General features: G+C 63.3%; 112 protein-coding genes, 2 tRNA genes and 3 pseudogenes (1 of these 117 cut by a window edge). 25 read left to right on the forward strand and 92 right to left on the reverse strand.

The genetic code is table 11. The features are described from left to right. The 3 genes from GRZ55_RS12220 to GRZ55_RS12230 all read right to left on the reverse strand — a co-directional run. Positions 1-268 carry the 5' portion of a cytochrome P450 gene (locus tag GRZ55_RS12220; protein WP_169287204.1) on the reverse strand. Its footprint begins 1,049 nt before the window's first position, so 268 of the gene's 1,317 nt are visible here — the first part of the coding sequence; the start codon lies at positions 266-268; its stop codon lies beyond the left edge, outside the window. 11 nt (positions 269-279) lie between these two features. Further along, a complete protein-coding gene (locus tag GRZ55_RS12225) occupies positions 280-789 on the reverse strand; it encodes a ferritin-like domain-containing protein (RefSeq protein WP_169287205.1) in 510 nt (169 codons plus the stop codon). Between the two features lie 100 nt (positions 790-889). Next, positions 890-1,213 carry a hypothetical protein gene (locus tag GRZ55_RS12230; protein WP_246734705.1) on the reverse strand — a complete coding sequence of 108 codons (324 nt, stop codon included), beginning with the start codon at positions 1,211-1,213 and terminating at the stop codon, positions 890-892. 119 nt (positions 1,214-1,332) lie between these two features. On the opposite strand from GRZ55_RS12230, the gene GRZ55_RS12235 reads away from it, so the two are divergent. Beyond that, complete coding sequence (locus GRZ55_RS12235; protein WP_169287207.1) at positions 1,333-3,654, forward strand: FdhF/YdeP family oxidoreductase; 2,322 nt, start codon at positions 1,333-1,335, stop codon at positions 3,652-3,654. Between the two features lie 37 nt (positions 3,655-3,691). On the opposite strand, the gene GRZ55_RS12240 is transcribed toward GRZ55_RS12235, so the two are convergent. Further along, on the reverse strand, positions 3,692-5,269 hold the full coding sequence (locus GRZ55_RS12240; protein WP_169287208.1) for a sodium/solute symporter: 1,578 nt from the start codon (positions 5,267-5,269) through the stop codon (positions 3,692-3,694). Positions 5,270-5,366: 97 nt separating this feature from the next. On the opposite strand from GRZ55_RS12240, the gene GRZ55_RS12245 reads away from it, so the two are divergent. From GRZ55_RS12245 to GRZ55_RS12255, 3 genes are all read left to right on the forward strand, one after another. Beyond that, complete coding sequence (locus GRZ55_RS12245) at positions 5,367-6,458, forward strand: mechanosensitive ion channel family protein (protein WP_169287209.1); 1,092 nt, start codon at positions 5,367-5,369, stop codon at positions 6,456-6,458. A gap of 2 nt (positions 6,459-6,460) precedes the next feature. Beyond that, positions 6,461-6,745 (forward strand): hypothetical protein, encoded by a 285-nt coding sequence (locus GRZ55_RS12250; RefSeq protein ID WP_169287210.1) that lies wholly within the window; start codon positions 6,461-6,463, stop codon positions 6,743-6,745. A 76-nt stretch (positions 6,746-6,821) separates the two neighbouring features. Beyond that, positions 6,822-7,043, forward strand: a complete 222-nt coding sequence (locus GRZ55_RS12255; RefSeq protein ID WP_169287211.1) for a hypothetical protein — start codon at positions 6,822-6,824, stop codon at positions 7,041-7,043. Between the two features lie 60 nt (positions 7,044-7,103). Here the strand turns inward: GRZ55_RS12255 and GRZ55_RS12260 are convergent, their stop codons facing one another. The 4 genes and pseudogenes from GRZ55_RS12260 to yajC all read right to left on the reverse strand — a co-directional run. After that, positions 7,104-7,943 (reverse strand): phytoene/squalene synthase family protein, encoded by an 840-nt coding sequence (locus GRZ55_RS12260; RefSeq protein ID WP_169287212.1) that lies wholly within the window; start codon positions 7,941-7,943, stop codon positions 7,104-7,106. 1 nt (position 7,944) lies between these two features. After that, a complete protein-coding gene (locus tag GRZ55_RS12265) occupies positions 7,945-8,334 on the reverse strand; it encodes an Mth938-like domain-containing protein (RefSeq protein WP_169287213.1) in 390 nt (129 codons plus the stop codon). 7 nt (positions 8,335-8,341) lie between these two features. Beyond that, a complete protein-coding gene (gene secDF, locus GRZ55_RS12270; protein WP_169287214.1) occupies positions 8,342-10,906 on the reverse strand; it encodes a protein translocase subunit SecDF in 2,565 nt (854 codons plus the stop codon). A gap of 153 nt (positions 10,907-11,059) precedes the next feature. Further along, positions 11,060-11,389, reverse strand: a pseudogene (yajC, locus tag GRZ55_RS12275) (preprotein translocase subunit YajC); the annotation flags it as partial. Between the two features lie 167 nt (positions 11,390-11,556). On the opposite strand from yajC, the gene GRZ55_RS12280 reads away from it, so the two are divergent. Then, a complete protein-coding gene (locus GRZ55_RS12280) occupies positions 11,557-12,444 on the forward strand; it encodes an ATP-binding protein (RefSeq protein WP_169287216.1) in 888 nt (295 codons plus the stop codon). Here the strand turns inward: GRZ55_RS12280 and GRZ55_RS12285 are convergent, their stop codons facing one another. The 21 genes and pseudogenes from GRZ55_RS12285 to GRZ55_RS12385 all read right to left on the reverse strand — a co-directional run bounded on the left by GRZ55_RS12285 (position 12,445) and on the right by GRZ55_RS12385 (position 31,633). Beyond that, positions 12,445-12,711: a DUF1467 family protein gene (locus GRZ55_RS12285; protein ID WP_169287324.1), complete on the reverse strand. Its 267-nt coding sequence runs from the start codon at positions 12,709-12,711 to the stop codon at positions 12,445-12,447. An 18-nt stretch (positions 12,712-12,729) separates the two neighbouring features. Continuing rightward, positions 12,730-13,134: a methylmalonyl-CoA epimerase gene (gene mce / locus GRZ55_RS12290; RefSeq protein ID WP_169287217.1), complete on the reverse strand. Its 405-nt coding sequence runs from the start codon at positions 13,132-13,134 to the stop codon at positions 12,730-12,732. A gap of 13 nt (positions 13,135-13,147) precedes the next feature. Beyond that, positions 13,148-14,815, reverse strand: coding sequence for a ribonuclease J (locus GRZ55_RS12295; protein WP_169287218.1), 1,668 nt, complete (start codon positions 14,813-14,815; stop codon positions 13,148-13,150). Between the two features lie 14 nt (positions 14,816-14,829). Then, positions 14,830-15,663, reverse strand: coding sequence for a biotin--[acetyl-CoA-carboxylase] ligase (locus GRZ55_RS12300; protein WP_169287219.1), 834 nt, complete (start codon positions 15,661-15,663; stop codon positions 14,830-14,832). Between the two features lie 9 nt (positions 15,664-15,672). Next, complete coding sequence (nuoN, locus tag GRZ55_RS12305) at positions 15,673-17,112, reverse strand: NADH-quinone oxidoreductase subunit NuoN (RefSeq protein WP_169287220.1); 1,440 nt, start codon at positions 17,110-17,112, stop codon at positions 15,673-15,675. Between the two features lie 10 nt (positions 17,113-17,122). Further along, positions 17,123-18,631 (reverse strand): NADH-quinone oxidoreductase subunit M, encoded by a 1,509-nt coding sequence (locus GRZ55_RS12310; protein ID WP_169287221.1) that lies wholly within the window; start codon positions 18,629-18,631, stop codon positions 17,123-17,125. A gap of 3 nt (positions 18,632-18,634) precedes the next feature. Beyond that, positions 18,635-20,623: an NADH-quinone oxidoreductase subunit L gene (gene nuoL / locus GRZ55_RS12315; RefSeq protein WP_169287222.1), complete on the reverse strand. Its 1,989-nt coding sequence runs from the start codon at positions 20,621-20,623 to the stop codon at positions 18,635-18,637. 9 nt (positions 20,624-20,632) lie between these two features. Further along, entirely contained in the window at positions 20,633-20,941 is a 309-nt protein-coding gene (gene nuoK / locus GRZ55_RS12320; RefSeq protein ID WP_169287325.1) for an NADH-quinone oxidoreductase subunit NuoK, read from the reverse strand. A 5-nt stretch (positions 20,942-20,946) separates the two neighbouring features. Further along, complete coding sequence (locus GRZ55_RS12325; RefSeq protein ID WP_169287223.1) at positions 20,947-21,567, reverse strand: NADH-quinone oxidoreductase subunit J; 621 nt, start codon at positions 21,565-21,567, stop codon at positions 20,947-20,949. A gap of 155 nt (positions 21,568-21,722) precedes the next feature. Further along, positions 21,723-22,214, reverse strand: coding sequence for an NADH-quinone oxidoreductase subunit NuoI (nuoI, locus tag GRZ55_RS12330; protein ID WP_169287224.1), 492 nt, complete (start codon positions 22,212-22,214; stop codon positions 21,723-21,725). 2 nt (positions 22,215-22,216) lie between these two features. Then, complete coding sequence (locus GRZ55_RS12335; protein WP_169287225.1) at positions 22,217-22,408, reverse strand: hypothetical protein; 192 nt, start codon at positions 22,406-22,408, stop codon at positions 22,217-22,219. Beyond that, complete coding sequence (nuoH, locus tag GRZ55_RS12340) at positions 22,405-23,454, reverse strand: NADH-quinone oxidoreductase subunit NuoH (protein WP_169287226.1); 1,050 nt, start codon at positions 23,452-23,454, stop codon at positions 22,405-22,407. Before nuoH ends, GRZ55_RS12335 begins: the two co-directional genes overlap by 4 nt. A 17-nt stretch (positions 23,455-23,471) precedes the next feature. Continuing rightward, on the reverse strand, positions 23,472-25,556 hold the full coding sequence (gene nuoG / locus GRZ55_RS12345; protein ID WP_169287227.1) for an NADH-quinone oxidoreductase subunit NuoG: 2,085 nt from the start codon (positions 25,554-25,556) through the stop codon (positions 23,472-23,474). A gap of 54 nt (positions 25,557-25,610) precedes the next feature. Continuing rightward, positions 25,611-26,321, reverse strand: coding sequence for an NADH-ubiquinone dehydrogenase (locus GRZ55_RS12350; RefSeq protein WP_169287228.1), 711 nt, complete (start codon positions 26,319-26,321; stop codon positions 25,611-25,613). Positions 26,322-26,409: 88 nt separating this feature from the next. Continuing rightward, entirely contained in the window at positions 26,410-27,714 is a 1,305-nt protein-coding gene (gene nuoF, locus GRZ55_RS12355; RefSeq protein ID WP_169287229.1) for an NADH-quinone oxidoreductase subunit NuoF, read from the reverse strand. 143 nt (positions 27,715-27,857) lie between these two features. Beyond that, positions 27,858-28,658 (reverse strand): annotated as a pseudogene (nuoE, locus tag GRZ55_RS12360) (NADH-quinone oxidoreductase subunit NuoE); the annotation flags it as partial. Continuing rightward, on the reverse strand, positions 28,659-29,849 hold the full coding sequence (locus tag GRZ55_RS12365; protein ID WP_169287231.1) for an NADH-quinone oxidoreductase subunit D: 1,191 nt from the start codon (positions 29,847-29,849) through the stop codon (positions 28,659-28,661). Positions 29,850-29,879: 30 nt separating this feature from the next. Further along, on the reverse strand, positions 29,880-30,059 hold the full coding sequence (locus tag GRZ55_RS12370) for a hypothetical protein (RefSeq protein ID WP_169287232.1): 180 nt from the start codon (positions 30,057-30,059) through the stop codon (positions 29,880-29,882). A gap of 18 nt (positions 30,060-30,077) precedes the next feature. Beyond that, entirely contained in the window at positions 30,078-30,683 is a 606-nt protein-coding gene (locus GRZ55_RS12375; RefSeq protein WP_169287233.1) for an NADH-quinone oxidoreductase subunit C, read from the reverse strand. A 9-nt stretch (positions 30,684-30,692) separates the two neighbouring features. Continuing rightward, complete coding sequence (locus GRZ55_RS12380; protein ID WP_169287234.1) at positions 30,693-31,274, reverse strand: NADH-quinone oxidoreductase subunit B family protein; 582 nt, start codon at positions 31,272-31,274, stop codon at positions 30,693-30,695. Beyond that, positions 31,265-31,633 (reverse strand): NADH-quinone oxidoreductase subunit A, encoded by a 369-nt coding sequence (locus tag GRZ55_RS12385; protein WP_169287235.1) that lies wholly within the window; start codon positions 31,631-31,633, stop codon positions 31,265-31,267. Before GRZ55_RS12385 ends, GRZ55_RS12380 begins: the two co-directional genes overlap by 10 nt. A gap of 299 nt (positions 31,634-31,932) precedes the next feature. Here GRZ55_RS12385 and GRZ55_RS12390 point away from each other — a divergent pair, with 299 nt between their 5' ends. Further along, positions 31,933-32,856: a flagellar biosynthetic protein FliO gene (locus tag GRZ55_RS12390; protein ID WP_169287236.1), complete on the forward strand. Its 924-nt coding sequence runs from the start codon at positions 31,933-31,935 to the stop codon at positions 32,854-32,856. Positions 32,857-32,875: 19 nt separating this feature from the next. Then, positions 32,876-34,450 (forward strand): alpha-amylase family glycosyl hydrolase, encoded by a 1,575-nt coding sequence (locus GRZ55_RS12395; protein WP_169287237.1) that lies wholly within the window; start codon positions 32,876-32,878, stop codon positions 34,448-34,450. Between the two features lie 65 nt (positions 34,451-34,515). Here GRZ55_RS12395 and dksA read toward each other — a convergent pair whose 3' ends face one another. Next, the gene (dksA, locus tag GRZ55_RS12400; RefSeq protein WP_169287238.1) at positions 34,516-34,932 is read right to left on the reverse strand and encodes an RNA polymerase-binding protein DksA; all 417 of its coding nucleotides are present in this window, start codon (positions 34,930-34,932) and stop codon (positions 34,516-34,518) included. A gap of 310 nt (positions 34,933-35,242) precedes the next feature. On the opposite strand from dksA, the gene rimO reads away from it, so the two are divergent. Then, complete coding sequence (gene rimO, locus GRZ55_RS12405; RefSeq protein WP_169287239.1) at positions 35,243-36,556, forward strand: 30S ribosomal protein S12 methylthiotransferase RimO; 1,314 nt, start codon at positions 35,243-35,245, stop codon at positions 36,554-36,556. Here rimO and GRZ55_RS12410 read toward each other — a convergent pair. The 6 genes from GRZ55_RS12410 to GRZ55_RS12435 form a co-directional block, all read right to left on the reverse strand. Next, on the reverse strand, positions 36,529-37,203 hold the full coding sequence (locus GRZ55_RS12410) for a glutathione S-transferase family protein (protein ID WP_169287240.1): 675 nt from the start codon (positions 37,201-37,203) through the stop codon (positions 36,529-36,531). The genes rimO and GRZ55_RS12410 overlap by 28 nt on opposite strands. Positions 37,204-37,301: 98 nt before the next feature. Continuing rightward, positions 37,302-38,630 (reverse strand): NCS2 family permease, encoded by a 1,329-nt coding sequence (locus tag GRZ55_RS12415; RefSeq protein WP_169287241.1) that lies wholly within the window; start codon positions 38,628-38,630, stop codon positions 37,302-37,304. Between the two features lie 141 nt (positions 38,631-38,771). Next, positions 38,772-39,749, reverse strand: a complete 978-nt coding sequence (locus GRZ55_RS12420) for a quinone oxidoreductase (RefSeq protein WP_169287242.1) — start codon at positions 39,747-39,749, stop codon at positions 38,772-38,774. 3 nt (positions 39,750-39,752) lie between these two features. Then, positions 39,753-40,517 (reverse strand): phosphatidylcholine synthase, encoded by a 765-nt coding sequence (pcsA, locus tag GRZ55_RS12425; RefSeq protein WP_368856612.1) that lies wholly within the window; start codon positions 40,515-40,517, stop codon positions 39,753-39,755. Beyond that, positions 40,514-41,128 (reverse strand): DUF1326 domain-containing protein, encoded by a 615-nt coding sequence (locus tag GRZ55_RS12430; protein ID WP_169287244.1) that lies wholly within the window; start codon positions 41,126-41,128, stop codon positions 40,514-40,516. The genes pcsA and GRZ55_RS12430 overlap by 4 nt, the downstream gene beginning before the upstream one ends. A gap of 17 nt (positions 41,129-41,145) precedes the next feature. Then, on the reverse strand, positions 41,146-42,042 hold the full coding sequence (locus tag GRZ55_RS12435) for a DUF2182 domain-containing protein (protein ID WP_169287245.1): 897 nt from the start codon (positions 42,040-42,042) through the stop codon (positions 41,146-41,148). Positions 42,043-42,145: 103 nt separating this feature from the next. On the opposite strand from GRZ55_RS12435, the gene GRZ55_RS12440 reads away from it, so the two are divergent. Next, positions 42,146-43,360, forward strand: coding sequence for a UbiH/UbiF family hydroxylase (locus GRZ55_RS12440; protein ID WP_169287246.1), 1,215 nt, complete (start codon positions 42,146-42,148; stop codon positions 43,358-43,360). Here the strand turns inward: GRZ55_RS12440 and GRZ55_RS12445 are convergent. After that, the gene (locus tag GRZ55_RS12445) at positions 43,337-44,299 is read right to left on the reverse strand and encodes an AEC family transporter (RefSeq protein ID WP_169287247.1); all 963 of its coding nucleotides are present in this window, start codon (positions 44,297-44,299) and stop codon (positions 43,337-43,339) included. The two genes, GRZ55_RS12440 and GRZ55_RS12445, sit on opposite strands and share 24 nt — an antisense overlap. 140 nt (positions 44,300-44,439) lie before the next feature. On the opposite strand from GRZ55_RS12445, the gene hspQ reads away from it, so the two are divergent. The 4 genes from hspQ to GRZ55_RS12465 all read left to right on the forward strand — a co-directional run bounded on the left by hspQ (position 44,440) and on the right by GRZ55_RS12465 (position 46,950). Continuing rightward, the gene (gene hspQ / locus GRZ55_RS12450; RefSeq protein ID WP_169287326.1) at positions 44,440-44,763 is read left to right on the forward strand and encodes a heat shock protein HspQ; all 324 of its coding nucleotides are present in this window, start codon (positions 44,440-44,442) and stop codon (positions 44,761-44,763) included. 96 nt (positions 44,764-44,859) lie between these two features. Then, positions 44,860-45,813 (forward strand): sodium-dependent bicarbonate transport family permease, encoded by a 954-nt coding sequence (locus GRZ55_RS12455; RefSeq protein ID WP_169287248.1) that lies wholly within the window; start codon positions 44,860-44,862, stop codon positions 45,811-45,813. Continuing rightward, positions 45,810-46,121, forward strand: coding sequence for a DUF190 domain-containing protein (locus GRZ55_RS12460; RefSeq protein WP_169287249.1), 312 nt, complete (start codon positions 45,810-45,812; stop codon positions 46,119-46,121). The genes GRZ55_RS12455 and GRZ55_RS12460 overlap by 4 nt, the downstream gene beginning before the upstream one ends. A 67-nt stretch (positions 46,122-46,188) precedes the next feature. Further along, positions 46,189-46,950: an NAD kinase gene (locus tag GRZ55_RS12465; protein ID WP_169287250.1), complete on the forward strand. Its 762-nt coding sequence runs from the start codon at positions 46,189-46,191 to the stop codon at positions 46,948-46,950. Between the two features lie 72 nt (positions 46,951-47,022). Here the strand turns inward: GRZ55_RS12465 and GRZ55_RS12470 are convergent. Then, positions 47,023-47,107, reverse strand: a tRNA-Tyr gene (locus tag GRZ55_RS12470). Positions 47,108-47,264: 157 nt separating this feature from the next. On the opposite strand from GRZ55_RS12470, the gene GRZ55_RS12475 reads away from it, so the two are divergent. Further along, entirely contained in the window at positions 47,265-48,092 is an 828-nt protein-coding gene (locus GRZ55_RS12475; RefSeq protein ID WP_169287251.1) for an RNA methyltransferase, read from the forward strand. A gap of 7 nt (positions 48,093-48,099) precedes the next feature. Here GRZ55_RS12475 and GRZ55_RS12480 read toward each other — a convergent pair whose 3' ends face one another. Together GRZ55_RS12480 and cysE are read right to left on the reverse strand one after the other, a co-directional pair. Next, positions 48,100-48,309 (reverse strand): DUF3126 family protein, encoded by a 210-nt coding sequence (locus GRZ55_RS12480; protein ID WP_169287252.1) that lies wholly within the window; start codon positions 48,307-48,309, stop codon positions 48,100-48,102. Between the two features lie 111 nt (positions 48,310-48,420). Continuing rightward, on the reverse strand, positions 48,421-49,254 hold the full coding sequence (gene cysE, locus GRZ55_RS12485) for a serine O-acetyltransferase (RefSeq protein WP_169287327.1): 834 nt from the start codon (positions 49,252-49,254) through the stop codon (positions 48,421-48,423). 99 nt (positions 49,255-49,353) lie between these two features. Between cysE and GRZ55_RS12490 the strand changes: the two genes are divergently transcribed. Continuing rightward, positions 49,354-50,151 (forward strand): enoyl-CoA hydratase-related protein, encoded by a 798-nt coding sequence (locus GRZ55_RS12490; protein ID WP_169287253.1) that lies wholly within the window; start codon positions 49,354-49,356, stop codon positions 50,149-50,151. A 100-nt stretch (positions 50,152-50,251) separates the two neighbouring features. After that, entirely contained in the window at positions 50,252-51,445 is a 1,194-nt protein-coding gene (locus GRZ55_RS12495) for a winged helix-turn-helix domain-containing protein (protein ID WP_169287254.1), read from the forward strand. Here GRZ55_RS12495 and GRZ55_RS12500 read toward each other — a convergent pair. From GRZ55_RS12500 to GRZ55_RS12515, 4 genes are read right to left on the reverse strand one after another with little or no spacing between them, the layout of a single operon-like run. Beyond that, a complete protein-coding gene (locus GRZ55_RS12500; protein ID WP_169287255.1) occupies positions 51,442-52,308 on the reverse strand; it encodes an alpha/beta fold hydrolase in 867 nt (288 codons plus the stop codon). The two genes, GRZ55_RS12495 and GRZ55_RS12500, sit on opposite strands and share 4 nt — an antisense overlap. Beyond that, positions 52,305-53,072, reverse strand: a complete 768-nt coding sequence (locus tag GRZ55_RS12505; protein ID WP_169287256.1) for an alpha/beta fold hydrolase — start codon at positions 53,070-53,072, stop codon at positions 52,305-52,307. The genes GRZ55_RS12500 and GRZ55_RS12505 overlap by 4 nt, the downstream gene beginning before the upstream one ends. A 27-nt stretch (positions 53,073-53,099) precedes the next feature. Continuing rightward, the gene (locus tag GRZ55_RS12510; protein WP_169287257.1) at positions 53,100-53,606 is read right to left on the reverse strand and encodes a DUF192 domain-containing protein; all 507 of its coding nucleotides are present in this window, start codon (positions 53,604-53,606) and stop codon (positions 53,100-53,102) included. 31 nt (positions 53,607-53,637) lie between these two features. Next, positions 53,638-54,192: a cold-shock protein gene (locus GRZ55_RS12515; protein ID WP_368856613.1), complete on the reverse strand. Its 555-nt coding sequence runs from the start codon at positions 54,190-54,192 to the stop codon at positions 53,638-53,640. 251 nt (positions 54,193-54,443) lie between these two features. Between GRZ55_RS12515 and gloA the strand changes: the two genes are divergently transcribed. Then, the gene (gloA, locus tag GRZ55_RS12520; RefSeq protein WP_169287259.1) at positions 54,444-54,884 is read left to right on the forward strand and encodes a lactoylglutathione lyase; all 441 of its coding nucleotides are present in this window, start codon (positions 54,444-54,446) and stop codon (positions 54,882-54,884) included. Positions 54,885-54,927: 43 nt separating this feature from the next. Here the strand turns inward: gloA and GRZ55_RS12525 are convergent, their stop codons facing one another. Further along, entirely contained in the window at positions 54,928-55,254 is a 327-nt protein-coding gene (locus tag GRZ55_RS12525; protein WP_169287260.1) for a hypothetical protein, read from the reverse strand. A 108-nt stretch (positions 55,255-55,362) separates the two neighbouring features. After that, positions 55,363-55,830, reverse strand: coding sequence for a hypothetical protein (locus GRZ55_RS23445; protein ID WP_246734706.1), 468 nt, complete (start codon positions 55,828-55,830; stop codon positions 55,363-55,365). 158 nt (positions 55,831-55,988) lie between these two features. On the opposite strand from GRZ55_RS23445, the gene GRZ55_RS12535 reads away from it, so the two are divergent. Both GRZ55_RS12535 and GRZ55_RS12540 read left to right on the forward strand, forming a co-directional pair. Then, complete coding sequence (locus tag GRZ55_RS12535; protein ID WP_169287261.1) at positions 55,989-56,672, forward strand: phosphoglycolate phosphatase; 684 nt, start codon at positions 55,989-55,991, stop codon at positions 56,670-56,672. Positions 56,673-56,734: 62 nt separating this feature from the next. Next, positions 56,735-56,809: transfer RNA gene (locus GRZ55_RS12540), tRNA-Val, on the forward strand. Positions 56,810-56,838: 29 nt separating this feature from the next. On the opposite strand, the gene GRZ55_RS12545 is transcribed toward GRZ55_RS12540, so the two are convergent. From GRZ55_RS12545 to GRZ55_RS23450, 4 genes are all read right to left on the reverse strand, one after another. After that, entirely contained in the window at positions 56,839-57,798 is a 960-nt protein-coding gene (locus GRZ55_RS12545) for an OmpA family protein (protein WP_210257334.1), read from the reverse strand. A 98-nt stretch (positions 57,799-57,896) separates the two neighbouring features. Then, positions 57,897-59,426 (reverse strand): sensor histidine kinase, encoded by a 1,530-nt coding sequence (locus GRZ55_RS12550; protein WP_169287263.1) that lies wholly within the window; start codon positions 59,424-59,426, stop codon positions 57,897-57,899. 124 nt (positions 59,427-59,550) lie between these two features. Beyond that, on the reverse strand, positions 59,551-61,860 hold the full coding sequence (locus GRZ55_RS12555) for a murein L,D-transpeptidase (protein ID WP_169287264.1): 2,310 nt from the start codon (positions 61,858-61,860) through the stop codon (positions 59,551-59,553). A 224-nt stretch (positions 61,861-62,084) separates the two neighbouring features. Next, positions 62,085-62,441, reverse strand: a complete 357-nt coding sequence (locus GRZ55_RS23450) for a hypothetical protein (protein WP_246734717.1) — start codon at positions 62,439-62,441, stop codon at positions 62,085-62,087. On the opposite strand from GRZ55_RS23450, the gene GRZ55_RS12560 reads away from it, so the two are divergent. Further along, entirely contained in the window at positions 62,440-62,781 is a 342-nt protein-coding gene (locus GRZ55_RS12560; protein ID WP_306785603.1) for a BA14K family protein, read from the forward strand. The two genes, GRZ55_RS23450 and GRZ55_RS12560, sit on opposite strands and share 2 nt — an antisense overlap. A gap of 60 nt (positions 62,782-62,841) precedes the next feature. On the opposite strand, the gene GRZ55_RS12565 is transcribed toward GRZ55_RS12560, so the two are convergent. From GRZ55_RS12565 to GRZ55_RS12585, 5 genes are read right to left on the reverse strand one after another with little or no spacing between them, the layout of a single operon-like run. Further along, the gene (locus GRZ55_RS12565) at positions 62,842-64,263 is read right to left on the reverse strand and encodes an aspartate aminotransferase family protein (RefSeq protein WP_169287266.1); all 1,422 of its coding nucleotides are present in this window, start codon (positions 64,261-64,263) and stop codon (positions 62,842-62,844) included. Positions 64,264-64,309: 46 nt separating this feature from the next. Further along, positions 64,310-65,038: a proteasome-type protease gene (locus tag GRZ55_RS12570; RefSeq protein ID WP_169287267.1), complete on the reverse strand. Its 729-nt coding sequence runs from the start codon at positions 65,036-65,038 to the stop codon at positions 64,310-64,312. A 33-nt stretch (positions 65,039-65,071) separates the two neighbouring features. Beyond that, a complete protein-coding gene (locus GRZ55_RS12575) occupies positions 65,072-65,866 on the reverse strand; it encodes a transglutaminase family protein (RefSeq protein WP_169287268.1) in 795 nt (264 codons plus the stop codon). A 2-nt stretch (positions 65,867-65,868) separates the two neighbouring features. Next, complete coding sequence (locus GRZ55_RS12580) at positions 65,869-66,810, reverse strand: alpha-E domain-containing protein (RefSeq protein ID WP_169287269.1); 942 nt, start codon at positions 66,808-66,810, stop codon at positions 65,869-65,871. Between the two features lie 17 nt (positions 66,811-66,827). Next, positions 66,828-68,240 (reverse strand): circularly permuted type 2 ATP-grasp protein, encoded by a 1,413-nt coding sequence (locus GRZ55_RS12585; protein ID WP_169287270.1) that lies wholly within the window; start codon positions 68,238-68,240, stop codon positions 66,828-66,830. A 203-nt stretch (positions 68,241-68,443) separates the two neighbouring features. On the opposite strand from GRZ55_RS12585, the gene GRZ55_RS12590 reads away from it, so the two are divergent. Beyond that, positions 68,444-68,863, forward strand: coding sequence for a DUF4864 domain-containing protein (locus GRZ55_RS12590; RefSeq protein ID WP_246734710.1), 420 nt, complete (start codon positions 68,444-68,446; stop codon positions 68,861-68,863). A 4-nt stretch (positions 68,864-68,867) separates the two neighbouring features. On the opposite strand, the gene GRZ55_RS12595 is transcribed toward GRZ55_RS12590, so the two are convergent. Genes GRZ55_RS12595 through coaD form a run of 7 tightly spaced genes read right to left on the reverse strand, consistent with a single transcriptional unit; the run spans position 68,868 to position 73,591 of the window. Continuing rightward, positions 68,868-69,278 (reverse strand): DUF2177 family protein, encoded by a 411-nt coding sequence (locus tag GRZ55_RS12595; RefSeq protein WP_169287271.1) that lies wholly within the window; start codon positions 69,276-69,278, stop codon positions 68,868-68,870. 55 nt (positions 69,279-69,333) lie between these two features. Continuing rightward, positions 69,334-70,464 (reverse strand): tRNA guanosine(34) transglycosylase Tgt, encoded by a 1,131-nt coding sequence (gene tgt, locus GRZ55_RS12600; protein WP_169287272.1) that lies wholly within the window; start codon positions 70,462-70,464, stop codon positions 69,334-69,336. Continuing rightward, positions 70,461-71,537: a tRNA preQ1(34) S-adenosylmethionine ribosyltransferase-isomerase QueA gene (queA, locus tag GRZ55_RS12605; protein WP_169287273.1), complete on the reverse strand. Its 1,077-nt coding sequence runs from the start codon at positions 71,535-71,537 to the stop codon at positions 70,461-70,463. The genes tgt and queA overlap by 4 nt, the downstream gene beginning before the upstream one ends. 9 nt (positions 71,538-71,546) lie before the next feature. Further along, on the reverse strand, positions 71,547-71,936 hold the full coding sequence (locus tag GRZ55_RS12610) for a hypothetical protein (RefSeq protein WP_169287274.1): 390 nt from the start codon (positions 71,934-71,936) through the stop codon (positions 71,547-71,549). Positions 71,937-71,951: 15 nt separating this feature from the next. Continuing rightward, positions 71,952-72,461, reverse strand: coding sequence for a peptidylprolyl isomerase (locus tag GRZ55_RS12615; protein WP_169287275.1), 510 nt, complete (start codon positions 72,459-72,461; stop codon positions 71,952-71,954). 22 nt (positions 72,462-72,483) lie between these two features. Next, on the reverse strand, positions 72,484-73,068 hold the full coding sequence (locus GRZ55_RS12620; RefSeq protein WP_169287276.1) for a peptidylprolyl isomerase: 585 nt from the start codon (positions 73,066-73,068) through the stop codon (positions 72,484-72,486). 22 nt (positions 73,069-73,090) lie between these two features. Next, positions 73,091-73,591, reverse strand: coding sequence for a pantetheine-phosphate adenylyltransferase (gene coaD / locus GRZ55_RS12625; RefSeq protein WP_169287277.1), 501 nt, complete (start codon positions 73,589-73,591; stop codon positions 73,091-73,093). 180 nt (positions 73,592-73,771) lie between these two features. On the opposite strand from coaD, the gene GRZ55_RS23630 reads away from it, so the two are divergent. Then, the gene (locus GRZ55_RS23630; RefSeq protein WP_256379804.1) at positions 73,772-73,906 is read left to right on the forward strand and encodes a hypothetical protein; all 135 of its coding nucleotides are present in this window, start codon (positions 73,772-73,774) and stop codon (positions 73,904-73,906) included. Positions 73,907-73,934: 28 nt separating this feature from the next. Here GRZ55_RS23630 and gyrA read toward each other — a convergent pair whose 3' ends face one another. Further along, complete coding sequence (gene gyrA / locus GRZ55_RS12630; protein ID WP_169287278.1) at positions 73,935-76,712, reverse strand: DNA gyrase subunit A; 2,778 nt, start codon at positions 76,710-76,712, stop codon at positions 73,935-73,937. A gap of 287 nt (positions 76,713-76,999) precedes the next feature. Here gyrA and GRZ55_RS12635 point away from each other — a divergent pair, with 287 nt between their 5' ends. After that, positions 77,000-77,629: a MarC family protein gene (locus GRZ55_RS12635; RefSeq protein ID WP_169287279.1), complete on the forward strand. Its 630-nt coding sequence runs from the start codon at positions 77,000-77,002 to the stop codon at positions 77,627-77,629. Between the two features lie 34 nt (positions 77,630-77,663). Here GRZ55_RS12635 and GRZ55_RS12640 read toward each other — a convergent pair whose 3' ends face one another. Beyond that, a complete protein-coding gene (locus GRZ55_RS12640; protein ID WP_169287280.1) occupies positions 77,664-78,077 on the reverse strand; it encodes a DUF4168 domain-containing protein in 414 nt (137 codons plus the stop codon). Between the two features lie 292 nt (positions 78,078-78,369). On the opposite strand from GRZ55_RS12640, the gene map reads away from it, so the two are divergent. Beyond that, a complete protein-coding gene (gene map, locus GRZ55_RS12645; RefSeq protein ID WP_169287281.1) occupies positions 78,370-79,212 on the forward strand; it encodes a type I methionyl aminopeptidase in 843 nt (280 codons plus the stop codon). A 32-nt stretch (positions 79,213-79,244) separates the two neighbouring features. Next, on the forward strand, positions 79,245-80,000 hold the full coding sequence (gene radC, locus GRZ55_RS12650) for a DNA repair protein RadC (protein ID WP_169287282.1): 756 nt from the start codon (positions 79,245-79,247) through the stop codon (positions 79,998-80,000). Between the two features lie 69 nt (positions 80,001-80,069). Here radC and rplQ read toward each other — a convergent pair whose 3' ends face one another. The 28 genes and pseudogenes from rplQ to tuf form a co-directional block, all read right to left on the reverse strand. Continuing rightward, a complete protein-coding gene (rplQ, locus tag GRZ55_RS12655; protein ID WP_169287283.1) occupies positions 80,070-80,507 on the reverse strand; it encodes a 50S ribosomal protein L17 in 438 nt (145 codons plus the stop codon). A 42-nt stretch (positions 80,508-80,549) separates the two neighbouring features. Next, positions 80,550-81,560: a DNA-directed RNA polymerase subunit alpha gene (locus GRZ55_RS12660; RefSeq protein ID WP_169287284.1), complete on the reverse strand. Its 1,011-nt coding sequence runs from the start codon at positions 81,558-81,560 to the stop codon at positions 80,550-80,552. Between the two features lie 103 nt (positions 81,561-81,663). Next, positions 81,664-82,053 (reverse strand): 30S ribosomal protein S11, encoded by a 390-nt coding sequence (gene rpsK / locus GRZ55_RS12665; protein WP_169287285.1) that lies wholly within the window; start codon positions 82,051-82,053, stop codon positions 81,664-81,666. A gap of 99 nt (positions 82,054-82,152) precedes the next feature. Continuing rightward, positions 82,153-82,521, reverse strand: coding sequence for a 30S ribosomal protein S13 (gene rpsM / locus GRZ55_RS12670; protein WP_169287286.1), 369 nt, complete (start codon positions 82,519-82,521; stop codon positions 82,153-82,155). A 213-nt stretch (positions 82,522-82,734) separates the two neighbouring features. Next, positions 82,735-83,325, reverse strand: coding sequence for an adenylate kinase (locus GRZ55_RS12675; RefSeq protein WP_169287287.1), 591 nt, complete (start codon positions 83,323-83,325; stop codon positions 82,735-82,737). Further along, entirely contained in the window at positions 83,322-84,662 is a 1,341-nt protein-coding gene (secY, locus tag GRZ55_RS12680) for a preprotein translocase subunit SecY (protein ID WP_169287288.1), read from the reverse strand. The genes GRZ55_RS12675 and secY overlap by 4 nt, the downstream gene beginning before the upstream one ends. 166 nt (positions 84,663-84,828) lie before the next feature. Continuing rightward, positions 84,829-85,308, reverse strand: a complete 480-nt coding sequence (gene rplO, locus GRZ55_RS12685) for a 50S ribosomal protein L15 (RefSeq protein ID WP_169287289.1) — start codon at positions 85,306-85,308, stop codon at positions 84,829-84,831. Between the two features lie 19 nt (positions 85,309-85,327). Next, positions 85,328-85,525: a 50S ribosomal protein L30 gene (gene rpmD / locus GRZ55_RS12690; protein WP_169287290.1), complete on the reverse strand. Its 198-nt coding sequence runs from the start codon at positions 85,523-85,525 to the stop codon at positions 85,328-85,330. A gap of 23 nt (positions 85,526-85,548) precedes the next feature. Beyond that, entirely contained in the window at positions 85,549-86,109 is a 561-nt protein-coding gene (gene rpsE, locus GRZ55_RS12695) for a 30S ribosomal protein S5 (protein WP_169287291.1), read from the reverse strand. Positions 86,110-86,182: 73 nt separating this feature from the next. Next, positions 86,183-86,542: a 50S ribosomal protein L18 gene (rplR, locus tag GRZ55_RS12700; RefSeq protein ID WP_169287292.1), complete on the reverse strand. Its 360-nt coding sequence runs from the start codon at positions 86,540-86,542 to the stop codon at positions 86,183-86,185. A gap of 12 nt (positions 86,543-86,554) precedes the next feature. After that, positions 86,555-87,088, reverse strand: a complete 534-nt coding sequence (rplF, locus tag GRZ55_RS12705; RefSeq protein WP_169287293.1) for a 50S ribosomal protein L6 — start codon at positions 87,086-87,088, stop codon at positions 86,555-86,557. A 37-nt stretch (positions 87,089-87,125) separates the two neighbouring features. After that, positions 87,126-87,524 carry a 30S ribosomal protein S8 gene (gene rpsH / locus GRZ55_RS12710; RefSeq protein WP_169287294.1) on the reverse strand — a complete coding sequence of 133 codons (399 nt, stop codon included), beginning with the start codon at positions 87,522-87,524 and terminating at the stop codon, positions 87,126-87,128. Positions 87,525-87,536: 12 nt separating this feature from the next. After that, the gene (gene rpsN, locus GRZ55_RS12715) at positions 87,537-87,842 is read right to left on the reverse strand and encodes a 30S ribosomal protein S14 (protein WP_169287295.1); all 306 of its coding nucleotides are present in this window, start codon (positions 87,840-87,842) and stop codon (positions 87,537-87,539) included. Between the two features lie 28 nt (positions 87,843-87,870). Next, positions 87,871-88,428 carry a 50S ribosomal protein L5 gene (rplE, locus tag GRZ55_RS12720; protein ID WP_169287296.1) on the reverse strand — a complete coding sequence of 186 codons (558 nt, stop codon included), beginning with the start codon at positions 88,426-88,428 and terminating at the stop codon, positions 87,871-87,873. After that, on the reverse strand, positions 88,421-88,732 hold the full coding sequence (rplX, locus tag GRZ55_RS12725; RefSeq protein ID WP_169287297.1) for a 50S ribosomal protein L24: 312 nt from the start codon (positions 88,730-88,732) through the stop codon (positions 88,421-88,423). Before rplX ends, rplE begins: the two co-directional genes overlap by 8 nt. A gap of 12 nt (positions 88,733-88,744) precedes the next feature. Further along, positions 88,745-89,113: a 50S ribosomal protein L14 gene (gene rplN / locus GRZ55_RS12730; RefSeq protein WP_007009523.1), complete on the reverse strand. Its 369-nt coding sequence runs from the start codon at positions 89,111-89,113 to the stop codon at positions 88,745-88,747. Between the two features lie 69 nt (positions 89,114-89,182). Beyond that, entirely contained in the window at positions 89,183-89,425 is a 243-nt protein-coding gene (gene rpsQ / locus GRZ55_RS12735) for a 30S ribosomal protein S17 (RefSeq protein ID WP_169287298.1), read from the reverse strand. A gap of 11 nt (positions 89,426-89,436) precedes the next feature. After that, positions 89,437-89,637: a 50S ribosomal protein L29 gene (gene rpmC / locus GRZ55_RS12740; RefSeq protein ID WP_169287299.1), complete on the reverse strand. Its 201-nt coding sequence runs from the start codon at positions 89,635-89,637 to the stop codon at positions 89,437-89,439. A gap of 15 nt (positions 89,638-89,652) precedes the next feature. Next, positions 89,653-90,066 (reverse strand): 50S ribosomal protein L16, encoded by a 414-nt coding sequence (rplP, locus tag GRZ55_RS12745; RefSeq protein ID WP_169287300.1) that lies wholly within the window; start codon positions 90,064-90,066, stop codon positions 89,653-89,655. 28 nt (positions 90,067-90,094) lie between these two features. Then, the gene (rpsC, locus tag GRZ55_RS12750) at positions 90,095-90,796 is read right to left on the reverse strand and encodes a 30S ribosomal protein S3 (protein WP_169287301.1); all 702 of its coding nucleotides are present in this window, start codon (positions 90,794-90,796) and stop codon (positions 90,095-90,097) included. Further along, positions 90,796-91,182, reverse strand: coding sequence for a 50S ribosomal protein L22 (rplV, locus tag GRZ55_RS12755; RefSeq protein ID WP_169287302.1), 387 nt, complete (start codon positions 91,180-91,182; stop codon positions 90,796-90,798). The genes rpsC and rplV overlap by 1 nt, the downstream gene beginning before the upstream one ends. A 2-nt stretch (positions 91,183-91,184) precedes the next feature. Then, on the reverse strand, positions 91,185-91,463 hold the full coding sequence (rpsS, locus tag GRZ55_RS12760; protein ID WP_169287303.1) for a 30S ribosomal protein S19: 279 nt from the start codon (positions 91,461-91,463) through the stop codon (positions 91,185-91,187). Positions 91,464-91,479: 16 nt separating this feature from the next. Beyond that, on the reverse strand, positions 91,480-92,316 hold the full coding sequence (gene rplB, locus GRZ55_RS12765) for a 50S ribosomal protein L2 (RefSeq protein ID WP_169287304.1): 837 nt from the start codon (positions 92,314-92,316) through the stop codon (positions 91,480-91,482). An 11-nt stretch (positions 92,317-92,327) separates the two neighbouring features. Further along, positions 92,328-92,621, reverse strand: a complete 294-nt coding sequence (locus GRZ55_RS12770; RefSeq protein WP_169287305.1) for a 50S ribosomal protein L23 — start codon at positions 92,619-92,621, stop codon at positions 92,328-92,330. Beyond that, a complete protein-coding gene (gene rplD / locus GRZ55_RS12775) occupies positions 92,618-93,238 on the reverse strand; it encodes a 50S ribosomal protein L4 (RefSeq protein WP_169287306.1) in 621 nt (206 codons plus the stop codon). The genes GRZ55_RS12770 and rplD overlap by 4 nt, the downstream gene beginning before the upstream one ends. Beyond that, the gene (gene rplC / locus GRZ55_RS12780; protein ID WP_169287307.1) at positions 93,238-93,972 is read right to left on the reverse strand and encodes a 50S ribosomal protein L3; all 735 of its coding nucleotides are present in this window, start codon (positions 93,970-93,972) and stop codon (positions 93,238-93,240) included. The genes rplD and rplC overlap by 1 nt, the downstream gene beginning before the upstream one ends. Before the next feature lie 104 nt (positions 93,973-94,076). Further along, complete coding sequence (gene rpsJ, locus GRZ55_RS12785) at positions 94,077-94,385, reverse strand: 30S ribosomal protein S10 (RefSeq protein WP_007066362.1); 309 nt, start codon at positions 94,383-94,385, stop codon at positions 94,077-94,079. Positions 94,386-94,441: 56 nt separating this feature from the next. Then, positions 94,442-95,612 (reverse strand): annotated as a pseudogene (tuf, locus tag GRZ55_RS12790) (elongation factor Tu); the annotation flags it as partial.

Consider the following 95,612-nt stretch of genomic DNA (forward strand, 5'->3'; position numbering starts at 1 on the left):
CGTCCAGGACGCGTTTCAGGTCGCGCCCCGAGAGGATCAGCACGCGCGGCGGACCGGGCATGCGCACGCGCAGCGGCCCGTCGCCGTAGCGTCGGCGCAGCTTCTGCATGCGCCGCACAGCCCCGCCGTCGAGGTCCAGCCGTTCGGCCAGAGCCACCACCTTCGGTCGGCGGACGATCACCCCCTTGGCGAGGGTGGGCCCCATGACCCCGGTCATGATCGAAAGCGAATCCGCCACCGAGGCGGTCGTCATCCTGGCCTTGGCCATCCGTCTCCTCCTCAGCGCTTGGCTTCGCTGAGATCGGCTTCGGACCGCGTTAGGTGGCTGCGGGTTATCTCAGGCATGGCGTCGGAGAGCCACTGGGCCATCTGCTCTTCCTCGCGGCAGATCTCCTCAAGGACGCTCTTCGTCTCATGGTCGCCCGCCGTCTCGCAGGCGGCGATCAGGATACGGTAGGAGGCGATCTCCATGTGTTCGAAGGCGTAACTCGCGAGCACACCCTTGACGACTTCATCGCCGGCGAAGAGCCCGCTCATGTTCTGCATAATCGCGGTGAACTTGCCGATCACGTCCTTGGTGGCCGACCGCGAGGCGCCGCGGCGCTCGATGCAGGCTTCCAGCCGCTTCCGCTGGCTGCGCGTCTCTTCCAGATGCTGGTTCATCCGGCGCTCGAGTTCGGGGTAGCTCTCGATGCGGTGTGCCTGGCCGCTGAGAAGGCTCTCGGCCTGTTCTTCCATCGCGTGTGCGTCCAGCAGCCACTCATTGATGCGGTCGTCGATGTGGGTCATTTGCTCCTCGTGTGTCTATTGGGGGTGAAGGCGCGTTTGCCTTTCGCTCCCCCCAACCCGACACCGGATCAGGTGTTCCCGCATGATCGTCGCAGGCATCTCACCCGGATTCGCTCTTGATGACCTCCCGCCCATCGAGCCCGCTGAGCACCTCTCGGGCGCCGTCCTGGGGCCAATCCCCCGAGTGAACCTCCTCGACGCTGTAGAGCTTGTCGTCCCTGAAGGCGCTGGCGAAACGGGTGGAAACGCCGTCACCGGGCTTGGCTGGCCGATCGAGAAAGTCTGCTTCGGCCGCGCTCGCCACGATCCGGGCATCGGCGGGCGATTCCGCGCGGACGACGACGACACCATGATGGGGCGCCCGGTCCCAGTTGGGATCATGAGGTTCGGCGGCGGGAAACAGCCGGAAGATACGGGTGGCCATGGCCATGCTCCTTGTCCTTGTCGATTTCCGCCCAACGCGCACATCGCGACAATGTTCGCATGCGAACTTTCCGGCAGGTGGCGTGTTGGGGTTGAGACCCGCATCTTCAGGAGTTCCGCATGCCCAGAAAAGTCCGCATCAAGCCCTACAACGGACCCGCCGGAGGCTGGGGTTCCGTCAAGTCACTGGCGAGCCATGCCAAGCGCAACGGCCACTATCTCGGCAGCGCGAATATCCTGGCCCGCCAGAACAAGCCGAAGGGGTTTGCCTGCGTCAGTTGCGCCTGGGCAAAGCCTGCAGAACCCCACCCGGCCGAGTTCTGCGAAAACGGCGCGAAGGCCACTTTCTGGGAGCTGACAACGGACCGCTGCACGCCGGAGTTCTTTGCCCGTCACAGCGTGAGCGAACTGCGGGGATGGAGCGACTACGACCTGGAAATCCAGGGTCGTCTCACCCATCCCATGCGCTTCAACCACGAGACGGACCGCTATGAGGAGATCGGCTGGGACGAAGCCTTTGTCGAGATCGGTCGGGAACTGGCGGCGATCCGCAAGGACGATCCGAAAAAAACAGTGTTCTACGCGTCCGGCCGGGCCTCTCTCGAGACTTCTTACATGTACCAGCTCTTGGCGCGCCTCTACGGCAACAACAACCTGCCCGACAGCTCCAACATGTGTCACGAGACCACGTCGGTCGCCCTGCCCGAGAGCATCGGGATGCCGGTCGGCACGGTGCGGCTCGACGATTTCCGCCACGCCGACGCGATCTTCTTCTTCGGCCAGAATGTGGGGACCAACAGCCCCCGGATGCTGCACGAACTGCAGAATGCCAGCAAGCGCGGCGCGGCGATCGTGACCTTCAACCCGCTTCGCGAGAGAGGGCTGGAGCGATTCACCAATCCCCAGGCGCCGAGCGAAATGCTTGCCCGCAAGGAGACCCGCATCAGCAGCGAGTATTATCAGCTCAAGACGGGTGGCGACATCGCCGCCATTGCAGGCATGTGCAAGGTGCTTCTGGCGGCCCATGCCGACCGGATTGCTGCGGGCCAAGTGGGTATCCTCGACGCGGCGTTCCTGGAATCACACACACACGGCTTCGAGGCGTTCCGCGACTTCGTGGAAGCGACACCGTGGGACGTCATAGAGACCGAGAGCGGCCTGACGCGCGAAGCGCTCGAGCGGGCCGCGACGACCTATGCCAATGCCGAAAACGCGATGGCCGTCTACGGCATGGGCCTGACCCAGCACAAGCATGGCGTGAGCGCGATCCAGATGCTGGTCAATCTGCTGCTGCTGCGGGGCAATATCGGCCGCCGCGGGTCGGGCATCTGCCCGGTGCGCGGCCATTCGAACGTCCAGGGTCAACGCACCGTCGGTATCGCGGAAAAACCCGAGCTGGTGCCACTCGACCGGCTCGAGGAACTCTACGGCTTCCAGGCGCCGCGTGAGGAGGGCCTGACGACGGTCGATGTCTGCCGGGCCGTGATCGACGGCGAAGTCGAAGCCTTCCTCGGCCTCGGCGGGAACTTCCTGCGCGCGGTGCCGGAGCAGGGTTTGATGGAGGCGGCATGGCCCCGCATGCGGCTCACCGTCCAGGTGGCGACGAAACTCAATCGCGGGCATCTCTTCAACGGGGCCGCCGCCTATCTCCTGCCCTGTCTCGGCCGTATCGAGATCGACGAGCAGGCAACAGGCCCGCAAATCGTGACGATGGAGGATTCGACGTCCTGCTTCCACGCCTCGCGCGGCCACGCCAAGCCGGCCAGTCCGCATCTGCGCTCGGAGCCGGCCATCGTGGCCGGCCTGGCCAAGGCCACTCTGGGGCCGAACCCCCGCGTTCCATGGGACGAGTGGGTGGCGGATTACGGACAGGTGCGCGACGCGATCGAGCGGACCTGGCCCGACATGTTCCGCGACTTCAACACACGCATGGACCAGCCCGGCGGGTTCGAGAAACCCCTGCCCGCGCGCGAACGCAACTGGCAGACCGACACCGGCAAGGCGAACTTCAAGCTGCCGAAGGCCATGTCGACCAGCTTCCACGACAGCGACGATCCCGAGGTCCTGCGCCTGATGACCGTGCGCAGCAACGACCAGTTCAACACCACCGTCTACGGCTACAGCGACCGTTTCCGCGGCATCGAGGGCACGCGCATGGTGGTGATGATGAACATCAACGACATGCGCCGCATCAAGGTGGCCGATGGCGACTCGGTCGCCATGCAGACGGCGGTGGAGGATGGCGTGGAGCGCCGCATGGGCGGTTTCCGGGTGGTGGAGTACAACGTCCCCGAAGGATGCTGCGCGGCCTACTATCCGGAATGCAATGCGCTCATCCCGCTGTGGCAATATGCCGAAGGCAGCAAGGTACCCGCCGCCAAGTCGGTGCCGGTCCGGATCATCAGGGAAGACGCCGAGGCGCGGCGGGAGGCGGCGCGGTAGCCGCGCCAGCCTTCTCGCCCTCCGGCGCGGCCCGCCATCAGATGAACATCACGACCATGACGATGGTGATGACGGCGAGCCCCGCCCCCAGAATGCGGTGGTTCTGATACCAGGCCTTGTCGGCGAGCTCCTCGCTCTCGGCCTGCCACGTCTTCTTGGAGAAGGTCGTTCCCTCGTCCAGCTCGGGCGCCTGGGCATTGAAGGTCAGGCCCAGGAAGATGGCAAGGCTCATCAGCAGCATCAGGCCGGTGCCGTAGAGGAACTGCAGCGGCAGAAGCTCCAGCACCTCGAAGGCGAAGAACGAGGCGAAGCCGACGGGGACCGCCAGGACCAGCGTCCAGAATGCGGCATGGCGCGGGGGCCGGCGCCAGAACAGGCCGCCGAGGAAGACCACGACCACGGGCATGGTGACATAGCCCAGGAAGGACTGGAAATACTCCACGATGCCGCCGAAATTGGCGATCATGGGCGCCCAGATCGCGGCGATCACCATGAACAGCGCCACCATTCCGCGGCTGACGAGCAGCATCCGCGCCTCGCTCCAGTCCTTCTTGCGGCCCTTGATGAAATCGTTGACCACCATGGAGGCGCTGCCGTTGAGGACCGAGTCCAGCGTCGACATGAGCGCTGCGATCAGCGCGGCAAGCGCCAGGCCCCGGAGGCCGACCGGCAGGAACTCGAACACCAGCGCCGGCCAGATCTGATCCTGGTCTTCGAGTTCGGGGAAGATCGCGCGGCCCATCATGCCCGGCAGGATGAGGATGAACAGGAAGGGAAGCTGCAGCGCGCCCGCCAGAAGCGCACCCCAGCGGCCATGGTCGACATTCTTGGCCGCCAACACCTTCTGGACGACGATGTGGTTGGTCGTCCAGTAGTAGAAGCCGAGCCAGATGGCGCCGGTGAAAATGCCGGGCCATGGCAGGAAATCGTCGTCGGCGGGCTTGGCTATCGTGAAGCCGCCTTCAGGCGCCTGCTCTCGCACGGCCTCCCAGCTGCCCAGATGCGAATAGAGCATGAAGAAGATGATCGTGCCGACAAGAAGCAGGAGCACGCCCTGGATCGTGTCGGTGATCATCACCGCCTTGAGGCCGCCCAGGATCACATAGGTGCCGCCGAGGACGGCGATGAAGGTGATGAGGGTCCAGAGCGGGAAGTCGGGAAACAGAAGCTGCATCGTCAGCGCGCCGGCAAACAGCGCGCCCGCACTGTCGATGAAGATCGCGGTCACGACCGAGAAGGCCGCAAAGACCTTGCGCGCCCGCCAGTCGTACCGAACCTCCAGGAACTGGGGCATCGTGTCGACCTTGGCGCGCAGATAGAAGGGCAGGATGAAGATGGCGAAGAAGACCAGAACGAGGGTCGCGATCCACTCGTAGTTCCACACCGCGATGCCGTCGCCATATCCCGCACCAGCAAGGCCGACGAAGGAGGTACCGGACAGGTTGGCCGACATCATGGAAATGCCGATCACCGGCCAGATCGCCCCGCGGCCGCCCAGGAAATAACTCTGGGTGTCGGAATGTGACCTGCTGATCCAGAGACCTATGCCCAGAACAATGACGATATAGCCCGCTGCAATGGCGATATCGACGGCGGAAACTTCGAATTGTGGCATTGCTGACCCTCCGCCAGCTCAAACGAGGCCAAAACGTGTTTGTTCCCGACGCCATGAATTTCCGGAACTCCGCGGGCGCTGAGCGGTTGTGCCTGACATGGAAATCGTCGTCACAGGCCTACTTTTCCTGCTCGCCGTGGTGGTGGCCTGGCTGAGCCAGCTCGTGCTCTACGCGGCGGGCAACCGGCTCCTGTCACGGCGCGACGAATTCTGGCGCGCGCTGCTCAGGCGCACACGAGGCCCGGTCCGTCTGGGTCTCGGCATCGTGGCGCTGGCGCTCGCCATCAACCTGGCGCCTGTGCCTGACCGCGATCTGGTGGTCATCCGTCGCCTGCTACTCATTGCCTTCATCGTCTGTGCGATCTGGTTTCTGCGGACCGCTCTCGACATCTGGATCACGTTGCACCTGCGGCGCTTCCGTCTGGACGTCGAGGACAATCTGCTCGCGCGCAAGCACGTGACCCAGTCGCGCGTCTTGCAGCGCGTCGGCGATGTCATGCTCCTGATGCTGGGGCTGGGCGCGGTGCTGATGACGTTCGAGGGCGTTCGCCAGTATGGCGTCAGCCTGCTGGCTTCGGCGGGTGCTGCCGGCATCGTGGTCGGTCTCGCCCTCCAGCCCATCCTGCGCAACCTCTTTGCCGGCATCCAGCTGGCGCTGACCCAGCCGATCCGCATCGACGATGCCGTCATCGTGGAGGGCGAGTGGGGAAACATCGAGGAGATCACCGCCACCTATGTCGTCGTACGCATCTGGGACCGCCGGCGGCTCGTCGTCCCCCTCACCTATTTCATCGAACAACCATTCCAGAACTGGACGCGCGAGCAGGCCTCGCTCCTGGGCGACGTCTTCATCTATCTGGATTATTCCGTCCCGATCGAGGCCTTGCGCAAGCAGGTCCGCAAGATCGTGGAGGCGACGAGCCTCTGGGATCGCGACGTCGTGGTTGTCCAGGTCACGGATTTCAAGCGCGACGTGATGGAGGTGCGTATCCTGGCCAGCGCGTCCAATTCGGGCCGGGCCTTCGACCTGCGCTGCGAGATCCGCGAGAAGGTCGCCGCGTTCCTGCAGGAGCACTATCCCTCGTCACTGCCCCGTTTCCGCGCCGAGTTCTCAAAGCCCGCGACCGCGGGCCGGCACGGCGACAACATGAAAGACGCCGATCGACTGCACAGCGAAGGAGCCAGATAATCATGAATACGGCAAACCTGCAGATGGAAGGCCTGTTGCTCGCCCTGGGCTCGCTGATGCGGGCCCTGGAAAAGAAGGGCCTGCTTTCACAAGACGAGATCGCGGAGATGCTGCGCGAGGCCGAGGCCCGCGCCACGCGCGACGATGCGCATTCGGGCGGATTGTCCGCCGCCAATCTCAATGCGGTGATGTTCCCGATCCGCTTCCTCGGACGCGACCTCTCGGGCGATAAGGCGGAAAGCTACGCCGACATCGCCACCGCCGTGGCCAGAGGCAAACACGACTGACGTCCCGGCGTTTTGTGGAACGGGCCTCGGTCGAACCCGTTGGAATCTCCAAGACGCCCCACGCGAGGAGTACGACATGGCACGACCCCCAAGCCTTCCGCCGACGGGAAAAACCGAACGGAAATATCTGCTGATGGCGGCCGTTCTCCTCGTCGTCGCCACGGTCATTTTCGTGGCCAGCCGCATGTTCACGCCCGACCCGGCGGCCGATACCACACATGGCGGCCCCGACATCGAGCGTTCCGCTCCCCCGACGCAGGAGCCGGAATTGCCTGAGGAACGTCAAATCATCGAGTAGACCCGGAACCGCCCCGGACAGCCTCGTTAGCGCTGATGAAAGGGCGCGGGAACTGATCGCTCACGTCCAGCCCCGCATGGCATGGCGCAACAGTCGCCAGTGGCGGCGAAGCGGAGACACGCCCGCGATACCGGCCAATGCGGTGTCGGGACGGGCAGTCACCTTGTCGAGATAGACCTTTGTCATCGCCACCGGCAAAAAGGCGGGCCGCAATTGCACCGGCATGGTGCGCGCCTGCTGGCGGAAAGCCTCCAGATGCTCGTGGCCAAGCGCCGCGAAAGCTGCGACCGCCCGTGTGGCGGCGTCGGCATCGCTGCGTTCGACCAGCGCCTGCGGGCCTGTTCCGACGGCGGCGAGGATGTCGAGGGGGATGAAGCACTGGCCGCGCGCCAGCTGGCGGGGCAGCGAAGACGCCAGCGCGGCGATCGCATGCGCGCAGCCCGCGTGGCCCGAAAGATCGGCCGTGCCGCGCGCCGCCGCCGGGTCCAGGATCAGGGCCGCAAGCTGGAAGATCGTCGAACTGGTCTCGCCGCAATATCCTTCGAGGTCGTTGCGACTGGGCATCGGATCGTCATAGAGATCGAAAATGCGGGCATCGAGCAGATCGAGCAGCGGCTGGCTCGGCAGGTCATGGGCGGCCATCGCCGCGAGCAGACCCTCGGCGACGGGGCTGCCCTGCCCCGCTTCGCCGCCTGCCTCGATAATGTCGCGCCACCATTGCAGGCGGAACTCGCCGGCCATCGGCTCACGCACCCGGTCGCGTACGGAACCGACCTCCAGCGCAAAGGCATAGAGGGCCAACAATGCCCTACGGCATTGCTGCGGCGCGTACAGGGTGGCGATGAAGCGATCAGGATCGCCCTGCCGCACGAGATCGGCAAGGTGGGCCTCGAGATCCACCTCAGTCGACCGCGACCAGCGCCGCAGCGACCTGACGGTCCTCGGCGAGGAGGACGTTGAAGGTCCGCACCGCCGTTCCCGTCGACATCGGATCGGAGGAGATGCCGGCCTGGCGCAGGGCGGCACGCAATTCGGCTTTCAGCGGACGCAGCTCCGTGCCTGTTCCTACCAGCAGAATGTCGATGCCCCTCGCCTCGGCCAGGACCCGTTCGAAATCATCGAGCTGCAGCCTGTCGGGATCAGTCGGCTCCCAGCCATGGATGCCCGAAGGCAGGCAGAGGAGCGATCCGCGATGCGACATGTCCGCGAAGCGGAAGCCTCCATTGCCGTAGGCATCGAGAGGCGCACGTCCGGGGAAGTGCGCCTCGCGGATGATGGTTCCGCCTGCCATGCCTGCCTCAAGCCTTCGAGGCTTGTGCGGGCACCTGGTCGGCGTCGGCGGCCGCTTTTTCCTTGTCCTCGCCCAGCGCGCCGGGGCGCAGGTTGAAGAGGATCAGCAGCGGGCCTGCGACATAGATCGACGAATAGGTGCCGATCACGATGCCGAAGATCATCGCGAGCGTGAAGGAAGCGATCACCTCGCCGCCGAACATGTAGAGCGCCGTCAGGGCAAGCAGCGTCGTCACGCCGGTCAGGATGGTGCGCGACAGCGTCTGATTGATCGTCAGATCGATCAGCGTATCGATGGGCATCTTCTTGAATTTCCGAAGATTCTCGCGAACGCGGTCATAGACGACGACCGTGTCGTTGATCGAATAGCCGACAACTGTCAGCACCGCCGCGATACTGGCGAGATTGAACTCCAGGCCAAGGACGACATAAAAGCCGATCACGAGCACCACGTCGTGCAAGGTGGCGATCACGGCACCGACGGCAAACTGCCACTCGAACCGCAGCCAGATATAGACCAGCATCGCCAGAAGCGCGGCGATGACGGCCATCGTTCCCGCACGTGCCAGTTCCGCCGAGATCGTGGGTCCCACCACCTCGACGCGCCGGAAGTCGTAATCGGCTTCGAGCGTCGTGCGAACCTGCTGGATCACCTGCTGTTCCGTGGCTTCGTCGCCCTGCGCGCCGATGCGGATGAGGAGCTCACGCGGCGTGCCGAATTCCTGAACCTGCACCTCACCCAGATTGAGATCGGTCAGGCGTCCGCGCACATCGGCCACGTCGGCCTGCTGACCGCGCGCCTGGACCTCCATCATCGAACCGCCGCGGAAATCGATGCCGAGATTCATGTTCATGGTGAAGAAGAGCACGACCGCCAGAGCCGCCAGGAACGATGACAGCGAGAACGACCATTTGCGTGCCCACATGAAGCGGAACTTGGTCACCTCGGGGATGAACTTGACCATCCCGCGCGGCAGTTCCTTCGGCTTGGTGCGCCGGAGCCAGAATGCGATCAACCAGCGCGTCACCAGGAAGGCGGTGAAGACGGTGGTGATGATGCCGATGGCGAGCGTGACGGCAAAGCCGCGGATCGGACCGGAGCCCAGATAGAACATGATCGCGGCGACAATGAAGGTCGTGACGTTGGCATCCACGATCGTCGACACCGCATTGCGGAAACCGGAATCAAGCGACTGGATGAGCGAACGCCCCTGGGCCCTCTCCTCGCGCACGCGTTCGAAGATGATGATGTTGGAATCGACCGCCATGCCCATCGTGAGAACGATGCCCGCGATGCCCGGAAGCGTCAGGGTTGCGCCGAGACCCGACAGGATCGCGACGATCATCGCCATATTGGCGATCAGCGCGATATTGGCGATCAGGCCCAACGTGCCATAGGTGAAGATCATGAAGCCGAGCACCAGAACGGCGGCGATCATCGCCGCGATCTGGCCCGCGGCCACGGAATCCGCGCCCAGGCTCGGCCCGACCGTGCGTTCCTCGATGATGTTGAGGTCGGCGGGAAGCGCGCCCGCACGCAGCAGCACGGCAAGGTCGTTGGCCGACTGAACCGTGAAATTGCCGGAAATCTGGCCCGTGCCGCCCAGAATCGGCTCGCGAATCTGCGGTGCCGAAATCACCTGGTTGTCGAGGATGATGGCGAAGAGGCGTCCCACATTCTGCTGGGTCGCCTGGCCGAAGCGCGTGGCACCCTGGCTGTCGAAGCGGAACGAGACGACAGGTTCGTTGGTGCGCTGGTCGAAGGTTGCCTGCGCGTCGACGAGGTTCTCGCCCGAAACGATGGCACGGTTTTCGATCAGGTAGGGAACGGCAGGCTCGTCGACGGAGTAAAGCACCCTGGTGCCGGGAGGCGGCCGCGAATCGATGGCTTCCTGAACCGGGACCGACTGGTCGACCATCTGGAAGGTCAGCTGGGCGGTCTGCCCGATGATCTCCTTCAGGCGCTCGGGGTCGTCGAGGCCCGGCACCTGGACCAGAATGCGCTCGGATCCCTGGCGCTGGATGATCGGCTCGGTGGTGCCGAGCTCGTTGACGCGGCGGCCGACCACCTCGATCGACTGGGAAAGAGCCGTGTTGATGCGGTAGTCGATGCCTTCCGCGGTCAATGTGAACCGGAAGAGGCCAGGCTCGGGCTCGGCCATCGCCAGTTCGGTCACCACCCCGGTGCCGAAGACACCGGATGTCACCGGCTCCGTCAGCGCCCCAAGCGCCTCGCGAGCCTGGACGATCGCCTCTTCGTCGCGGACGCGGACCTGAACCGTGCTGCCGCTCTCGGCAAGGCCGGTATAGCCGATTCGCGCGTCACGCAGCGTGACGCGAACCTCGTCGCGCGCCGAATCCAGCCGGTCCTCGATGAGTTGCGCGCGGTCGATCTCGAGCAGGATGTGCGAACCGCCCTGCAGATCGAGGCCAAGGGTCATCTGCCGCTTGGGCATCCAGTCGGGAAGAGCTGCAAGGGTCGACTGGTTGATCAGATTCGGCGCCGCAAACACGATGCCGATCAGGACGGCCAACCAGATGGTCACGGACTTCCAAGGCGAAAAATAGAGCATGATGTCTCGTCTGTCAGGAGGACCCGCCGGCCACGGCCGCGGGTCGCTCCGCTACCAAGTCCGCCGCGATTGCGTTTATTTCTTGGCGGCGGGCTTGGAAGTCGTCTTCGTGGCGCGGCGAGCGGCCGGCTTGGCAGCGGGCTTGGCTTCCGTCTGGGTGTTCTCGTTGGCCGCGGGGTCGCCCTTGACGCGCACGTCGGCGATCATGCCGCGCACCGCGGTGACCTTGTTGCCGCCGCCCAGGTCGATCTCAAGCTCATTATCGTCGATGACCCGCGTCACCTTGCCGACCAGACCGCCGCCCGTCACCACCGTGTCGCCCCGGCGGATGGCCGCGATCATCTCCTGACGACGCTTCATCTGCTGGCGCTGGGGACGGATGAGCAGGAAATACATGATCACGAAGATCAGGATGAAGGGCAGCAGGCTGATGAATACTTCCGAGCCACCGCCGGTCTGTGCGTATGCGGGCGTAACGAACATCGAAAACTCCTGGAAAAGGGGCAAATAAAGACGGCGATGGCCGCTGAGCCAAAGTTTGGCGGAATATAAGCAGTTGGGCCCTCAATGCAACCGCGTTCGGGCCGCTTTCCGCCCGTATTCCCGCGTGCTAGAGCCCTCAACCGCACCATGGTCTGGAGAAATCGCCGATGCAGGACCCCACCGCCCTCGAAGTGCTCAACGTCAAGCTCGACCGGTTGATCGACGTCGTCTCCCGGCTCGCGCCCGCTGCGGCGCCTCTCAGCGATCTCGCGGCGGAAGACTGCTTTGTATGGACGCCCGAGACCGGCCATCTGGCACCTGTGCCACGGGTCAACCGCGTGGCACTCGACCTGATCCGCGGCATCGACCGGGTGCGCGACATCCTTCTCGACAACACCAGACGCTTTTCCGAGGGCCTGCCCGCCAACAACGCGCTGCTGTGGGGTGCGCGCGGGATGGGCAAGTCGAGTCTGGTCAAGGCCGCCCACGCGGCGGTCAACCGGGATCCAGAGCGAACCGCATCGCCGCTGAAGCTGGTGGAGATCCACCGCGAGGACATCAATACCCTGCCCGCGCTGCTGGCGATCCTCAAGGCATCGCCGTTCCGCTTCATCCTTTTCTGCGACGACCTTTCATTCGACCAGGACGACACCTCCTACAAGTCGCTGAAGGCGGCGCTGGAGGGCGGCGTCGAGGGGCGTCCGGACAATGTGATCTTCTACGCCACGTCCAACCGACGCCATCTGCTGCCGCGCGACATGATCGAAAACGAGCGATCCACCGCGATCAATCCATCCGAGGCCGTGGAGGAGAAGGTTTCGCTCTCGGACAGGTTCGGGCTCTGGCTCGGCTTCCACAAATGCTCCCAGGACGAATATCTGGAGATCGTGCAGGGATATGCCCGTCACAACGGCCTGGAGGTTGATCCCGAGGAGCTGCGCCGCGACGCGCTGGAATGGGCGACGACACGTGGAAGCCGGTCGGGACGCGTGGCCTGGCAGTTCGTCCAGGACCTGGCCGGCCGCCTCGGAAGGCCGCTGTCAGCCGGCGACTGATCAGTCGAATGTCGGAATGATACGCGGCAGATCGTCGAAGCTGTAGCCAGCGCCGAGAATCCCGAAGAAGACGGCGGTGATGACCACGCTCACCAGGGTCGTCACCAGCAGGGAACGGCCCATGCGATGAAGGCTAGGCGCACTTTCCGTCGTACCCAGCGTCACTTCCTGATTCTCGGATTGCGTGCGCACCCCGAACGGCAGGACTGCGAACAGCACCACCCACCAGATGACGAAAAAAATCGCGAACATCGAAAAGGCGTCCATCATGGCGGGAAAATCTCCTCAGACCTGTTCCAGTTCGACAAGCGTGCCGGCGAAATCCTTCGGATGAAGGAACAGCACTGGCTTGCCATGGGCGCCGATGCGGGGCTTTCCGTCACCCAGGATGCGAGCGCCCTGCCCTACCAGACGCTCGGCGGCTTCCTCGATGTCGGCCACTTCGTAGCAGACATGGTGCATGCCACCCGACGGGTTCTTGGCCAGGAAGGCGGCGATGGGCGAGTTCTCGCCGAGCGGCTCCAGCAGTTCGACCTTGGTGTTGTCGAGCTCGACGAAGACAACCGTCACGCCGTGTTCCGGCAGCTCCTGGGGCTGTGAGACCCGGGCGGCAAGCGTGTCGCGATAGACTGCCGTGGCAGATTCCAGGTCAGGCACGGCGATCGCAACGTGGTTGAGGCGACCGAGCATGGCGTTCTCCCGCTCAGGTGACGAAAACCGTCACGATGGGCTTCTTGCCCCAGGCCTCGTTGGCGGAAGAGCGCACGGCACGACGTACGGCCTCCGAGACGAGGTCCAGATCCTTTCGCCTGACACGGGGGATGCTTTCAATCGCGCCGATTGCCGCATCAAGCATCAGCTCCTCGATATTCTCGCCCCTCTGATCCGCCTTGGGCAGTCCGATCGCGACAATGTCGGGATCGCCGTCGATCTGATAGCGATCATCGAGCACGACATTGACCGCAACATGGCCGGCGAAGGACAGGCGGCGCCGGTCGCGCACGCCCACCGCTTCTTCCGTGCCGATGATGCGGCCATCCTTGAAGATGCGACCGTAGGGAACTCGATCGATGATGCCCGGATCGCCCGGGGCAATTCGCAGGAGGTCGCCGTTGCGGACCTGAATGGGCCGCGCGATGCCGGACTGGCGCGCCAGTTCGGCCTGGCCGGCCAGATGCGCCGCCTCGCCGTGAACAGGAACGAGGATGTGCGGGCGGACCCACTCATACATCTGCTTCAGCTCGATGCGGCGCGGATGGCCCGAGACGTGAATGAGCGCGTCAGTGTCCTCGATCACCTTGATCTCGCGATCGATCAACTGGTTCTTGATCTCGAGGATGGCCTTCTCGTTGCCGGGGATGACACGCGAGGAGAACACCACCGTGTCGCCCGTCGCCAGCGCGACGTTACGCATCTCGTCGCGGGCGAGCTTGGCGAGCGCTGCCCTGTCCTCGCCCTGGCTTCCAGTGCACAGGACAACGACATTTTCGCGCGGGACGTAGCCATAATCCTCTTCCGACAGGAAGGGTGGCAGATCCTCCATGTAGCCGAGCTCCTCGGCCACGGAGATGACCCGATGCATGGAACGGCCAAGGACCAGAACCTGCCGGCCCGCGTCGCGCGCTGCCTCGGCAATGGAACGGATGCGCCCCACATTGGAGGAAAATGTGGTGACGACGACCCGATGCTTGGCTGCCTCGATGACCTCTTGCAGGCCGCGGCTGACGGCCTTCTCGGACGGCGATTCACCTTCGCGCAGCGCGTTGGTGGAATCGCACATCATCGCCAGCACGCCCTCGTCGCCCAGCGCACGGAACCGCGCCTCGTCGGTAAGCGGGCCGATCTCGGGTTCGGGATCGAGCTTCCAGTCGCCGGTGTGAAGCAGGGTTCCGAGCGGGGTCCGGATGGCCAGCGACACCGGCTCGGGAATGGAGTGGGTGACGGCGATCGCCTCGATGTCGAAAGGCCCGACTTTGAAGCGCTGGCCTGCCTCGTAGATGTTGACCGGCACTTTCGCCGCGCCGGCTTCACCCTCGCGCTTGGAAGCCAGCATACCCGCGGCAAAAGGCGTCATCCACACCGGCACCTTCAGGCGCGGCCAGAGATCCAGCAGCGCGCCGTAATGGTCCTCGTGAGCGTGAGTGATAACAATTCCGGCCAGATTCTCCAGTTGTTCCTCGATAAAGCGGATATCGGGCAGGACGAGGTCAACGCCCGGGAGCGTCAGGTCAGGAAAGGTCACGCCGCAATCGACGATCATCCACTGTCGCTTGGCCGCAGGGCCAAAGCCGTAAAGGGCAAAATTCATCCCGATCTCGCCCACCCCGCCTAGGGGACAGAAGACCAGCTCGGCATTGTCCTTGGACACCATGTATTCTCACTCTCTCAATTGTTGGCGACGGTTGCGACTGTCCCGAAATGGACGTCGCCGGCCGCGATCGTCTCGGTCGAACCATCCTCGGTCCGGATCACGAAACGGCATTGTTCGTCGATGGTCTCGAAGGTCCCCCTGAGGATGCGTTCCCCAAGATTGACCGAGACGGGTGTCCCTGTGCCTGCCGCACTCTCCAGCCAGCGCCTGCGAATCTCCATCAGCCCGGAAGGCTGCTCCCAGGCATCGTAGGCGACGACCCAGGCATCCGAAAGAGCCAGGAACAGATCGGCCGCGGTGCCGCTGGAACCCAGTGCCCGAAGCGACGTCGCGGGATAGGGCAATCCCTCCGGGTGGCTGACCACGTTGACGCCGATCCCGATGGCAAGCGCCAGGCTGCCATCCGCCCTGAAGCGCGTCTCCAGCAGGATGCCGGAGATCTTTCCTCCGTCAAAAAGCAGATCGTTCGGCCATTTGACGACGAGGCGCCCGCGCCCCGAAGCGAGGTCCGCACCATCCGGCGCGGTCCGCACTCTCGATTCGTTCGGCAAAACGGCACGCAGCGCCTCCGTCAGCGCCACACCCGCCACGAAGCCGAGAGTCGCCGCGCGCGCCGGATCTGCAGGCATCACCAGCAGAAGCGTTGCAGCGAGATTTCCCGAACCGTCCTGCCAGGGACGACCGCGACGTCCGCGACCGCTCGTCTGGTTGTCTGTCACGAACCAGACCGGGCCAACGACGCCCGCCGCCGCCTGCTCCAGCGCTTCCGCATTGGTGGAACCCACCGCATCGAAGACCCTGAGAGCGTACCCCTTCTGTATGGCGCCGGGCGCGAGCGTGAAACCCATCACGCCGCGTCAGAAGAAGGACAGGGCCGCCGCCTCGGCGACCGCCGCGATCGGACCGCCCACCAGCACGTAAAAGAGCACGAAGATGCCGGACGCTCCAAGAACAAGGCGCAACTCGCCGGCCATCGGCTCGAAGGCGGCCACCGGCTTGTCGAACCACATGATCTTGATGATACGAAGATAGTAGTAGGCGCCAACCACCGACGCGAGCACGCCGATGATGGCAAGCGCATAGAGTTCGGCGTTGATTGCCGCGAGGAAGACGTACCACTTGCCCCAGAAGCCAGCCAGGGGCGGAATGCCGGCCAGCGAGAACATCATGATCGTCATCAGCGTGGCCATCATCGGGCTGGTTTCCGACAGTCCCGCCAGATCCTCGATCTGCTCGACATTACCCTCGCGTCGGCGCATTGCCAGAATGACGGCAAAGGTGCCGAGCGTCATGGCCAGATAGATCAGCATGTAGATGACGACGCCACGCACGCCTTCCGCAGTCCCGGCCGACAGGCCGACCAGCGCGAAGCCCATATGGGCGATCGAGGAATAGGCCATCAGACGCTTGATGTTGGTCTGGCCGATGGCCGCGAAGGCGCCGAGCAGCATCGAGGCGATCGAGATGAAGACGACGATCTGCTGCCAATCGGGCGTGATCGGTTCGAAGGCACCGACCGTCACACGAACCAGAAGCGCCATGGCGGCAAGCTTGGGAGCGGCCGCGAAAAAGGCCGTCACCGGGGTGGGCGCACCTTCGTAGACATCGGGCGTCCACATATGGAATGGCACTGCCGATATCTTGAAAGCCAGACCTGCCATCAGGAAGACGAGGCCGAAAACCAGACCCAGCTGGCGCTCGCCGCCGGTCAGGGCCGCAGCGATGGCCTCGAAATTGGTGTTGCCGGTGTAACCGTAGATGAGGCTGATGCCGTAGAGCATCATGCCCGAGGAGAGCGCGCCGAGGATGAAGTATTTGAGGCCCGCCTCGGTCGAGCGGACATTGTCGCGGTTGAAGGCTGCGACCACATAGAGCGACAGGGACGACAGTTCCAGCCCCAGATAGAGCGAGATCATGTCGTTGGCCGAGACCATCAGCAACATGCCCAGCGTAGCAAGCACGATCAGCACGGGATATTCGAACTTGTCGAACTTCTCGGCCTTGGCGAACCCGACCGACATGACGAGCGTCACCACCGAGCCGATCAGCACCAGCAGCTTGAACAGGCGCGCGAAATCGTCGTTGACGAAAGCGCCTCCGAAAGCCTGACCGTCACCCGACAGGAACAGCACCCAGCCCCCGACGCCGATAAGCACGGCCACCGAAAGGCCAGTCACCGTGGTGTTCGCCCGCCTGCCCGAGAAGACGCCGATCATCAGCAGCGCCATCGCGGCGACCGCCATGATGATCTCCGGCGCGGCGAGGACGATGCTGGAATTGAGTTCTGCCGTCGTCATGGACCAGACCCTATTGCTGCGCGGCGGCGCTCTGGGCGCCTTCCAGCGACAGCGTCACGTTGTTGACAAGCGCGTCCACCGAGGCCGCCGTCACGTCGAAGACGGGCGCGGGATAGACACCGAAGAGGATGACGAGAAGAACCAGCGGATAGATGATGGCCTTCTCGCGCGTGTTGAGATCGGCCAGACCCTTCAGCCCGTCCTTGACCAGCGGCCCGAACACCACGCGCCGGTAGAGCCAGAGCGCATAGGCCGCCGAAAGAACCACACCCGTGGTGGCGACGAGGGCAAACCAGGTATTGACCTGGAAAACCGCCACGAGGGTCAGGAACTCGCCCACGAAGCCGGAAGTGCCCGGCAGGCCGACATTGGCCATCGTGAAGATCAGGAACACGACCGCGTAGATCGGCATGTTGTTGACGAGGCCACCGAACGCCGAAATCTCGCGCGTGTGCATCCTGTCGTAGATGACGCCGACGCAGAGGAACAGCGCGCCCGAGATCAGGCCATGGCTCAGCATCTGGAAGATGCCGCCCTGGATGCCTTCCGGGTTCATCGCGAAGATGCCCATCGTCACGAAGCCCATATGGGCGACGGAGGAATAGGCGATCAGCTTCTTGATGTCCTCCTGCATGAGGGCGACGAGCGAGGTGTAGACGATCGCGATCACCGACAGCGTGAAGATCAGCGGCTGGAAGTAGAGCGAGGCATCCGGAAACATCGGGATCGAGAAGCGCAGGAAGCCGTAGCCGCCCATCTTCAGCAGGATCGCGGCCAGGATGACCGAACCGGCCGTCGGGGCCTCGACATGGGCGTCCGGCAGCCAGGTGTGGACCGGCCACATCGGCATCTTCACGGCGAAGGACGCGAAGAAGGCAAGCCACAGCCATTGCTGCATGCCGGCAGGAAATTCGTGCGTCAGCAGCGTCGGAATGTCGGTCGTGCCGGCCTGCCAGAACATCGCCATCATGGCGAGCAGCATCAGCACGGAACCGAGCAGCGTGTAGAGGAAGAACTTGAACGAGGCGTAGACCCGTCGCTTGCCGCCCCACACCCCGATGATGATGAACATCGGAATGAGGCTCGCCTCGAAGAAGACGTAGAAGAGCACGAGATCGAGGGCGCAGAAGACGCCGATCATCAGCGTTTCCAGGATCAGAAACGCGATCATGTACTCCTTGACGCGGCTCTGGATCGAGGTCCAGCTGGCCAGCACGCACAGCGGCATGAGGAACGTCGTCAGGATGACGAACAGCATCGAAATGCCGTCCACGCCCATGTGGTAGTTGATGCCGGAATCAAGCCACGGCACGTTCTCCACGAACTGGAAACCGGCGTAATTGTTATCGAATCCGATCCAGATGAAGAGCGACAGAACGAAGGTGAAGGCGGTCGTCAGCAACGCGACATTGCGGATATTGCGGCGCGCGGCTTCCCCTTCGTCCCGGATCAGCATGATCAGGAACGCGCCGACGAGCGGCAGGAACGTGACCGTGGAGAGAATGGGCCAGTCGGTCATGGTCTAGAAGAATCCCCCGAGCATCATCCAGGTCACGAGCCCGGCAACGCCGATAAGCATCGCGAATGCGTAGTGGTAAAGATATCCCGTCTGCAGCTTGACGATGCGGTTGGTCACGTCGAGCACTCGGGCCGACACGCCATCCGGGCCAAATCCGTCGATCGCCCAGCCATCGCCCTTCTTCCAGAGGAAACGGCCGAGCCGCATCGTCGGACGCACGAACAGGAAGTCGTAGAGTTCGTCGAAATACCACTTGTTAAGAAGGAAGGCGTAGAGCCCGCGGTGCTGCTTGGCGAGCGCCCGCGGCCGGTCGGGCCTGCGAATGTAGAACTCATAGGCGACCAGAAAGCCCACGACCATCGCGGCAAAGGGCGATGCCGCCACCCAGACCGGCACATAGTGGAACTCGTGCAGGATGTTGTTGTCCGGCAGCGTGAACAGCGCGCCCTGCCAGAAGCCATCATAATGATGACCGACGAAATACTCCTTGAAGACAAAGCCTGCAAACAGCGAGCCGACGGCAAGGATGTAAAGCGGCACCAGCATGACGGGCGGCGATTCATGCACGTGGTGCATGACGTCCGCGGACGCGCGCGGCTTGCCGTGAAAGGTCATGAAGATCAACCGCCAGGAATAGAAGCTGGTGAAAACGGCGGCGACAACCAGCAGGACGAAGGCGAAAGTGGCCATGGCACTGTTGGCGGCAAATGCGCCCTCCACGATCGCGTCCTTGGAGAAGAAGCCGGCCGTGCCGATCACGGTCAGGGGGATGCCCACGCCGGTGAGCGCGATCGTACCGATGATCATCATCCAGTAGGTCTTTGGGATAAGCCGTCTCAGCCCTCCCATGCGGCGCATGTCCTGTTCGTCGGAGACCGCGTGGATGACCGATCCCGCGCCGAGGAAGAGCAGCGCCTTGAAAAAGGCATGGGTGAAGAGATGGAAGATTGCCGCTCCATAGAAACCAGTGCCCAGCGCAACGAACATGTAGCCCAGCTGCGAGCACGTCGAATAGGCGATGACGCGTTTGATGTCGTTCTGCACCAGGCCGACCGTCGCGGCGAAGAAGGCGGTGATGGCGCCGACGAAGATGACGACCATCAGGGCGGTCGACGAGAGTTCGAAGATCGGCGACAGACGGGCCAGCATGAAGACGCCGGCCGTCACCATCGTTGCGGCGTGGATCAGCGCCGAGACTGGCGTCGGGCCTTCCATGGCGTCGGGCAGCCACGTGTGCAGCGGGACCTGCGCCGACTTGCCCATCGCCCCGAGGAGCAGCAGCAGACAGATCGTGGTCATCGCGCCCGAATTGTCGAGCGCCATGCCGAGGAAATTCATGACGACGTCGCCTGTGTCGCCATTGGCAAAGTTCTGCACCATGGCGCCCGCTTCGGCGAAGATGACGTCGAACTGCACCGAGCCGAACATCACATAGACGCCAAAGATGCCGAGCGCGAAGCCGAAATCGCCGACACGGTTGACGATGAAGGCCTTCATGGCGGCGGCATTGGCCGATGGTTTCTTGTACCAGAACCCGATCAGCAGATAGGAGGCCAGACCGACGCCTTCCCAGCCGAAGAAGAGCTGGACGAGATTGTCGGACGTCACCAGCATCAGCATGGCGAAGGTGAAGAGCGACAGATAGGCGAAGAAGCGTGGCCGATGCGGGTCGTGGTGCATGTAGCCGATCGAATAGATGTGCACCAGGGCGGAGACGGTGTTGACCACCACCAGCATCACCACCGTCAGCGTATCGATCCGCAAGGCCCAGGCGGCCGACAGATCGCCCGAATCGATGAAGCGCATCACCGGCACGGTGAAGGATCCTCCGCCCCCCATCGCGACGCTGAAGAAGGCGATCCAGGACAGGACGGCGACAATCACCATCAGGCCCGAAGTGACGTATTCCGATGCCTTGGCGCCGATCGAACGGCCAAAGAGGCCCGCGATCAGGAAGCCCAGAAGGGGCAGGAAGACAATGGCGTGGTACATGGCTGTCCCCTAGCCCTTCATCATGTTGACGTCCTCGACCGCGATCGAACCGCGGTTGCGGAAGAAGACGACGAGTATGGCAAGTCCGATGGCGGCTTCGGCCGCCGCAACCGTCAGGACGAACAGGGCGAAGACCTGCCCGACCATGTCGCCGAGCTGGGCCGAGAAGGCCACGAAGTTCAGGTTCACCGCGAGCAGGATCAGTTCGATCGACATGAGGATGACGATCACGTTGCGGCGATTCAGGAAGATGCCGAACACGCCGATGGTGAACAGAAGCGCGGAGACTGTGAGATAATGCGAAATGCCGACGACCAGCATGATCAGAGCCCCTTGCCCGTTTCGACCTTGCGGACCTCAATGGCCGTTTCCGGCGAACGCGCAACCTGCGCGGCGATGTCCTGGCGCTTGACACCTTCCTTGTGACGAAGGGTGAGCACGATGGCGCCGATCATGGCAACCAGCAGGATCAGGCCCGCAATCTGGAAGAAGTAGATGTAGTCCGTGTAGAGAATATCGCCGAGGGCCTGGGTGTTCTGGCGCTCGAGCGGCGAAGGTGTCGGCCGCGAAATCTCGACGGCGAGCTCCGGCGAGAAGGTGTAGCCGCCCAGAACCACGATCAGCTCGGCCGCCAGGATGATGCCCACCAGCGCGCCGACCGGCGCGTATTGAAGCGCACCGCGCTTGAGGCCCGCGAAGTCCACGTCGAGCATCATGACCACGAACAGGAACAGTACCGCCACGGCACCGACATAAACGACGATCAGAATCAGCGCGAGGAACTCGGCACCCGTCATCAAGAAGAGGGCGGCGGCATTGAAGAAGGTCAGGATCAGATACAACACCGAATGCACGGGATTGCGCGATGCAATCACCATGAACGCGGCTCCAACCGCGACAAAGGCGAACAGATAGAAGAAGATCGCCTCTAGTCCTGTCAGCATGGGTTCCCCCGGTTTGCCTTGGCAGCGGCGCGGCGCGCCCTGCCTCCTGCGATCGCTGCGCCTGCCTGTGGCGCGCGCGGTCGCGTGTCTCTTAGACGAGCCGTTCCGGCCCGTCCACACTCATTAGCGCCCCCCTCGGGAGGCCGTGAAATGCCCTAGCGGTAGGGCGAGTCCATCTCCAGATTGCGGGCCAGCTCGCGCTCCCAGCGGTCGCCATTGGCCAGCAACTTGTCCTTGTCGTAGTAGAGCTCCTCGCGCGTCTCCGTCGCGAATTCGAAATTGGGGCCCTCGACGATGGCGTCGACCGGACAGGCTTCCTGGCAGAAGCCGCAATAGATGCACTTCACCATGTCGATGTCGTAGCGCACCGTGCGCCGCGTGCCGTCGTTGCGACGCGGGCCGGCCTCGATGGTGATCGCCTGCGCGGGGCAGATCGCCTCGCACAGCTTGCAGGCGATGCAGCGTTCCTCACCGTTGGGGTAACGACGCAACGCATGCTCACCGCGGAAACGTGGGCTGATCGGCCCCTTTTCGTGAGGATAGTTGACCGTATATTTCGGCGCGAAGAACTGCCGCATCGACAGCCCGATCGCCTTGACGAACTCGATCAGCAGCAGCGACTTCGCGGCCTGTGCCAGAGCAGACATCGTCATTCTCCAAATGCGTAGTGGCCGATGAGCCAGCCGGCCACCGGAAGCAGGAACAGCTGGCTGAACCCGGCCAGGTTCAGGACCTTCTTCGTATCCGCCAGCGAGACGCGGCTTGCCAGGAGACGCAGAAGGACGAGGTCGACAATTGCGACCACCAACCCGATCAGCGCTCCGATCACGCCAGCACTCATGCGACCAGCAGCTCCCAAAGCTTGAGGACCGTTGCGGTTGCCACGACCATGAACAGCGACAGCGGCAGGAACACCTTCCAGCCCAGACGCATCAGCTGGTCGTAGCGGAAACGCGGCACGAACGACTTCACGAGGGCGAACATGAAGAACACCATGACGACCTTGAAGACGAACCAGAACACGCCCGGCAGCCAGTTGAACGGCGCGATGTCGACCGGCGGCAGCCAGCCACCCAGGAAGAGGATGGTCGTCAGCGCGCACATCAGCACGATGGCAACGTACTCGCCCAGGAAGAACAGCAGGAACGGCGTCGAGGAATATTCGATCATGTGACCCGCGACGAGTTCCGATTCGGCCTCGACCAGATCGAAAGGTGGACGGTTCGTCTCGGCCAGCGCCGAGATGAAGAACACGATGAACATCGGGAACAGCGCCAGCCAGTGCCAGTCGAGGAAGGACGATGGCAGGCCGAGCCAGGTGCCGATGCCCACCTCCTGGGCCAGCACGATGTGCGTCAGGTTGAGCGAGCCGACGGCCAAGAGCACCGTCACGATGACGAAGCCGATCGAGACCTCGTAGGACACCATCTGCGCCGCCGAGCGCAACGCGCCCAGGAACGGATATTTGGAGTTCGAGGCCCAGCCACCCATCAGCACGCCGTAGACCTCGAGCGAGGCGATGGCGAAGATGAAGAGAATCCCGACATTGATATCGGCGATAACCCAACCATAGTCGACCGGGATCACGGCCCAGGTCGCCATGGCCAGAACCGCGGCGACAAGGGGCGCGAGCAGGAAGACGCCCTTGTTGGCACCGGACGGGATGACCGGCTCCTTGAAGACGAACTTGAGCAGATCGGCGAAGGACTGCAGCAGCCCCCACGGGCCGACGACATTGGGACCGCGGCGCAGCTGGACGGCCGCCCAGACCTTGCGGTCCGCGTAAAGCAGGAACGCGATCAGGACCAGCAGGACCACCAGAAGCAGCACAGACTGCAGCAGGATCAGGAGCCCGGGCCAGACATATATGGAGAAGAAGGAATCCATCGTTTCTTGCCTGTCCCCTACTCGGCCGCCTGCTTGAACCCGCCCCGCGCGAGCGCTGAACATTCGGCCATGATGGCCGAGGCCCGTGCGATCGGGTTCGTCAGATAGAAGTCTTTCACCGGCGATGCAAACGAAGCCTTGCCGATTTTCCCGGCCTTCGTCCCGAGCACCGCCACATGCGAGGCTTCGCCAGCCTCGATCTGGTCGACCCGCGCCAGATGCGGGTACTGTCCATAGAGTTCGGCCCGCAACTGCTGGAGCGAATCGAAGGGCAGTTTGTGACCCAGCACGTCAGACAGCGCGCGCAGGATCGCCCAGTCCTCACGGGCATCGCCCGGCGCAAAGCCCGCGCGATTGGTCATCTGGACGCGACCCTCGGTATTCACATAGGTACCGGATTTTTCCGTGTAGGTCGCGCCGGGCAGGATGACGTCCGCGCGGTGCGCGCCGGAATCGCCATGCGTGCCCACGTAGATCGCGAAGGCATCCGCGCCTACGGCGTCCATGTCGATCTCGTCGGCACCGAGCAGGAAGAGCACGTCGAGACCGCCCATCATTGCCGCAACGTTCTTGCCGCCCTCGCCCGGCACGAAACCGATATCGAGGCCGCCCACGCGGGCGGCAGCGGTGTGAAGCACGCCGAAACCGTTCCAGTCTGCGGTGACTGCCTTGCAGGCCTGCGCGATGCTGGCGGCAAGCGCCAGTATGGCCGCGCCGTCGGGACGCGCGATAGCGCCCTGCCCGACGATGATCATCGGCCGCTTGGCCTTCTTGAGCACGGACAGGAACTTGTGACCGCCTTCCGCAAGGTCCTTCAGCGTCTCGGGACCGGCACCCAGCATCTCCGCGTCGTAACGCAGATCGCCGACCTCGCCGATCACGCCAACGGGGAAGCCGCCCATACGCCAGCGCTTGCGGATGCGCGCATTGAGGACGGAGGCCTCGAAGCGCGGGTTGGCGCCGATGATGAGAAGCGCGTCGGCCTCTTCGATGCCTTCGATGGTGGGGTTGAAGATGTAACTTGCACGGCCCATCGCAGGGTCGAGCGCCGTCCCATCCTGCCGGCAGTCGATATTGGCCGACCCCAGCGAGCCCATGAGCTGCTTGAGGGCGAACATCTCCTCAACGCTGGCGAGATCGCCGGCGATGGCGCCGATACGGTCGGCACCGGCCTTGGACACGGAAGTGCGGATTGCCTCGAAGGCTTCCGACCAGGTCGCCGGAACAAGCTTGCCCTGACGTCGGACATAGGGGCGGTCGAGGCGCTGGGTGCGCAGCCCATCCCAGACGAAGCGCGTCTTGTCGGAGATCCACTCCTCGTTCACCGCGTCATTGATGCGCGGCAGGATGCGCATGACCTCGCGGCCGCGCGTATCGACCCGGATCGCCGAGCCGACCGCATCCATGACGTCGATCGATTCGGTCTTGGTCAGTTCCCACGGCCGCGCCTGGAAGGCGTAGGGCTTCGAGGTCAGCGCGCCGACCGGGCACAGATCAATGACGTTGCCCTGAAGCTCCGACGTCATCGCCTGTTCGAGATAGGTGGTGATCTCCATGTCCTCGCCGCGCCCGGTGGCGCCGAGTTCGGAGATGCCGGCCACCTCGGTCGTGAAGCGTACGCAGCGCGTGCAATGGATGCAGCGCGTCATGATCGTCTTGACGAGCGGCCCGATATATTTGTCTTCCACCGCGCGCTTGTTCTCGTGGAAGCGCGAGGCGTCCACGCCATAGGCCATGGCCTGGTCCTGCAGGTCGCACTCGCCGCCCTGATCGCAGATCGGGCAATCGAGCGGATGGTTGATGAGCAGGAACTCCATCACGCCTTCGCGCGCCTTGCGCACCATTGGTGTGTTCGTGAAGATCTCGGGGGCTTCGCCGTTCGGACCGGGACGCAGGTCCCGCACGCCCATGGCGCAGGAAGCAGCCGGCTTGGGCGGTCCGCCCTTCACCTCTACCAGGCACATGCGGCAATTGCCGGCGATCGACAAGCGCTCGTGGAAGCAGAAGCGCGGCACTTCCGCGCCTGCTTCTTCCGCCGCCTGAAGCAGCGTGTAGTGATCGGGTACTTCGATCTCGTTGCCGTCGACCTTGAGTATCGCCATCTCAGTCCAATCCCAGCGGCCCCAGCCGCAATCTTGCCGGCTGCAACAGCCGGATTATTCTGCGCTTGCCAGCTTGCGTGCCTGGCCTGTCCAGTCGTCCCGCCCGATGCGGCCGGCAAAACCCAGTTCCTCGTCGAGCCAGGCGATCTCGCCCTCGGCCAGTTCGGCGATCTGGGCATAAGTCCATATGCCGAGCTTGTTGAGCACCTGCTCCAGCTTCGGGCCGACGCCAGAAATTGCTTTCAGGTCATCGACGGCATCCGGCTTTGCCAGGGCCCTGGGCCTGGAGGGGCCGGAAGCCTTGGCAGTCGCCTCTGGCTTCGCGGCAGCCTTTGCCGATTTCCTGGCCGTGGCGGCCGCCTTGCGCGTGGCGTCTTCGGCGATCTTGCGCGCGCTGGCGGCATTCTCGGCGCTCGCACGTTCGGCTTCAACCGCCGCATTGCGCATCATCTTGTCGGCCTGACTGCTGACCCCGTCAGACGCGACGAGTTCGAGGCGCGGCTTGCCGCCGGCGGCCTTGGGCGCGGCAGCCGGCCTGTCGCTCTCGGAGGCGGGCTCAAGAATCTGGCGAGAAGCCTCGGCAACTCCCGCGACCGTGCCCATCCACAAGCCGAAGGCGTGGCTGGCGACACCGAAGCCGATCGCCGACATGGCCGCCGCGCCCGCCATCGGATGGATGAACAGGTTCAACGCGCCGCCGAATTCCTTCGGCAGCATGGCCTCGTAAGCTCTCGCCATCTCGTCGATCGCGCTGGTGTCTTTCATTCTGGTCCTGGGCATGGTCGATTTCGGCATCAGATGCTCCTGTGCTGGTCGGTTCCTGCCCCTCCCCTTCGTTTCCTTGGCGCTTCTTCTATTCGGCGGCAACCAGCGCCGGCTCGGCCCGGTGCGAATTGCGCGTGAACTCGTCGATGCGACGCTCGATCTCCGGTCGGAAATGCCGGATCAGGCCCTGGATCGGCCAGGCCGCGGCATCGCCAAGCGCGCAGATCGTGTGGCCCTCCACCTGCTTGGTGACCTCGAGCAGCATGTCGATCTCGCGCTTCTGCGCCTCTCCGCGCACCAGACGCTCCATCACGCGCCACATCCAGCCGGTACCTTCGCGGCAGGGCGTGCACTGGCCGCAGCTCTCATGCTTGTAGAAATAGGAAAGCCGCGCGATCGCCTTAACGATGTCGGTCGACTTGTCCATCACGATCACGGCTGCCGTGCCAAGGCCCGACTTGAGGTCGCGAAGCGCGTCGAAGTCCATTGGTGCGTCGATGATCTCGTGCGCTGGAACGAGCGGCACCGACGACCCGCCCGGAATGACTGCAAGAAGATTGTCCCAGCCGCCGCGGACCCCGCCGCAATGACGTTCGATCAGCTCGCGGAAGGAAATCGACATCGCCTCCTCCACCGTGCAGGGGGTGTTCACATGCCCCGAGATGCAGAACAGCTTGGTGCCGACATTGTTGGGCCTCCCGAAGGAAGAAAACCAGCCCGCGCCGCGGCGCAGAATGGTCGGCGCGACGGCGATCGATTCCACGTTGTTGACGGTCGTCGGGCAGCCATAAAGGCCGACATTGGCCGGGAATGGCGGCTTCAGGCGCGGCTGACCCTTCTTGCCCTCCAGGCTCTCAAGCAGCGCGGTTTCCTCGCCGCAGATATAGGCGCCGGCACCATGGTGGACGAAGACGTCGAAATCCCAGCCATTCTTGTTGTTCTTGCCCAGCAACCCGGCATCGTAGCATTCATCGATCGCGGCCTGCAGCGCCTCGCGCTCACGAATAAACTCGCCGCGCACATAGATGTAGGCGGTGTGCGCGTTCATCGCGAAACCGGCGATCAGGCAGCCCTCGACCAGCGTATGCGGGTCGTGACGCATGATCTCGCGGTCCTTGCAGGTGCCAGGCTCCGATTCGTCGGCATTGACGACCAGATAATGCGGCCGCTCGCCCACTTCCTTGGGCATGAAGGACCATTTGAGGCCGGTGGGGAAGCCCGCGCCGCCACGGCCGCGCAGGCCCGAATCCTTCATCTCCTGAATGATCCAGTCGCGGCCTTTCTCGATCATCCCCTTGGTGCCATCCCAGTGGCCGCGGCGCATCGCGCCGGCCAGAGAACGGTCGAACTGGCCGTAGATGTTGGTGAAGATGCGGTCCTTGTCCTCAAGCATCACGCGGCTCCGCCTTTGTCTTTCTTGCCGGACTTGCCCTTCGGTGCCGCCGAAGCGCCCGCCTTGCCGTCGGGATGCTTGCGCGGCCTGGCCTCGCCCTCAACCGTGGGTTCGGTCAGATCTGCTGCGGCTTCATCGTCGGCCGGCGCCGATACGCTGGCCGCCTTCTCGCCGTTCCGGGACGCCTTCTCGGGCGATGGCGACTTCACGCCGGGTGCCGTCTCCATCGCGAATGTCTTCGGCTTCGCCGCCCGCGAAGGCGGCATGGAGGTGCCTTCCTTCTGCGGCGCCGCGGCTACGCGCTCGCTGGCGTGGTGCTTGCCGGTGACGATTGCTTCGTCCGTGAGGCTCGTCAAGCCGGTGGCCGGCGCGGAATAGACCCTGTCGATCTGGGGACCCGGCTTGACGGAATCGCCCTTGCCAGCCTCGAACGCGTCGATGATCTCGTCCAGCCGTTCCGGCGTCAGATCCTCATAGGCGTCCTTGAAGATCATCACCATGGGCGCGTTCACGCAGGCACCCTGGCACTCGACCTCTTCCCAGGACAGCGTCCCGGATCCGTTCGTGTGGAAGGGCTCCGGATGGATTTTCTTCTTGCAAAGGTCGATCAGTTCCTCCGACCCGCGCAACATGCACGGCGTGGTGCCGCAGACCTGGATATGAGCGCGGGTGCCGACGGGCGCCAACTGGAACTGGGTGTAGAATGTCGCCACTTCCAATGCACGAATATAGGGCATGCCTATCATGTCGGCGACATGCTCGATGGCCGACTTGGTGACCCATCCTTCCTGCTCCTGCGCGCGCATGAGCAGCGGAATCACGGCGGAATGCTCGCGCCCCTGCGGGTATTTCTTGATTGCCTGCTTGGCCCAGGCGGCGTTGGCACGATTGAACGCGAAGCCTTCGGGCTGGACACTGGCGTCTGCGAGACGGCGGACACTCATCTAGCGATCGACCTCTCCAAAAACGATATCGAGCGATCCGAGGATCGCGGCGACGTCGGCCAGCAAATGGCCGCGACTGATGAAATCCATGGCCTGCAGATGGGCAAAGCCCGGTGCACGCAGCTTGCAGCGATAGGGCTTGTTGGTGCCGTCCGACACGAGATAGACGCCGAATTCGCCCTTGGGCGCCTCTACCGCCGCATAAACCTCGCCCTCGGGCACGCGATAGCCCTCGGTGTAGAGCTTGAAATGATGGATCAGCGCTTCCATCGAGCGCTTCATGGCGGCGCGCTTGGGCGGGACGACCTTGCCGTCGATCGCGGAAACGGGCCCGGTCTTCTGGGCGCCCAGCAGACGATCCACGCATTGGCGGATGATCTTCGCCGACTGGCGCATCTCTTCCATCCGGATGAGATAGCGGTCGTAGCAGTCGCCATTCTTGCCGATGGGGATGTCGAACTCCATCTGGTCATAACACTCGTAGGGCTGCGACTTGCGCAGATCCCAGGCAGCGCCAGAGCCGCGCACCATCACGCCCGAGAAACCCCAGGCCCAGGCATCGTCCAGCGTGACGACGCCGATGTCGACATTGCGCTGCTTGAAGATGCGGTTGTGGGTCAGAAGGTTGTCGAGATCATCGAGCGTCTTGAGAAAGGGATCGATCCACTTGCCGATGTCCTCGACCAGCCTGTCGGGAATGTCCTGGTGTACGCCGCCGGGGCGGAAATAGGCCGCATGCATGCGCGCGCCGGATGCCCGCTCGTAGAACACCATCAGCTTCTCGCGCTCCTCGAAACCCCACAAAGGCGGGGTGAGCGCGCCGACGTCCAGCGCCTGCGTGGTGATGTTGAGAAGGTGATTGAGAACGCGGCCGATCTCCGAGTAGAGCACCCGGATGACCTGCCCGCGAATCGGCACCTCGATGCCCATCAGCCGTTCCACCGCCAGCGCGAAGGCGTGCTCCTGATTCATCGGCGCGACATAATCGAGCCGGTCGAAATAAGGCACGGCCTGCAGGTAGGTCTTGTGCTCGATGAGCTTTTCGGTCCCGCGATGCAGGAGGCCGATATGCGGATCAACGCGTTCGACCACCTCGCCGTCCAGTTCCAGCACGAGGCGCAGCACGCCGTGCGCGGCCGGATGCTGCGGACCGAAATTGATGTTGAAGTTGCGGACGTTAAGCTCGGCCATATGCCCTACCCAATGCGCCTGACGCGCCTGTCAATTCCATAGCCACCCGCCGCCGAACAGCAACAGCGCCACGCCGGCAATCACAAGCGCCACGAGAACCCTGCCGACGGCGTCGCTGACGAAAGGCCTGCCCGCCATCCAGGTGGCGACGTAGGCCACGGCCGCGACCGCGATCGCCAGAAGAGCGGCCAGGAACAGAAATCGAACCATCGCCCGTCATCGCTCCACTCACTGCTTCGCCTTCTCGTCGCCCGGCAGAACGTAGTCCGTGCCCTCCCAGGGAGAGAGAAAATCGAAGTCGCGGAACTCCTGCTTCAGCTCCACCGGTTCGTACACGACCCGCTTCAGCTCGTCGTCGTAGCGGACCTCGACGAAGCCGGTCAGCGGAAAATCCTTGCGCAGCGGATGACCCTCGAACCCGTAATCGGTGAGGATGCGGCGCAGTTCCGGATGCCCCGTGAAGAGGATGCCGTAGAGGTCATAGGCCTCGCGTTCGAACCAGTCGGCACCCGGGAACACCGAGGTCGCGGAAGGGACCGGCGTGTCCTCATCGGTCGACAGCTTGACGCGGATGCGCTGGTTCTGATGCGGCGACATCAGGTGATAGACCACCTCGAAGCGCTTCTCGCGCATCGGATAGTCAACGCCGCAGATGTCGATGAAGGAGATGAAGCGGCACTGCACGTCATCCTTCAGGAAGGTAAGCACGTCGACGATGTCGCCCGGCTCCACGATCAGCGTCAGGTCGCCAAAGGCGATCTGCACGTCCTGGATCTGGGCATCCAGCCGCTCCGTCACATAGGCGGCAAGGTCCTTGAGCGCTTCAATGTTCATGCCCATCTCCTAGCGCTCGATCGTGCCGGTGCGGCGGATCTTCTTTTGCAGGAGAAGAACGCCGTAGAGCAGCGCTTCGGCCGTCGGCGGACAGCCCGGCACGTAGATGTCGACCGGCACGACGCGGTCGCAACCGCGCACCACGGAATAGGAATAGTGATAGTAGCCACCGCCATTGGCGCAGGAGCCCATCGAAATGACATAGCGCGGCTCCGGCATCTGGTCGTAGACCTTGCGGAGTGCCGGCGCCATCTTGTTGGTCAGCGTGCCGGCCACGATCATCACGTCGGACTGGCGCGGAGAGGCGCGCGGCGCGAAGCCGAACCGCTCGCCGTCGTAGCGGGGCATCGAGGTATGCATCATCTCGACCGCGCAGCAGGCCAGACCGAAGGTCATCCACATCAACGAGCCGGTGCGCGCCCAGGTGATCAGTGCCTCGGACGACGTGACCAGAAAGCCCTTGTCGGACAATTCGGCATTGATGTCGCCGTAAAACGCATCGTTCTCGCCCACCGGACGACCGGTATTCGGATCGATGATTCCCTTGGGCTGCTGGGCGACAAGGGTTTCCGAGCGATTGCTCAATCCCATTCCAGCGCTCCCTTTTTCCATTCGTAGATGAAGCCGATCGTCAGCACGGTCAGAAACACCATCATAGACCAGAAACCCATCCAGCCGATCTCGGCGAACGAGACCGCCCAGGGGAAGAGGAACGCGACCTCCAGGTCGAAGATGATGAAGAGGATGGCAACCAGGTAGAAGCGGATGTCGAACTTCATGCGCGCATCGTCAAACGCATTGAAGCCGCATTCATAGGCGGACAATTTCTCCGGATCGGGATTGCGGTAGGCGACGAGGAACGGGGCCGCGATGAGCGCGATACCGATCACCGCTGCGACCGCGATGAAAATCACGATGGGCAGATAGTCCTGAAGAAGTTCGCTCGCCATAGCTGATCCATCGGCCGGTTACGGCCTTTGATATAATCGCCTTACCGGGTTGGGAAAACCGCGACAGATTCGCCCGGGCCGGCTCACGGCGATGCGTCATGTTGCAACGCGGCGACGGTTAGCGCAGGGCCGAACCGGACGCAAGTCAAACCTTGACGTCTCCCACCATGCGCCGGCACGAGGCGGACAGGCGCGCACTGCCCCACTCACGCAAACCATCGTGTTTCATTGCGGGAACCTTTGCTCTAGATTTGCGTCTGTTTCGAGTTCAAGCATTTTGCGACAGGAGTATCGGGGTCATGACTGAGTGGTTCGAGAGCATGGCCGGTCCGGCCTACGCGCCGGCATTGATGTGGACGGCCCTGGCGCTCCTGGCGCTTGTCGTGATCCTGATCGCGGTCAAGCTTTTCCGAAGTCTCACTGCCGGCACCTTCATCGCAGGCGGACGAAACCGCCGGGCGCGTCTTGCCGTGATGGATGCGACGGCGATCGACAATCAGCGACGGTTGGTGCTGGTGCGCCGCGACGATGTGGAGCACCTGATTCTGATTGGCGGCGCGAGCGATCTGGTCATCGAGCGCGATATCGGCGCTAATGATGAAGCTTCGCGCGGAGAGTCTGGCGCCGCGGCGATCCGTGAAGTTCCCAGCGCGGCTCCCGACCGTCCTGCTCCCGCAGCACGCACAAGCGATGATGCGCGTGCCGTTGCGGCGCCGACTCGGAACCCTCAGGCCGCGCCCACGCGACCCTCCCACCCTTCCAGGCCCACCTCCACCGCGCCGACAGTTGCCCCAGCCGCCGAATCCGTCGTGCCGCCGGTGGCCGCAGCTCCGCGTGCAGCGGCCGCTCCTCTCGCTGTTTCGAGGCCGGTCCCGAGCGAGCCGCGATTCGAGCAGCCCTCCGCCCAGCCGACCGTCCAGCCGGCGCCGACGCGCCCTTCCGCTGCGCCAGAGATGGCGGCGATTCCCGAGCCCGTTCGCGCCGAGGGCGGCACCTCTCGAGACACCGTTTCCGGCACAGCCAGCGCGGGCCCTGCAATCGCCTCAACGCGCAGCCGCGACGACGCCGACCTCGACGACGCGCTGCTTGAGGAACTGGAGCTGACGCTGGAGGAGGACGAGCGGCGCAGCCCCACGCCTGGGCCGGACGCCACCCGCGGGGATCCCGATCTCGACGACGAAATGGACCGGCTTCTCGGCGAATTGTCGGGCGAGCGACGCTAAGGGCCGCCGGGGAAGAGCAATGGCGACGCTGGGCAAAGACTGGTGGAAAACGGGCGTCGTCTACCAGATATACCCGCGATCCTTCCAGGATTCGAACGGTGACGGCGTGGGCGACCTGGCAGGGATCGAATCACGACTCGACCATGTGGCCGGGCTCGGGGCCGACGCGATCTGGATTTCTCCCTTCTATCCCTCTCCGATGGCCGATTTCGGCTATGACGTATCCGATTATTGCGACGTCGATCCGCTCTTCGGCGATCTCCAGGCCTTCGATCGCACCCTGGCTGCCGCGCATGCACGCGGTCTCAAGGTGCTTCTCGACCTGGTCCCAAGCCACACATCCGAGCGCCATCCATGGTTCCTGGAAAGCCGGGCGTCGCGCAACAATGCCAAACGCGATTGGTATGTCTGGAAGGATCCGGCGCCCGATGGCTCGCCGCCCAACAACTGGCTCAGCGAGTTCGGCGGTCCCGCATGGACCTTCGACGAGACCACAGGCCAGTATTATCTGCACATTTTCCTGACCGAGCAGCCGTCGCTCAACTGGCGCAACCCCGCGGTGCGAGACGCCGTTCTGGGCGCCATGCGCTTCTGGTTCGATCGCGGCGTCGACGGCTTCCGCGTCGATGCGATCGAAAATCTCGTGCCGGACGCCGAACTTCGCGATAATCCGCCCAATCCCGACTGGATCGATACGATGGGACCCGCGCGCAGCCTGCTCGGCATTCACACCCAGCACCGGCCGGAGGTGTTCGAATATGTGGCAGAGATGCGCCGCGTGGCCCAGAGCTACGAGCCGGAAAAACTGCTGATCGGCGAGGCCTATGGGACGGTCGAGCAACTTGTGCGCTATTACGGTCCCAAGCTCGACTGCTTCCATCTTCCGTTCAACTTCCTGCTGATCGGCGCCGAGTGGCGTCCGCGGAACATCGCGGGGGTCGTCGAGACCTACGAGGCAGCCCTGCCGGACGGCGCCTGGCCGAACTGGGTGATGAGCAATCACGACCGCTCGCGGTCCGCCTCACGGGTCGGGCCCGAGCAGGCGCGGCTCGCGGCGATGCTGCTGCTGACCCTGCGCGGCACGCCCACCATCTATCAGGGCGAGGAACTCGGGATGGAGGACGTCGCCATTCCCACCGACCGAGTTGTCGACCCGTGGGAGAAAAACGTGCCGGGCAAGGGACTTGGCCGCGATCCGGTTCGCACGCCCATTGCGTGGACGGGCGGTCCGGGCGCCGGTTTCACCACAGGCGAGCCCTGGCTGCCGATCGATCAGCGACCACAGATGCGAGTCGACGTTCAATACTGCGACGAGGGCTCGATGCTGTCATTGTGGCGGACCATGCTTGCGCTGCGGCGCAAGGAACATGCCCTGTCGCTCGGCGACTACCGAACACTGCACCTCGATGACCATGTCTTCTGCTATGAGCGGAGCCATGAGGGACGTCGCATCGCCGTGGCCCTCAATTTCTCGGCAGAGACGCAGCCCCTGCCCGTCACCGGACGGTCGCTCCTGTCAACGGCGCCAAGCGCCAAACATGGCGACGATGATCCGCTGGCACCTCATGAGGGCCGGATCATCGAATTGGCGTAGCCCACTGCCGAGAAGGCATGAGCCGCTTGTCCCAATAAAAAAAGCGGCCCGGGGGGCCGCCTGTTTCAATCGTCCCGGTAGACCTTTTCGCGTCGTTCGTGACGCTCTTGGGCCTCGATCGACAAGGTTGCGATCGGTCGGGCATCGAGACGCTTCAGCGAAATCGGCTCGCCTGTCTCTTCGCAGTAACCGTAAGTCCCTTCCTCGATCCGCTGCAGGGCGGAGTCGATCTTGGAAATCAGTTTGCGCTGCCGATCGCGTGCCCTCAACTCGATGGCACGATCGGTCTCGGACGAGGCGCGATCGGCAAAATCGGGATGATTGGCATTTTCCTGCTGAAGGATCTCAAGCGTCTCGCGCGCTTCGCGCAGGATATCGCTCTTCCAAGAAACGAGCTTGGCGCGGAAATACGCCTTCTGCCGCTCGTTCATGAAGGGCTCGTCCTCCGAGGGGACATAATCGGCATCAATGAAATCGGTCATTCGACTCACCCCACTAGCTCAACGCCCGGCGCCTATATATTCGGGTGAAGAATGCGGCACAAGCACAAAGGCTGCTCGCATCACGCTTTTGTCACCCGCGAAGCTTGCCTGAAAAAAGCGAATATTCTTAATCAGTTAAATGAAGTGTCGCACAGTTCGCCTTCAACTGCTTCAGGTGCGGCCACAGGCTGCCCGACGATTGCCATGCAAAAGCCGTGCCGCGATCCGCTTTGGCCTTAACGCGCGGCGGCCTTTCGTGATATGGGCCCCGGCACCTCCACGATGTCCGCGCTTCAGGAAGACAATAATCATGTCGGCACCAAGGATCAGCTTCGTCAGCCTCGGCTGCCCCAAGGCACTGGTGGATTCCGAGCGCATCATCACGCGCCTGCGCGCCGAGGGCTACGAAATCGCCCGCAAGCATGACGGCGCCGACGTTGTACTGGTGAATACCTGCGGCTTTCTCGATTCCGCGCGCGACGAGTCGCTGGAGGCAATCGGCTCGGCGCTCAACGAAAACGGCAAGGTCATCGTGACCGGCTGCCTCGGTGCAGAGCCCGACGTGATCCGGCAACGCCATCCCGGCGTTCTGGCGATCACCGGGCCACAGGCCTATGAAAGCGTGATGGAAGCGGTGCACGAGGCCGTTCCACCGGCGCACGAGCCTTTTCTCGACCTCATTCCGCCCCAGGGTGTGAAACTGACGCCGCGCCACTACGCCTACCTGAAAATCTCCGAAGGCTGCAACAATCGCTGTTCCTTCTGCATCATTCCGGCGCTGCGCGGCGACCTCGCCTCACGGCCGGTGGGTGATGTCCTGCGCGAGGCCGAAAAGCTGGTTGCCGCGGGCGTCAAGGAACTGCTCGTCATCTCGCAGGATACGAGCGCCTACGGCGTCGACGTCAAATACGCGCCCAGCCAGTGGCAGGAGCGCGAGGTGAGAACGCGGTTCCTCGACCTGTCGCGCGAACTGGGCGAACTCGGTGCCTGGGTAAGACTGCACTACGTCTACCCCTACCCGCATGTCGACGAGGTCATCCCGCTGATGGCCGAAGGCAAGGTGCTGCCCTATCTGGACATTCCCTTCCAGCATGCCGCACCCAACGTCCTGAAGACGATGCGGCGTCCGGCCCATGCCGAGAAGACGCTCGACCGGATCGCGCGCTGGCGCGAGATCTGTCCCGACATCGCGCTGCGCTCGACCTTCATCGTCGGGTATCCGGGCGAGACGGAGGAGGATTTCCAGATTCTCCTCGACTGGCTGGACGAGGCAAGGATCGATCGTGCCGGCTGCTTCAAGTACGAACCGGTCAAGGGCGCGCGGTCCGAAGGCCTCGGCCTGCCGGCTGTCCCCGAAGAGATCAAGGAAGCCCGCTGGCGCCGATTCATGGAACGGCAGCAGGCAATCTCGGCCAGACAGATGAAGAAGAAGGTGGGCAAGCGCCTCCCCGTCATCATCGACACGGCCAACGGCACCCAGGCGACGGGTCGCACCAAATACGACGCGCCCGAGATCGACGGCACCGTCCGCATCACCTCTCGCCGACCCTTGAGGGTCGGCGACGTCGTGACGGTCAAGATCGAGAGTTCGGATGCCTACGACCTGTCGGGCATCGCGGCCTGATCAGCCTGGCTGTCGGCGAACATCGCCTGGAAGAACGGCGTCTTCATCGCGAGTTCGGTGTCCCTGGCTTCCGCGCGCTTGTTGGCGGGCCGCTCGAGTACCCGATCCAGATAGTCGATGAAGACAGGCTTTTCGGGCAGTGCCTTGAGCTGCCTCATCGTGTAGCCGATGCTGCTCCCCAGTTGGATATCAGCGGCAGTGAATCGGTCGCCGGCGGCGTAGGGCCGTTCGCCGAGCACGCGCTCCAGATAGGTGACCATGTCCTCGAACAGGCCGAAGGAATAATCGTTGCTGGCGTATTCGAGGCCATGGGCCCTCGCGGAGATGCACGGATCCAGCACCGCATCGTTGTAGACCAGCATGGTGAGATAGGCGCCGCGATCGGCATCCGAGACCGCAGGTGCCAGTCCTGCTTCGGGAAAACGGTCGGCGAGGAAGATCGTGATGGCCGCACGCTCGGTGACGATGGTTCCGTCAAGCGCGATTGCCGGCACCTTCTTGTTGGGTTGGATTGCACGATAGGTCTCCGGAACGCCGCCTTCGGCACGAATATCGATTTCCACCAGTTCGTATTCGACACCCAGCTCCTCCAGGAGCCAGAGCATTCCCGATCCGCGTGACCATGGCGCATGGTAGAGCTTCAGCATCGACATTTCCTTTCAGGGTTGTGCTGCGATGCTGATAACAAAAGGCCCCTGACAGCAGTCTGTCAGGAGCCTCAAGTTCCTTTCAGTCGCAGCGCGCTCTAGACGATGGCGAGCATGACCGCGAAGACCACGGCGAGCGCCCAGACCGCCGGCGTGAGTTCGGAAACCCGACCTGCAATCGCCTTCACCAGCACATAGGTGATGAAGCCGATGCCGATACCGGTGGCGATCGAATAGGTCAGCGGCATGGTGATCGCGATCGCGACCGCCGGTGCCGCCTCGGTCAGGTCGTCCCAGTCGATTTCCGCAAGGCCGCGGGCCATGACGACTGCCACGTAGAACAACGCGGCGGCCGTCGCGTAGGCCGGGATCGAACCTGCGAGCGGCGAGAAGAACAGCGCAAGCCCGAAACACGCCGCGGTGACGACTGCCGCAAGGCCCGTGCGGCCGCCCGCGGCAACGCCCGCCGCGCTTTCGACGTAGGACGTCGTGTTGGACGTTCCCACCAGCGCGCCGACGGTGGTCGCGGTCGAATCGGCCAGCAAGGCCTTGTTCATGCGTGGCAGCTTGCCGTCCTTATCGAGAAGTCCGCCGCGGTGGGCGACACCGACCAGCGTGCCGGCGGTGTCGAACAGATCGACGAAGAGCATCGAGAGCACGACGATCCAGAAAGTGCCTTCCAGCACGCGGCCGAAATCGAGCGCCAGGAACGTCTCGGACGGGTTGGGCGGCAGGGAGACGATGCCACCAAATTCCGCCACACCGAAGGGAATGCCGATGACGGCGACGACCAGAATGCCGATGATCGTGGCGCCCGGCACATTGCGGAAGTTCAGCGCGGCGATCAGCGCGAAACCCAGGAGCGCCAGGATAACGCCCGGCGCCAGGAAATCGCCCGACGTCACGAGCGTTGCGGGATGGGCGACCACCACGCCGGCATTCGACAGGGCGATGATGCCCAGAAAGAAGCCGATGCCGGCCGAGATCGCCAGCTTCAGCGTCTTCGGGATTGAGTTGATGATGTATTCACGTATCGGCAAGACACTGAGAATGATGAAGAGCACCCCCGAGAAGAAGACGCAGGCCAGCGCCTCCTGCCACGTATAGCCATAGGTGATGACGACGGTGAACGCGAAGAAGGCGTTGAGACCCATGCCGGGCGCGAGCGCGATCGGATAGTTGGCGTAGAGGCCCATGATGAGCGTGCCGATGATGGCCGCCACGCAGGTCGCCACGAAAACAGGGCCGAACGGCATGCCTGCTTCCGAGAGGATGGCCGGGTTGACGAAGACGATGTAGGCCATCGTCAGGAACGTCGTGATGCCGGCGATCACCTCAGTACGCACGGTCGTGCCGCTTTCGGTGAGCTTGAAATAGGCGTCCAGCCCGGAGGCTTGTCCGCTTGGGCGGTAGGTCTGTTCGGTCATGTCAAATGCCCTTCCCCTCAAGAGCGGCGCGACTCAGCGCGCCAATCCCTCGATTCGAATGCGACCAAAGTTCAAGTCAATAGCCAGGATGGGCCGCCCACAGTTCTGCAGCCCAAATGGCGGTCACCGGGACAATTCTGCTCAGGGAATGAGCACAGTCGCACCGGTCGTCTTCCGGCCTTCCAAGTCGGCATGGGCCTTGGCGGCATCGGCCAGCGCGTAACGCTGGTTGACGCGGATCTCGACGACGCCGCTCGCGACCACGTCAAAGAGGGCGTTGGCCGATTCCTCCAACTCCTCGCGCGTGGCGACGTAGCTGAACAGCGTCGGTCGAGTCGCATAAAGGGAGCCCTTCTGGGACAGGAGCGTCATGGGGAACGGCGGCACCGGCCCTGACGCGTTGCCGAAGGACACGAACATGCCGCGCGGCTTCAGACAGTCGAGCGAGGCCGGAAACGTGTCCTTGCCTACCGCGTCATAGACGACGTCGCATTTGCGGCCTTCGGTAATGCGATCGACCTCGGCCACAAAATCCGCTTTCGAATAATCGATGACGTGGTGGTAGCCATGCGCCCTGGCCAGTTCGACCTTTTCGGCGGAACCAGCCGTGCCGATCACGGTGGCGCCCAGATGATTGGCCCACTGGCCGAGAATCAGCCCGACACCGCCGGCAGCGGCGTGATTGAGCACCATATCGCCCTTCTGGACGGGATAGGTGCGGCGCAGGAGGTATTCCGCCGTCATTCCCTTCAGCATCATCGCCGCCGCCTGCTCGTCGCTGACGCCGTCGGGGATGCGCACCAGCCGGTCTGCAGGCAGGACGCGCTCGGTGCAGTAGGATCCGATGGGGCCGTTATAGGCGACGCGGTCGCCGACCTTCAGCCAGTCGACCCTCTCCCCCAGCTCCTCGACGACGCCGGCAGCCTCGTTGCCAAGGGTCAGGGGTAGGCCGGAGGGCGACGGGTAGAGGCCGGTGCGGAAATAGACGTCGATGAAATTGAGGCCGATCGCCGTATGGCGGACGCGCGCCTCGCCGGGTCCGGGCGCTCCGACCTCGACATCTTCGAACACCATCTTCTCGGTGCCACCGCATTCATGGATGCGTATCGCCTTGGCCATAACCTACTCCTTGCGTCCCAGATCCGGACGCCACTGCATGACGGCGCCGATACAAAACAGATAGATCCCCGTCAGCGCGATACCCGCCTGCACCAGCCACCCCGATTGAAGCCCTTGCAGCAATGCAACGATGGAAAGCCCGCACCAGACGAAAAAGACGGCAAGATTGACCGCGCGCAGACGCTTGACGCGCACCGGATGAAGGAAGTTCACCGGTGCGAATGTCAGCACGGCGCAGACCAGGACGACCGCGAAGGCCACCCACTCGCCGGGCTGGGTCACGAAAAGGGTGAAGACGACCATGTTCCAAACGACGGGGAAGCCCTTGAAGAAATTCTCTTTGGTCTTCATGCCGGTGTCGGCGTAATAGATCGCGCTGGACACCACGATGATGGCCGCGGACAGGAATGAGAGCCCAGCACCCATGAAGCCGCTCTGATAGAGCGCGAAGGCCGGGATCAGTACATAGGTGACGTAGTCAATGATGTTGTCCAGCAATTCGCCGGACCACCGCGGCAGGACTTCCTTGACCTGCAGCTTGCGGGCGATCGGCCCGTCCACGCCATCCACGAACAGTGCCAGGCCCAGCCACAGGAACATGGCGGTCCATTGCTGTTCGGCCGCCGCCACCAGCGACAGGAAGGCCAGAAACGAGCCGGAGGCCGTGAGAAGGTGAACCGAGAAGGCCCGCGTCTGCGGCCAGGTCACCTTCTTGTTCAGCCCGGGAAAGCGTTCGACGAGTTTTCGCCCGATGATGTTCTTGTTCACGGGCCGCGCCAGTCCAGCTTGCATATCTCGGCCGAGCGGCCGGCGAAATTCCAGTTGCGGCCGAAGGCCCGCATCCGGCTCTTGTCCGATTTCGCCACGATGATCTCCGGCGCGATCCAATATTCCGAATTCTTGATGATCGTGTCTTCGTCGCGATCCTTGCCGCGGATGGGCGTCACCGCGCCGTCGATGATCTTCGGGATCTGGAAGATGCGGGTCTTGTCTTCGACCTCGTAGGTGATGGGCTGACGCTCGATCCCGAGGAAGTTGCCGACCAGGATGGACAGAAGTCCCGTCGAGCCACCGGCCTTACCGGAAAATATCCTGCCGATCGCCTTCTCGGCATAGATGGAAGCCCGCTTGTCCAGAAAGAGCCCGGCCGTCCAGTTCCCGCGGCTCATATAGCCCGGGATTTCCATCACCAGTCCCAGATTGAGGCCCGACAGATCGACATCGCCGTAGTGACCGGCATCGATGCGGAAGCCGGCCCAGGTCTGGCAGTATCCCTCGGTCGGCGGGTGCTGCCCCAGCGACAGGACACAGGGGCAAAAGACGGTGCAGTTGCACGACAGCACCAGTTCCCCCTTCAATGCCCATTCGGTTTCGCGCATCTCTCCCCCCTTCGGATTCACAGCGAAACTAATAGAAGCGCGCCCGCCCACACAAGCAGTATCGCGCCGGCCACCTTGCCCACCGCCCTGCCGGGCAATTGCCGTTCGCCAACGGCGATCAGCGCCATCAGCGCCATCCAGAACACGTTCATGAGACCGACGGCGAACATGACGAGCATCAATGCCCAGCAGCAGCCGAGGCACCACAGCCCCTGGCGCATGCCGAGACGGAAGATCGACCCGGTGCGCGTGCTCCAGTTGGCAAAAAGCGTCGCGAACGGATTGCGGCACTTCTCGAGGCAGGCCTCCTTGAGGCGCGAGAACTGATAGGCGCCCGCAATGGCCAGCGCCAGGGCGGCGGCGGGGGCGAGAAGGGGGGAAGCGGGCGAACCGCTGCCGGCTGCCACCTGGACCGCGATGGCGGTTGCGGCAAACCCCAGCGCGGCAAGCGCCCAGATCGCCACATAGCCCGCGACCAGGACCAGCGGATGCACCACGGAAAGTCCACGCGCCCTGGCCGTGTCGGCGATCTCGCAATAGGTGCGCAGCATCGGCGCGGCGGCCGGCAGCATCATGGCCAACGCCATCAGCATCCACATCGTCCATAGTGCCAGGAACATCGGGATCGACACCTCGCCCGCAGGCGCAGGCGAAAGGCAGAGCGCCACGAACCGTTCGAGCAGCGCGGGGAGCGGAAGGTCGGGGAGCGCACGGAGAATGGCTGCACCAGGGCCGAGTTCCTCCGGTATCGCGCGCTGCGCGGCGGCGCCGGCCATGACGATCAGCACCGCCCAGGACAGAACCACGGCGAGCGCCACGATCGCGTAGACGAGCGGCCGCGACGCGAGCCCGATGCGCCCCGTCGCCGCGGCGGCAGGGTCCAGGTACTCGAAACGGGCATCGTCGGAACTCATGGAATGGCAATGGGCCAAATCGACACGTTGATCAATCCCGCCCCGGTGCCTAGTTGAGAGATCACCGATGCATCGATGAACCGCCTGCGGAAAGGACCGCGCCATGACCGAGCTGACCCGCCTTCCCATCCTCGTCGCGGGGACCGGTCCGGCCGGCCTCATTGCCGCTCTGGCACTGGCGGACCAGCAGGTTCCGGTGGTGCTGGTCGGTCCGCGCGCGGCCGGCCGCGACGACCGGCGGACGACCGCCCTGATGGGACCCTCTCTGATGCTGCTGGAGCGGCTCGGACTCGCCTCCCCGCTCGCCGCGAAAGCGGCGCCACTCGAGACCATGCGTATCATCGATGCCACCTCCCGCCTGGTGCGGGCGCCGACGGTGACTTTCCGGGCCAGCGAGATCGGCGAAGAGTATTTCGGGCTCAACATTCCCAACGCCCATCTCAACGCCGTTCTCGAAGACGCCGTTTCCGCCCGTTCGCTCATTGATCGGCGCGAGACATTGGTGAGCGAATGGATGCCGGGTGTTGACCACATCTCCGCGCGGCTGGACGACGAGAGCTTCGTCAATGCCAGCCTCGCCGTTGCCGCGGATGGGCGGAACTCTCCCGCGCGCGAGGCCGCGGGTATCAGAACCTGGCGACGCGACCTGCCGCAGACGGCCATAGTCCTCAATTTCGCGCATAGCAGAGCGCATGGAGGCATCTCGACCGAATTTCACACCGAAACCGGGCCGTTCACGCAGGTCCCCCTGCCCGGCAACCGTTCAAGCCTGGTTTGGGTCGTGCGGCCCGAGACGGCCGACGAGCTTCTGCATCTCGATGACGACACGCTGTCGATGCGGATCGAGAAGCGCATGGATTCGATGCTCGGACGCGTCTCCGTCGAGCCGGGGCGCCAGGCCTATCCGCTCGCCTCCGTGCTGCCTCATCGCTACGCGGCAAAGCGCATCATGCTGGTGGGCGAAGCCGGACACGTCTTCGCGCCGATCGGCGCGCAAGGGCTCAACCTGGGCATACGCGACATTGAGGCCATGGTGGACGTGGTCGGCAGATATGCCTCCGATCCGGGGTGCGATGCGGCTCTGGCCGCCTACGACCGCCGGCGACGGCCCGACGTGACGGCCCGTTCAGGCACCGTGGCGCTGCTCAACCGATCGCTCCTTTCGGATCTTCTGCCCTGGCAGCTGGCGCGCAGCGCGGGGCTCGGCGTGGTGGATGCCATTGCTCCCTTGCGGGCGTTCCTCATGCGCGAGGGCATGCGTCCCGGCACCGGCCTGACGGGCTTCCTGCGCCGTTCACCGGAACAGGTTCGGCGGTAGCATGCCGGTCGTGATGGCGTAGAGCAGCGCCGTCAGCGTGAGGACGGAAATGATCGTTGTCAGCAGGATCGAGGCGGAAGCTCGCTCCACCCACACGCCATATTGCTGTCCGATGACAAAGACGTTGGTGGCGGTCGGCAGCGCCGCCATCATGACGGCGGTGTAGACCCAGACATCCGGAAAGTCTCCGATCGCGCTCAGGACGACGTAGCAGATCACCGGATGGACGACGAGCTTGAGGGCGGCGATCAGGCCGAGTTCGCGTGGCACGCGCTTGAGCGGCCTCAACGCGAGTGTCACGCCCATGGCGAACAGGGCGCAAGGAGCGGCGGCCTGCGCCAGATATTGCAACAGACGATCGACGGCAACGGGTGGCTGGAACTGCAGCCAGGCAGCCAGCACGCCGGCCGCCGTGGCGATGATGAAGGGGTGGAAGGCGATCTGCCGCACGACCTTGAGGGCGACCTTCCAGCGTGATTCCCGCTCCTCGCCAGACAAGGCCATCATCAGCGGCGCGACGGCGAAATGCAGGATGTTCTCGAAGCAGAAGATCAGTGCCACGGGCACGGCCGCCGCCTCGCCGAAGGTCAGCAGGGCCAAGCCCGGCCCCATATAGCCGATATTGCCATAGGCGGCGGCCAGCCCCTTGACCGTGCTTTCGCCGATCCCGCTGGCCGAAAACAGCAGCGAGACGACGAACATCAGGGTGAACACGACATAGACGGAGAAGACGACCCCGAAAATGTAGGACCACTCGGTCAGCTCATCGACGGGCGTGCGCGCAATCAGCTGGAAAAAAAGAGCCGGCAGCGCGACATAGATGACGAAGGTGTTCATCCAGCCGAGCGCCTCCAGCGGCTGCCGGGTTATCCGGGCAACCAGGGCGCCCAGAAAGATCATCCCGAAGAACGGCAGGACGAGGCCGACAATGTCCGTCATAGGCTTTCCTGCAGAAGGCGAATGCACCGGCGCTAGGCCAGCGTGAACTATGCGTCAAGGCCGAAGGCATTGAAATGCGTGGGCTGCTGGTCCAAATAGGCACAAGTAGCAGCAGGCCAGAAGTGCGTATCATGACCGAGATCAGGGAAGCGAAGTTCAAGATCGGACAAGTCGTCCGGCACCGCCTGTTTCCGTTCCGCGGCGTGATCTTCGACGTTGATCCGGAGTTCAACAACACCGAGGAGTGGTACCAGGCGATCCCTGCGGAGGTTCGACCGCGGAAGGATCAGCCCTTCTACCACCTGCTCGCCGAAAACGACGAAACCGAGTACGTGGCCTATGTCTCGGAGCAGAACCTCCTTGAAGACAGTTCCGGCCAGCCGCTCCGCCACCCCCAATTGGGCGAGTTCTTCGAACGCACCTCGGATGGCGGTTACGCCCCCCGCCCCTTCGCCACGCACTGAGGCGAAACCTTCATCGGGGCAGATTGAAGTCTCGCATCACGCTCGCTATTTGACTGGTCGCCCGTCCGACTGGTGGCAGGCGTCTGCGGGGCAATCATGGAAACGCTGCTTTCTCCGGTCATATTGTTCTTCGTGCTCGGAGCGGCGGCGGCATTCGCGCGTTCGGACCTTTCCATTCCGGAAGCCATTGCCAAGGGTCTTGCGCTTTATCTGATGGCCGCCATCGGCCTGAAGGGCGGCGTCCAGGTTTCCGAGGCGGGCTTCTCGACGGAAATGCTTGCCGCGGCGGTGGCCGGTCTCGTCCTGTCGATCGTGATCCCGCTTCCGGTCTTCTTCCTGCTGCGGCGTGTGGGACGCCTCGATGCCATCAATGCGGCCGCGGTCGCCGCCCATTACGGTTCGGTGAGCGTGGTGACCTTCGTTACCGGCGTGGAGGTGCTGACCACCTCCGGACTGCCGCCGGCCGGCTATCTCGTCGCCGTCCTGGCAATCATGGAAACCCCCGCCATCATCGTCGGTCTCCTGCTGGCGCGCGGCGGGATGAAAAGCGAAGGTCACGGGCGGGCCGACCTGCTGCGCGAGACGCTGCTGAACGGGTCGGTGGTTCTGCTTCTCGGCAGCTTCATGATCGGCCTGGTCGCCGGCAGCGATGGGTTCGCACCCATCGCCCCCGTCTTCGAAACGGCCTTTCGCGGCGTGCTCTGCCTGTTCCTGCTCGACATGGGGCTGGTGGCGGCCCGGCGCATCATGGAATCGCGGTCCCTGACGCTCAGGCTCGCCATGCTGGGAGTGGCCTTTGCACTCGTCAACGGCACTATCGGCGTTGTCGTCGGGGCGGCGATAGGGCTCGATGTGGGCAGCGCTGCCGGGCTCGGCATCCTGGCGGCGAGCGCGTCGTACATCGCGGTGCCGGCAGCCATGCGGATGGCACTTCCCGAAGCCGATGCCGGGCTCTATCTCTCGATGTCACTGGGGGTCACCTTTCCCTTCAACATCGTCGCCGGCATCCCGCTCTACACGCTGCTCGCGCAATGGATCGTCTCGCCATGACCACCACGACATCCAAGATCAAGATCGAAATCCTGGTCGATGCGCCGCTCGTGCGCCGTGTGACCGAACTGGCCGAAAGCGTCGGTGTAACCGGCTACACGCTGATGCGCACGATCGCCGGTTCGGGCCGCGGAGGACGCTGGAACGAGGACCAGATATCCGGCGCCCAAACCAAGATCGTGTTCGTGACCATCACCGGCCCGCGTCGTGCCGAAGCGTTGATCGAGGCTCTGAAGCCCCTGCTCGACAGCCATGGTCTGATGCTGACCAAAAGCGTGGTGGAAGTCGTGCGCGGCGATCGGTTCTGATGCGTGCTTTGCAGGCGCAGAGCCCCGTGCTAGTTCGTCTCCTCCCGTCATTCAGAGGCTCCAGGTGATGGATTCCCTAGCTTTCACTGCGGCCGACACGGAAGAAGCTCAGTTGGCGGCCAAAAGACTGTCGGCGCTTTATGGTCATGCGGGCATCGGGGAAGCCGACGTCATCGTGCCGCTGGGGGGGGACGGCTTCATGCTGCAGACCATCCACCAGCACATGGGGTCGGGTCGTCGCATCTACGGCATGAATCGCGGCTCCACCGGCTTCCTGATGAACGAATATGCCGAGGAGGGGCTGCGCCAGCGCATCCTGGACGCGATTGCCGAAACGATTCGGCCGCTCGAGATGGTGGCCACGCGCAAGGACGGTTCCAGCGAGACCATGCTCGCCATCAACGAGGTCGCCCTTTTCCGGCAATCGGCCCAGGCGGCCAAGATCCGCATCACGGTGGACGACAAGGTGCGGCTTGAAGAACTGATCTGCGATGGAGTCATGGTCGCGACGCCTGCGGGCTCGACAGCCTACAACCTGTCGGCGCATGGGCCGATCCTGCCGCTTGACGCGCCGCTGCTCGCGCTCACTCCGGTCAGCCCCTTCCGCCCGCGGCGGTGGCGGGGGGCGCTCTTGCCCAATCGTTCCACGGTGCGGTTCGACGTGCTTGAGGAGGACAAGCGGCCGGTAAATGCGGTTGCCGACCACTCAGAGGTCAAATCGGTCCGCTCGGTCACGGTGCGCGAGACCCGCAAGGCGACGGTGTCGTTGCTGTTCGATGCCGGCCACTCCTGGGACGAGCGCATCCTCAGCGAGCAGTTCCGCTACTAACCAGCTGTTTCTGCAAAGACATAGGTGGGTGGGCATCGATCATGCCCAGGCTCGCTGCTTCCGGTCCGGTCGTGGTGGAGGGGGCTGGATTCGAACCAGCGTAGGCATAGCCAACGGATTTACAGTCCGTCTCCTTTAACCACTCGGACACCCCTCCAAAACCGTTACCGGAGCACGTGCGAGCTTCGCGAGGCCGGTCTGGCCGGAGCCGGCTGACCATCGCGATGGGCCTTATGGCGGGCCGCTTCCGGGCTGTCAACCGCTATCGGCGCGATAGACGTGGCGGGCGGGAGCGACACGGGATATAGGGGGCGATGAGCCAGAAAAAGTCGACCCACACGCCCAAGGACAGCCACTACGCCCGCCTGCGGCGCCAGCATCGCGACAGCGTGGCGGAAACCGCAGCACCGGCCGAAGACGGTCTTGTGCGCCTGTACGGCCTGCACACCGTGCGGGCTGCCATCGCCAATCCCAGGCGGCGTATCCACAGGCTGCTTGCCTCCCGTAACGCGCTGGCGCGTCTCGATCTCGCCAATTCAGGCACCCTGCCCTTTCCCGTGGAAATGGTCGAGCCCAAGGAAATCGACCGGTTGACGGGTGCGGATGCCGTTCACCAGGGGGTTCTGGCCGAGGCCGAGCCGCTGAAGCCCAAGCCGCTTTCGGCACTGGGCGACACCGCGCTCGTGCTGGTGCTCGACCAGGTGACGGACCCGCACAATGTCGGCGCAATCATGCGCTCGGCCGTCGCGTTCGGCGCCGGCGCGCTGATCACCACCGCGCGTCACAGCCCATCGGAAAGCGGAGTCCTGGCCAAGTCCGCGTCAGGCGCGCTGGAGCACATCGATCATCTGGAAGTGCGCAATCTCGCCGTAGCGCTGCAGGAATTGCAGGAAGCGGGCTATCAGACCGTCGGCCTCGATTCGGAAGGTCCGGACGTGCTCGAGAAGAGCTTTGCAGGCGACAGGATCGCCCTGGTGCTCGGCGCTGAGGGCAAGGGTCTGCGACAAAAGACGCGCGAGACGGTGGACCTGCTCGCCCGCCTCGATCTCGAAGGCGCGATCCGCTCGCTGAACGTGTCGAACGCGGCTGCCGTCGCCATGTATGCCGCCCGCCGGCACCTCGCCGGTGCCGGCGGGCGGTAATCGAATGTCAGTCGAGATCGATGTCGAGAATCGCCATCGAGAAATTGTAGGACAGGTCGCCGTCCTCCTCGTCGCGGAAGATGACGCCGAGGAACTCCTCGCCGACATAGAGCTCCGCCGAATCCTGCTTCTGCGGCCTCGCCCTGACCTGCAGGGTGGGGTTGTTGAAGGTGCGCTTGAAATAGGCTTCGAGCTTGCGGATTTCTTCCGGCTTCAAGAGGCTTCTCCGATGCGTTCTTGTTTGGGCTATGGGCGCGCTTCTGACACGCCGAGCGTCAGCCTGTAAAGGGTACAGGCCCTGCTTCGGTTCCCAGAGATTTTCTGACGGTCAGTGATCGCCGTTCAAAAGCTGATCCATCGCGCGCGAAGGCTCGTCGCACCCGGTCTCGCCGACAATGCGCGCAGGGACACCCGCAACCGTCTTGTTGTGGGGAACGGATTTCAACACGACCGATCCGGCCGCGACCTTGGTGCAATGGCCAATCTCGATATTGCCGAGAATCTTGGCGCCGGCACCGATCAGAACGCCATGTCGGATCTTGGGGTGCCGATCCCCGCCAGCCTTGCCCGTGCCGCCCAGCGTGACGCCGTGGAGCATCGACACGTTGTCCTCGACGACGGCGGTCTCGCCGACCACCAGCCCGGTGGCGTGGTCGATGAAGATACCCTTGCCGATCCGAGAGCCCGGATGGATGTCGGTCTGGAAGACAGCGGACGAACGGCTCTGCAGATAGAGCGCGAAGTCACGGCGGCCATTGTGCCAGAGCCAGTGCGCGAGGCGATGCGTCTGAACGGCGTGAAAGCCCTTGAAATACAAGACCGGCATCATGAAACGGTCGCATGCCGGATCGCGATCGTAATAGGCTTGGATATCGACCCTGACGATGCCGTCCCATTCGGGCTCGGCGGCGATCATTGTCTTGTAAGTCTGCCGGATCAGATCCGCGCTCATGTCGGGATGATCAAGCCGTTCCGACAGGCGATGGATGACGGCGTCTTCAAGCCGATCGTGGTTGATGATGGTCGAATAGAGAAAGGCCGCAAGCAAGGGGTCGCGTGCAACCGCCTCTTCCGCTTCCTTGCGGATAGAAGACCATATGGGATCGATCGGCTGGACCGTCCCGGTCCTCATGGCGCTGGCACTGTTCATCTTCGCCTCCATGGCCATCGGCGCTTGCCCTGCCAAAACATAGTCTCTACTCCCAAAAGCGTCTCGTATGAACCGCATTTTGCTTAACCGACCTTCAATGGGAATTGATGCATGGCGATTCAAGATGTCGGCGGAAAATGGATTTCGGTGCAGATCAGCGGTGACGGCATCGCCACCATCCTTCTCGACCGCCCGAACAAGAAGAACGCGCTCGATTTCGAAAGCTGGCGCGCACTGGCCGCATCGTTCGCGCAACTTGCCGACAATGCGCATCTTCGGGTTGCGGTCCTCGGCTCGACAGGGTCCGACTTCTGTGCCGGTGCCGACATCGCAGAATTCGACACGATGCGCGGCGATCCCGATGCGGCACGCATCTACGAGGCGGCGAACTCGGCGGCTTTTGCCGCGATCCGCAATTTCCCCGTGCCCACGATCGCAGCCATTCGGGGCATCTGCTTCGGGGGCGGCTTCGGTCTCGCAGCAGCCTGCGACTTGCGCCTTGCCTCCCGCGATGCCCGCTTCGCGGTTCCAGCCGCGCGGTTGGGCCTGGCCTATCCCGTCGATGCGATGGCAGACATCGTTCACGCTCTCGGGCCCCAAATCGCGCGCCACCTGACATTCACCGGGACCAGCCTTGCAGCGGAAGAGGCGCTGGCGGCCGGCTTCCTCCTGGAAGTCGCCGACGGCGATCCATTCGATCGCGCCATGGCCATCGCTTCGACCATTGCCACCAATGCCCCCCTTTCGGTGCGCGCATCAAAGGCGTCCATCGGGGCAGTGCTCTCTGGCAGGCCGGAAGATGCCGAGCGCGCAGGGCGGATCGGCGATGCCACTTTCGCCAGCTCCGATTACGCCGAGGGCCGTGAAGCATTCAGAACCCGACGCCAACCGAAATTCCGAGGCGAATGAGGATTGCCGACACGAGCTGTCACCAGATTCGGCGTTCGCTCTTGCCCGGATACCGAAATTGAGGTCGCTGGTTCGCCGAGACAAAAAGCAAGGCACCCATATGGCCATACTGATTCCCAACCGTCTGGCGCGGCGCCACTTCATCGCACGGCAGGGCCTCGCCTCGCCGCCGCGCCGGGCTCTGTCGCGCGACGACCTCGTGGCGATGGTCCACGATCTGGGCTTCGTGCAGGTCGACAGCATCGGCACGGTCGAGCGCGCCCACCATCACATCCTGTTCGCGCGCAACCAGACCTACCGGCAGCGCGATCTGCATCGCCTGATCGAGGACGACCGGTCTCTGTTCGAACACTGGACGCACGACGCCTCGATCATTCCCTGCGCCTTCTTCCCTTATTGGCGCCACCGCTTCGCGCGCGACCGGGAGCGACTGCAGTCGCGGTGGTGGAAGGAAAGGCTCGAAGCCGCCCGCCTCGAGATGGACCGGGTGCTCGACCGCATCGCGCGGGAAGGGCCGCTGCGTGCCCGCGATTTCGAGGCCCGCGAGAAGCCTTCGACGGGATGGTGGGACTGGCATCCCTCCAAGGCCGCGCTGGAATTTCTCTGGCGCACCGGCGAACTGGCCATCGCCCGGCGCGACGGATTCCAGAAGGTCTACGATCTGGCGCAAAACGTGATCCCGACAGCTCACTACGAGCGGGAGATCGAGCATCACGCCTTCATCGACTGGGCCTGCCGCAGCGCTTTTCGCAGGCTGGGCTTTGCCACCCGCGGCGAAATCGCCGCCTTCTGGGATCTGGTAACGCCGGCCGAAGTGGAAGAGTGGATGAAGGAGAACCGGGAGGAATTGCTGCATGTCGAGGTCGAGCCCGCCGATGGCGGCAGGCCGCGCGCCTCCTACGCTCTGGCCTCGGCATTCGATCCCGCCATCGAGCCGCCCGAAGCGCCGGCAAGGCTGCGCATCCTGAGTCCCTTCGATCCCCTGCTGCGCGACCGCGCGCGGGCAGAACGCCTCTTCGGCTTCCAGTATCGCATCGAGATTTTCGTGCCCGAAGCCAAGCGCCAGTATGGCTACTATGTCTTCCCTGTCCTGCGCGGGGAAACGATGGTCGGACGCATCGATGCCAGGGCCGATCGGCAGATCGACAGGCTGGTGGTGCGCGCCTTCTGGACGGAACCGGGCGTGCGCGTTTCGGCGGCGCTGCTAAGCGCGCTCGACGCCGAACTGGAGCGTCTGCGCCGCTTCGCGGGCGTCGGCGGGGTCGAGTTCCAGGACGGATGGCTGCGGGTCTAGGCCGCTTCCCGGTCGGTGAGAAATTCGAGGATGGCGGCGCAGAACACGTCGTTACGGTCGCCCGCGACCATGTGGCCGGCGCCGCCGACATCGACATAGCTCGCCTGCGGCGCCAGTTCGACGAATTCGCGCGCATATTCCTCGTGCACCAGTTCCGACTGCATGCCGCGCACGAGCAGCATCGGCACATGCATGCCGGGCAGCGCAGCCAACAGTTCGTCGCGCACGGCGGCGCCATCGCTTTCGAGGCTGGCGTCGCCCGCAAACAGCGCGGGATCCCAGTGCCAGCGATAGCGACCGTCTTCCCCAAGACGCAGATTCTTGCGCAGCCCGTCGAGAGAGGAGGGACGCTTTCGATGCGGCAGGTAGGCCGCGATCGCGTCTGCGACTTCCTCAAGCGAGGCAAAGCCTTCCGCCAGACGGGCACTCATGAAGCCCTGAACTCGCGCCACGCCGCCCGGATCAAGCCGTGGCGTCACGTCGACGAGAACCAGCGCTTCGAGGAGCCTGCCGTGGCGCGCCTCGGCCGTGAGCGCCGAAAGTCCGCCCAGGGACGCGCCCACCGCCGACGGCGCGGCGTGGAACATCTCCGCGACCTGGCGGAAAATGGCTGCCGCATCGGCGCCGAAATCACCGAAGCCGTAATTGCCGCTCGCGACCCAGTCGCTCTGGCCATGGCCACGCAGATCGACGGTGATCGCGCGCATTCCTTCCGAGGCGATGCGCCGCGCGGTCTCATCCCAGGCGTGGCGGGTCTGGCCGCCGCCATGCAGGAGCACCACGGGATGGCCGCGACCGTCCCACAGATCCGCGACAAGGAGGTTGCCCTCCGCACCGGCAAGTTCGAGCGTGTTCGGCTTCAAATCGGATGGTCCTTCAGGAAGTCGAGGACGCGGGCCTTGAACGAACGGTCGCCGACCGACTGCATGTGGTCGCGTCGCTCGACGGAAAAGGCCTCGGCATTCACCATCAGGGCGGCGAGATCGGCGGCCGAGCCCGCAATGTCGTCGCGTGTGCCGACGCCGATCAGCGTCGGCTGGGCGATGCGCGCGACATCGGTCTCGGAAACGAGTTCGCGCGAAGTTTCGATACAGGCGGCCAGCGCCTTGCGGTCGCTCTTCGTCTGGTCGGCGAAGGCTCGAAACATCTGCCCTCGCGGATGGGCTATGGTCCGGGGATCGTCCGCCAGCAGCGCTCCGGCGATCGGGTCCCAGTCCCCTACCCCCTCGACCATGCCGATGCCGAGCCCGCCGAAGACCAGGCTGGCGACGCGTTGGGGATGGCGCAGAGCCAGGAAGGCGGAAATGCGCGCGCCCATCGAATAGCCGAAGACGTGGGCCTTCTCGATCCCCAGATGGTCAAGCAGGGCGGCCGCATCATCGGCCATGGCGGCGGGGTAGTAATCCGCCTTCTCGTGGCTCTTCGACGAACGGCCATGTCCGCGATTGTCGATCGCCACCACGCGGTAGCCCGCATCGTTGAGCGTCTTGACCCAGCCCGGATTGATCCAGTTCACGGCAACAGACGAGGCGAAGCCGTGGATCAGGAGGATCGTTTCGCCTTCGCCGGCGACCGCCGGACTATCGATATAGGCGAGGTCGAAACCGTCATGTCGAAATGATTGCATGGAGTAGAAATGCCCCGCTCAACCGGATCAGTCTTCGCCGGCGACCGCATCGATACGGGGGTGCCGCATGCGCGTGCCGGGTTCGATGCCGGTCTCTTCGGCGATGCCGGCCCTGATTTCAAGCACGAAGCGAACCGGGTCCTGGGGACCGATGGCGTCGAGCGAAAACGGTTCGCCGCGTTCCACCGACACCACGCGGCCATCTTCGCCGATGAAGATCAGGTCGAGCGGCATCGGCGTGTTGCGCATCCAGAAGCTGGCTGGCCGGGTAACGGCGAATGCAAACAGCATGCCGTGATCGTTGTCCATTTCCTCACGGAACATGAGACCGCGGGCCTGCTGCTCGGTGGTTTCGGCGATCTCGATGGTGAAGCGGCGCTCGCCTTCCGCGGTCATGGCGACGAGGGGAACCTCGTCGACGGGCAGGATCATCGGATCGCCACTGGCTTGCTGGGCAAGGGTGACGTTGATCATCAGCGCGAGCGCGGCAAACAGCGCGAACAGGCCGGCAGGCAGCCGGAGGGCTGGGGACATGGTCAAACCTTTCGTCGAAACATCCGATCAATCAGTGCGAGATCGGCAAGGTTCCCACATCGGGGTAGATTTCGGCAGCCATAAGGCCCTTGTCGCCATTGCCGAAACGAACAAGGACGACCTGCCCGGGCCTGAGTTCGGCAAGGCCATAGCGGCGCAGAGTTTCCATATGGACGAAAATGTCCTCGGTGCCTTCGCCGCGCGTCAGAAAGCCGAAGCCCTTGGTCCGGTTGAACCACTTGACGAGGGCGCGTTCGAGACCGCTTTCGGCCTTGACGGCCACGTGGGTGCGCTGCTGCGGCTGCTCGGCGGGATGGACCGCGGTGGAATTGTCCATCGAGATGATGCGGAAAGCCTGCCAGCCGCGATCGCCCTGACGGGCGAGACAGACGACGCGGGCGCCTTCGATGGCGGTCTGGAAGCCGTCCTTGCGCAGGCAGGTCACGTGCAAGAGAACATCGCCCAGACCGGGCTCGTCGGGCAGCATGAAGCCGAAGCCCTTGGCGACATCGAACCATTTGATGGATCCGGAAATCTCAAGGAGTTCCGTCTCGCTGCCGCTGTCGGCGGACAGGGCATCACCCATGATCGCTGTACGACCCTCCCCCGAGGCCTTGTCCCCCATCCGAACGCACCTTCTTCTCGAGACACCCCAACTGATTCTCGATGAGCAGGATAACACTGTCGGGCATCTTTTTAGCAAGGCCCGGCGGTCGATTTTCACCGGCGAAGTATCAGAGATACTTTCGGCGTACTTCGCCGGACAGGCGACGACCGGCTTGCCGCGCATCGTGCAGAACCATATCTAGTGGCATCATTGAAACGGAGCTTTTCTTCATGCGTTATCTGCACACCATGGTGCGCGTCGCCGACGTAGACGCCTCGCTCGACTTCTACTGCAACAAGCTCGGCATGACCGAGGTGCGGCGCATCGAGAGCGAGGCCGGCAAGTTCACGCTGATCTTTCTGGCTGCGAGCGAAGACGAGGCTTCCGGGCGCGACAGGCAGGCTCCGCTCCTCGAGCTGACCTACAATTGGGATCCGGAAGACTATACGGGCGGCCGCAATTTCGGGCACCTAGCCTATGAGGTGGACGACATCTATGCCACCTGCCAGAAGCTGATGGACAATGGCGTCACCATCAACCGTCCGCCGCGCGACGGCCGGATGGCGTTCGTCAAGTCGCCGGACGGCATCTCGATCGAATTGCTGCAGAAGGGCGACGCGCTGGCGAAGGCCGAGCCCTGGGCGAGCATGGAAAACACCGGCAACTGGTGATGCTGTACGGCCGCCGGGCGATTCCCGGCGGCCGCTTGCGATACTATTCGGCGGTCACGGCGCCGGTTTCACGGCGGCTGCGCTCGGCATTCAATCTGCGCACGGCCATCGCCAGAACTTCGGTCTTCAGGTGTGAGCCGGTATCCTGCTTGGATGCCTCCGCGCCACGAGGCGCAGCCTTGCCTCGCATCTCGCGGCGGCGTCGGCTCGCCACGTCCTTGGCACGATCACGACGGTCGCGAACCAGCTTGATGAGGTCGCGCAGTTCCTTGTCGGAAAGATCCGCAACCTGCGGATGATGGGTCCTCTCCACCAGTTCGAATTCCTCGGTGTCGAGAGCGCGCTTTTCCTCTTTGCGTGAGATAGCCAAGTCTGAACTCCATTCTTGATGTGCCGGCGGCACCTTGGTGCCATATGCAGTATTCCCAACGCACGGACAAGGCGCGGGTTGCACGGGCGCAACAGTGGGGTGGCGCGATCAGCCGCGCCGCCTGGCCCCGACCTTTCGCTTGGCTTCATCGATCAGCACATTGGCGGCACGCATGCGCAACTCGGCCAGACCGCGCTGGTCGTCAGGCAGGCGGTCGGGATGATTTTTCAGCGCGAAATCGCGCCTAACACGGGTAAGTTCCTTTTCGCCCAAGGCCGAAAGGTCGCCCAACTCGGCTTCAATATCGCGCGGATCCACGGTCGGCGGCACCTTGCGGGCGCCGACGCGGGCAGCGACATCCTCAAGTTCGTCGAGGGCCTGGTCCAGATCGGGATAGTCGGCGGGATTTGGCCCGGGGAAAATGCCGGGGCTGGAAGCCTGGAGCCGTTCCAACTGGTCGAGGAAATCCACTCTCAGTGAGGGCGCCGCCGCGTGGACGCGTTCGGATTGCTCGGCGTCCCGGCTCATCAGGGCGTCCAGCAGTGCTGAGAAGTTCGGGTTGGGCTTCGAAGCCATGCCACGTCCAGAGTTCGGCTGTGATTCTCCTGCTCATCGATAAGGTGCAGCGGTTAAGAAGGTTCCCCCTGGCTCGCCAGCAAAAGCGCGGTTCCCGCGCGCCGCTTGATCGCTGGTTAGCAAGAGGTTAATCCACTGCTCGCAGCATGGACCCCTCAATGACCCAGCCCACCATCGTCTTCGATCTCGACGGCACGCTCATCGATACCGCGCCGGACCTTCTGGCAAGTCTCAATCATTGCCTGCTCTGCGAGGACATGAACCCCGTCGAAGCCGCCGAACTGCGCCGTTATGTCGGCATGGGCGCGCGCGTCATGATCCAGCGAGCGTTCGCGGCAGGCCAACGCGACCTTGATGAGGAGACGCTATCGCGGATGATGGAGGTGTTTCTCGACCACTACACGACGGGGATGCCCGGCACCTCGGCGCCCTACCCCGGTCTGCTTGCCACGCTCGACCGTCTGGAAGACGCAGGCTATGCCTTCGCGATCTGCACCAACAAGCTGGAGCGTCTTTCGGTAAGCCTGGTGGAGAAGCTCGAGATCGCCCATCGCTTCCGCGCCGTTTGCGGAGCGGACACGTTCGCGTTTCGCAAGCCGGATCCACGGCACCTGCTGGAGACCATCGCGAAGGCCGGAGGCGTGCCGTCACGGTCCATCATGGTGGGGGATTCACGTACCGACATCGACACCGCAAAGGCTGCCGGCATTCCGGTCGTGGCTGTCGATTTCGGCTACACTGACCGTCACGTTCGCGAGTTCGAGCCCTCGCACATCATTTCTCATTACGACGAGCTCAGCCTTGATCTGGTCGAGCGTCTTTTGGACGCGGCGGCGAGTTGAACCCAGCTTGACTTCACTCCTCGACGCACCGTATATCGCGCCAGTCCGGCCTCGGGTCGAACGGGCGCGTAGCTCAGCGGGAGAGCATTCGCTTCACACGCGAAGGGTCACAGGTTCAATCCCTGTCGCGCCCACCATCGATCCGGCCGAGCGGCCATCCCGCCATTCAGTTTCCCATCATCTCCACTATTTCCACGCGGCGATTGCGCGCGCGCCCTTCCTCGGTCCGGTTGGTCGCCACCGGAGACACCATGCCGGCGCCGGCCGGCTGCAAACGCTGGGCCGCAATTCCATGGCCGTTGGCAAGCGCGTCCACGACGGCCTGGGCGCGGCGCTGCGATAAGAGCAGGTTGTAGTCGAAACTGCCCTCCCCGTCCGTGTGGCCCACGATCAGAACGCGCAGTGTCTCGTTGCCGCTCAGGAGGCTTGCCAGTTCCTCGATCTGGTCGGCAGATTGGGGCTGAATGTCGGCACTGTCGAAGTCGAAGTGGATGCCGTAGATCGCGATCTTGCCATCCCGAACCAAAGTCTGCTCGAGTTCGGAAGCTTCGATGACAGCGATCTGGTCGGTTTCCATGGGGAGGGTTTCGACGATGGTGACGGCAAGATTGGGCATCAGGGGGTTCTCGCCGCGGGCCGGCACCTCGACACCGATCATGCCAACCCAGATCGTGGCCTCGGGACCGTCGCGGCGGGCCACCAGGTAAACAGTGCTGTTCCATGTCGTGGGCAGACCGATGCCGGCTCGAGCAGCGTCCCAGAAAGTGGGGATCTGCGGCGGTGAGCATTCCTGCTGGCCGCGACAGGTGAAGACGATCTCGAAGCCATTGCCTTCCAGTGCGCGCTGGTGATTGCGGATGATCTCGAGCACCGAACGCGAGGCCGGCCCCACATAGCGGATTGATGTCGTCTTGCCTTCCAGCGACACTTGCCAGTCGTCAGGACGGTCGCGCTGTTCGCGCCCCAACGGCCCGGTCGGCAGGCGCAGCTCGTCGTAGCCCTTTTGGGAATAGAAATCGATCACCGCGCCCTGATAGCGACCAACCTCCGGATGATCGGAGGCGCCCGCCACGTCCTGCGCGTAAGCGCCGGCCTGCGCGCCAAGATAGAAAAGAAATGCCAGCAAGAATTTCCGCGCCAAAGATCGCATGGCTTCCGGCCTCCCTGTTGCCAAGAAGAGGATATCGTCTTTACTGCCGCCGATAAACAGATTTGATGCCGGCCCTACTCAAGCGCTTCAGGAACGTAGGCAGGAACCGGGATTTCGGCACGGAAGACGTAGCCGTCGTCCTCGGACAGTGTGATCTTGCCACCCCATTTCCGCTCCACCAGGCCGGTGATCAGGCGATGACCGAAACCGCTCCCGGCGGCGGTATCTCGACGCTGCTCCAAGCAGCCCCGATCGCGCCACTCCATCTCCAGACGGGAGGCCGTACCGCTCGACTTCAGCCTCCAGCCCAAGCTGACACGTCCGTCCTTGGCGGCCAGGGATCCATATTTGGACGAATTGGTCGCGAGCTCATGCAGGACGAGCGCCAGATCGAAGCTCAGGGCGGCGGGCAGCAGCACATCGCGGCCGTCCATGTCGATACTTTCGCGGAAACCGGCAAGCGCTGTGTCCGCCAGCGTGCGGAGCCGCGTCTGCGTCCAGCCATCCTGGGAAATGAGGTAATTGGTACGGGCGAGAGAATCGAGCCGCGCGCGAAACGATTGCGCCGGCAGGTCCTCCTTCGCCGAGCCCATCGTCTGGTTGAAAAGCGATTGCACGAGCTGAAACATATTGCCGGAGCGATGCGCCATTTCGCGGATCACGAGGCGTCGCCGTTCGCTGATGCGAGCCTGTCTCACGCTCGTCGCCACGATGTTCGAGACAGACAGAAGGAAATCGGCATCAGCCCTGTCGAAGTTCCTCAATTCGGTGGTGTGCACGCCGAAGACTCCGTAGGGTCTGCCTTCGTCCCCTGCGATCACGACGCTCAATCCGCTGCGCACGCCGTGCTCGTGCAACAGCGGCGGCCCGCTGAAGCGCGTTTCTGTCCCCAGGTCGTGGACAATGACGGGGTCGCCGCTCATCAGCGTGTATCCGGCCTGGGATTCCTCATCGATACCGACGATGCCCTTGCCGACGAGACCGTCGGCCCAGCCAATGCCCTCGACCAGTCTGAGCGCGTCGGCGCTCGGCGTGAATTCGAGGATCTTGGCCATGGGCACGGAAAGGACGTCCGCAGTGACCTCCACAGCCCGCCGCAATGTGCGGGAGATGTCTTCTTCGGCCAAGGCGAAGGTGCCGAGTTCCGAAACAGCCTGTTGCTGCGCCAGACGGCGCTGGATCTGCCGCCTTGCCTCGATCCTGTCGGTCGCGTCCTGGCAAATGCCGGTCAGATAACGGTGACCGTCCGACCCTTCTACAATTCCGCCCCTTGCCTCGATCCAGATCGCTTCCGAGCCGCCCATCGGGCGGTTGCGGTAGCGGACCTCGTAGGTGCCGCCGGTCTCCACCGCGGATTGAACCGCTGCCAGAACCCCGGCCAGATCGTCCTCGTGGATGTCGCGAGCAAAGGACTGAAACGTCCCGTCGAAGGTGCCGGCCGGCAGGTCGTGGATGCGTTCCAGATTGCGTGACCAGGCGAGTGTCTCGCCATCGATCCTCCAGCGCCAGATGCCCACGCCGCCCGCGACGAGGGCAGCCTCGGCTTCTTCGCCAAGCGCCAGGAAGAGGTCGTCGTCGCGCGAGTCCGTATCGGCTCCGGGCATGATTTGGTCCCCCCAAGGGCCATGAAGGTCTGCGGCTACCTACACCGGCAGTGGACCTCCTTCAAGAAGAAGGCCGGCCCCCTCCCGGGGACCGGCCCTTCGTTCTGTTGGTTTGGCCCACAAATCAGCTGGAAGGCGTTCTCAACTGGCGAACCCTGTCGAGCGATTTGGCCAAATGGCTGTCGCGGCTGTAGACATCGTCATAGAAGCCGACCTTGCCGCCTGCCTCCGGGAAGGCGGTGAAATACGCCACGTAGACGGGCACTTCGATATTCAGATCTTCGCGGGAATGCGGACGCTGGAGGCGTCCGGCGACATCCTGATCACTCCAGCCCAGGACAGCTGCCGCCATTGCACGCGGATCATCAAGGCGGATGCAGCCATTGCTGAGCGCGCGGTTGGACCGGTCAAAGAGATGACGGTCGGGCGTGTCGTGCATGTATATCGCGTGGCGATTGGGGAACATGATCTTCAACTCGCCGAGCGCGTTGCGCGGACCCGGCGTCTGGCGGACATCATAAGGAATATTGGCACCGTAACGACCCCAGTCGATCGAGGCCGAAGACACACGCTGACCATTTCGGTTGGTGACCTCGAACCCAGAGCGGTCGAGATAGCCCGGGTCGTCGATCAGCCGCGACAGATAGGTATTCACCAGAATCGAGCGCGGGACGCCCCAGAAGGGATGGAATTCGACGTATGAGACCCGGTCCTTGAAGAAATAGGTCTGGCGTGAGGACGTCCCGTAGATGGCTCGCATGTTGAGCTTCTCCACGCCGTCCTCGAAATACTGCGCACGATAAGAAGGCGCATTCAGAAAGACGAAACGCTCGGTGAGATCGGATGGAAGCCAGCGCAGCCTCTCGAGAGCAAGCTTCACCTTTTCGACTCGGCTCGCGACCGAATCGCCAGCGAGTCCCCTCACGGTCTGCGGTCCGATGACGCCGTCCACCTGCAGGCCGCGTGCCGCCTGGGCGGCGCGGATGACCGGGACGAGTTCCTCGGCGTACTGATCGCTGCCGCGATGACGCTCCAGCGCCTCACCATGCTCGGCCAGAAAAACCGAGTCAGCATCGCGCTCTATGAGCTTGGTGATCTTGGCGAATTCGGGGTTCGAGTTGCCGGGACGGATCAGTCCCTGCAAGTCGATCACGATGTCGTTTTCCTCGGCGACGCGCAGCATTTCCAATTCCGCGCGCAGCTGGCGATAGAAGTCGTTCTGCGGGTGGAGGGTGGCGAGATAGGAGCCTACGTCCTCGCTCGATGCCAGCGTGCCCAGCTCAGCCTCGTAGTCGAGTTCCTTGAGCTTCAGGTCGTGATAGCCGGACAGCTTGTTGGGATCGACCCTGCCGCCATGGACATCACGCATGTAGCGCAAGGTGCGGGCAGACAGCTCCATCTCGAAATTGGCAAGCTCGCTCTCGCCGGCACCCGGACGCGGTGCAGCGACGCGGTAGTCGTCGGCGTCGAGACCGTGGCTTGCGGCAGAAGCGAGAATCTCGAGCACCTGCAGTGAGGCAGCGTTGGGGCCGGTCGAATCCACCCAGATGAAGTCGGGATGCTGCGAATAATGCGCGACCAGCGCAGCGCCAACCGCCTTCTCGGTCATCAGTTCGAAAGCGTCCAGTTCCTCCAGGAGAGGGCCGGTCAGGCGCAGAGACGCTGCAAGCGGGTCCTCGACAGGGATCACGGTCTCGACCGCCGTTTCGACCTCCTCTGCCTCGGGCAATGCCTGCGCGCGCTCGACCGAAACCGGCGCGAGATCGACGGCGATCTCGAGAGGCGCGGCATCTTCGATCGTCGGCAGGGCGCCCCGCGTGGCAACCGCTTCCGCGGGTTCATCGGTAGCGCCGGGACCTTCGAGGGCCTGCTCGGCGCCCGGTGCCACTTCGTCGGCCCGCCCGATCTCGGCGCTGACGCGCGAAGCCAGATCGGCATCCTCGCTTGAAGTCGCGGAGACTTCGTCGCCATCGTCGCCGGCGGTTCGTGCGCTCGCAACGGGCAGCGTCGCGGCGCCTTCCACAGAGACCAGGGCCTCTTCATCCGCGCTTTCGAGCAGGCGCTCGACAGAACCGAATATTTCGGGGTCCACGCCTTCGCTGCTGGCCACCTGAATGCCGGCGGAAGGGAGCTCGGCGCGCACATCCTCCGCGGCTATCTCGATAGCCGAGAAGTCGACACGAACCAGAGCATCCGGCCTGTACTCATAGTTGCTCGGCCCGGCGACCCGCGGCAGCGAGGCGGGCTGGGTGCGCTGCGGTTGCGGCTGCGGTGCGGGCTGGACGCCCTCCTGCTGAGGATCTTGGTGCCGCTGGTTCGGCTCTCCGAACAGGAGATTGAACAGGCCCTGCGCCGATGCCGGCTGCGCCGCCAGCACGATCGCCGCGAGCGCCGTGGTCGCCAGCGCCAGTTTCCTCGTTCTCAAAGACTTCATGATCCCACCAATTCCTGTTTCATTGCCCCTGTGCGCTTACCGACAATCGGTGGGCAACGCGCAGGTCCCTTCCGGGCACGCGCTGCCGCCACTCGAACTCGATCCGCCACCCTGCTTTATCGTTATGATTTGCCCCGACTATAGCGATTCAGCCCTCTCCGGTTAAGCCGCAGGGCGCCGTCATGACGCTTTTGCGGCGCGGGCTGGCATTTTTGACACGCGGCCTACCCGCAGAGCGGGGCATTTGCCGGGCAATTCACGCAGATGTGATCCTCGATGGCCGATTGCGACGTGTCGGCAAGGCTGCTGGCACGTTCATTCATCGAAGGGCATCGACCGCGCGATGCAGCCCTGGAGGTCTGGCGGCGCAACCGTCCGGATTTGACCTTGGGGCGTTCGTGAAAATACACTCGCGCGGCAAAAGAAAAGTTGATGAAAAGCCAGGAGGAAACGATGAAAAAAATGATGACGGGCGTTCTCGCAGCCGCCCTTTCCTTTGGACTAAATGCGGCAATTCCCGCTGCTGCTTCGCCTATTCTTCCGATGCAGCCCCTGTCCGCGGCGAGCGCCGAACGACCCATGGCCGACGTCCATCAGGTCCAGCGTCGCTACTATCGCGACGGACCGCGCTATGGCGACCGGCGCGGATACTGGCGGGGTCACCGGGGATATCGGGCCCAGCGTCCCGGCTACCGCTACCACGGCGGCTACTGGTATCCGCCGGCAGCCTTTATCGCGGGTGCGATCGTCGGTGGTGCGGCGGCAGCAGCGACCGCGCCGCGCGCGCCGGGCGGCAGCTACTACTACAGCCCCTCCCATGTGGAGTGGTGCATGGGGCGCTACCGCTCGTATCGGGCATCGGACAACACGTTCCAGCCCTATAACGGCCCGCGACGCCAGTGCCGCTCGCCCTATATGTGAGCGTGTGACTATCGAACGTTCAGGAAGGCCCGCGGCGCTGTCGCGGGCCTTTCTTCGTGATCAATCCGCGGGCTTCATCGGGCCCGCGCACTCGCGAATGACATCGAGGGCCCCCAGCACATGTGCGCGCGTGGTTTCGAAAGAGCCTGCCTGGAAGCGGATGGCAATCCGCCCATCGACATTGGTCTGGGTCAGGAAGATGCGGCCGTCATCGTTGATCGCGTTGACCAGCGCGATGTTATGAGCGTCGAGATCGGACACGCCGCGCGGGACATGGCGGAAGGTAAAGAGCGAGAGCATCGGGGACGTGACGATTTCGAAGTCGGGTTCTTCCCCGATGGCAGCTGCCAGTTCCCGGCTCCAGGCGACGTGGTCGCGGATCATTGCCCGCAGACCTTCCAGACCGTGGGCGCGCAGAAGAAACCATATCTTCAGGGCGCGGAAGCGACGTCCGAGCGGGACGGACCACTCGGAATAGTTCACAATGCCGTCGCGGCCATGCGTCTTGAGAAACTCCGGGCGAATGGCCAGCGTGCGAACCAGATCCTCGGGCCGGCGCACAAAATGCACCGAACAGTCGAACTGGGCCCCAAGCCATTTATGTGGATTGAACACAACCGAATCGGCCTCTTCGACACCCGCCCATAGATGTCGGAACTCGGGGCAGATCATGGCCGAGCCGGCCCAGGCGGCGTCGACATGCACATAGAGCCCATGCCTGCGCGCAACCGCGCAGACTGCCGCCACATCGTCCGTACCACCGACGCTGGTCCCTCCGACGCTGGCGATAATGCCGGCCGGAACGTGGCCGGCTTCGAGATCCGCCCGTATTGCCGCGTCCAGCGCTTCCGCGTCCATACCGCGCAACGCACCCGTCACTGGTATCCGGACCAGATTGTCCTCGCCGATGCCGGCGATCCAGATGGCACGGTCGATCGACGTATGAACCTCGCGCGAAGTGTAGATGCGAAGTGCCGGCCCGCCGGAAAGCCCGCTGCGGTTTCCCTGCCAGTCGAGCGTCCTTTCGCGCATGGTCAGCACTGCTGCCAGCGTCGCCGAGGAGGCGGAGTCCTGGATGACACCCGAGAAGGCTTGCGGCAGTCCAAGTGCCTGGCGGAGCCAGTCCAGCATGCGCGTTTCGAGTTCGGTGGCGGCGGGCGACGTCTGCCACAGCATGCATTGCGCTGCCATCGCGTTGACGAGGTGCTCGGCCACGATGGAAGCCGGCGCAGCGTTTGCGGGGAAATAGGCAAAGAAGCCCGGGTGCTGCCAGTGGGTCATGCCCGGTACGATCTTCTTCTCGAAATCGGCGAAGATCGCTTCCATCGGCTCGGGCTGTTCGGGCGGCTCGTTCGCAATGAGGGCGGCGATCGCGCCGGGCGCCGTCCGCGACCGCACAGGGCGATCCTTCAGACTTTCCCGATAGTCGGCGCCCCATTCTGCGGAGCGAACCGCCCAATGCCTGAATTCTTCGTTGTCCATGTCTGTCCCCGCTTGCCCGGTGCAGGGACCCGGTACAGCCTAGCCGCTAGCCGGTAAAGTCGGGCAGGCGCTTGAATGCATCCTTCAGCGCGTCCGACCATCCCTGCGAAATCGCACGGTAATAAGCATCGTCGCTATCGATCCGCTTGCGCAACCCGATTTTGTAGCTGTCGCGCGCATAGAACATCAGATCGAGCGGCAGGCCGACCGATATGTTGGATTTTTGCGTTGAATCGAAGGAGACCATCAGAAGCTTGGCGGCCTCTTCAAAACTCATGCCCGCCTCGTAAGCCCGGATGATGATGGGCTTGCCGTATTTGACCTCGCCGATCTGGAAGAAGGGCGTGTCGTTGTTGGCCTCGACGAAATTTCCTTCCGGATAGATCAAAAAGAGGCGCGGTTCCGTGCCCTTGATCTGTCCACCGAGAATGAAGGTCGCGCCGAAAGCGTCGGCATTCTGACCGACTGGCGCGGTGTTTGCGATGACCTCCTTGACGGTATCGCCGACGAGACGCGCGGTCTGGAACATGGAGGGGGTGTCGAGCAGTGTATGGGTCCGCTCGCCAGGCGCCTTCGTCCGCTCGTCCAGCATGCTGACCACCGCCTGGGTCGTGGCAAGGTTACCAGCCGTCAACAGCACGATCACACGTTCGCCCGGCTTTTCCCAGGCAAACATCTTTCCGTACTTGGCGATGGAGTCGACACCTGCATTGGTGCGCGTATCCGACATGAAGACCAGGCCGCGGTCGATCTTGAGGCCGACGCAGTATGTCATGGAGCGATCCCGATTCCGGGAGCGATTCGCTCCCTACTGTTGAACCGAGATATGTACTGCAAGCTCTTCGGTACCCTGTCCAGTCCGAATTCCGGAGACCGGCATTGCGCAGCGATAGTCGAGGCCGACGGCAAGGCGAACGTATCGTTCATCGGGCGAGATGCCGTTAGACACATCGAACCCGACCCAGCCCAGCGTCTCCACATGCACCTCCGCCCAGGCATGCGTCGCCACCTGATCATCCACCCCATCCATCATCAGGTAACCGCTGATGTAGCGTGCCGGAAGACCCATGCGGCGGGCGACAGCGATGAATATGTGGGCGTGGTCCTGGCAAACGCCCTGCCCCTGGGCCAAGGCTTCTTCGGCGGTCGTGCCAACATCTGTCGTCCCCGGCACGTATTCCACCTGCTCGCGTATGCGGTGGATGAGCGCGTGAAGACGGTCGACCTCGCTGGTGCCGGGAAGATCAACCATCAGCGTGGCCACGCCCTCGCCCGGCCTGGTCAGATCGGTTTCGCGACCAAAAAGCCACAGCGGCGCGAAGCCATATTCCCTGCCGTAGATGCCGGTGCTGTCGAGCGTCTCCACCTCGCCATCGGCCACGATTTCGATGAAACTCTGATCGCCGTCGACACTGAGCAGGCGCGTGTCATTGGCGAACTGATCGCTGAACCGCACCTCCTCGCGCGCGCCCTCTATCTCGAGCTTCCAGGACAAAACCCTTTGCGTGGGACCGCTCACGGGTACGATGCGCAAGCGCTGCAGCCCGTAGCGCACGGGCTCCTGATATCGATACGTAGTGACGTGGCGGATTTTGAGGAGCATCTTCAGAAGAACCGGTAATCGCGGGCGATGTCGTTGCCCAGCGCATTGTTGCGCACGATGAAATCGCGCAGGAACTCGTGGAGTCCTTCGTTCAGAACGTCCTTGATGGTCGATCGTTGCAGCTTCTGGGCCGTCTCTTCGAAAAGGTCATGGCATTCATGCCGCTTGCCGTACTCGTCGGCCAGGAACCCCAGACTGTCGCCAATCATGCGATAGGAGAACGCCAGCGAACGCGGCATGCGGCGGCTGAGGATCATGAATTCGGCAATGTTCTCGGGCCGGTAGTCGGCCTCGTAGACCCATCGGTAGGATCGGTGCGCGGAGACCGATCGCAGGATCGATTCCCACTGGTAGTTGTCGAGCGAGGATCCGACCCAGGCGACCGAGGGCAGCAGGACGTAGTATTTGACGTCGAGGATGCGCGCGGTGCTGTCGGCCCGTTCGATGAATATCCCCAGCTGCGTGAAGTCGAATATCTCGTTCCGCAGCATGGTGCCGTGGAAGGCGCCGCGGATGAGGGCCGTCTCGCGTTTGATGGCATCCAGAAGCCGTGGCAGCTCGCGCTGATCAATCGGCGTCGCCAGCATGCGCTTGAATGCCATCCAGGCTTCGTTGATCGATTCCCACGTTTCGCGGGTCAGCGCCGTGCGCACCATGCGCGCATTTGTTCGAGCCGCATCAAGCGAAGAGACCACGCTCGACGAATTTGCCGTATCGCGCAGGAGGAAATCCGCGACCGTGTCGGCCGTGAACTCGGTGTGACGCTCGCGAAACGCATCAAGGGCGCCCGCGCTGGTCAGCACCGAAATCCATTCATCCGAAGAGGATTCCGTGTGCGTAAGCGCCAGCCGCAAACCCGTGTCGACAAGGCGTGCCATGTTCTCGGCACGCTCGATGTAGCGGCCCATCCAGTAAAGGCCATTGGCGGTGCGTCCCAGCAGCATCTCAGTACCAGCCCCCGCTAATCATCGAGCACCCACGTGTCCTTGGTGCCGCCACCCTGGGACGAGTTCACGACAAGCGAGCCCTGCTTCAGGGCTACGCGGGTCAGTCCACCAGGCACGATGCGGATGCGGTCGGAAACCAGCACGAAAGGACGAAGATCGACGTGGCGTGGCGCAAGCCCAGCATCGGTCAGGATCGGGCAGGTCGAGAGCGCCAGCGTCGGCTGGGCGATGTAATTGCCCGGGCGCGCCTTCAGCTTGGCCGCAAAATCCTGGCACTCCTTCTTCGAAGCGGCCGGGCCGACCAGCATGCCGTAACCGCCCGAACCGTGGACCTCCTTCACGACCAGCTCGTCGAGGTGTTCGAGCACATATTTGAGGCTGTCGGGCTCGGAACATCGCCAGGTCGGGATGTTTCCGAGGATGGCCTTTCTGCCGGTGTAGAACTCCACGATTTCCGGCATGTAGGAGTAGATGGCCTTGTCGTCTGCGATGCCGGTGCCCGGGGCATTGGCGATGGTGATGTTGCCGGCGCGGTAGACATCCATGATGCCGGCGACGCCCAGCGTGGAGTCAGGGCGGAAGGTCAAAGGATCGAGGAAATCGTCATCCACCCGACGGTAAAGCACGTCGATCTGCTTGTAGCCTTCCGTGGTGCGCATCGCGACGTGGCCGTCGACGACGCGCAGATCGTGTCCTTCGACCAGTTCCACGCCCATCTGGTCGGCCAGAAAGGCATGCTCGAAATAGGCCGAATTGAAGCTGCCTGGCGTCAGCACCGCGATGGTCGGTGGCTTCTCGCTGCCGCGAGGGGCAACGGCCGCCAGCGAGCGGCGCAGCAATTGCGGGTAGTTCTCGACCGGCAGGACCTTGATCCGCTGGAACAGCTCGGGAAAGAGCTGCATCATCGTCTCGCGGTTCTCAATCATGTAGGACACGCCCGAAGGTGTCCTGGCATTGTCCTCGAGCACGTAGAAATCGTTCTCGCCCGTGCGCACGATGTCGACGCCGATAATGTGCGTGTAGACGCTTGCCGGGGGGCGCACGCCGATCATCTCCGGCAGGAAAGCATCGTTGCCCGCAATGAGTTCGCGCGGGACGCGACCTGCTCGAATGATCTCCTGGCGGTGATAGATGTCGTCGAGAAAGGCGTTCAGCGCCTGAACGCGCTGCTCGATGCCCTGCGTCAGCCGCCGCCACTCCGAACCGGAGATGATGCGTGGCACGATATCGAAGGGGATGAGGCGTTCGGACGCCTCTTCCTCGCCATAGACATTGAAGGTGATGCCGGTCTTACGAAACACGCGCTCGGCGTCGCGCATCTTTTCATTAAGCCGAGCCGGTTCCTGGGCATCGAGCCAGGTTTCGTAATTCAGATAAGGCTGCCTTGTCCCCGACTGCCCCGGATGCATCTCGTCGAATGCTGTCACGCCATACTCCCCTCACCCCATTATCAAAGGCGCTCATCACGAAAAGCAAGCCATTTGTGGAATTTTAGGCTGAACGCATGTGCATTGGAGAAGGTTGCATATTGATTGAGCAGTTCTGCGGAGCATGGTGTTCCAAAGTGGCAAAACCGCTGCCGCGCCCCAATCGTATCTGGCAGATCGAAGCAGAACATTCGGGAGATGGCATGATGAAGAAATTGCTGATGAGTGCCGTGGTCTACCTTGCAGTGATGACGCCGGCATGGACGAGCGACGCGGCGCTTTCCGCCGCCCAATCGACCATCCAGGCGCAGATCGAGGCCTTTCTTTCCGGCGACGATGCGGCCGCCTACAGCCACGCTGCTCCCGGCATACAGCGCATCTTTCCGAACCAGGAGCGGTTCATGAGGATGGTCAGGGAAACCTACCCTGCCGTTCACCGGCCACGCTCCTTCGCCTTCGGTCCCGGCGAGAGCGATGGGGCGGGCGCCGTCATCCAGCGGGTGGAACTGATCGGACCCGACGGCCGAGGCTACGAGGCCGTCTATACGCTGGAACTGCAGCCGGACGGGCGCTACAGGATTACGGGCGTCCACCTGCGCGAAAGCCAATCGCTGGGCACCTGACGCGTCAACCGGGGATCCAGCCGAGACGCTGCATGATGAAGACGGTGCCGCCGGCCATGGAGGCGCCGACGAATGTGCCCCAGCCCGTATCGACGAAGGCGACCGCCGTGTCGAACCCGCGCATGACAGCGAGATTGGTGAAATTGTAGGTCATGTAGGTCAGGAGCCCGAACATCGCGCCATAGCCGGTCGCGACCTGCCAGCTGTTCTGTGCGATGCCGGCCGAAATGGCAAAGAAGACGAGGCCGGCGATATAGATCAGGTAGAACAGTGCCGCCACACCCCAACGCGGCTGATCCAGAATGATGTCGCCAATGCGCGACATGTAGAAGTTGCGGGCGATCACCCCCAACCAGAGCGCGTCCATGATCAGGAAGATGACCAGCGCGATGCCGTAGGCCTGAACGTATTTCATCGGAATTGCCCTTCTCCGCCGAGGCCCGATTGCCTTGTCGAAAGAGCATACGTGGCTAGATCGGCGGCAGATCGCCCCTTGCCCACATTTCCGTGATCTCCCCGGAACGCGCCTCGAACCGGCCTGCCTCGATCGCCGCGCGGATGTCGGCCATGAGGCTCTGGTAGTAGGCGATGTTGTTCCAGGTCAGGAGCATGCCACCGAGGGATTCGCCCGACTTCACCAGATGGTGCAGATAGGCCCGCGAATAGTCGCGGGCCGCCGGGCAATCGCTTTCCTCGTCGAGCGGGCGCGGATCTTCGGCATGGCGCGCATTCTTGAGGTTCACCTTGCCGAACCGCGTATAGGCCAGGCCGTGGCGGCCGGCGCGCGTGGGCATGACGCAGTCGAACATATCCACGCCCCGCGCGACCGACTTGAGGATGTCGTCGGGGGTGCCAACGCCCATGAGATAGCGCGGCTTGTCCCGGGGCAGGATCGGGCAGACGACATCGAGCATGGCCAGCATCACCTCCTGGGGCTCGCCGACGGCAAGCCCGCCGATGGAATAGCCCTTGAGGCCCAAGTCACGCAGCGCTTCGGCCGAGCGGATGCGGAGCTCCTCGACATCCCCGCCCTGGACGATGCCGAACATGGCCTTGCCTGGCTGGTCGCCGAAGGCCGTCCTGCAGCGCTCCGCCCAGCGCAGCGACAGTTCCATGGCGCGTTCGATCTCGGCCGGTGGCGCAGGCAGCCGGATACACTCGTCAAGCTGCATCTGGATGTCTGAATCGAGCAGACCCTGGATCTCGATCGAGCGCTCCGGCGACATCTCGTGGACGGTACCGTCAACATGGGAACGGAACGTCACGCCTTTCTCCGTGATCTTGCGCAGATCGGCCAGGGACATGACCTGGAAGCCGCCCGAATCGGTCAGGATCGGCCAGGGCCAGCGGGCGAATTCGTGCAGACCGCCGAGCCGGCCGACACGCTCGGCGCCGGGGCGCAGCATCAGGTGATAGGTGTTGCCAAGGATGATGTCGGCGCCCGTTTCGCGCACCTGGTCCATATACATCGCCTTGACCGTGCCGCCGGTACCGACCGGCATGAAGGCGGGCGTGCGAACAGTGCCGCGTGGCATGACGACTTCGCCGCGACGGGCCGCGCCATCGGTGGCGAGGAGGTTGAAATGGAAGGGCTGGTTCATTGCGGGTGCCGGGAGAGAAGGCTGGAATCGCCATAGGAATAAAAGCGATAGCCGGACTCGATTGCGTGGCGGTAGGCCGCCTGCATGCGTTCCAGCCCGCAAAAGGCCGAGACCAGCATGAAGAGCGTCGAGCGCGGCAGGTGAAAGTTGGTCATCAGGATGTCCACGGCGCGAAAGCGGTAGCCCGGCGTGATGAAGATGTCGGTAGCACCGGACCACGGCGCGACCCTGCCGGTCTCGTCGGTGGCGCTTTCCAGGAGTCTCAGCGAGGTCGTGCCGACGGCGACGATCCGCGCGCCACGCGCCCGCGCCGCATTGAGCGCCTCGGCCGTGACCGCATCGACATGCCCGATCTCGGCATGCATGCGATGGGCGTCGGTATCGTCGGCCTTTACGGGAAGAAAGGTCCCTGCCCCGACATGAAGCGTCACGAAGCGCTTCTCGATGCCACGCGCCTCGAGGCGATCCATCAGGTCGGGCGTGAAATGAAGACCGGCCGTCGGTGCGGCCACGGCGCCCTCCTCGCGGGCGTAGATCGTCTGGTAGTCCGCCCGGTCCTTCTCGTCATCGACACGCCGCGCTGCGATATAGGGCGGCAAGGGAATGTGGCCCACGGTGTGAAGTGCGTCATCCAGGGCCGGTCCCGACAGGTCGAACTCCAGCAGGGCCTCGCCGGCCTCGCCCTTCTCGACAACAGTGGCGTTCAGGGTCCCCGCGAGACACAGCTCCCCGGAATGGCCGAAACGGATGCGCTCGCCGACCCTGACCCTCTTGGCCGGTCTCAGGAACGCCATCCAACGCTCGGGTCCGACACGCATGTGCAAGGTTGCCTCGACCGCCGCGCTGGCCTCGCCGCGCTGACGGACACCTTTCAACTGGGCGGGGATGACGCGGGTGTCGTTGAACACCATCACATCGCCGGGCTCAAGCAGGTCCGGCAGGTCGTGGACCACGCGATCGGCAAATGCCTCTCCGTGCCGCACAAGCAGGAGCCGCGCGGCATCGCGCGGCTCGGCGGGCCGCAGCGCGATCCTGTCCTGGGGAAGTTCGAAATCGAAGAGATCGACGCGCAAGGTCGGATCTTACGGGCCGACGCAGGACACGGGCCAGACACCCTGCCCGGCGACCGCCAGCGTACCGGCCGTGGCCTGGTCCTTGCCTTCATCGGCAGAAACAAGACGCAACCGCACGAGGACGCTTTCGAAATTGGGGTCGACAAAATCCACGAGAATACGCCCCTCCTCCGAAAAGGCTTGGCCCACCGCCAGACGCGCAGCGGAGTCATCGCCCGTGGACCAGGTCTCCTCGCCGACAGTGATCGATGCGGCAACGATGGCAAGAACCGGAAGGCTGCCAAGTGTGAGTTCGACAGAGACGTCATCGCCACCGATACCCTGACACCCGATGCTGCCGGTGGCCGAGGCCTGGCCGGTCAACAGCGGAAACAGAAGCAAGAGGGCGATGCGTCTCATGTCGAAAGGTCCGCTCTAGAGATCTGCCATTACGCGCAGGGACACGATCTTGTCGGGATCGGCCACCGGTTCGCCGCGCTTCAGCTGATCGACATTCTCCATGCCTTCCACGACCTGTCCCCACACCGAATATTGCCGGTTGAGGAAGCTGGCGTCGTCGAAGCAGATGAAAAACTGCGAGTTGGCGGAGTTCGGCGCCTGCGTGCGGGCCATGGAGCAGGTGCCGCGACCGTGATTGGCGTTCGAGAACTCGGCCTTCAGATCGGGCTTGTCGGAGCCGCCCATGCCTGCGCGGCCCGGGTCGAAACTCGCACCGCTCGACTTGCCGAACTTGACGTCGCCGGTCTGCGCCATGAAGCCGTCGATCACGCGGTGGAACACCACGCCGTCATAGGCGCCCTCACGGGTGAGCTCCTTGATGCGTGCGACATGTCCGGGCGCAAGATCGGGCAGCAGCTCGATCACCACCTTGCCCTTCGTCGTTTCCATGACGAGCGCGTTTTCCGGATCCTTGATTTCGGCCATTCTGATTCCTTCCTTTGAGATTCTATTCGTCCGACGCGATCCGCACCGAGATCATGCGATCGGGATCGGTCACGGCACCGTTCGAGGCCCGATCACCGCGCTTGATATTGTCGACATGCTCCATGCCGCTTACCACCTGCCCGACCACCGTATAGGCGCCATTGAGGTTCGGTGTCGGCGCGAAGGTGATGAAGAACTGCGAATTGGCCGAGTTCGGATCCTGCGCACGCGCCATGCCGAGCGTGCCACGCTCGAAGGGAACATCGGAAAATTCGGCGGGGATGTTGCCCAGATCAGACCCACCCATGCCAGCGCGCTGGCTGTTGTAACCCTGTTCGAGATTGCCGTACTGAACGTCGCCGGTCTGGGCCATGAAGCCATCGATGACCCTGTGAAATGCGACGTTGTCATATGCGCCGCGCCGCACGAGGGTCTTGATCTGCTGGACATGCTGCGGCGCGATGTCGGGGCGCAGCGCGATTTCGACCTCGCCATCCTTCAACTCGATGATCAGCGTGTCTTCCGGATCCGTCGACTGCGACAGCGCAGGAGATGACAGGATACCGAAGGCCATCACGAGGGCTGCGGCAAGGGAAATGGATTTCATTGGAAGGGCTCCGTAACTCTGTTCACTTGCGAAACTTGGCTTCGAGTGCTTCGGCCACATTGGCCGGCACGAACGGGCGAACATCGCCGCCCATGGAAGCGATCTGGCGCACAAGTGTGGCGGTAATGGTGCGCACCGACGGGCTTGCGGGCAGAAAGACCGTCTGCAGATCAGGCGCCATGGTCTCGTTCATGCCCGCCATCTGCATCTCGTAATCGAGATCGGTGCCGTCGCGCAGTCCACGGATCATGATGGACGCGCCATTTGCGCGCGCCGCCTCGATCACAAGGCCCGAGAAGGAAACCACCTGAAGCCGGGATGCATCATCCTCGATTTCACCGGCGGCCCATTTGCCGATCAGTTCCACGCGCTGATCGAAAGTGAAGAGCGGTTCCTTCGAGGCTTGCACACCGATGCCGACGACAACCTTGTCGGCAATCGTCAAGGCGCCCTTGAGCACGTCGAGATGCCCGTTGGTCAGTGGATCGAAGGATCCCGCGTAGAAAGCTGTTCGATCTGTCATGGCGACCGTTTTCTATCTTCGTGCCGTCCGCAACGCAAATGGAGCGCGCGGACTTCTCGTCGGATGAACGCCGGGTGAACCTGTCGATCAGCGAGGGTTCAGTCCGTAACGGCAATGTGAAGCCATCAGGAATGAAACCAATTCCGGCATCGACCGTTGAAGGGACAAGGAGACAGACCGATGATGATCTTCATGCTTGCAGCAGCCATGACCGTAGCAATGCTCATCGCAACCGCGTTCGGTCTTCGTGAGGAAGCAGAGCGCGTCCGCGTGGAGACCCGCCGCCGGCAGGCCAATCGCTACGGTCTGTACTGATTAATCCCCTGCCCTTCGTACCCGAGTATCAGTTTTCAGAGTCAGCGCCGTCCGATCCCAGATCGGGCGGCGTTTCGTTTGCGCCTTCCTCGATCACGTCCTCATCTGACTGCGCATCGGGAATGTGCTCGACCGACACCACGCGCTCTTCGCCAGCGGTGGTGAAGATTTTCACGCCCTTGGTGGCGCGGCTGGCGATGCGGATACCGCCCACGGGGACACGGATGACCTTGCCGCGATCCGTCACCAGCATGATCTGATCCTCCTGGCCGACCGGGAACGCCGCGACCAACGGTCCGATTTCGCCCGTCTTGGATACGTCCGTGGCGCGGATACCCTTGCCGCCCCTGCCGATGACACGGAAATCGTAGGATGAAGAGCGCTTGCCGAACCCCTTCTCGCTGACCGTCAGCACTAACTGTTCGCCCTGCTTGAGCGTCTCGTAACGTTCGGGCGTCAGATCGGCTTCCTCTGTCACTTCCTCATTGGTCAGCGCAACGTCGTCCTCGTCGAGCCCGGCGGCCCGGCGTTCGGCGGCCGACTGCTTCAGGTAGCTGGCGCGCTCGCCGGGGGTCGCATCGACATGGCCGAGAATGGCCATGGAAATCACCCTGTCGCCGTCGCCGAGATTGATGCCTCGCACGCCGGTCGAATTGCGACTTGCGAACACGCGCACGTCGGTTACGGGGAAGCGGATGCACTGGCCGGATTCGGCCGTCAGCAGGATGTCGTCATTCTCGGTACAGGTGAAGACGCCAAGAATGCTGTCTCCCTCTTCGTCCAGCTTCATGGCAATCTTGCCATTGCGGTTGACCTGGACAAATTCGCTCAGCTTGTTGCGGCGGACAGTACCGCGCGTGGTCGCGAACATCACGTCCAGCTCGGCCCAGCTTTCCTCGTCCTCGGGCAGCGGCATGATGGTGGTGATGCGCTCGTCCTGCTGGAGAGGCAGCATGTTGCGCAGGAACTTGCCCCGCGACTGAGGCGTGCCGATCGGCAAGCGCCAGACCTTTTCCTTGTAGACGATGCCGCGCGAGGAGAAGAAAAGGATCGGCGTGTGGGTATTGGCCACGAACAGACGCGTGACGAAATCCTCGTCCTTCGTCGCCATGCCCGAACGGCCCTTACCGCCGCGCGCCTGGGCGCGGTAGATCGAGAGCGGCACCCTCTTGATGTAGCCCTGATGGGTGACGGTGACGACCATATCCTCGCGCTGGATGAGGTCTTCGTCCTCCATGTCCGCGCCTGCATCGGTGATCTCGGTGCGGCGCGGCGTGCCGAACTCGTCACGAAGCGCGACCAGTTCGTCCTTCACGATCTGCTGGATGCGGGCGCGCGATGACAGGATGTCCAGGAAATCGGCGATCTCAACGCCGATCTTGTTCAGCTCGTCTGCGATCTCGTCCCGACCGAGCGCCGTCAGGCGCTGCAGGCGCAGTTCGAGAATGGCGCGCGCCTGCTCCTCGGAAAGATTGTAGGTGCCATCCTCGTTGATGCGATGGCGAGGGTCGTCGATCAGCAGGATCAGGCTTTCGACATCGGAAGCCGGCCAGCGACGCTCCATCAACTGCTCGCGCGCGGTCTGCGGGTCGGGTGCGCGGCGAATGACCCTGATGACCTCGTCGATATTGGCGACCGCAATCGCCAGGCCGACAAGCACGTGCGCCCGCTCGCGGGCACGCCGAAGGAGATACTTCGTACGGCGACTGATCACGTCCTCGCGGAACCAGACAAAAGCCTTCAGCATGTCGAGCAGGTTCATCTGCTCGGGCTTGCCGCCGTTCAAGGCGACCATGTTGGCGCCGAAGGACGTCTGCAGCGGCGTGAAGCGGTAGAGCTGGTTCAAGATGACGTCGGCATTGGCGTCGCGTTTGAGCTCCACCACCACGCGATAACCTTGGCGATCGGACTCGTCGCGAATGTCGGAGATGCCCTCGATGCGCTTGTCGCGCACAAGTTCGGCCATCTTCTCGATCATCGAGGCCTTGTTCACCTGATACGGAATCTCGGTGACGATGATCGCCTCGCGATCACCCCTGATCTGCTCGATCTCGACCTTGCCACGCATCACGACCGAGCCACGTCCGGTCAGGTAGGCGCTGTAGATGCCGGCGCGACCCAGGATGAGACCACCGGTCGGGAAGTCCGGCCCGGGGATGATCTCCATCAGCTGCGGCAGTTCGATTGCCGGGTTCTCGATGAGCGCGATGCAGCCATCGACCACTTCGGTGAGATTGTGGGGCGGGATGTTGGTCGCCATGCCCACGGCGATACCGCCCGAGCCGTTGACCAGAAGATTGGGGAAGCGCGCCGGCAGAACCTTGGGTTCCTGGGAGGCACCGTCATAGGTGTCCTGGAACTCGACGGTCTCCTTGTCGATGTCCTCGAGGAGCTCCCCCGCGACCTTGGTAAGCCTCGCCTCGGTATAGCGCATCGCCGCAGGCGGATCGCCATCGATGGATCCAAAATTACCCTGGCCGTCGATGAGCGGCACGCGCAACGACCAATGCTGGGCCATGCGCACGAGCGCGTCATAGATGGAGGCGTCGCCATGCGGGTGGTATTTACCCATGACGTCGGCAACAGGGCGTGCCGACTTCACGTATTTGCGGTTCCAGACATAACCGCTCTCATGGCTGGCATAGAGGATGCGGCGGTGCACCGGTTTCAGGCCGTCGCGCACATCGGGCAGCGCCCTGCTGACGATCACGCTCATGGCGTAATCGAGATAGGAGCGCTGCATCTCCTCCATGATGGAGATGGGGTCGATGCCTTCGGGCCCGGTCGGCGTCGTCTGATCAGTCAATGGACTTCACGCAATCTGTTGGAATCACCTGCTCCTTATATAGGAACAGCGCGGTGGTATCCAAACCTCACCGGCCGATTTCCAAGGCTGTTTTCTTTATTTATATCATGGCGTTAGATGCCCCATCGATGCGTGGCGCAATAAGTCTCGCCGTCGGAAACGTGCCGCGGGCCGCATCAGCCCGTCATGTGGGCGAATCGTCGGCACAGAGAGGCGGTTGGGGTGGCGCGTTTCTCCATGCTAGGTTTCCTCCGAAACCGACGGAATCGGATCGGTGGAGGGGCGGAATGCCGAGCTATGACGCGCTGTTCAATGCGCTTGTGACGATGCTGGTGACGATCGATCCACCGGGGCTGGCGCCACTGTTCCTGGCCGTGACCGCCGGCATGAATCGCGCCGAACGGACGCAGGTCGCGGCGCGCTCCTCGATCATCGCCTTCTTCACGCTGGCCCTCTTCGCCGTGGCTGGGGCGGCAATCCTGGCACTGTTCGGCATCACGCTGCCGGCCTTCAGGGTCGCGGGAGGGCTGCTGCTTTTCTATATCGCCTTCGAGATGATCTTCGAGCGCCGCCAGGAACGGCACGAGAAGAGTGCCGAGCGTGCGATCACCACCGACATGATCCGCAACGTGGCGGCCTTTCCCCTGGCGATACCGCTGATTGCAGGCCCCGGCGCCATCTCCGCATCGGTGCTGCTTTCGGGGACGATGCCGGGACCGACGGGGCACGCGATGCTGGTCGCGATCATCGCGCTGTGCATCGGGATCACCTTTCTGGTGCTCCTGCTTGCAGAGCGGGTGGACAGGTTCTTGGGAGAGACGGGTCGCTCGATCCTGACACGGCTTCTGGGGGTCATTCTCGCAGCGCTTGCCGTGCAGTTCGTCGCCGACGGCATCAAGGCGCTGATGGCGGCCTGAGGCAGCCGCCATCGATCTTTGTCGCTTCTGCCGCCTATTCGACGGCTTCGCGGATCAGTTCGTTGATCTGGTTGGCGAGTTCCGGATCGGCCTGGGCGGTCTCGATGATCGAGTTGTATTCCTCGACGCTGATGCCTTCGGCATTCTCGACGACCAGCACCATCTCTTGCGTGGCCTGCTGCTGGACCTGCTGCTGCTCCTCGGGCGTATCTGCCTCCTGCATCTGCGGCAGGTAGGTGCGGTTGATCTCGTCAACCTGGAGGAAGGCCACCACGAAGGAACGCAACGTACCCTCGTCAAAATTTGCTGCCGCAGGCGCTTCCATCGTGGTGGGCGCTTCGGCCGCCGGAGGCTGTACCTGGTCCTGCGCGGCGGCTCCGGAAACGGCCAGGGGGCCCGCCGCAAGTCCGAGCACGGAAAGGGCAATCAGGGAATCTCTCAAACGCATGTTGATCTCCATGTATTCGTCATTGGGGGAAGGCACGGGCCCTCCCTTCTAAATGGACGCTTGCAGAACCGATAATGCGGCTCAGTCCATTGATGCCTACATAGTCAGCCGAGCGTGGTGTGACTGTGTCACAAGCTGGATTTGGGTCTCACATTATCTGAAGAGTGGAGACATTCATTTATCGAAGGCCCCTGCAGCGGCGCCGTCGCGCCGGATCGATCAGCCCTTGCTCAAACGGGTCGGCAATGCCAATTGTGGACCAACAAACGACATCAGATTAAACGAGCAGGACATGGTCACCTATCTCGAAGCCGATGCGCTCCCGCTGCGCAACACGGGCCAGATACGCCTCTACGGGCCGGATGCGTTCGAAGGCATGCGCAAGGCGTGCCAGCTGACCGCGCGCTGCCTCGACGAATTGGTCGACATCGTCCAGCCGGGCGTGCCGACCGAGACGATAGACAGGTTCGTCTTCGAGTTCGGGATGGATCACGGGGCGCTGCCGGCCACGCTCAACTATCGCGGCTATACCAAATCGAGCTGTACCTCGATCAACCATGTCGTCTGCCACGGAATCCCGGATGCCAAGCCGCTGCGCGAGGGCGACATCGTCAATATCGACGTGACCTACATCGTGGATGGATGGCATGGCGATTCGAGCCGCATGTATCCAGTCGGCCAGATCAAGCGGGCGGCCGAGCGCCTGCTCGAGGTCACGCATGAGTGCCTGATGCGCGGCATCGCCGCGGTGAAGCCCGGCGTACGTACCGGCGCGATCGGCGCGGCCATCCAGCAATTCGCGGAAGCCGAGCGCTGCTCGGTCGTTCGTGATTTCTGCGGCCATGGCGTCGGCCTGCTCTTTCACGATGCGCCGAACATCCTGCATTATGGCAGCCCGCATGAAGGCGTGGAGATGCGCGAAGGCATGATCTTCACGATCGAGCCGATGATCAATCTCGGCCGGCCGCATGTGAAGGTACTGGCCGACGGCTGGACCGCCGTGACGCGCGACCGGTCGCTTTCCGCCCAGTACGAACACACGATCGGCGTGACTTCGGAAGGCTGCGAGATATTCTCGCTCTCGCCGGGCGGGCTCGACCGACCCGGGCTTGCCGACAGCGCGCCCCAGGCATAGGCTCAGGCCACTTCACGCGAGGGGGTGGCGCGATGCAGGAAGGTGAGGACGAAAGAGGCTTCTTCGCAGAAGTCCCGCCCTCGCCGACCAAGGCGGGGCGACTGGCTCGGCAGGAAAAGCCCCATTATTACGGCCATCGCGAACGTCTCCGCGACCGCTTTCGCGACAATGGTGCCGCAGCGCTCGCCGATTACGAGCTGCTCGAGCTTATACTCTTCCGCTCGATCCCGCGCGCCGATACCAAGGGACCAGCCAAAGCGCTGTTGAAGCGTTTCGGCTCCTTCGCCGAGGTTCTGGGCGCACCGGAACACCTGCTGCGCGAAGTGGAGGGCATCGGCGCAGCGGCGGCCACCGACATCAAACTCGTCGCGGCGGCGGCCAGCCGCATGGTGAAGGGCGAGATCGCCGCGCGGCCGCTGCTGAGTTCCTGGCAGCAGGTCCTCGAATACTGCCGGGCGGCGATGGCTTTCGAGACGCGCGAACAGTTTCGCATCCTCTTCCTCGACAAGAAGAACGTGCTGATCGCCGACGAGGTCCAGCAATCCGGCACCGTCGACCATACGCCGGTCTATCCCCGGGAAGTCGTGCGCCGGGCGCTGGAGCTCTCGGCCTCGGCCCTCATCCTGCTGCACAACCACCCGTCCGGCGACCCGGCGCCCTCGCGCGCCGACATCGACATGACGCGGACCATCATCGAGACGGCGAAACCGCTCGGCATCGTGGTCCACGACCATATCGTGATCGGCCGCTCCGGACATGCCAGCATGAAGGGCCTGCAACTGATCTGAGCAAAGAAAAAGGGGCCCCGAGGGCCCCTTTCCCGTTCCCGCATGCGGGATATCAATTGACCGTCCGGCTTACGCGGCGGCTTCCTCACGATTTTCGTTCTCGGACTCGGCTTCCATGCGGGCCTTGTCGGCCGCGCCCTTGGCACTGACGTCGCGATCGACGAACTCGATAACCGCCATCGGCGCGTTGTCGCCGTAACGGAAACCGGCCTTCATGATGCGCAGATAGCCGCCATTGCGATCAGCATAACGCGGCGCGATCTCATCGAAGAGGCGCTTTGCCATGGTCTCGTTGCGGATCTGCGAGATCGCCTGACGACGGGCATGCAGATTGCCACGCTTACCGAGCGTGACGAGCTTCTCCACGATCGGGCGAAGTTCCTTCGCCTTCGGGAGTGTGGTGACGATCTGCTCATGTTCGATGAGCGATGCGGCCATGTTGGCGAACAGCGCCTTGCGGTGGCTTGCGGTGCGGTTCAGCTTGCGGCCGGAATTTCCGTGGCGCATGAGCCTTCTCCTTCAAAAGTGTTCCTGCGAGGCGCGATGGCCTCAGTACTGATCTTCGTAGCGCTTGGCCAGATCGTCGATGTTGTCCGGCGGCCAATCCGGCACTTCCATGCCGAGATGAAGCCCCATGGAAGCCAGCACTTCCTTGATCTCGTTCAGCGACTTGCGGCCGAAATTCGGCGTGCGCAGCATCTCCGCCTCGGTCTTCTGAATGAGATCGCCGATGTAGACGATGTTGTCGTTCTTCAGGCAGTTGGCCGAACGGACGGAAAGCTCCAGTTCGTCGACCTTCTTGAGAAGCGCGGGGTTGAAGGCAAGCTCGGTAACCTGCTCGGACGGCTCTTCCTTCTGGGGCTCGTCGAAATTGACGAACATGCCCAGCTGATCCTGCAAAATGCGCGCGGCAAAGGCCACGGCATCCTCGCCGGTGATCGATCCGTCGGTCTCAAGCGTCAAGGTCAGCTTGTCATAATCGAGAACCTGGCCCTCGCGGGTGTTCTCGACCTTGTAGGAGACCTTGCGAACCGGGGAATAGAGGCTGTCGACCGGAATGAGGCCGATCGGCGCGTCTTCCGCACGGTTGCGATCGGCGGGCACATAACCCTTGCCGGTGTCCACGGTGAATTCCATGCGGATCTCAGCATCCTCGTCCAGCGTGCAGAGCACGTGATCGGGATTGAGGACTTCCACGTCGCCCACGGTCTGGATGTCGCCGGCAGTGACGATGCCCGGGCCCTGCTTGCGCACGACCATGCGCTTGGGCCCCTCGCCTTCCATGCTGATGGCGATTTCCTTGATGTTGAGGACGATGTCGGTCACGTCCTCTCGCACACCCGGGATCGACGAGAATTCATGCAGAACGCCATCGATCTGAACGGCCGTCACGGCGGCACCGCGCAGCGACGACAACAGGACGCGACGCAGGGCGTTGCCCAGCGTGAGGCCGAAACCGCGCTCGAGCGGCTCGGCGACCAGCGTCGTCAGGGTCTTGCCCTTGGAGGAGAATTCAAGCTTGTTGGGCTTGATCAGTTCCTGCCAGTTTTTCTGGATCATGCTTGTTTCCTTCCGTAACCCGGCCACCATCCAATCGTGGCGGGTGAATTGGAAACCGCGGAGGAGCGCCATTGAAGACGCTCACACGGTGTGCGTGGAGCGACTAGACGCGGCGCTTCTTGCGCGGACGGCAGCCATTGTGCGGGATCGGCGTCACATCACGGATCGACGTGATGGTGAAACCGGCCGCCTGGAGCGCGCGCAGAGCCGACTCGCGGCCCGAACCGGGACCGGAGACCTCGACCTCGAGCATCTTCATGCCATGCTCCTGCGCCTTGCGGGCGCAATCTTCCGCAGCGATCTGCGCGGCAAAGGGAGTCGACTTGCGCGATCCCTTGAAACCCTGCGAACCTGCCGACGACCAGGCAATGGTGTTGCCCTGCGCATCGGTCACGGTGATCATGGTGTTGTTGAAGGTCGAACTCACATGGGCGACGCCCGTTGTGATGTTTTTGCGTTCGCGGCGGCGGACGCGGGCGGCTTCTTTGGCCATAGTGTTACCTTTCCTGATCTCGACACCGCCGTAATGCCAGCGGCTCCACCTTCGCGGAGAGCCGCAAGGCGCTCCGCGAAAAATTCCTGACCGGCGTGATTACTTCTTCTTGCCGGCGATGGCCTTCGCGGGACCCTTGCGGGTGCGCGCGTTGGTATGGGTGCGCTGGCCGCGGACGGGCAGCGAGCGACGATGGCGCAGGCCGCGGTAGCAGCCCAGATCCATCAGACGCTTGATGTTCATGGCGACCTCGCGGCGCAGATCACCCTCGACCTGGTAGTCACGGTCGATCGTCTCGCGGATCTGAATGACCTCGGAGTCGGTGAGCTGGTTCACGCGCCGTTCGGCGGGAATTCCAACCTTCTCGACAATCTCGTTCGCGAATTTCGCGCCGATGCCGTGAATGTACTGCAGCGCGATGACGACACGCTTGTTGGTCGGGATATTGACGCCTGCTATGCGGGCCATGGTCTTCTCCATTTGAGCCGGTATGCCCGGCGCTTGTGTGAGGCCGGTCGAGCCGGCATTTTCAGTTCACTCCGCGTCCGGTGGAGGCCGGCCCTTGCGAAGGGTGTTTCCAATGCACGAAAGCCGCGCCCCAATGAAGGCGCGACATACGCTGTCTGGTTGGAAGACGGGCCGCTATAGTCCAGTCCGGCCGATCCGTCAACCTCTGTCGCTTCAGACCCTGACGCCCTGCAGGATCTTCTCGATCTCCGCGGTGACGACGTCCATGTCGGCCATGCCGTCCACGGTCTTCAGCTCGCCCTGTCGCTCGTAATAGGCCGACAGCGGCGCAGTCTTGTTCCGGTATTCCTCGAGGCGGGTGCGGAAGGAGTCGGCATTATCGTCCGCCCTCACCTTTCCGCCCGCAGCGGCGGTCTCGGCCGCACGCTTCTCGATGCGCTTGACCAGCTCGTCTTCGACGACCTTGAGCTCGATCACGGCATCAAGCGAGATGCCCTTGTCGGCCAGCATGGCCGTCAGCGCCTCGGCCTGCGCGACGGTGCGCGGAAATCCATCGAGGATGAACCCCTTTGCGGCGTCCGGCTCGTCGATGCGCTCCGAAACGATCTGGTTCACGACATCGTCGGAAACCAGCCCTCCCGAATCCATGATCGACTTCGCCTTGCGGCCAATATCGGTGCCATTGGCAACAGCGGAACGCAGCATGTCGCCCGTCGACAATTGCGGAATCCCGTGCTTCTCGACCAGTCTGGCGGCCTGTGTCCCCTTGCCGGCTCCCGGCGGTCCGAGCAGTATAAGCCTCATCGTCCCCGTCTTCCTCCACGCAACTTCGACTTCTTGATCAGCCCCTCATACTGATGGGCGATCAGATGGCCCTGCGTCTGCGCCACGGTATCGAGCGTGACGCTGACCACGATGAGCAGCGATGTACCACCCAGATAGAAAGGTACGCCGGTCGCCGAGATCAGAAACTCGGGAATGAGGCATACAACGACCAGGTAGAGCGCGCCGACGACCGTGATGCGGGTCAGCACGTAATCGATGTACTCGGCCGTGCGCTCACCGGGACGATAGCCGGGAATGAAGCCAGAATGCTTCTTCAGATTGTCGGCGGTGTCCTTCGGGTTGAAGACGATGGCCGTGTAGAAGAAAGCGAAGAAGGCGATCATGCCGGCATAAAACAGCATGTAGAGCGGCTGACCGTGGCCGAGCGTCGCCAGGACCGTCGCGGCCCATCCGGGCAGCTGCGTGGTGTCGGAGAAGCCGGCCAGCGTCGCGGGCAGAAGCAGAAGCGAGGAGGCGAAGATCGGCGGGATGACGCCGGCCGTGTTCAGCTTCAGCGGCAGGTGCGAGGTATCGCCCTGGAACATCCGGTTGCCGACCTGGCGCTTCGGATACTGGATCAGAAGGCGCCTCTGGGCCCGTTCGAAGAACACGATCACGCCGATCAGCACGAAGGCCAGCAGGAGAATCGCGATGATGAGCGCGGTCGAAAGCGCACCGGTGCGGCCGAGTTCAAGCGTACCGGCGATCGCTGACGGAAGGCCCGCCACGATGCCCGCAAAAATGATCAGGGAGATGCCGTTGCCGAGACCGCGTGCCGTGATCTGCTCGCCGAGCCACATCAGGAACATGGTGCCGCCGACCAGCGTGATGACAGCGGAAATACGGAAGAACCAGCCCGGATCGGTAACGATGTCCTGGCCGGTCTCCAGCCCCACGGCAATGCCGTAGGCCTGGACGGTGGCCAGCAGCACGGTGCCGTAGCGCGTGTACTGGTTGATGATCTTGCGGCCCTGCTCGCCTTCCTTCTTCAGCTGCTCCAATGTCGGCACGACGGCCGTCATGAGCTGCATGATAATGGAGGCGGAGATATAGGGCATGATGCCCAGCGCGAAGATCGCCATGCGCTCCACGGCGCCGCCGGCGAACATGTTGAACATGCCGAGCACGCCGCCCGACTGCTGCTCGAAGGCCTGCGCGAAGGCCAGAGGATTGATACCGGGCATCGGGATATAGGTACCGATGCGGTAGACGATCAGGGCACCCAGCGTGAACCAGATTCGCTTCTTGAGGTCCTCGGCCTTGGCGAAGGCCGAAAAGTTCAGGTTCGCCGCAAGTTGTTCTGCCGCCGATGCCATGAAGAATTCTCCGAAAGAGGACGGGCGACGTTTCGCGCCGCAGGTCCTTCTGTCTATCGCGTCGAGATCTCGCGCAGTGCCTCCCCCGCGCAGAACGACCGACCCGAGATAAGGCTCAGACCGCCGATATGCAAGCCGGGGCGTGTAGCCCCGGCTCGACATTTCGTCACGCTTCGGCGGACGCTTCCTTTTCGGGCAGCTTGATGCTGCCGCCGGCCTTCTCGATCTTCTCGATCGCGGCCTTGGAGGCACCAGCCACTTCGAAAGTGACCTTGGCCTTGAGTTCGCCGCCGGAAAGGATGCGAACGCCGTCCTTGGCGCGGCGCACGACGCCGGCCTTGATCAGCGCTTCGGTCGTCACCGTCTCCTTGGCGTCGAGCTTCTTGGCATCGATTGCCGTCTGGATGCGAGCCAGCGAGACTTCATTGAAGTCCTTGCCGAAGATGTTCTTGAAGCCGCGCTTGGGCAGGCGCCGATAGATCGGCATCTGGCCGCCCTCGAAGCCGTTGAGCGCCACGCCGGAACGCGAGCTCTGGCCCTTGACGCCGCGACCACCGGTCTTGCCGGAGCCCGAGCCAATTCCGCGGCCAACGCGCTTGCGCGACTGATTCGCGCCTTCGCGGTCGTGCAGTTCGTTGAGTTTCATAACGTTGCTCCCGCGCTGCTCAAGCCTCGTCCACGACGCGGACGAGGTGGTTGACCTTGGCGATCATGCCACGCACGGAAGGAGTATCCTCCAGCGTGCGACGGCGATGCATCTTGTTGAGGCCGAGACCGATCAGCGTCTGACGCTGGTCGGGCGACCGACGAATGGGGCTGCCGATCTGTTCGACAACCAGGGTCTTGCCCTTGCTGCTAGCCATTGTTCTGTCTCCGCTCTGGGCGCCTATTCCTCGGCCGCAACGGCGCCGCCACGGCGCGTCTGGAGCGTCGAGTACTTGATGCCACGCTGGGCAGCGATGTCCTTGGGATGCATCTGCCGCTTCAGCGCGTCGAAAGTCGCGCGCACCATGTTGTAGGGATTGGAAGATCCCATCGACTTGGCAACGACGTCGTGCATGCCGAGCGTTTCGAAGACGGCGCGCATGGGGCCGCCCGCGATGATGCCGGTACCGGCCTTGGCGGTGCGCAGCAGAACCTTGCCGGCTCCATGGCGGCCATGCACGTCATGGTGCAGGGTACGACCCGAGCGCAGCGGCACGAAGATCATGTCGCGCTTGGCACTCTCGGTAGCCTTGCGGATCGCCTCCGGCACTTCGCGCGCCTTGCCATGACCGAAGCCGACACGGCCCTTCTGGTCACCCACGACGACGAGCGCAGCGAAGCCGAAACGACGGCCACCCTTGACCACCTTGGCAACGCGGTTGATGTGAACGAGCTTGTCGACAAATTCGCTGTCGCGCTCCTCGCGGTCGCGTCCGCGACCCTCTCTGCGGTCTTGTGCCATTGCCCTGATCCTTATTCTTTTCCGGAAGCACAGATTGAAAATGCGATCGGGCGCCTGTTGCGCCCGCCGCGGTTCAGAAGCTCAGCCCGCCCTCCCGAGCGGCGTCGGCCAGCGCCTTGACGCGGCCATGGTAGATGTACGGCCCGCGGTCGAACACGACCTGGGAGACACCCGCCTTCTTCGCGCGCTCGGCAATCAGCTTGCCGACCTCGACGGCAGCCGACGTATCGGCACCCGTCTTGAGCGAGCCCTTGAGATCCTTGTCCAGGGTCGAAGCGGCAGCGAGGGTGTGACCTTTCGCGTCGTCGATGATCTGGACATAGATATTCTTGGACGAGCGATAAACCGACAGGCGCGGACGCTCGCCGGCAACTTTCTTGACCTGTTTGCGCACGCGGGTGGCGCGGCGAACAATCGAACTCTTCGTAGCCATGACGTGCAGTCCCTACTTCTTCTTGCCTTCCTTGCGGAGGATTCGCTCATTCGCATAGCGCACGCCCTTGCCCTTGTAGGGCTCCGGCGGCCGGTATGCGCGAATCTCCGAGGCGGTCTGGCCGACAACCTGCTTGTCGATGCCGCTCACGACGATTTCGGTCGGCTTCGGCACGGCGATGGTGACACCTTCGCGCGCCTCGTAGACCACATCGTGGCTGAAGCCAAGCGCCAGCTGCAGATTCTTGCCCTGCATCGCCGCGCGATAACCCACGCCGGTGATCTCGAGCTTGCGCTCGTAACCGTTTGCCACGCCATCGAAGATGTTCTGGATCTGGGTCCGGGACATGCCCCACTTGGAGCGTGCGTCCTTGGACTGATCCTTAGGCTCGACGGAAACGGCGCCGTCTTCCATCTTCACCAGAACCTCGTCATTGACGAGAAACTTCAGTTCGCCCTTCGGGCCCTTCGCGGTGACGGTCTGGCCGTCCACACTCGCCGTCACGCCCTTGGGCACGGCGATCGGTCTCTTACCGATACGAGACATGTTCGTGTCCTCGCTTCTTGTTTTTCAGCCGACCAGATCAGAAGATCCGGCAGAGAATTTCCCCGCCGACATTCTGCTCGCGCGCCTCGTGATCCGCCATCACGCCCTTCGGCGTGGACAGGATGGAGACGCCAAGGCCGTTGGCGACATTGGGGATCGACTTGACCGACACGTAGACGCGGCGGCCCGGCTTGGAGACGCGAGCGATCTCGCGAATCACCGGCTCACCGTCGAAATATTTCAGCTCGATCTCGATCTCGGACTTGCCGTTATCGAAATCGGTCTGGCTATAGTCACGGATGTAGCCTTCCGACTTCATCACGTCGAGAACGCGGGCGCGCAGCTTGGAGGCCGGGGTGGAGACCTTGGTCTTCCGGCGGCCGTAGGCGTTGCGGATGCGTGTCAGCATATCGCCGAGGGGATCACTTAGTGCCATGTTCCCGACTCCTTACCAGCTCGACTTCACAAGACCGGGGATGAGGCCGCTATTGCCGAGTTCCCTCAGCGCAATACGGCTCATCTTCAGCTTGCGATAATAAGCGCGCGGGCGACCGGTGACCTCGCAACGATTGCGAACGCGGGTCTTGGACGAGTTGCGCGGCAGGGCGGCCAGTTCCAACTGAGCGCGGAAACGCTCTTCCATCGGATTGGTCTGGTCCATGATGATCTTCTTCAGCTCCGCGCGCTTGGCGGCAAAGCGGTGGACCATCTGCCGGCGCTTCTTGTCCTTCTCGACTGCACTTGTCTTGGCCATGTCTATGCCTGTCCTTTTCTCGCTGCCGTTACCGGCGGAAGGGGAAGTTGAAAGCCGTGAGCAGCGCCCGGGCCTCGTCGTCCGTCTTCGCGGTCGTACAAACGATGATGTCCATTCCCCAGATCTGATCGACCTTGTCGTAATTGATCTCGGGGAACACGATGTGCTCCTTGACGCCCATGGCAAAATTGCCGCGGCCGTCGAAGCTCTTTGGGTTCAGGCCGCGAAAGTCACGCACGCGCGGCAGCGCGATGGTGACCAGGCGGTCCAGAAATTCGTACATGCGGTCCTGGCGAAGGGTGACCTTGGCACCGATCGGCATGAACTCGCGCACCTTGAAGCCGGCGATCGACTTGCGGGCCTTGGTGATGACGGCCTTCTGGCCGGCAATCATCGTCAGGTCCTCGGCCGCCACCGAAGGCTTCTTGGAATCGGCGGTCGCTTCGCCAACACCCATGTTGATGACGACCTTGTCGATGCGCGGAACCTGAAGCTCGTTCGCATACCCGAACTGCTCGGTCATCGCGCTGCGGATCGTGTCCCGGTAAAGGGTCTTCATCCGCGGTTCGTATTTGGTGTCAGCCATTGATCACTTCTCCCGAGCGCTTGGCGACGCGCACCTTGCCGCCGTCGCGGATCTCGAAACCGACGCGGGTCGGCTTGCCGTCCTTGGGATCGGCGATCGCGATGTTCGACAGATGGATCGGCGCTTCCTTGCGGATGATGCCGCCTTCCTGATTGGCCGACTGGCGCTGGTGACGCACGACCATGTTGATGCCGCGTACCAGGGCCTTGTCGTCCTTGGGCATAACCCTGACGACCTCGCCGGTGCGGCCCTTGTCCTTGCCGGCCAAGACGACGACCTTGTCGCCCTTGCGAATCTTCTGCATCTTTCCGGCTCCTTACAGCACTTCCGGTGCCAGCGAGATGATCTTCATGTGGTTCTTGGCGCGCAGTTCGCGCGGCACAGGACCGAAGATACGGGTGCCCACCGGCTCCTTCTTGTTGTCGACCAGCACGGCCGCATTCTTGTCGAATCGGATCACGCTGCCGTCGGCGCGGCGAATGTCCTTGGCCGTGCGAACCACGACCGCCTTCATCACGTCGCCCTTCTTGACGCGGCCGCGCGGGATGGCTTCCTTGACCGACACCACGATGATGTCGCCCACGGAAGCGTATTTCCGCTTCGAGCCGCCCAGCACCTTGATGCACATAACACGACGGGCGCCGGAATTGTCCGCGACGTCAAGGTTTGTCTGCATCTGAATCATGACTGGCCGCCTTCTTCTTCTCTACCGACAGGGGTCCAGTTCCCTGCCCGGATGACTTTCGTTGTTCCGTTATTCGGCCTGAGCCTCGGTGACCACGACCCAACGCTTGTTCTTCGACATGGGTGCAGCCTCCTGGATCAGGACGATATCGCCGACCTTGCACGCATTGCTTTCGTCATGCGCCTGGTACTTCTTCGACATGCGCACGGTCTTCTTCATCACCGGGTGGGTGAAGCGCCGTTCGATCTTGACGACGACCGTCTTGTCATTCTTGTCGCTGACGACGGTGCCCTGCATTACGCGCTTTGGCATGTTGTTCGTCCTTACGCCTTCTTGTCGGCCGACTTTTCGGCCGCAATCGTCTTGATACGCGCAATGTCACGGCGAACCTGCCGGATGCGCGCGGTTTTCTCCAGCTGCCCCGTCGCTCTCTGAAAGCGAAGGTTGAACTGCTCCTTCTTGAGCGCGGCCAGTTCGTCGGCCAGCTCATCAGGGGTCTTGGACCTCACGTCGGAAGCCTTCATGACGCTCGTCCTTTCCTATTCCGCGATGCGCTGTACGAAGCGCGTCTTGACCGAGAGCTTGGCAGCGCCGAGGCGCAGCGCCTCACGTGCGACATCCTCGGCAACGCCGTCGATCTCGAACATGATGCGGCCGGGCTTTACGCGCGCGGCCCAGTAGTCGACCGAACCCTTGCCCTTACCCATGCGGACCTCGGTCGGCTTGGATGTGACCGGCAGGTCGGGGAAGACGCGGATCCACACACGGCCCTGGCGCTTCATGAAGCGCGTGATGGCGCGGCGGGCTGCCTCGATCTCGCGCGCGGTGACGCGGTTGGGTTCCAGCGCCTTCAGTCCGAAGCCACCGAAATTGAGGTCCGTGCCGCCCTTCGCCAGGCCGTGGATACGGCCCTTGAACTGCTTGCGGAACTTTGTGCGCTTAGGCTGCAGCATCTCTTAATTCTCCAAATGTTCAGCCAGCTCAGGCGTTCTCGCGGCGGCGGTTGCCGCCCTGATCGCCCTCGATGGCGCGGCGCTCGGAGGCCATCGGGTCATGCTCGAGGATCTCGCCCTTGAACACCCAGACCTTGACGCCACAGATACCGTAAGCGGTCTTTGCCTCGGCACGACCGTAATCGACATCGGCGCGCAGCGTGTGCAGCGGAACGCGACCTTCGCGATACCACTCCATGCGCGCGATCTCGGCACCGCCGAGACGGCCGGAGCAGTTGATGCGGATGCCCTCGGCGCCCAGACGCATGGCCGACTGAACGGCACGCTTCATGGCGCGGCGGAAGGCAACGCGGCGCTCCAGCTGCTGCGCGATGGACTGCGCGATCAGCGTGGCGTCGATCTCGGGCTTGCGGACCTCGACGATGTTGAGGTGCGTGTCGACCTTGGTCATGTCGGTCAGCTTCTTGCGAAGCTTCTCGATGTCGGCGCCCTTCTTGCCGATGATGAGGCCCGGGCGCGCCGCATGAATGGTCACGCGGCACTTCTTGTGCGGACGCTCGATCACGATCTTGGAGACGGCGGCCTGCTTGAGTTCCTTCTCGAGGTACTCACGGATCTTCAGATCCTCGTGCAGGAGCTTGCCGTACTCGCCCGTATTGGCGAACCAGCGCGAGTCCCAGGTGCGGTTGATGCCGAGCCGAAGACCGATCGGATTGATTTTCTGGCCCATCAGGCGGCCTCCACTTCTTCTAGTTCGCGCACGACGATGGTCAGATGCGAGAACGGCTTCTCGATGCGGCTGGCGCGACCGCGGCCACGTGCGTGGAACCGCTTCATCACGATCGACTTGCCGACATAGGCCTCGGCCACAACGAGAGCATCCACGTCCAAGCCGTGATTGTTCTCGGCATTGGCGATTGCCGATTCCAGCGTCTTCCTGACCGTGCCGGCGATCCGCTTGCGCGAAAATTCCAGATCGGTCAGCGCGGTAGCAACCGACTTGCCGCGGATCATGGCGGCAACCAGGTTGAGCTTCTGCGGGCTGACGCGGAGCGTGCGGGCAACCGCACGCGCCTCGTTATCCGCAAGCCTGCGCGGAGCCTTGGCCTTGCCCATGATTACTTCCTCTTAGCCTTCTTGTCCGCGCCATGACCGTAATAGGTCCGGGTCGGAGCGAATTCGCCGAATTTGTGGCCCACCATCTCCTCGGAAACGGAGACCGGGATGTGCTTTTGGCCGTTGTAGACGCCGAAGGTAAGACCGACGAACTGGGGCAGGACCGTAGAACGGCGGCTCCAGATCTTGATCACCTCGTTACGGCCGCCTTCGCGCACCTTGTCGGCCTTCTTCAACAGGAAGCCGTCGACGAACGGGCCTTTCCAGACAGAACGTGTCACGTCGGACTACCTTTCCTTACTTCTTGCGCTGATGGCGCGAGCGCATGATGAACTTGTCGGTCGACTTGTTCGACCGTGTCCGCTTGCCCTTGGTCGGCTGACCCCAGGGCGACACCGGGTGACGACCACCCGACGTACGACCTTCACCGCCACCATGCGGGTGATCGACAGGGTTCATGGACACGCCGCGGTTGGCGGGGCGACGGCCACGCCAGCGCGAACGACCAGCCTTGCCATCGTTGGTGTTGCCGTGATCGGAATTCGAAACCGCACCGACGGTGGCCATGCAGGAGCCGTGAACGACGCGCTGCTCACCCGAATTGAGGCGCAGGATCGCCATGCCCTGGTCGCGACCGACCAGCTGGGCGTAGGCACCGGCCGAACGCGCGATTTGTCCGCCCTTGGCGGGCTTCAGCTCGACATTGTGCACGATCGTGCCGACCGGCATGACGCCCAGCGGCATCGCATTGCCGGGCTTCACGTCGACGTCCTTCTCGCCCGAAATCACCTGGTCGCCGGCCGAAAGGCGCTGCGGCGCGATGATGTAGGACAGCTCACCATCATCGTACTTGATCAGCGCGATGAACGCGGTCCGGTTCGGATCGTATTCGATACGCTCGACGGTCGCCGGCATGTCAAACTTGCGCCGGCGGAAGTCGACCATGCGATAGGTACGCTTGTGACCGCCACCGCGATGGCGGACCGTCATGCGACCGGCATTGTTTCGTCCGCCCTTGGAGGAAAGACCCTCGGTCAGGCCCTTCACCGGCTTGCCCTTGTAGAGGCCGGAGCGGTCCACGATGACCAGCTGACGCTGGCCGGGCGTGGTCGGATTGAATGTCTTGAGTGCCATCTTCTACGTCCTCAAAGACCGGTTGAGACGTCGATCGAATGGCCATCGGCCAGGGTCACGACAGCCTTCTTGACATCGCTCTGCCGCCCGCGGGTTCCGCGGAAGCGCTTGACCTTGCCCTTGCGGACCAGCGTGTTGACGCCGGTCACCTTGACCTTGAAGAGCGCCTCGATGGCGGCCTTGATCTCGGGCTTGGTCGCCTTCTTGGCGACGTTGAAAACGACCTGGTTGTTCTCGGAGGCCATCGTCGACTTCTCGGTCACGACGGGGCTCACGATCACATCGTAGTGGCGAAGTTCAGTCATTTGAACCGCTCCTCCAGAGCCTCGATCGCGGACTTCGACAACACAAGCGTGCCTCGCCGCAGGATGTCGTAGACATTGATGCCCTGGATGGGCAGCACGTCCACGTTCGGAATGTTTGCCGCAGCGCGGCGGAAGTTCTGATCAATCTCGGCGCCGCCGATCATCAGAACATTCGTAAGCCCGAGCTTGGCGAAGCTGTCCACCAACGCCCTGGTCTTGATCTCATTGACCACGAGATCGTCGATGACGATGAGCGCGGATGCCTTGGCCTTGGCCGAAAGCGCGTGCTTCAGACCAAGCGCGCGGACCTTCTTGGGAAGGTCGATCGCATGGCTGCGCGAGACCGGGCCGTGGGCCTTGCCACCGCCGCGGAACTGCGGAGCGCGCGCCGAGGAGTGACGAGCGCGACCGGTGCCCTTCTGGCGGTACATCTTGGCGCCGGTGCGCGAGATGTCGGCGCGGCCCTTGGTCTGGTGCGTGCCCTGCTGGCGCTTGGCCAGCTGCCAGCGCACCACACGCTGCAGGATATCCTCGCGCGGCTCGAGACCGAAGATCTCGTCAGCCAGCGTGACCTTGCCAGCATCCTTGCCAGCGAGAGTGGTTACTTTCACGTCCATCACTCGGCTCCCTCGCTCGCCTTGGCTTCTTCAGCCGCGGGAGCTTCATTCTTGGCCGCCGCCGCGCGGATCGCCGCCGGCTTCGGGGCATTGTCGGGCAGCGGCTGCTTGACGGCGTCGCGCACCATGATCCAGGAGCCCTTGGCGCCGGGAACGGCACCACGAATAAGGATCAGGCCGCGGTCGACATCGGTCGAGACCACTTCCAGGTTCTGGGTGGTCACACGGGTGGCACCCATGTGTCCGGCCATCTTCTTGCCCTTGAACACCCTGCCCGGATCCTGGTTCTGACCCGTCGAGCCGTGCGCGCGGTGCGACACCGAGTTACCGTGAGATGCACGACCGCCACCGAAATTGTGGCGCTTCATGACACCCTGGAAGCCCTTGCCGATCGACGTCCCCGTCACGTCGACCTTCTGGCCGGCGACGAAGTGATCGACCGTGATTTCCGCGCCGATATCGACGAGGTTGTCGGGCGAGACCCGGAATTCGGCAACCCGCGCCTTGGGCTCGACGGAGGCGGTGGCGAAGTGGCCACGCATTGCCTTCGGCGTGTTCTTGACCTTGGCGAGGCCCACACCGAGCTGGAGCGCGGTATAGCCGTTCTTATCCTGGGTGCGCTGCGCGACGACCTGGCAGTTCTCCATACGGAGTACCGTGACCGGCACATGCTCGCCGGCGTCGTTGTAGACGCGGGTCATCCCGACTTTCTGTGCGATTACACCTGAACGCATCGGTTCGTTTCCTTCAGAGTTCCCGGACGGGACATCGTCCCCTCCGCCTCTCTTCTTTCAGAGGAGCCTTCGGGCATGCCCTCCGGCTCATGGTTTCTTGCCCCTTAGAGCTTGATCTCCACGTCGACACCTGCGGCGAGATCGAGCTTCATGAGCGCGTCGACCGTCTGCGGAGTCGGGTCAACGATGTCGAGAAGGCGCTTGTGGGTGCGCATCTCGAACTGCTCGCGCGACTTCTTGTCGATGTGCGGCGAGCGGTTGACCGTGAACTTCTCGATCCGCGTCGGCAGCGGGATGGGCCCACGCACATTGGCGCCGGTCCGTTTTGCCGTCGAAACGATCTCGCGCGTCGAAGCGTCGAGGACACGATGGTCGAACGCTTTGAGGCGAATTCGGATATTTTGTCCGTTCATCCGTGACTTCCTTGTCCTTCGCGGGCGCGGGCAGCGCCCGCGTCAGACCTTACCTGTTACTCGGTGATCGATGCGACGATGCCGGCGCCGACGGTGCGGCCGCCTTCGCGAATGGCGAAGCGCAGCTTTTCTTCCATGGCGATCGGCACGATCAGCTCGACGTCGACCGTCACGTTGTCGCCCGGCATCACCATCTCGGTGCCCTCGGGAAGCGACACCACACCCGTCACGTCGGTCGTGCGGAAGTAGAACTGCGGACGGTAGTAAGAACGGCGTGTGACGGCCACCCTCCTCCTTCGTCAGAATRTAGGCCTCGGCCTTGAACTTGGTGTGCGGCTTCACCGAACCCGGCTTGCACAGAACCTGACCACGCTCAACGCCCTCGCGGTCCACACCACGCARAAGCGCGCCGATATTGTCGCCAGCCTGGCCCTGGTCCAGAAGCTTGCGGAACATCTCCACACCCGTCACGATGGTCTTGGACGAGGCGCGGATGCCGACGATCTCGACTTCCTCGCCAACCTTCACGATGCCGCGCTCGACGCGACCCGTCACAACCGTGCCGCGGCCCGAGATCGAGAACACGTCCTCGATCGGCATCAGGAAGGGCTGGTCGATCGGACGCTCCGGCGTCGGGATGTAGCGGTCAACCTCGGCCATCAGCTTGCGAACCGCGTCCTCGCCGATCTCCTTGTTGGAATCCTCCAGCGCCGCAAGAGCCGAACCCGGAATGATCGGAATGTCGTCGCCCGGGAACTCGTACATCGACAGAAGCTCGCGAACCTCRAGCTCGACAAGCTCCAGAAGCTCCGGATCGTCAACCTGGTCGACCTTGTTCAGGAACACAACAATCGCCGGAACACCAACCTGGCGGGCCAGAAGAATGTGCTCGCGCGTCTGCGGCATCGGGCCGTCGGCCGCCGAAACAACCAGGATCGCACCGTCCATCTGCGCGGCACCCGTGATCATGTTCTTCACATAGTCGGCGTGGCCAGGGCAGTCGACATGCGCGTAGTGACGCGCTTCCGTCTCGTACTCGACATGCGCCGTCGAGATCGTGATGCCGCGCGCCTTCTCCTCAGGCGCCGCGTCGATCTGGTCATAGGCGCGGAACTCGCCGAAATACTTCGTGATCGCAGCCGTCAAAGACGTCTTGCCATGGTCAACGTGACCAATCGTGCCAATGTTCACATGCGGCTTGTTGCGCTCGAATTTGCTTTTGGCCAT

Source organism: Chelativorans sp. ZYF759 (assembly GCF_012911015.1).
Lineage (GTDB): Bacteria > Pseudomonadota > Alphaproteobacteria > Rhizobiales > Rhizobiaceae > ZYF759.

Excerpts from the sequence above, each read along its gene's own strand:
- rpsC (WP_169287301.1), bottom strand. The coding sequence starts at position 90,796 with ATGGGCCAGAAAATCAATCCGATCGGTCTTCGGCTCGGCATCAACCGC.
- GRZ55_RS12535 (WP_169287261.1), top strand. The coding sequence starts at position 55,989 with ATGACCCAGCCCACCATCGTCTTCGATCTCGACGGCACGCTCATCGAT.
- GRZ55_RS12255 (WP_169287211.1), top strand. The coding sequence starts at position 6,822 with ATGGCACGACCCCCAAGCCTTCCGCCGACGGGAAAAACCGAACGGAAA.
- GRZ55_RS12390 (WP_169287236.1), top strand. The coding sequence starts at position 31,933 with ATGACTGAGTGGTTCGAGAGCATGGCCGGTCCGGCCTACGCGCCGGCA.
- GRZ55_RS12385 (WP_169287235.1), bottom strand. The coding sequence starts at position 31,633 with ATGGCGAGCGAACTTCTTCAGGACTATCTGCCCATCGTGATTTTCATC.
- GRZ55_RS12335 (WP_169287225.1), bottom strand. The coding sequence starts at position 22,408 with ATGAGTGCTGGCGTGATCGGAGCGCTGATCGGGTTGGTGGTCGCAATT.
- GRZ55_RS12595 (WP_169287271.1), bottom strand. The coding sequence starts at position 69,278 with ATGAAATACGTTCAGGCCTACGGCATCGCGCTGGTCATCTTCCTGATC.
- GRZ55_RS12295 (WP_169287218.1), bottom strand. The coding sequence starts at position 14,815 with ATGGTGTCCAAGGACAATGCCGAGCTGGTCTTCTGTCCCCTAGGCGGG.
- GRZ55_RS12455 (WP_169287248.1), top strand. The coding sequence starts at position 44,860 with ATGGAAACGCTGCTTTCTCCGGTCATATTGTTCTTCGTGCTCGGAGCG.
- GRZ55_RS12240 (WP_169287208.1), bottom strand. The coding sequence starts at position 5,269 with ATGCCACAATTCGAAGTTTCCGCCGTCGATATCGCCATTGCAGCGGGC.
- GRZ55_RS12375 (WP_169287233.1), bottom strand. The coding sequence starts at position 30,683 with ATGAACATTGAAGCGCTCAAGGACCTTGCCGCCTATGTGACGGAGCGG.
- GRZ55_RS12675 (WP_169287287.1), bottom strand. The coding sequence starts at position 83,325 with ATGAGGCTTATACTGCTCGGACCGCCGGGAGCCGGCAAGGGGACACAG.
- GRZ55_RS12350 (WP_169287228.1), bottom strand. The coding sequence starts at position 26,321 with ATGAAAGACACCAGCGCGATCGACGAGATGGCGAGAGCTTACGAGGCC.
- GRZ55_RS12435 (WP_169287245.1), bottom strand. The coding sequence starts at position 42,042 with ATGAGTTCCGACGATGCCCGTTTCGAGTACCTGGACCCTGCCGCCGCG.
- rplP (WP_169287300.1), bottom strand. The coding sequence starts at position 90,066 with ATGCTGCAGCCTAAGCGCACAAAGTTCCGCAAGCAGTTCAAGGGCCGT.
- GRZ55_RS12610 (WP_169287274.1), bottom strand. The coding sequence starts at position 71,936 with ATGAGACGCATCGCCCTCTTGCTTCTGTTTCCGCTGTTGACCGGCCAG.
- dksA (WP_169287238.1), bottom strand. The coding sequence starts at position 34,932 with ATGACCGATTTCATTGATGCCGATTATGTCCCCTCGGAGGACGAGCCC.
- GRZ55_RS12250 (WP_169287210.1), top strand. The coding sequence starts at position 6,461 with ATGAATACGGCAAACCTGCAGATGGAAGGCCTGTTGCTCGCCCTGGGC.
- GRZ55_RS12770 (WP_169287305.1), bottom strand. The coding sequence starts at position 92,621 with ATGACTGAACTTCGCCACTACGATGTGATCGTGAGCCCCGTCGTGACC.
- GRZ55_RS12395 (WP_169287237.1), top strand. The coding sequence starts at position 32,876 with ATGGCGACGCTGGGCAAAGACTGGTGGAAAACGGGCGTCGTCTACCAG.
- rpsH (WP_169287294.1), bottom strand. The coding sequence starts at position 87,524 with ATGGCACTAAGTGATCCCCTCGGCGATATGCTGACACGCATCCGCAAC.
- nuoG (WP_169287227.1), bottom strand. The coding sequence starts at position 25,556 with ATGGCGATACTCAAGGTCGACGGCAACGAGATCGAAGTACCCGATCAC.
- GRZ55_RS12245 (WP_169287209.1), top strand. The coding sequence starts at position 5,367 with ATGGAAATCGTCGTCACAGGCCTACTTTTCCTGCTCGCCGTGGTGGTG.
- rplD (WP_169287306.1), bottom strand. The coding sequence starts at position 93,238 with ATGGACGTGAAAGTAACCACTCTCGCTGGCAAGGATGCTGGCAAGGTC.
- map (WP_169287281.1), top strand. The coding sequence starts at position 78,370 with ATGGTCACCTATCTCGAAGCCGATGCGCTCCCGCTGCGCAACACGGGC.
- GRZ55_RS12565 (WP_169287266.1), bottom strand. The coding sequence starts at position 64,263 with ATGGACAACGAAGAATTCAGGCATTGGGCGGTTCGCTCCGCAGAATGG.
- secDF (WP_169287214.1), bottom strand. The coding sequence starts at position 10,906 with ATGCTCTATTTTTCGCCTTGGAAGTCCGTGACCATCTGGTTGGCCGTC.
- rpsM (WP_169287286.1), bottom strand. The coding sequence starts at position 82,521 with ATGGCCCGCATAGCAGGCGTCAATATCCCGACCAACAAGCGTGTCGTC.
- rplO (WP_169287289.1), bottom strand. The coding sequence starts at position 85,308 with ATGAAACTCAACGAACTGCACGACCGCGAAGGCGCGAATCAGTCGCGC.
- GRZ55_RS12615 (WP_169287275.1), bottom strand. The coding sequence starts at position 72,461 with ATGGCCGAAATCAAGGATCCGGAAAACGCGCTCGTCATGGAAACGACG.
- GRZ55_RS12580 (WP_169287269.1), bottom strand. The coding sequence starts at position 66,810 with ATGCTGCTGGGACGCACCGCCAATGGCCTTTACTGGATGGGCCGCTAC.
- GRZ55_RS12640 (WP_169287280.1), bottom strand. The coding sequence starts at position 78,077 with ATGCGTTTGAGAGATTCCCTGATTGCCCTTTCCGTGCTCGGACTTGCG.
- rpsJ (WP_007066362.1), bottom strand. The coding sequence starts at position 94,385 with ATGAACGGACAAAATATCCGAATTCGCCTCAAAGCGTTCGACCATCGT.
- GRZ55_RS12230 (WP_246734705.1), bottom strand. The coding sequence starts at position 1,213 with ATGGCCACCCGTATCTTCCGGCTGTTTCCCGCCGCCGAACCTCATGAT.
- GRZ55_RS12515 (WP_368856613.1), bottom strand. The coding sequence starts at position 54,192 with ATGGGTGATGCCCTGTCCGCCGACAGCGGCAGCGAGACGGAACTCCTT.
- GRZ55_RS12430 (WP_169287244.1), bottom strand. The coding sequence starts at position 41,128 with ATGCGCGAAACCGAATGGGCATTGAAGGGGGAACTGGTGCTGTCGTGC.
- nuoL (WP_169287222.1), bottom strand. The coding sequence starts at position 20,623 with ATGTACCACGCCATTGTCTTCCTGCCCCTTCTGGGCTTCCTGATCGCG.
- GRZ55_RS12325 (WP_169287223.1), bottom strand. The coding sequence starts at position 21,567 with ATGCTGACAGGACTAGAGGCGATCTTCTTCTATCTGTTCGCCTTTGTC.
- GRZ55_RS12490 (WP_169287253.1), top strand. The coding sequence starts at position 49,354 with ATGGCGATTCAAGATGTCGGCGGAAAATGGATTTCGGTGCAGATCAGC.
- rpsN (WP_169287295.1), bottom strand. The coding sequence starts at position 87,842 with ATGGCCAAGACAAGTGCAGTCGAGAAGGACAAGAAGCGCCGGCAGATG.
- GRZ55_RS12300 (WP_169287219.1), bottom strand. The coding sequence starts at position 15,663 with ATGGGTTTCACGCTCGCGCCCGGCGCCATACAGAAGGGGTACGCTCTC.
- nuoI (WP_169287224.1), bottom strand. The coding sequence starts at position 22,214 with ATGTCTGCTCTGGCACAGGCCGCGAAGTCGCTGCTGCTGATCGAGTTC.
- GRZ55_RS12410 (WP_169287240.1), bottom strand. The coding sequence starts at position 37,203 with ATGCTGAAGCTCTACCATGCGCCATGGTCACGCGGATCGGGAATGCTC.
- radC (WP_169287282.1), top strand. The coding sequence starts at position 79,245 with ATGCAGGAAGGTGAGGACGAAAGAGGCTTCTTCGCAGAAGTCCCGCCC.
- coaD (WP_169287277.1), bottom strand. The coding sequence starts at position 73,591 with ATGACAGATCGAACAGCTTTCTACGCGGGATCCTTCGATCCACTGACC.
- rplN (WP_007009523.1), bottom strand. The coding sequence starts at position 89,113 with ATGATTCAGATGCAGACAAACCTTGACGTCGCGGACAATTCCGGCGCC.
- GRZ55_RS12475 (WP_169287251.1), top strand. The coding sequence starts at position 47,265 with ATGAGCCAGAAAAAGTCGACCCACACGCCCAAGGACAGCCACTACGCC.
- GRZ55_RS12560 (WP_306785603.1), top strand. The coding sequence starts at position 62,440 with ATGGCCGACGTCCATCAGGTCCAGCGTCGCTACTATCGCGACGGACCG.
- GRZ55_RS12415 (WP_169287241.1), bottom strand. The coding sequence starts at position 38,630 with ATGACCGAACAGACCTACCGCCCAAGCGGACAAGCCTCCGGGCTGGAC.
- cysE (WP_169287327.1), bottom strand. The coding sequence starts at position 49,254 with ATGGAGGCGAAGATGAACAGTGCCAGCGCCATGAGGACCGGGACGGTC.
- GRZ55_RS12285 (WP_169287324.1), bottom strand. The coding sequence starts at position 12,711 with ATGGACGCCTTTTCGATGTTCGCGATTTTTTTCGTCATCTGGTGGGTG.
- rplQ (WP_169287283.1), bottom strand. The coding sequence starts at position 80,507 with ATGCGCCACGGAAATTCCGGCCGCAAGCTGAACCGCACCGCAAGCCAC.
- GRZ55_RS12440 (WP_169287246.1), top strand. The coding sequence starts at position 42,146 with ATGACCGAGCTGACCCGCCTTCCCATCCTCGTCGCGGGGACCGGTCCG.
- nuoF (WP_169287229.1), bottom strand. The coding sequence starts at position 27,714 with ATGCTTGAGGACAAGGACCGCATCTTCACCAACATCTACGGCCAGTTC.
- nuoN (WP_169287220.1), bottom strand. The coding sequence starts at position 17,112 with ATGACGACGGCAGAACTCAATTCCAGCATCGTCCTCGCCGCGCCGGAG.
- GRZ55_RS12555 (WP_169287264.1), bottom strand. The coding sequence starts at position 61,860 with ATGAAGTCTTTGAGAACGAGGAAACTGGCGCTGGCGACCACGGCGCTC.
- GRZ55_RS12465 (WP_169287250.1), top strand. The coding sequence starts at position 46,189 with ATGGATTCCCTAGCTTTCACTGCGGCCGACACGGAAGAAGCTCAGTTG.
- rplR (WP_169287292.1), bottom strand. The coding sequence starts at position 86,542 with ATGGCTACGAAGAGTTCGATTGTTCGCCGCGCCACCCGCGTGCGCAAA.
- GRZ55_RS12365 (WP_169287231.1), bottom strand. The coding sequence starts at position 29,849 with ATGGCCGAGCTTAACGTCCGCAACTTCAACATCAATTTCGGTCCGCAG.
- GRZ55_RS12380 (WP_169287234.1), bottom strand. The coding sequence starts at position 31,274 with ATGGGATTGAGCAATCGCTCGGAAACCCTTGTCGCCCAGCAGCCCAAG.
- GRZ55_RS23630 (WP_256379804.1), top strand. The coding sequence starts at position 73,772 with ATGATGATCTTCATGCTTGCAGCAGCCATGACCGTAGCAATGCTCATC.
- GRZ55_RS12550 (WP_169287263.1), bottom strand. The coding sequence starts at position 59,426 with ATGCCCGGAGCCGATACGGACTCGCGCGACGACGACCTCTTCCTGGCG.
- GRZ55_RS12660 (WP_169287284.1), bottom strand. The coding sequence starts at position 81,560 with ATGATCCAGAAAAACTGGCAGGAACTGATCAAGCCCAACAAGCTTGAA.
- GRZ55_RS12635 (WP_169287279.1), top strand. The coding sequence starts at position 77,000 with ATGCCGAGCTATGACGCGCTGTTCAATGCGCTTGTGACGATGCTGGTG.
- GRZ55_RS12505 (WP_169287256.1), bottom strand. The coding sequence starts at position 53,072 with ATGCAATCATTTCGACATGACGGTTTCGACCTCGCCTATATCGATAGT.
- GRZ55_RS12590 (WP_246734710.1), top strand. The coding sequence starts at position 68,444 with ATGATGAAGAAATTGCTGATGAGTGCCGTGGTCTACCTTGCAGTGATG.
- GRZ55_RS12280 (WP_169287216.1), top strand. The coding sequence starts at position 11,557 with ATGCAGGACCCCACCGCCCTCGAAGTGCTCAACGTCAAGCTCGACCGG.
- GRZ55_RS12445 (WP_169287247.1), bottom strand. The coding sequence starts at position 44,299 with ATGACGGACATTGTCGGCCTCGTCCTGCCGTTCTTCGGGATGATCTTT.
- tgt (WP_169287272.1), bottom strand. The coding sequence starts at position 70,464 with ATGAACCAGCCCTTCCATTTCAACCTCCTCGCCACCGATGGCGCGGCC.
- GRZ55_RS12370 (WP_169287232.1), bottom strand. The coding sequence starts at position 30,059 with ATGGTTCGATTTCTGTTCCTGGCCGCTCTTCTGGCGATCGCGGTCGCG.
- rplF (WP_169287293.1), bottom strand. The coding sequence starts at position 87,088 with ATGTCTCGTATCGGTAAGAGACCGATCGCCGTGCCCAAGGGCGTGACG.
- GRZ55_RS12570 (WP_169287267.1), bottom strand. The coding sequence starts at position 65,038 with ATGACATACTGCGTCGGCCTCAAGATCGACCGCGGCCTGGTCTTCATG.
- GRZ55_RS12620 (WP_169287276.1), bottom strand. The coding sequence starts at position 73,068 with ATGAAATCCATTTCCCTTGCCGCAGCCCTCGTGATGGCCTTCGGTATC.
- rplX (WP_169287297.1), bottom strand. The coding sequence starts at position 88,732 with ATGCAGAAGATTCGCAAGGGCGACAAGGTCGTCGTCTTGGCCGGCAAG.
- rimO (WP_169287239.1), top strand. The coding sequence starts at position 35,243 with ATGTCGGCACCAAGGATCAGCTTCGTCAGCCTCGGCTGCCCCAAGGCA.
- rplE (WP_169287296.1), bottom strand. The coding sequence starts at position 88,428 with ATGGCTGACACCAAATACGAACCGCGGATGAAGACCCTTTACCGGGAC.
- mce (WP_169287217.1), bottom strand. The coding sequence starts at position 13,134 with ATGCTCGGTCGCCTCAACCACGTTGCGATCGCCGTGCCTGACCTGGAA.
- nuoH (WP_169287226.1), bottom strand. The coding sequence starts at position 23,454 with ATGGATTCCTTCTTCTCCATATATGTCTGGCCCGGGCTCCTGATCCTG.
- GRZ55_RS12510 (WP_169287257.1), bottom strand. The coding sequence starts at position 53,606 with ATGTCCCCAGCCCTCCGGCTGCCTGCCGGCCTGTTCGCGCTGTTTGCC.
- GRZ55_RS12225 (WP_169287205.1), bottom strand. The coding sequence starts at position 789 with ATGACCCACATCGACGACCGCATCAATGAGTGGCTGCTGGACGCACAC.
- GRZ55_RS23445 (WP_246734706.1), bottom strand. The coding sequence starts at position 55,830 with ATGGCTTCGAAGCCCAACCCGAACTTCTCAGCACTGCTGGACGCCCTG.
- GRZ55_RS12265 (WP_169287213.1), bottom strand. The coding sequence starts at position 8,334 with ATGGCAGGCGGAACCATCATCCGCGAGGCGCACTTCCCCGGACGTGCG.
- rplV (WP_169287302.1), bottom strand. The coding sequence starts at position 91,182 with ATGGGCAAGGCCAAGGCTCCGCGCAGGCTTGCGGATAACGAGGCGCGT.
- gloA (WP_169287259.1), top strand. The coding sequence starts at position 54,444 with ATGCGTTATCTGCACACCATGGTGCGCGTCGCCGACGTAGACGCCTCG.
- rpmC (WP_169287299.1), bottom strand. The coding sequence starts at position 89,637 with ATGAAGGCTTCCGACGTGAGGTCCAAGACCCCTGATGAGCTGGCCGAC.
- rpsQ (WP_169287298.1), bottom strand. The coding sequence starts at position 89,425 with ATGCCAAAGCGCGTAATGCAGGGCACCGTCGTCAGCGACAAGAATGAC.
- GRZ55_RS23450 (WP_246734717.1), bottom strand. The coding sequence starts at position 62,441 with ATGGGTCGTTCGGCGCTCGCCGCGGACAGGGGCTGCATCGGAAGAATA.
- GRZ55_RS12460 (WP_169287249.1), top strand. The coding sequence starts at position 45,810 with ATGACCACCACGACATCCAAGATCAAGATCGAAATCCTGGTCGATGCG.
- GRZ55_RS12235 (WP_169287207.1), top strand. The coding sequence starts at position 1,333 with ATGCCCAGAAAAGTCCGCATCAAGCCCTACAACGGACCCGCCGGAGGC.
- rpsK (WP_169287285.1), bottom strand. The coding sequence starts at position 82,053 with ATGGCCAAAGAAGCCGCCCGCGTCCGCCGCCGCGAACGCAAAAACATC.
- rpmD (WP_169287290.1), bottom strand. The coding sequence starts at position 85,525 with ATGGCTAGCAGCAAGGGCAAGACCCTGGTTGTCGAACAGATCGGCAGC.
- secY (WP_169287288.1), bottom strand. The coding sequence starts at position 84,662 with ATGGCATCGGCGGCAGAACAACTTGCGGCGAACCTGAACTTTTCGGCC.
- GRZ55_RS12495 (WP_169287254.1), top strand. The coding sequence starts at position 50,252 with ATGGCCATACTGATTCCCAACCGTCTGGCGCGGCGCCACTTCATCGCA.
- rplC (WP_169287307.1), bottom strand. The coding sequence starts at position 93,972 with ATGCGTTCAGGTGTAATCGCACAGAAAGTCGGGATGACCCGCGTCTAC.
- GRZ55_RS12420 (WP_169287242.1), bottom strand. The coding sequence starts at position 39,749 with ATGGCCAAGGCGATACGCATCCATGAATGCGGTGGCACCGAGAAGATG.
- GRZ55_RS12575 (WP_169287268.1), bottom strand. The coding sequence starts at position 65,866 with ATGCTCCTCAAAATCCGCCACGTCACTACGTATCGATATCAGGAGCCC.
- rplB (WP_169287304.1), bottom strand. The coding sequence starts at position 92,316 with ATGGCACTCAAGACATTCAATCCGACCACGCCCGGCCAGCGTCAGCTG.
- GRZ55_RS12310 (WP_169287221.1), bottom strand. The coding sequence starts at position 18,631 with ATGACCGACTGGCCCATTCTCTCCACGGTCACGTTCCTGCCGCTCGTC.
- rpsE (WP_169287291.1), bottom strand. The coding sequence starts at position 86,109 with ATGGCACAAGACCGCAGAGAGGGTCGCGGACGCGACCGCGAGGAGCGC.